Source organism: Agromyces mangrovi, assembly GCF_030296695.1.
In the GTDB taxonomy this organism is placed as follows: domain Bacteria; phylum Actinomycetota; class Actinomycetes; order Actinomycetales; family Microbacteriaceae; genus Agromyces; species Agromyces mangrovi.
Map to the genome: position 1 here is coordinate 683,498 of NZ_AP027737.1, position 112,198 is coordinate 795,695.

At 72.8% G+C, this 112,198-nt stretch carries 100 protein-coding genes, 1 tRNA gene, 6 pseudogenes and 1 riboswitch (2 of these 108 cut by a window edge); of the genes and pseudogenes, 51 read left to right on the forward strand and 56 right to left on the reverse strand.

Translation table 11 applies throughout. The features are described from left to right. Positions 1-560, forward strand: the 3' portion of a protein-coding gene (locus QUE38_RS03245) for a response regulator transcription factor (protein WP_286310176.1). It extends 91 nt beyond the left edge of the window; the window shows 560 of its 651 coding nt (coding positions 92-651); its start codon lies off the left edge, out of view; the stop codon is at positions 558-560. A gap of 48 nt (positions 561-608) precedes the next feature. On the opposite strand, the gene QUE38_RS03250 is transcribed toward QUE38_RS03245, so the two are convergent. After that, positions 609-1,091 carry a CarD family transcriptional regulator gene (locus tag QUE38_RS03250; protein ID WP_056734541.1) on the reverse strand — a complete coding sequence of 161 codons (483 nt, stop codon included), beginning with the start codon at positions 1,089-1,091 and terminating at the stop codon, positions 609-611. Between the two features lie 184 nt (positions 1,092-1,275). Between QUE38_RS03250 and QUE38_RS03255 the strand changes: the two genes are divergently transcribed. After that, a complete protein-coding gene (locus QUE38_RS03255; RefSeq protein WP_286310181.1) occupies positions 1,276-1,755 on the forward strand; it encodes a hypothetical protein in 480 nt (159 codons plus the stop codon). A gap of 43 nt (positions 1,756-1,798) precedes the next feature. Here QUE38_RS03255 and QUE38_RS03260 read toward each other — a convergent pair whose 3' ends face one another. Further along, positions 1,799-2,479 carry a response regulator transcription factor gene (locus QUE38_RS03260; protein ID WP_286310182.1) on the reverse strand — a complete coding sequence of 227 codons (681 nt, stop codon included), beginning with the start codon at positions 2,477-2,479 and terminating at the stop codon, positions 1,799-1,801. Next, on the reverse strand, positions 2,476-3,675 hold the full coding sequence (locus QUE38_RS03265) for a sensor histidine kinase (RefSeq protein WP_286310184.1): 1,200 nt from the start codon (positions 3,673-3,675) through the stop codon (positions 2,476-2,478). The genes QUE38_RS03260 and QUE38_RS03265 overlap by 4 nt, the downstream gene beginning before the upstream one ends. Before the next feature lie 179 nt (positions 3,676-3,854). Here QUE38_RS03265 and phoU point away from each other — a divergent pair, with 179 nt between their 5' ends. Then, positions 3,855-4,517 (forward strand): phosphate signaling complex protein PhoU, encoded by a 663-nt coding sequence (gene phoU, locus QUE38_RS03270; RefSeq protein WP_286310186.1) that lies wholly within the window; start codon positions 3,855-3,857, stop codon positions 4,515-4,517. An 88-nt stretch (positions 4,518-4,605) separates the two neighbouring features. Here phoU and QUE38_RS03275 read toward each other — a convergent pair whose 3' ends face one another. After that, the gene (locus QUE38_RS03275; protein WP_286310189.1) at positions 4,606-5,358 is read right to left on the reverse strand and encodes a phosphoglyceromutase; all 753 of its coding nucleotides are present in this window, start codon (positions 5,356-5,358) and stop codon (positions 4,606-4,608) included. A gap of 53 nt (positions 5,359-5,411) precedes the next feature. Here QUE38_RS03275 and QUE38_RS03280 point away from each other — a divergent pair, with 53 nt between their 5' ends. Then, complete coding sequence (locus QUE38_RS03280) at positions 5,412-6,221, forward strand: methyltransferase domain-containing protein (protein ID WP_286310190.1); 810 nt, start codon at positions 5,412-5,414, stop codon at positions 6,219-6,221. A gap of 41 nt (positions 6,222-6,262) precedes the next feature. Here the strand turns inward: QUE38_RS03280 and QUE38_RS03285 are convergent, their stop codons facing one another. The 4 genes from QUE38_RS03285 to QUE38_RS03300 form a co-directional block, all read right to left on the reverse strand. Next, positions 6,263-7,336, reverse strand: coding sequence for an FUSC family protein (locus tag QUE38_RS03285; RefSeq protein WP_286310192.1), 1,074 nt, complete (start codon positions 7,334-7,336; stop codon positions 6,263-6,265). Continuing rightward, positions 7,333-8,487 (reverse strand): CAF17-like 4Fe-4S cluster assembly/insertion protein YgfZ, encoded by a 1,155-nt coding sequence (ygfZ, locus tag QUE38_RS03290; RefSeq protein ID WP_286310193.1) that lies wholly within the window; start codon positions 8,485-8,487, stop codon positions 7,333-7,335. Before ygfZ ends, QUE38_RS03285 begins: the two co-directional genes overlap by 4 nt. Next, positions 8,487-9,092, reverse strand: a complete 606-nt coding sequence (locus QUE38_RS03295; protein WP_286310194.1) for a nitrobindin family protein — start codon at positions 9,090-9,092, stop codon at positions 8,487-8,489. The genes ygfZ and QUE38_RS03295 overlap by 1 nt, the downstream gene beginning before the upstream one ends. A 133-nt stretch (positions 9,093-9,225) precedes the next feature. Beyond that, positions 9,226-9,510: a hypothetical protein gene (locus tag QUE38_RS03300; RefSeq protein WP_286310195.1), complete on the reverse strand. Its 285-nt coding sequence runs from the start codon at positions 9,508-9,510 to the stop codon at positions 9,226-9,228. An 81-nt stretch (positions 9,511-9,591) separates the two neighbouring features. Here QUE38_RS03300 and QUE38_RS03305 point away from each other — a divergent pair, with 81 nt between their 5' ends. The 8 genes from QUE38_RS03305 (at position 9,592) to QUE38_RS03340 (ending at position 19,206) form a co-directional block, all read left to right on the forward strand. Then, positions 9,592-10,281 (forward strand): response regulator transcription factor, encoded by a 690-nt coding sequence (locus QUE38_RS03305; protein WP_286310196.1) that lies wholly within the window; start codon positions 9,592-9,594, stop codon positions 10,279-10,281. 77 nt (positions 10,282-10,358) lie between these two features. After that, positions 10,359-12,542 (forward strand): RNA degradosome polyphosphate kinase, encoded by a 2,184-nt coding sequence (locus QUE38_RS03310; RefSeq protein WP_286310197.1) that lies wholly within the window; start codon positions 10,359-10,361, stop codon positions 12,540-12,542. After that, positions 12,539-13,480: an NUDIX hydrolase gene (locus QUE38_RS03315; RefSeq protein WP_286310198.1), complete on the forward strand. Its 942-nt coding sequence runs from the start codon at positions 12,539-12,541 to the stop codon at positions 13,478-13,480. The genes QUE38_RS03310 and QUE38_RS03315 overlap by 4 nt, the downstream gene beginning before the upstream one ends. Before the next feature lie 145 nt (positions 13,481-13,625). Beyond that, positions 13,626-14,720, forward strand: coding sequence for a phosphate ABC transporter substrate-binding protein PstS (locus tag QUE38_RS03320; RefSeq protein ID WP_286310199.1), 1,095 nt, complete (start codon positions 13,626-13,628; stop codon positions 14,718-14,720). A 106-nt stretch (positions 14,721-14,826) separates the two neighbouring features. Further along, positions 14,827-15,771, forward strand: a complete 945-nt coding sequence (pstC, locus tag QUE38_RS03325) for a phosphate ABC transporter permease subunit PstC (protein ID WP_286310200.1) — start codon at positions 14,827-14,829, stop codon at positions 15,769-15,771. Continuing rightward, positions 15,771-16,865, forward strand: a complete 1,095-nt coding sequence (gene pstA, locus QUE38_RS03330; protein WP_286310201.1) for a phosphate ABC transporter permease PstA — start codon at positions 15,771-15,773, stop codon at positions 16,863-16,865. Before pstC ends, pstA begins: the two co-directional genes overlap by 1 nt. An 18-nt stretch (positions 16,866-16,883) precedes the next feature. Next, on the forward strand, positions 16,884-17,663 hold the full coding sequence (gene pstB / locus QUE38_RS03335; RefSeq protein ID WP_286310202.1) for a phosphate ABC transporter ATP-binding protein PstB: 780 nt from the start codon (positions 16,884-16,886) through the stop codon (positions 17,661-17,663). A gap of 331 nt (positions 17,664-17,994) precedes the next feature. Continuing rightward, a complete protein-coding gene (locus QUE38_RS03340; protein ID WP_286310203.1) occupies positions 17,995-19,206 on the forward strand; it encodes an NAD(P)-dependent malic enzyme in 1,212 nt (403 codons plus the stop codon). Here QUE38_RS03340 and QUE38_RS17370 read toward each other — a convergent pair. From QUE38_RS17370 to QUE38_RS03350, 3 genes are all read right to left on the reverse strand, one after another. Next, complete coding sequence (locus QUE38_RS17370) at positions 19,190-19,753, reverse strand: aminotransferase class IV (protein ID WP_350227524.1); 564 nt, start codon at positions 19,751-19,753, stop codon at positions 19,190-19,192. The genes QUE38_RS03340 and QUE38_RS17370 overlap by 17 nt on opposite strands. A 5-nt stretch (positions 19,754-19,758) precedes the next feature. After that, complete coding sequence (locus tag QUE38_RS17375; RefSeq protein ID WP_350227525.1) at positions 19,759-20,079, reverse strand: aminotransferase class IV; 321 nt, start codon at positions 20,077-20,079, stop codon at positions 19,759-19,761. 209 nt (positions 20,080-20,288) lie between these two features. Beyond that, complete coding sequence (locus tag QUE38_RS03350) at positions 20,289-20,921, reverse strand: DNA-directed RNA polymerase subunit beta (protein ID WP_286310205.1); 633 nt, start codon at positions 20,919-20,921, stop codon at positions 20,289-20,291. 80 nt (positions 20,922-21,001) lie between these two features. Here QUE38_RS03350 and QUE38_RS03355 point away from each other — a divergent pair. Continuing rightward, positions 21,002-21,074: transfer RNA gene (locus tag QUE38_RS03355), tRNA-Lys, on the forward strand. A gap of 3 nt (positions 21,075-21,077) precedes the next feature. Here the strand turns inward: QUE38_RS03355 and QUE38_RS03360 are convergent. The 3 genes and pseudogenes from QUE38_RS03360 to QUE38_RS03370 form a co-directional block, all read right to left on the reverse strand. Then, the gene (locus QUE38_RS03360; protein WP_286310207.1) at positions 21,078-21,473 is read right to left on the reverse strand and encodes a hypothetical protein; all 396 of its coding nucleotides are present in this window, start codon (positions 21,471-21,473) and stop codon (positions 21,078-21,080) included. Position 21,474: 1 nt separating this feature from the next. Further along, a complete protein-coding gene (locus QUE38_RS03365) occupies positions 21,475-21,678 on the reverse strand; it encodes a hypothetical protein (protein ID WP_286310209.1) in 204 nt (67 codons plus the stop codon). A gap of 187 nt (positions 21,679-21,865) precedes the next feature. Next, a pseudogene (locus QUE38_RS03370) lies at positions 21,866-24,186 on the reverse strand (FdhF/YdeP family oxidoreductase). 107 nt (positions 24,187-24,293) lie between these two features. On the opposite strand from QUE38_RS03370, the gene fdhD reads away from it, so the two are divergent. Continuing rightward, positions 24,294-25,127, forward strand: coding sequence for a formate dehydrogenase accessory sulfurtransferase FdhD (gene fdhD / locus QUE38_RS03375; protein ID WP_286310210.1), 834 nt, complete (start codon positions 24,294-24,296; stop codon positions 25,125-25,127). Between the two features lie 10 nt (positions 25,128-25,137). Next, complete coding sequence (locus QUE38_RS03380; protein ID WP_286310212.1) at positions 25,138-26,319, forward strand: MarP family serine protease; 1,182 nt, start codon at positions 25,138-25,140, stop codon at positions 26,317-26,319. A gap of 26 nt (positions 26,320-26,345) precedes the next feature. Here QUE38_RS03380 and QUE38_RS03385 read toward each other — a convergent pair whose 3' ends face one another. From QUE38_RS03385 to QUE38_RS03395, 3 genes are all read right to left on the reverse strand, one after another. Next, positions 26,346-27,386, reverse strand: a complete 1,041-nt coding sequence (locus QUE38_RS03385) for an LLM class F420-dependent oxidoreductase (RefSeq protein WP_286310213.1) — start codon at positions 27,384-27,386, stop codon at positions 26,346-26,348. Between the two features lie 7 nt (positions 27,387-27,393). Next, positions 27,394-28,155 carry an aldose 1-epimerase family protein gene (locus QUE38_RS03390; protein WP_350227526.1) on the reverse strand — a complete coding sequence of 254 codons (762 nt, stop codon included), beginning with the start codon at positions 28,153-28,155 and terminating at the stop codon, positions 27,394-27,396. Positions 28,156-28,327: 172 nt separating this feature from the next. Continuing rightward, entirely contained in the window at positions 28,328-29,167 is an 840-nt protein-coding gene (locus tag QUE38_RS03395) for a DeoR/GlpR family DNA-binding transcription regulator (RefSeq protein ID WP_286310214.1), read from the reverse strand. Positions 29,168-29,252: 85 nt separating this feature from the next. Between QUE38_RS03395 and QUE38_RS17820 the strand changes: the two genes are divergently transcribed. The 3 genes from QUE38_RS17820 to galK are packed head-to-tail and all read left to right on the forward strand — an operon-like array spanning position 29,253 to position 31,566. Further along, positions 29,253-29,423, forward strand: coding sequence for a hypothetical protein (locus QUE38_RS17820; RefSeq protein ID WP_433996938.1), 171 nt, complete (start codon positions 29,253-29,255; stop codon positions 29,421-29,423). Continuing rightward, on the forward strand, positions 29,420-30,403 hold the full coding sequence (gene galT, locus QUE38_RS03400; protein WP_433996939.1) for a galactose-1-phosphate uridylyltransferase: 984 nt from the start codon (positions 29,420-29,422) through the stop codon (positions 30,401-30,403). The genes QUE38_RS17820 and galT overlap by 4 nt, the downstream gene beginning before the upstream one ends. Next, positions 30,400-31,566, forward strand: a complete 1,167-nt coding sequence (gene galK / locus QUE38_RS03405) for a galactokinase (protein ID WP_433996940.1) — start codon at positions 30,400-30,402, stop codon at positions 31,564-31,566. Before galT ends, galK begins: the two co-directional genes overlap by 4 nt. Here galK and QUE38_RS03410 read toward each other — a convergent pair. Beyond that, positions 31,550-32,044 (reverse strand): YbaK/EbsC family protein, encoded by a 495-nt coding sequence (locus QUE38_RS03410; RefSeq protein ID WP_433996941.1) that lies wholly within the window; start codon positions 32,042-32,044, stop codon positions 31,550-31,552. The genes galK and QUE38_RS03410 overlap by 17 nt on opposite strands. A 189-nt stretch (positions 32,045-32,233) precedes the next feature. On the opposite strand from QUE38_RS03410, the gene QUE38_RS03415 reads away from it, so the two are divergent. Beyond that, complete coding sequence (locus QUE38_RS03415) at positions 32,234-33,430, forward strand: APC family permease (protein WP_286311641.1); 1,197 nt, start codon at positions 32,234-32,236, stop codon at positions 33,428-33,430. On the opposite strand, the gene QUE38_RS03420 is transcribed toward QUE38_RS03415, so the two are convergent. After that, positions 33,408-33,824, reverse strand: a complete 417-nt coding sequence (locus QUE38_RS03420) for a hypothetical protein (protein WP_286310215.1) — start codon at positions 33,822-33,824, stop codon at positions 33,408-33,410. The two genes, QUE38_RS03415 and QUE38_RS03420, sit on opposite strands and share 23 nt — an antisense overlap. 66 nt (positions 33,825-33,890) lie before the next feature. Here QUE38_RS03420 and QUE38_RS03425 point away from each other — a divergent pair, with 66 nt between their 5' ends. Further along, positions 33,891-34,427 (forward strand): gamma carbonic anhydrase family protein, encoded by a 537-nt coding sequence (locus QUE38_RS03425; protein ID WP_286310217.1) that lies wholly within the window; start codon positions 33,891-33,893, stop codon positions 34,425-34,427. On the opposite strand, the gene QUE38_RS03430 is transcribed toward QUE38_RS03425, so the two are convergent. The 4 genes from QUE38_RS03430 to QUE38_RS03445 form a co-directional block, all read right to left on the reverse strand. Then, on the reverse strand, positions 34,424-35,902 hold the full coding sequence (locus tag QUE38_RS03430; protein ID WP_286310218.1) for an HNH endonuclease signature motif containing protein: 1,479 nt from the start codon (positions 35,900-35,902) through the stop codon (positions 34,424-34,426). The genes QUE38_RS03425 and QUE38_RS03430 overlap by 4 nt on opposite strands. Before the next feature lie 70 nt (positions 35,903-35,972). After that, entirely contained in the window at positions 35,973-37,424 is a 1,452-nt protein-coding gene (locus QUE38_RS03435; RefSeq protein ID WP_286310219.1) for a DUF6716 putative glycosyltransferase, read from the reverse strand. Beyond that, entirely contained in the window at positions 37,421-38,311 is an 891-nt protein-coding gene (locus QUE38_RS03440; RefSeq protein ID WP_286310220.1) for an N-acetylneuraminate synthase family protein, read from the reverse strand. The genes QUE38_RS03435 and QUE38_RS03440 overlap by 4 nt, the downstream gene beginning before the upstream one ends. A gap of 13 nt (positions 38,312-38,324) precedes the next feature. Then, complete coding sequence (locus QUE38_RS03445) at positions 38,325-39,551, reverse strand: acylneuraminate cytidylyltransferase (RefSeq protein ID WP_286310222.1); 1,227 nt, start codon at positions 39,549-39,551, stop codon at positions 38,325-38,327. Between the two features lie 109 nt (positions 39,552-39,660). Here QUE38_RS03445 and QUE38_RS03450 point away from each other — a divergent pair, with 109 nt between their 5' ends. Next, positions 39,661-40,410 carry a sulfite exporter TauE/SafE family protein gene (locus QUE38_RS03450; RefSeq protein ID WP_286310223.1) on the forward strand — a complete coding sequence of 250 codons (750 nt, stop codon included), beginning with the start codon at positions 39,661-39,663 and terminating at the stop codon, positions 40,408-40,410. 40 nt (positions 40,411-40,450) lie between these two features. Here QUE38_RS03450 and QUE38_RS03455 read toward each other — a convergent pair whose 3' ends face one another. Both QUE38_RS03455 and glyA read right to left on the reverse strand, forming a co-directional pair. Beyond that, positions 40,451-41,332 (reverse strand): bifunctional methylenetetrahydrofolate dehydrogenase/methenyltetrahydrofolate cyclohydrolase, encoded by an 882-nt coding sequence (locus QUE38_RS03455; RefSeq protein WP_286310224.1) that lies wholly within the window; start codon positions 41,330-41,332, stop codon positions 40,451-40,453. 4 nt (positions 41,333-41,336) lie between these two features. Continuing rightward, a complete protein-coding gene (gene glyA, locus QUE38_RS03460; protein ID WP_286310225.1) occupies positions 41,337-42,626 on the reverse strand; it encodes a serine hydroxymethyltransferase in 1,290 nt (429 codons plus the stop codon). A gap of 52 nt (positions 42,627-42,678) precedes the next feature. Then, positions 42,679-42,761, reverse strand: a riboswitch (ZMP/ZTP riboswitch). A gap of 108 nt (positions 42,762-42,869) precedes the next feature. Between glyA and QUE38_RS17380 the strand changes: the two are divergent. The 5 genes and pseudogenes from QUE38_RS17380 to QUE38_RS03475 all read left to right on the forward strand — a co-directional run. Beyond that, a pseudogene (locus QUE38_RS17380) lies at positions 42,870-43,100 on the forward strand (glycoside hydrolase family 20 zincin-like fold domain-containing protein); the annotation flags it as partial. A gap of 200 nt (positions 43,101-43,300) precedes the next feature. Continuing rightward, positions 43,301-43,720: pseudogene (locus QUE38_RS17385) on the forward strand (family 20 glycosylhydrolase); the annotation flags it as partial. 284 nt (positions 43,721-44,004) lie between these two features. After that, positions 44,005-44,382 carry a family 20 glycosylhydrolase gene (locus QUE38_RS17390; protein ID WP_350227527.1) on the forward strand — a complete coding sequence of 126 codons (378 nt, stop codon included), beginning with the start codon at positions 44,005-44,007 and terminating at the stop codon, positions 44,380-44,382. A 10-nt stretch (positions 44,383-44,392) separates the two neighbouring features. Continuing rightward, positions 44,393-45,541: an N-acetylglucosamine-6-phosphate deacetylase gene (nagA, locus tag QUE38_RS03470; RefSeq protein ID WP_286310227.1), complete on the forward strand. Its 1,149-nt coding sequence runs from the start codon at positions 44,393-44,395 to the stop codon at positions 45,539-45,541. Positions 45,542-45,737: 196 nt separating this feature from the next. Next, positions 45,738-47,336 carry a sigma-70 family RNA polymerase sigma factor gene (locus QUE38_RS03475; RefSeq protein ID WP_286310228.1) on the forward strand — a complete coding sequence of 533 codons (1,599 nt, stop codon included), beginning with the start codon at positions 45,738-45,740 and terminating at the stop codon, positions 47,334-47,336. Here QUE38_RS03475 and QUE38_RS03480 read toward each other — a convergent pair. Beyond that, positions 47,291-48,511, reverse strand: a complete 1,221-nt coding sequence (locus tag QUE38_RS03480) for an MFS transporter (protein WP_286310229.1) — start codon at positions 48,509-48,511, stop codon at positions 47,291-47,293. The two genes, QUE38_RS03475 and QUE38_RS03480, sit on opposite strands and share 46 nt — an antisense overlap. A gap of 202 nt (positions 48,512-48,713) precedes the next feature. On the opposite strand from QUE38_RS03480, the gene purU reads away from it, so the two are divergent. The 3 genes from purU (at position 48,714) to QUE38_RS03495 (ending at position 51,091) form a co-directional block, all read left to right on the forward strand. Next, positions 48,714-49,589: a formyltetrahydrofolate deformylase gene (gene purU / locus QUE38_RS03485; protein WP_286310230.1), complete on the forward strand. Its 876-nt coding sequence runs from the start codon at positions 48,714-48,716 to the stop codon at positions 49,587-49,589. A gap of 91 nt (positions 49,590-49,680) precedes the next feature. Continuing rightward, a complete protein-coding gene (locus QUE38_RS03490; RefSeq protein WP_286310231.1) occupies positions 49,681-49,965 on the forward strand; it encodes a YrdB family protein in 285 nt (94 codons plus the stop codon). A gap of 76 nt (positions 49,966-50,041) precedes the next feature. Continuing rightward, on the forward strand, positions 50,042-51,091 hold the full coding sequence (locus QUE38_RS03495) for an isopenicillin N synthase family dioxygenase (protein ID WP_286310232.1): 1,050 nt from the start codon (positions 50,042-50,044) through the stop codon (positions 51,089-51,091). Positions 51,092-51,095: 4 nt separating this feature from the next. On the opposite strand, the gene QUE38_RS03500 is transcribed toward QUE38_RS03495, so the two are convergent. Further along, positions 51,096-52,181, reverse strand: coding sequence for a hypothetical protein (locus tag QUE38_RS03500; RefSeq protein WP_286310234.1), 1,086 nt, complete (start codon positions 52,179-52,181; stop codon positions 51,096-51,098). Between the two features lie 158 nt (positions 52,182-52,339). On the opposite strand from QUE38_RS03500, the gene QUE38_RS03505 reads away from it, so the two are divergent. After that, a complete protein-coding gene (locus QUE38_RS03505; RefSeq protein ID WP_286310236.1) occupies positions 52,340-52,630 on the forward strand; it encodes a TetR/AcrR family transcriptional regulator in 291 nt (96 codons plus the stop codon). Next, positions 52,627-52,932 carry a TetR family transcriptional regulator C-terminal domain-containing protein gene (locus QUE38_RS03510; RefSeq protein ID WP_286310237.1) on the forward strand — a complete coding sequence of 102 codons (306 nt, stop codon included), beginning with the start codon at positions 52,627-52,629 and terminating at the stop codon, positions 52,930-52,932. The genes QUE38_RS03505 and QUE38_RS03510 overlap by 4 nt, the downstream gene beginning before the upstream one ends. Before the next feature lie 36 nt (positions 52,933-52,968). Here QUE38_RS03510 and QUE38_RS03515 read toward each other — a convergent pair whose 3' ends face one another. Together QUE38_RS03515 and QUE38_RS03520 are read right to left on the reverse strand one after the other, a co-directional pair. Next, positions 52,969-54,564 carry an ABC transporter permease gene (locus QUE38_RS03515; RefSeq protein ID WP_286310238.1) on the reverse strand — a complete coding sequence of 532 codons (1,596 nt, stop codon included), beginning with the start codon at positions 54,562-54,564 and terminating at the stop codon, positions 52,969-52,971. A 1-nt stretch (position 54,565) separates the two neighbouring features. After that, complete coding sequence (locus QUE38_RS03520; RefSeq protein WP_286310239.1) at positions 54,566-55,474, reverse strand: ABC transporter ATP-binding protein; 909 nt, start codon at positions 55,472-55,474, stop codon at positions 54,566-54,568. 94 nt (positions 55,475-55,568) lie between these two features. Here QUE38_RS03520 and QUE38_RS03525 point away from each other — a divergent pair, with 94 nt between their 5' ends. Then, complete coding sequence (locus tag QUE38_RS03525) at positions 55,569-56,183, forward strand: TetR/AcrR family transcriptional regulator (protein WP_286310240.1); 615 nt, start codon at positions 55,569-55,571, stop codon at positions 56,181-56,183. 7 nt (positions 56,184-56,190) lie between these two features. On the opposite strand, the pseudogene nagB reads toward QUE38_RS03525, so the two are convergent. The 9 genes and pseudogenes from nagB to QUE38_RS03570 all read right to left on the reverse strand — a co-directional run bounded on the left by nagB (position 56,191) and on the right by QUE38_RS03570 (position 68,119). Next, positions 56,191-56,975, reverse strand: a pseudogene (nagB, locus tag QUE38_RS03530) (glucosamine-6-phosphate deaminase). Next, a complete protein-coding gene (locus tag QUE38_RS03535; protein WP_286310241.1) occupies positions 56,968-57,888 on the reverse strand; it encodes an ROK family protein in 921 nt (306 codons plus the stop codon). The pseudogene nagB and the gene QUE38_RS03535 overlap by 8 nt, the downstream one beginning before the upstream one ends. Continuing rightward, complete coding sequence (locus QUE38_RS03540) at positions 57,885-59,351, reverse strand: glycoside hydrolase family 3 protein (protein ID WP_286310242.1); 1,467 nt, start codon at positions 59,349-59,351, stop codon at positions 57,885-57,887. The genes QUE38_RS03535 and QUE38_RS03540 overlap by 4 nt, the downstream gene beginning before the upstream one ends. Further along, positions 59,348-60,292 (reverse strand): carbohydrate ABC transporter permease, encoded by a 945-nt coding sequence (locus tag QUE38_RS03545; RefSeq protein WP_350227532.1) that lies wholly within the window; start codon positions 60,290-60,292, stop codon positions 59,348-59,350. The genes QUE38_RS03540 and QUE38_RS03545 overlap by 4 nt, the downstream gene beginning before the upstream one ends. Further along, positions 60,289-61,269 carry a carbohydrate ABC transporter permease gene (locus tag QUE38_RS03550; RefSeq protein WP_286310243.1) on the reverse strand — a complete coding sequence of 327 codons (981 nt, stop codon included), beginning with the start codon at positions 61,267-61,269 and terminating at the stop codon, positions 60,289-60,291. Before QUE38_RS03550 ends, QUE38_RS03545 begins: the two co-directional genes overlap by 4 nt. A 195-nt stretch (positions 61,270-61,464) precedes the next feature. After that, positions 61,465-62,706 (reverse strand): extracellular solute-binding protein, encoded by a 1,242-nt coding sequence (locus QUE38_RS03555; protein WP_286310244.1) that lies wholly within the window; start codon positions 62,704-62,706, stop codon positions 61,465-61,467. Positions 62,707-62,775: 69 nt separating this feature from the next. After that, positions 62,776-64,035, reverse strand: a complete 1,260-nt coding sequence (locus QUE38_RS03560) for an ROK family transcriptional regulator (RefSeq protein WP_286310245.1) — start codon at positions 64,033-64,035, stop codon at positions 62,776-62,778. Between the two features lie 182 nt (positions 64,036-64,217). Further along, positions 64,218-67,148, reverse strand: a complete 2,931-nt coding sequence (locus tag QUE38_RS03565; protein ID WP_286310246.1) for a S8 family peptidase — start codon at positions 67,146-67,148, stop codon at positions 64,218-64,220. 377 nt (positions 67,149-67,525) lie between these two features. After that, the gene (locus QUE38_RS03570; RefSeq protein ID WP_286310247.1) at positions 67,526-68,119 is read right to left on the reverse strand and encodes a hypothetical protein; all 594 of its coding nucleotides are present in this window, start codon (positions 68,117-68,119) and stop codon (positions 67,526-67,528) included. 204 nt (positions 68,120-68,323) lie between these two features. On the opposite strand from QUE38_RS03570, the gene QUE38_RS03575 reads away from it, so the two are divergent. From QUE38_RS03575 to QUE38_RS17400, 4 genes are read left to right on the forward strand one after another with little or no spacing between them, the layout of a single operon-like run. Further along, positions 68,324-69,778 carry a histidine kinase dimerization/phosphoacceptor domain-containing protein gene (locus QUE38_RS03575; RefSeq protein ID WP_286310248.1) on the forward strand — a complete coding sequence of 485 codons (1,455 nt, stop codon included), beginning with the start codon at positions 68,324-68,326 and terminating at the stop codon, positions 69,776-69,778. After that, positions 69,700-69,957 carry an ATP-binding protein gene (locus QUE38_RS03580; protein ID WP_350227534.1) on the forward strand — a complete coding sequence of 86 codons (258 nt, stop codon included), beginning with the start codon at positions 69,700-69,702 and terminating at the stop codon, positions 69,955-69,957. The genes QUE38_RS03575 and QUE38_RS03580 overlap by 79 nt, the downstream gene beginning before the upstream one ends. Next, positions 69,954-70,298, forward strand: a complete 345-nt coding sequence (locus tag QUE38_RS17395) for a response regulator (RefSeq protein WP_350227535.1) — start codon at positions 69,954-69,956, stop codon at positions 70,296-70,298. Before QUE38_RS03580 ends, QUE38_RS17395 begins: the two co-directional genes overlap by 4 nt. 38 nt (positions 70,299-70,336) lie before the next feature. Continuing rightward, positions 70,337-70,597 (forward strand): response regulator transcription factor, encoded by a 261-nt coding sequence (locus QUE38_RS17400; protein ID WP_350227536.1) that lies wholly within the window; start codon positions 70,337-70,339, stop codon positions 70,595-70,597. An 8-nt stretch (positions 70,598-70,605) separates the two neighbouring features. Here QUE38_RS17400 and QUE38_RS03590 read toward each other — a convergent pair. Next, a pseudogene (locus QUE38_RS03590) lies at positions 70,606-72,500 on the reverse strand (heavy metal translocating P-type ATPase). A 106-nt stretch (positions 72,501-72,606) separates the two neighbouring features. Beyond that, the gene (locus QUE38_RS03595) at positions 72,607-73,824 is read right to left on the reverse strand and encodes an NADP-dependent isocitrate dehydrogenase (RefSeq protein ID WP_286310250.1); all 1,218 of its coding nucleotides are present in this window, start codon (positions 73,822-73,824) and stop codon (positions 72,607-72,609) included. Between the two features lie 187 nt (positions 73,825-74,011). Between QUE38_RS03595 and QUE38_RS03600 the strand changes: the two genes are divergently transcribed. After that, the gene (locus QUE38_RS03600) at positions 74,012-74,464 is read left to right on the forward strand and encodes a GNAT family N-acetyltransferase (protein WP_286310251.1); all 453 of its coding nucleotides are present in this window, start codon (positions 74,012-74,014) and stop codon (positions 74,462-74,464) included. Between the two features lies 1 nt (position 74,465). After that, complete coding sequence (locus QUE38_RS03605) at positions 74,466-74,822, forward strand: MGMT family protein (protein WP_286310253.1); 357 nt, start codon at positions 74,466-74,468, stop codon at positions 74,820-74,822. Here QUE38_RS03605 and QUE38_RS03610 read toward each other — a convergent pair. Continuing rightward, positions 74,819-76,714: a sensor histidine kinase gene (locus QUE38_RS03610; RefSeq protein WP_286310254.1), complete on the reverse strand. Its 1,896-nt coding sequence runs from the start codon at positions 76,712-76,714 to the stop codon at positions 74,819-74,821. The genes QUE38_RS03605 and QUE38_RS03610 overlap by 4 nt on opposite strands. After that, the gene (locus QUE38_RS03615; protein ID WP_286310255.1) at positions 76,714-77,388 is read right to left on the reverse strand and encodes a response regulator transcription factor; all 675 of its coding nucleotides are present in this window, start codon (positions 77,386-77,388) and stop codon (positions 76,714-76,716) included. The genes QUE38_RS03610 and QUE38_RS03615 overlap by 1 nt, the downstream gene beginning before the upstream one ends. 172 nt (positions 77,389-77,560) lie before the next feature. Between QUE38_RS03615 and QUE38_RS03620 the strand changes: the two genes are divergently transcribed. Both QUE38_RS03620 and QUE38_RS03625 read left to right on the forward strand, forming a co-directional pair. Further along, a complete protein-coding gene (locus QUE38_RS03620) occupies positions 77,561-79,780 on the forward strand; it encodes a patatin-like phospholipase family protein (protein ID WP_286310256.1) in 2,220 nt (739 codons plus the stop codon). Beyond that, on the forward strand, positions 79,753-81,207 hold the full coding sequence (locus tag QUE38_RS03625; protein ID WP_286310257.1) for a DUF3376 domain-containing protein: 1,455 nt from the start codon (positions 79,753-79,755) through the stop codon (positions 81,205-81,207). The genes QUE38_RS03620 and QUE38_RS03625 overlap by 28 nt, the downstream gene beginning before the upstream one ends. A gap of 1 nt (position 81,208) precedes the next feature. On the opposite strand, the gene QUE38_RS03630 is transcribed toward QUE38_RS03625, so the two are convergent. The 8 genes from QUE38_RS03630 to QUE38_RS03665 form a co-directional block, all read right to left on the reverse strand. Next, positions 81,209-83,014, reverse strand: a complete 1,806-nt coding sequence (locus tag QUE38_RS03630) for an ABC transporter ATP-binding protein (RefSeq protein ID WP_286310258.1) — start codon at positions 83,012-83,014, stop codon at positions 81,209-81,211. Then, entirely contained in the window at positions 83,011-84,960 is a 1,950-nt protein-coding gene (locus tag QUE38_RS03635) for an ABC transporter ATP-binding protein (protein ID WP_286310259.1), read from the reverse strand. The genes QUE38_RS03630 and QUE38_RS03635 overlap by 4 nt, the downstream gene beginning before the upstream one ends. Positions 84,961-85,313: 353 nt before the next feature. Beyond that, positions 85,314-86,504 carry a dimethylargininase gene (ddaH, locus tag QUE38_RS03640; protein ID WP_286310260.1) on the reverse strand — a complete coding sequence of 397 codons (1,191 nt, stop codon included), beginning with the start codon at positions 86,502-86,504 and terminating at the stop codon, positions 85,314-85,316. A 117-nt stretch (positions 86,505-86,621) separates the two neighbouring features. Beyond that, positions 86,622-87,716: a Glu/Leu/Phe/Val dehydrogenase family protein gene (locus QUE38_RS03645; RefSeq protein WP_286310261.1), complete on the reverse strand. Its 1,095-nt coding sequence runs from the start codon at positions 87,714-87,716 to the stop codon at positions 86,622-86,624. A 130-nt stretch (positions 87,717-87,846) separates the two neighbouring features. Continuing rightward, on the reverse strand, positions 87,847-89,448 hold the full coding sequence (purH, locus tag QUE38_RS03650; protein ID WP_286310262.1) for a bifunctional phosphoribosylaminoimidazolecarboxamide formyltransferase/IMP cyclohydrolase: 1,602 nt from the start codon (positions 89,446-89,448) through the stop codon (positions 87,847-87,849). Further along, positions 89,445-90,035, reverse strand: a complete 591-nt coding sequence (gene purN, locus QUE38_RS03655; RefSeq protein WP_286310263.1) for a phosphoribosylglycinamide formyltransferase — start codon at positions 90,033-90,035, stop codon at positions 89,445-89,447. Before purN ends, purH begins: the two co-directional genes overlap by 4 nt. 10 nt (positions 90,036-90,045) lie before the next feature. Beyond that, positions 90,046-91,404, reverse strand: a complete 1,359-nt coding sequence (locus tag QUE38_RS03660; RefSeq protein ID WP_286310264.1) for a cell division protein PerM — start codon at positions 91,402-91,404, stop codon at positions 90,046-90,048. A gap of 12 nt (positions 91,405-91,416) precedes the next feature. Further along, positions 91,417-92,868, reverse strand: coding sequence for a hypothetical protein (locus QUE38_RS03665; RefSeq protein ID WP_286310265.1), 1,452 nt, complete (start codon positions 92,866-92,868; stop codon positions 91,417-91,419). Positions 92,869-93,144: 276 nt separating this feature from the next. Here QUE38_RS03665 and QUE38_RS03670 point away from each other — a divergent pair, with 276 nt between their 5' ends. Then, positions 93,145-94,917, forward strand: coding sequence for a prealbumin-like fold domain-containing protein (locus tag QUE38_RS03670; protein WP_286310266.1), 1,773 nt, complete (start codon positions 93,145-93,147; stop codon positions 94,915-94,917). A gap of 112 nt (positions 94,918-95,029) precedes the next feature. Here the strand turns inward: QUE38_RS03670 and sucD are convergent, their stop codons facing one another. The 3 genes and pseudogenes from sucD to QUE38_RS03685 all read right to left on the reverse strand — a co-directional run bounded on the left by sucD (position 95,030) and on the right by QUE38_RS03685 (position 97,613). Beyond that, positions 95,030-95,932, reverse strand: coding sequence for a succinate--CoA ligase subunit alpha (sucD, locus tag QUE38_RS03675; RefSeq protein WP_286310267.1), 903 nt, complete (start codon positions 95,930-95,932; stop codon positions 95,030-95,032). A gap of 34 nt (positions 95,933-95,966) precedes the next feature. Then, positions 95,967-97,132, reverse strand: a pseudogene (gene sucC / locus QUE38_RS03680) (ADP-forming succinate--CoA ligase subunit beta). Positions 97,133-97,319: 187 nt separating this feature from the next. Further along, a complete protein-coding gene (locus QUE38_RS03685) occupies positions 97,320-97,613 on the reverse strand; it encodes a hypothetical protein (RefSeq protein WP_286310268.1) in 294 nt (97 codons plus the stop codon). A 152-nt stretch (positions 97,614-97,765) separates the two neighbouring features. Here QUE38_RS03685 and QUE38_RS03690 point away from each other — a divergent pair, with 152 nt between their 5' ends. The 3 genes from QUE38_RS03690 to QUE38_RS03700 are packed head-to-tail and all read left to right on the forward strand — an operon-like array spanning position 97,766 to position 99,091. Beyond that, a complete protein-coding gene (locus tag QUE38_RS03690; protein ID WP_286310269.1) occupies positions 97,766-98,089 on the forward strand; it encodes a DUF7882 family protein in 324 nt (107 codons plus the stop codon). Next, positions 98,086-98,370 (forward strand): hypothetical protein, encoded by a 285-nt coding sequence (locus tag QUE38_RS03695; protein WP_286310270.1) that lies wholly within the window; start codon positions 98,086-98,088, stop codon positions 98,368-98,370. Before QUE38_RS03690 ends, QUE38_RS03695 begins: the two co-directional genes overlap by 4 nt. Next, positions 98,357-99,091: a VIT1/CCC1 transporter family protein gene (locus QUE38_RS03700; protein WP_286310271.1), complete on the forward strand. Its 735-nt coding sequence runs from the start codon at positions 98,357-98,359 to the stop codon at positions 99,089-99,091. The genes QUE38_RS03695 and QUE38_RS03700 overlap by 14 nt, the downstream gene beginning before the upstream one ends. A 4-nt stretch (positions 99,092-99,095) precedes the next feature. Here QUE38_RS03700 and QUE38_RS03705 read toward each other — a convergent pair whose 3' ends face one another. Beyond that, positions 99,096-101,543, reverse strand: a complete 2,448-nt coding sequence (locus tag QUE38_RS03705; protein ID WP_286310272.1) for an ATP-dependent helicase — start codon at positions 101,541-101,543, stop codon at positions 99,096-99,098. Positions 101,544-101,599: 56 nt separating this feature from the next. Here QUE38_RS03705 and QUE38_RS03710 point away from each other — a divergent pair, with 56 nt between their 5' ends. Both QUE38_RS03710 and QUE38_RS03715 read left to right on the forward strand, forming a co-directional pair. Next, complete coding sequence (locus QUE38_RS03710) at positions 101,600-102,919, forward strand: threonine/serine exporter family protein (protein ID WP_286310273.1); 1,320 nt, start codon at positions 101,600-101,602, stop codon at positions 102,917-102,919. A gap of 63 nt (positions 102,920-102,982) precedes the next feature. Beyond that, positions 102,983-104,269 carry an amidohydrolase family protein gene (locus QUE38_RS03715; RefSeq protein ID WP_286310274.1) on the forward strand — a complete coding sequence of 429 codons (1,287 nt, stop codon included), beginning with the start codon at positions 102,983-102,985 and terminating at the stop codon, positions 104,267-104,269. On the opposite strand, the gene QUE38_RS03720 is transcribed toward QUE38_RS03715, so the two are convergent. Both QUE38_RS03720 and QUE38_RS03725 read right to left on the reverse strand, forming a co-directional pair. Further along, positions 104,266-105,213: a PDR/VanB family oxidoreductase gene (locus tag QUE38_RS03720; protein WP_286310275.1), complete on the reverse strand. Its 948-nt coding sequence runs from the start codon at positions 105,211-105,213 to the stop codon at positions 104,266-104,268. The genes QUE38_RS03715 and QUE38_RS03720 overlap by 4 nt on opposite strands. Before the next feature lie 4 nt (positions 105,214-105,217). Next, the gene (locus QUE38_RS03725; protein ID WP_286310276.1) at positions 105,218-105,817 is read right to left on the reverse strand and encodes a helix-turn-helix domain-containing protein; all 600 of its coding nucleotides are present in this window, start codon (positions 105,815-105,817) and stop codon (positions 105,218-105,220) included. Between the two features lie 158 nt (positions 105,818-105,975). Here QUE38_RS03725 and QUE38_RS03730 point away from each other — a divergent pair, with 158 nt between their 5' ends. The 5 genes from QUE38_RS03730 to QUE38_RS03750 form a co-directional block, all read left to right on the forward strand. Next, positions 105,976-108,003: an ATP-binding cassette domain-containing protein gene (locus tag QUE38_RS03730; RefSeq protein ID WP_286310277.1), complete on the forward strand. Its 2,028-nt coding sequence runs from the start codon at positions 105,976-105,978 to the stop codon at positions 108,001-108,003. Next, positions 108,000-108,926, forward strand: a complete 927-nt coding sequence (locus tag QUE38_RS03735) for an ABC transporter permease (protein ID WP_286310278.1) — start codon at positions 108,000-108,002, stop codon at positions 108,924-108,926. The genes QUE38_RS03730 and QUE38_RS03735 overlap by 4 nt, the downstream gene beginning before the upstream one ends. Before the next feature lie 100 nt (positions 108,927-109,026). After that, entirely contained in the window at positions 109,027-110,196 is a 1,170-nt protein-coding gene (locus QUE38_RS03740) for an ABC transporter substrate-binding protein (protein WP_286310279.1), read from the forward strand. Between the two features lie 79 nt (positions 110,197-110,275). Next, a complete protein-coding gene (locus tag QUE38_RS03745) occupies positions 110,276-111,019 on the forward strand; it encodes an SDR family NAD(P)-dependent oxidoreductase (protein ID WP_286310280.1) in 744 nt (247 codons plus the stop codon). A gap of 14 nt (positions 111,020-111,033) precedes the next feature. Continuing rightward, positions 111,034-112,198 carry the 5' portion of an FAD-binding oxidoreductase gene (locus QUE38_RS03750; RefSeq protein WP_286310281.1) on the forward strand. It continues 179 nt past the right edge of the window, so 1,165 of the gene's 1,344 nt are visible here — the first part of the coding sequence; it begins with the start codon at positions 111,034-111,036; its stop codon lies beyond the right edge, outside the window.

Sequence of the window (112,198 nt, forward strand, 5' to 3'; positions counted from 1 at the left end):
AGGTGGTCGCGGAGGCCGCAGACGGCGACGACGCCGTCCGCATCGCGGTCGTGGACGCACCCGACGTGCTGCTCCTGGACATCCGGATGCCCCGCCGCGGCGGCATCGACGCGATCCGCGACATCCGCTCGCGGGCGCCCGGTGTTCGCATCGTGATGCTCACGATGCTCGATGCCGACGAGGCCGTCGCCGCAGCCCTCCGGGATGGGGCGACCGGGTTCGTGTTGAAGGGCGCCGACCCCGATGAACTCGTGCGGGTCGTGCGTGCCGCCGCGCGCGGCGAACTCCTGTTCGGGGCGAGTATCGCCGAGCGCGCGGCGAGCCTGCTGCGACCGGCGTCCGGTCCGTGGCGTCCGCCCCTGCCGCAACTGCGGGAGCGCGAGCGCGAGGTGCTCGACCTCGTCGCCGCGGGCCTGCCGCCGTCGGAGGTCGCCCGCCGCCTGCACGTGAGCGTGAAGACGGTCAGGAACGTGCTCGCCGCCGTTCCCGCGCGCCTCGGCGTGGAGACGCGCGACCAAGCGGTCGCGATGGCACGCGACGCAGGGCTCGGCCGCGGCTGACGACGGCCCGCATGCGCGGACCGGCATCCCGCCGGAGCAGCGCCGCAGCTAGGAGGCGAGGACCTCGTCGAGCACGGTCGAGGCCTGCTCCTCGTCGGTCTTCTCCGCGAGGGCGAGCTCCGAGATGAGGATCTGGCGTGCCTTGGCGAGCATGCGCTTCTCACCGGCGGACAGGCCGCGGTCCTGGTCGCGGCGCCACAGGTCGCGCACGACCTCGGAGACCTTGATCACGTCACCCGAGGCGAGCTTCTCCAGGTTCGCCTTGTAGCGGCGGGACCAGTTCGTGGGCTCCTCGGTGAACGGGGCGCGCAGCACCTCGAAGACCTTGTCGAGGCCTTCCTTGCCGATGACGTCGCGCACGCCGACCAGGTCGACGTTCTCTGCGGGGACCTCGATGACCAGGTCGCCCTGCGTGACGTTCAGCTTGAGGTAGAGCTTCTCTTCACCCTTGATGATCCTCTTCTTCACCTCGGTGATCGTTGCGGCTCCGTGGTGGGGATAGACGACAGTCTCGCCGACCTCAAAAAGCATGAATATATGTCCTTTCGGCAACGTTCAGGATACCACAGCACCTCCGTGCTAGGGTTCGCTCCCCCACCTTCGCGCCCGCGCGCGCGAGGCCCGGGGCGGGGTCGCGCGGGCCTCATCGGCTAGACTCTGACGCGACTCAACCGCGCGCGCACTCGTGCGCGCGCACCCCGGACTTGGAGGTTCAGTGAAGGCGCGTCTCGCGGCATCCGTCGCCCTTGCCCTCGGCATCGCACTCGCGGGCACGGGATGCTCGATGATCACCTATCAGGCCACCACCGAGCAGTACGACGCGAGCGACGGCGTGAGCGCCGACGTGGGCGAGCTCGACCTCCGCAACGTCCTCGTGATCTCCGAGGACGGCGAGTCGGGCAACCTGCTCATGACCGTGGTGAACAACGGCGCGGACGACGTCGAGCTCTCGGTGCAGTACGCCGGCGGCGGCACCACCGAGATCGTCCCGATCGATGCCGGCTCGATCGTCGTGTTCGGCACCGGCGACGCCGAGACCGAGGAGCAGGTCGAGCCGACGCTGCTCACCGGCATCGACACCGAGCCCGGTGCGATGATGCCGATCTACTTCCAGTACGGCGGCGAGCCTGGCGTCGAGGTGCAGGTGCCGGTGCTCGACGGCGGCCTGCCGGAGTACGCCGCGTACGTGCCCTGACGCGCGGCGCCCTCCGCCACGGGCCTGAAGGCCCGCCCCTCGGCTACGCCTCGAAGCGGTAGCCGAGCCCGCGCACCGTCACGAGCATGACCGGGTCCGACGGCGTGTGCTCGATCTTCGACCGGATGCGCTTGATGTGCACGTCGAGCGTCTTCGTGTCGCCGAAGTAGTCCGACCCCCACACGCGGTCGATCAGCTGCCCGCGCGTGAGCACCCGGCCGGCGTTGCGCATGAGCAGCTCGAGCAGCTCGAATTCCTTCAGCGGCATGGAGATCTCGTCGCCGTCGACCGCGACGGTGTGGCGCTCGACGTCCATGCGCACTCGCCCGGCCTCGAGGATGCGGTCGTCGAGGTCCTCGTCGTCGACGCGGCGGCGCAGCACGGCGCGGATGCGCGCGAGCAGCTCGCGCGTCGAGTAGGGCTTCGTGACGTAGTCGTCGGCGCCGAGCTCCAGCCCGACGACGATGTCCACCTCGGAGTCCTTCGCGGTGAGCATGATGATGGGCACGCTCGACCGGGCGCGCAGCTCGCGGCACACCTCGGTGCCGGGCAGGCCCGGCAGCATGAGGTCGAGCAGCACCAGGTCGGCGCCGGCGCGATCGAACGCGGTCACGGCGCCGGCGCCGTCGCCGGCGACCTCCACCTCGTAGCCCTCGCGCTCGAGCAGGTAGCTGAGCGGTTCGCTCAGCGCGACCTCGTCCTCGACGAGCAGGATGCGTGTCACGTGCGTGTCTCCTCGGGTGATGCGGACACGGCGTCCGCGGCAGTGGATGGGTTCGACGGCGGCGCCGGGACGGCCGCAGCCTCGGGCAGGCGGATGGTGAACGTCGAGCCGCGCCCCGGCCGTGACCAGACGCGCACGTCCCCACCGTGGTTCTGCACCGTGTGCTTGACGATCGCGAGGCCGAGCCCGGAACCGCCCGTGTCGCGTGCGCGTGCCTGGTCGACGCGGTAGAAGCGCTCGAACACGCGGTCGAGGTCGGCCTCGGCGATGCCGATGCCCTGGTCGGTCACGGCGATCTCGACCACCCCGTCGGCGGACCGGTACACGCCGACCCCGACCCGCGACCCCTCGTGCGAGTAGGTGAGCGCGTTCGCGACCAGGTTGTGCACCGCCACGCGGAGCAGGGCCTCGTCGCCGTAGACGGCGGCCTTCGACTTGGCCTTGATGGCGATGTCGACGCGCTTCGACGCCGCGATCACCCGGTTCTGGTCGACCGCCTGGCGCACGAGCGCGTCCACCTCGATGCGCTGGGCGGACTCCACCGCCTCATGCGCCTGCAGGCGGGAGAGCTCGATGATCTCGTTGGTGATGCGGCCGAGTCGCGCCGACTCCTCGGTGAGCCGCTGCGCGAACCGCCGCACCTGGCCCGGGTCGTCGGCGGCGTGGTCGAGCGCCTCGGCGAGCAGGGTGACCGAGGCGATCGGGGTCTTCAGCTCGTGGCTGATGTTCGCCACGAAGTCGCGCCGCACGTCGTCGAGCCGGTTCGCCTCGGTGCGGTCCTCGGCGAGCAGCATGACGTACCGCGTGCCGAGGCGCGCGGCGCGCACCCGCAGCTGCAGGGTCGTGTCGCCGATCGGCCCGCGCACGACGCGCAGCTCCTCGGTCGTCGCCTCGCCAGAGCGGCGGACCCGGTCGACGAGCGAGACGAGCTCCGCGTGCACGAGCGCGCGGTCCCAGACGAGGCCCATGGCGAGGGCACCGGGCGACGCCTTCAGCACGTTGTTCGACGGGTCGAGCACCACGCCCGCGGTCTCGAGCGCGTCGAGCATCTGGTCGATCCCGTCGGGGATCGTCGGATTGACCACACGTGCCGCGCGCGAACCGCGTCGCTCGGCGACCAGGAAGACGACCACGAACGCCGCCCCGATCACGATGCCCACCGCGAGCGCGGCGAGCACCAGCCAGGTGGACTCCATGACCCTCATCGTACGTACTCGGTGGGGGGCGGCTTGCACGCGGGCCCCCGGACGGCGCTACTTTAGAGTCTGTTCAGGGTCCCGGCACGTTCCGTTCACCTTCGGCGGCGACCATGTCGTGGGCGAGCGAGGTTCGCCCGTGCCCGAGTCACGAAACCCGAGAAGAGGGATGTCGAAGCATGCGCGAAGTCTTCCAGCAGGAGATGCGTGACGTCCAGGACCGCCTGGTGGAGATCGCGGAACGCGTCGCCGAATCGATCGAGAAGGCCACCCGCGCGTTCAACGAGTCGAACGTCGCACTCGCCGAGGAGGTCATCGCCGGCGACCCGCTCATCGACGAGGCCGCGCTGCAGCTCGACGAGCTCACGATCACGATCCTGGCCCGCCAGCAGCCGGTCGCCCGCGACCTGCGCATCACGGTGAGCGCGCTGCGCGTCAGCGCGTCGCTCGAGCGCATGGGCGACATCGCACGGCACATCGCGCAGCTCGCCCGCTACCGGTTCCCCGACAAGGTGGTGCCGAAGTCGCTGCGCCCCACCTTCTCGGAGATGGGCCGCATCGACGTCGAGCTCGCCACCAAGCTGGTCGAGCTGCTCCGCACGCAGGACGTCGAGATCGCCGAGGCCATCCGCGAGCAGGACGACGAGCTCGACGACCTGCACCTCAGCGTCTTCGAGAAGGTGCTCAGCGAGACCTGGAGCGGCGAGGCCGCGTCGACCGTCGACGCGACGCTCGCGAGCCGGTACCACGAGCGGTTCGGCGACCACGCGGTGTCGATCGCGAAGAAGGTGCAGTACCTGGCGACCGGCGACTGGGACGTCGACCGCACGCCGGAGGCGTAGGCGCTGCGCGGAGGGGAATTCCGCAGGGGAAGGCGAAGGGCGACGGATGCAGCAGCATCCGTCGCCCTTCGTCGTGTCGTGGGTGGCGTTACTTCTTGCCCTGCGCGGCGACCGCGGCAGCGCCCGCGGCGGCGGCCTCGGGGTCGAGGTACTCGGCCGGCTTCAGCGGCATCAGGTCCTCGCCGAGGGTGTAGACCAGCGGGATGCCGGTGGGGATGTTGAGGCCGGCGATGTCGTCGTCGGAGATGCCGTCGAGGTGCTTCACGAGGGCGCGGAGCGAGTTGCCGTGGGCGGCGACCAGCACCGTCTTGCCGGCACGGAGGTCGTCGGCGAGCGGGCCCTCCCAGTACGGCATCATGCGCGCGATGACGTCCTTCAGGCACTCGGTGCGGGGCAGCTCGTCGTCGGCGAGCCCGGCGTAGCGCGCGTCGCCGACCTGCGACCACTCGGCGTCGTCGTCGATCGGGGGCGGCGGCACGTCGAACGAGCGACGCCACTGCATGAACTGCTCCTCGCCGTACTTCTCGAGGGTCTCGGCCTTGTCGAGGCCCTGGAGTGCGCCGTAGTGGCGCTCGTTGAGGCGCCACGAGCGCTGCACGTCGATCCACAGGCGGTCGGCCTGCTCGAGCGCGATGTTCGCGGTGACGATCGCACGCTTCAGCACGGAGGTGTGCACCACGTCGGGGAGCACGCCCTGCTCGGCGAGCAGCTCGCCGGCACGCTGGGACTCGGCCTTGCCGATGTCGGTCAGGCCGACGTCGACCCACCCCGTGAAGAGGTTCTTCTGGTTCCATTCGCTGTTGCCGTGCCGCAGCAGCACGAGCGTGTAGGGAGCTGGCATGCCCCCAGACTAGCGCCGCGGGCATGCGGCGCGAGCGCTGGCAGACTGGGCCCATGCCGGTGGGTTCGATCACGCGCGGGACGACGAACGCGAACCGGCTGCGCCGCTTCGATCGCTGGATCGCGGCCCAGCCGGCGCTGCGGCGCGCGGCCGACCCGTTGGTCGTCGACCTCGGCTACGGGGCGAGCGCGGTGACCCCGCTCGAGCTGCACCGGCGGCTCGCCGCGGTGCGCCCGGAGGTCGAGGTGCTGGGGCTCGAGATCGACCCCGCCCGCGTGCGGCGCGCCCGTGAGCAGCTCGCGGAGGTGCTGGCCGGGGGCACGGCGTTCGACCCCGAGGCATCCGTCTCGTTCGCCCTCGGCGGGTTCGAGGTGCCGGTTCCGGGCGACCGGGCGCCGTGCGTGATCCGCGCCTGCAACGTGCTGCGGCAGTACGACGAGTCCGAGGTCGCCGACGCCTGGGCCATGCTGACCGGGCGCCTCGCGCCGGGCGGGCTGGTCGTCGAGGGCACGTGCGACGAGCTCGGGCGCATCGCCGCGTGGGTGGGTCTCGACACCGGCGGGCCGCGCACGTTCACGATCTCGCTGCGGCTCGCCGGGCTGGAGGCGCCGTCGATCGTCGCCGAGCGCCTGCCCAAGGCGCTCATCCACCGCAACGTGCCGGGCGAGCGCGTGCACGAGCTGCTGCGCGCCCTCGATCGGGCGTGGACGGTGCATGTGCCGCTGTCGGTGTACGGTCCGTCGCAGCGGTGGATCCGCACGGTGCAGTCGCTCCGCGACGCGGGCTGGCCGGTCGCGGACGGCGTGCGGCGGTGGCGGCTCGGCGAGGTCACGGTCGACTGGTCGGCGGTCGCGCCGACGTAGGCGGGTCGCGACGACCCGAGCGGATGCCGCGGGGCCGGCGCTCAGAGGCGGGCGAGCGCGTCCCGCGCGTCGGCCACGTCGAGGCCCGTGGCCATGAGCACGTCCACGAGGTACGGGCGCAGCGCGTGCACGACGTTCCGGTCGGAGACCGGGCCCGCCGCGGGGACGATGCGCTCGGGGTCGAGGTGCTTGGCGATCTCGATCGCGGCCTGGCGTGCCACGGGCAGCTGCTCGACATCGCCCATCGCGTCGGCGAGCAGCCCGACGGCGACCGACGTGCGGGTGAACAGTTCGGCGAGCTCGGGGCGGGCGGCGCCGTCGCGCAGCGCGAAGGCCGTGCGACGCGAGACGACGCGCAGGTTGCGGGTGGCGAGCTCGAGCCCCGTGAGCATGGTGCGCTGGCGGTCGAGGTCGTACCGGCTGCGACGGCCGAACGGCGAGATGCGGGCGATCGCGACGCCCGAGTCGACGGCTGCGGTCCAGGCGTCGACCACGGGCTGGGTCGAGCGCGCGCGGGAGAGCGCCCGGTCCGCGGCATCCGCATCGCCCGCCCGCATCGCCTCGGCGAACGCCTCGAGCACCGCGACGTGCTCGTGCACGAGCCGGCGCCCCTCGCGGGCGGCCGTGCGGCGCGGGTCGCGCGGGATGATCGCGGTCGCGACCAGCGCGAACGCGCCCGCGACGAGGCCGTCGATCGTGCGCGTGAACGGTCCGCCCTCCGGGAGCGGCATGAGCATGACCAGCGTGCACTGCAGCGCCGCCGCGACCGCGAACGCGGCCGACGGGGAGACGAGGCGGGCGACGAGCATGGTGACCGCGAGCGCGAGGGCGTACTGCGGGATGCCCTGTCCTGCGACGAGCAGCAGCACCTCGGCGAGCGCGATGCCGAGCGTCATGCCCACCACGGTCTCGAGCACGCGGATCGGCCGGGCGTCGCGCACGAAGCCGAGCGACGAGATCACCACGATCGCCGCGATGAGCGGACGCTCGTGGCCGAGCACGAACGACGCGAACGCGTAGGCGGCGACGGCGGTCACCGTGATCTGCAGCACCGCCGGCGCCGCGTCGACCATGCGGCGCACGTCGACCGTGCGCGCGAGGCCGCGGAGGTTCACCGCCGGGCGCCGAGCCTCGGCAGTCGGGGCACCTCGACCGCGGCGCCCGCGCCCGACGGCACGACCGCGACCTGGGAGGCGGCCACGTCGATGTCGTGCGACTCGACGATCAGCTCGATGTCGTCGGGCACCGCGCGCTTGACGACCGCGAGGGCGATCGGGCCGAGCTCGTGGTGCAGCGCGCTGGAGGTGATCGTGCCCACCGCGCGGCGTTCGGCCTCGGCCTCGGGGCGCTGCTTGATCGCGGAGACGACCTCGCCGTGCGCGGGCAGCACGGTGTCGGAGCCGTCGAGGTGCAGCATCACGAGTCGCCGGGGCGGCCGGCCGAGGTTGTGCACCTTGGCGACCGTCTCCTGCCCGCGGTAGCAGCCCTTCGACAGGTGCACGGCCGTGCGCAGCCAGTCGAGCTCGTGCGGCAGCGAGCGGTCGTCGACCTCGGTCGCGAAGCGGGGGCGCCAGGCCGCGATGCGCAGTGCCTCGGCGGCGAGCGAGCCGGCCATCCGCACGGTGCCGGCACGGGCGGCGGCGGCGAGCGCCGGGAGCGCGTCGCGCGGCACGAGCAGCTCGCTCCATTGCCAGTCGGCGGCGGGGTGCTCGGGGTCGGTCGCGTACTGGAACCCGCCGGCGACCACGTGCGCCCACGGGTCGCGCCAGACGAGCGCAACGTCGTTCGGCGCGGCGACCGCGACGCCGTCGGGCAGGAGCGCCGCGGGGTCGTCGGCCGCGGTGGCGAGCACGGCGAACTCGTCGGTGGCCACCGAGACCTCGACGCGGAGCATGAATCGCATGCGGTCGAGCCAGGAGCCGAGCGCGTCGGCGTCGCCGCCCTCGGCGACCAGCCAGGTGGCGACGCCGTCGTCGAGCACGTGCACGGCGTGCTCGACGTGGCCGCCGGCGTCGAGGAACAGCGCCTCCGCCGGCTCCCCCGGTGCGAGGCGCGCGAGCGACTGGCTCGCCATCGAGTCGAGCCAGCTCAACCGGTCGGGGCCCTCGACGCGCACGACGCCGCGGCCCGAGCAGTCGACGATCGCGAGCCCGCGCTCGAGGTCGCGCTGCTCGACGATCGGGTTGCCGTAGTGCGCGGGCACGCCCTGGTCGACGCCCTCCGCGGGGACGGCGCCGGGCACGGCGAGGAGCGGGGAATCGGCCATCAGCCGACCTTCGCCAGTCGGGCCGAGGCGTGGGTGCGGAGGTCCTGCCCGAGCGCCGCGATGTCCCACGCCCAGAGCAGGTGGCTCTCGACGAGCCCGTAGAGGCGGGTTGCTGCGGCGTAGGGCTTCGCACCCTCGGCGCGCACGACCGCGTCGGTCGCGAGGTCGATGCGCGGGCCCGCGACCCGGCCGAGGTAGAGCTCGCCGACGCCGTCGGGGTGCACGAGCTGCACCTGGAGGTCGAAGCCGTCGGCGTCGTTGCGCAGCGTCTCGACCGACTCGGCGTCGGCGTACGCGGTCGGCGCGCTCGCAGGCAGCATCCCCGGCCCGGCATCGCCGTCGCCGAGCTGCCGGGCGAGCCGCCAGTAGCCGATCTCGGAGGGCAGCTCGCGGGCCGAGCCCTCGGGCGCGTCGAGCAGCCACGCGACCGAGGAGTACTGCAGCACCGGCTGGCCGTCGTGCGCGAACTGCACGCGCTGGCCGAACTCGTACGTCACGGTCTCGTCGCCGACGCGGTAGTCGATGACGCCCGTGCCCTCCCAGGTGCCGACGAGCCAGGACAGCGGGACGAGTTCCGCCGGCAGGTCGACGGGGATCTCGAGCATCGTGCTAGCGCTGCCCCGTGAACAGCTTGTAGACGACGACGCCGCTGACCCACGCGATCGCCACGCTCGCGAGGCCGAGCAGTCCGAGGAACACGAGTTCGAGGGCGAAGAGGGAGGACTCCATGCGCCGAGTCTAGCCGCTCAGCGCCACCTGGAGGACGCGCACGAGCACGGCGGCGGCCACGATCAGCACGGCACCGCCGAGGCTGTCGCGCACGCGCGCCAGGTAGCCGGCGGGCGTGCGCGTCGCGAGCTGGAGCGCGAGCGCGAGCACCACGCACCCGCCCAGGCTCACCGACAGCCAGGCGATCGGCTGCTCGGGCGCGAGCACCAGCACGAGGGCGGATGCCACGAGCGCGACCGCCCACACGGGCACCACGCTCGACCACCACAGCCGGTCCGCGGCACGCTCGTCCATGTCGTCCACTCCCCGGGCCCCGCGTCGAGCGACCCCGGAGGTCAGGATAGTATGGCCGGACCTTACTACTGGAGGGTCTGCGTGGCGCAGCTGTTGATCTTGACGTCGGCCGCCGACAACGACGTGCTCCCCGCCCTCGCCCTCCTCACGCATCGCGTTCGCGTCATCCCGGCGTCGCCGGACCAGCTCGTGCGCGCACCCGACTCCGACCTCGTCTTCGTCGACGCGCGGTCGAACCTCGCGGGTGCGAAGGCGCTCTGCCAGATCCTGCGCACGACCGGGCTGAGCGTGCCCCTCATCCTCGTCGTGACCGAGGGCGGCCTGACGGCGGTGAGCCCGGACTGGGGCGTCGACGACGTGGTCCTCGAGTCGGCGGGCCCGGCGGAGGTCGACGCGCGCGTGCGCCTCACGATCGGCCGCGCCGCCACCGCGCCGGCGTCCGAGCGCATCCAGACCTCCGGCGTGGTGATCGACGAGGCGAGCTACTCGGCGAAGGTGCACGGCAAGCCGCTCGACCTCACCTACAAGGAGTTCGAGCTGCTGCGTTTCCTCGCCGCGCATCCGTCCCGCGTGTTCACCCGCGAGCAGCTGCTCAGCGAGGTGTGGGGCTACGACTACTTCGGCGGCACGCGCACGGTCGACGTGCACGTGCGGCGCCTGCGCGCGAAGCTCGGCGACCTCGAGGGGCTCATCGGCACCGTGCGCAACGTCGGCTACCGGTTCAACGTCCACGAGGAGGACGAGCGCGACCTGCCCGTCTCGGCGAGCTGACGGCGCCCCGGCGAACGTGTAACCGGGCGTTCACGCCGGCGGCCACACCCCGGCGACGCCGGTGGCATGATGAGGGGATGAACGCCGACGCCACCCTCACCGAGAGCGAAGAGCGGACCAGCAGCGACTTCGACGACGACTTCGAGCCGCTCGACACCGCGGGCGCACCCGAACTCCCCGACGCCCGCTACCTCGACCGCGAGCTGAGCTGGCTGGCGTTCAACCAGCGGGTGCTCGAACTCGCCGAGGACCCGACGCTGCCGGTGCTCGAGCGCGCGAACTTCCTCGCGATCTTCGCGTCGAACCTCGATGAGTTCTTCATGGTGCGGGTCGCCGGCCTGAAGCGCCGCATCACGACCGGCCTCGCGGTGCCGACCAACGTCGGGCGCGCGCCGGCCGACGTGCTGAGCGACATCTCCCAGGCGGCGCACGAGCTGCAGGAGCGGCATGCGCGCGCCTACCAGGAGCTGGTCCGCCCGGCACTCGCCGATGCCGGCGTGCGCATCGTCGCCTGGCACGACCTCGGCGAGGCCGAGCAGGAGCGGCTCGACGACTACTTCGCGGCGCAGATCTTCCCGGTGCTCATGCCATTGGCGGTCGACCCGGCGCATCCGTTCCCCTACATCTCGGGTCTCTCGCTGAACCTGTCGGTGCGCGTGCGCAACAGCCGTACCGGCAGGCAGGAGTTCGCGCGCGTGAAGGTGCCGCAGATGCTGCCGCGCTACATCAAGGTGAGCGACGAGGAGACCGTCGACGACGCCCGCTACATCTCGCTCGAGTCGCTCATCGCGAACCATCTCTCCGACCTCTTCCCGGGCATGGACGTGCTCGACCACCACGTCTTCCGCGTCACCCGCAACGAGGACGTGGAGATCGAGGAGGACGAGACCGAGAACCTGATCAAGGCGCTCGAGAAGGAGCTCCTCCGACGCCGGTTCGGGCCGCCCATCCGCCTCGAGATCACCGACGACATGGACGACGTGACGCTGGGCCTGCTGGTGCGCGAGCTCGACGTGACCGAGCAGGAGGTCTACCGCCTGCCCGCACCGCTCGACCTCGGCGGCCTGTTCGACATCGCGAAGATCGACCGCCCCGACCTGCACTACCCGCCGCACGTGCCCACGACCGCGCTGCAGCTGCGGCCGTCGGAGTCGAACCTCGACGCCGACGTGTTCGCCGCGATCGACCGGCGCGACGTGCTCGTGCACCACCCGTACGAGTCGTTCGCGACGAGCGTCCAGGCGTTCCTCGAGCAGGCGGCCGCCGACCCCGACGTGCTGGCGATCAAGCAGACGCTCTACCGCACCTCGGGCGACAGCCCCATCATCGAGGCGCTCATCGACGCCGCCGAGGCGGGCAAGCAGGTGCTCGCACTCGTGGAGATCAAGGCCCGGTTCGACGAGGCCGCGAACATCACCTGGGCGCGCAAGCTCGAGAAGGCCGGCGTGCACGTCGTGTACGGACTCGTCGGGCTGAAGACGCACTGCAAGCTCGCGCTCGTCATCCGCCAGGAGAAGGGCGAGCTGCGCCACTACAGCCACATCGGCACGGGCAACTACAACCCGAAGACGAGCCGGCTGTACGAGGACATGGGGCTGTTCACCGCCGACGGGCAGGTCGGCAAGGACCTCACGCGCCTGTTCAACGAGCTGTCGGGCTACGCGATCGAGAAGAAGTTCAAGCGTCTGCTGGTCGCGCCGCTGCACCTGCGGAAGGGGCTGCTGAAGCGCATCGCGCAGGAGGCGCGCAACGCCGAGGAGGGCAAGCCCAGCGGCATCCGCATCAAGGTCAACTCGATGGTCGACGAGGCGATCATCGACGCGCTCTACCGCGCGTCGAACGCGGGCGTGCCGGTCGAGGTGTGGGTGCGCGGCATCTGCAGCCTGAAGCCGGGCGTGCCGGGCATGAGCGAGCACATCCGGGTGCGGTCGGTGCTCGGCCGCTACCTCGAGCACTCGCGCATCTTCTCGTTCCACAACGACGGCGAGCCGGAGGTGTTCATCGGCAGCGCCGACATGATGCACCGCAACCTCGACCGCAGGGTCGAGGCGCTCGTGCGCCTCACCGACCGCGGCCACATCGCCGAGGTCGGGGCGAATTTCGACAAGGCCATGGACGACGGCACGTCGTCGTGGTGGCTCGGCGCGGACGGCGTCTGGGAGCGGCACTCGACGGACGCGGAGGGACGCCCGCTGGACGACCTGCAGAACTGGCTCATGCAGCAGATCGGCCAGCGCACCCGCACGGGAACCCGACGGTGAGCGCGGCCGCCGTCTACGCGGCCGGGGCCGTCTGCTGGCGGTGGATCGACGGGCGCATCCACGTGCTCGTCGTGCACCGCACGCAGCAGGGCGACGTCACCATCCCCAAGGGCAAGGTCGACCCCGGCGAGAGCCTCCCGCAGACCGCGGTGCGCGAGATCAAGGAGGAGACCGGCCTCTCGATCGCGCTCGGGGTGCCGCTCGGCGAGATCCGCTACCTCATGCCGAACGGTCGCGAGAAGGTCGTGCACTACTGGGCGGGCGAGGTCACCGACGACGCCATCCGGAGGTCGACCTTCGTGCCGAACGGCGAGATCGCGGCACTCGAATGGGTCACGCTCAAGCGCGCCCGGAGCTACCTGAGCTACGAGTCCGACGTCGTGCTGCTCGAGCGGTTCGCGGCGCTGGTCGACGACGGGGTGACGAGCACGGTGCCGCTGATCGTGCTGCGGCACGGCAAGGCCAGGTCGCGCAGCGGTTGGGGCAAGAAGGACGACTCGGCGCGGCCGCTGGTCGCGCGCGGCGTCGCGCAGGCCGCCGCGCTGGCGCCGACGCTCGCAGCCTGGTCGCCGACCCGCATCGTGTCGAGTCCGGCCGTGCGCTGCGTGACGACGGTCGCGCCCCTGGCGGCCGACGCGCACATCGAGATCAAGCGCAGCGACGACCTCTCGCAGGCGTCGTGGGAGGCGGGCACCGCGAACGTCCGGCGGGTCGTCGGCAAGCGGGTGCGCGCCCGCAAGCCGGCCGTCATCTGCAGCCACCGGCCCGTGCTGCCGGACATCATGCGCGAGATCGCGCTCGCGACCGGCACGCCGATCGGCACCTACGCCGAGGATGCGGCCGAGATGGATGCCGGCGGGTTCAGCGTCGTGCACCTCTCGACCGAGAACCCGGCGTCCGGGATCGTCGCGCTCGAGACGCATCCCGCGCGCCCCTGACTCCGGGTCGGACCACCCGCTGGTTCCGTGCCGTTCACCTCCCGTTCACCGATGGGGAGACGACGCGTCACTCGTGCTGCGTACCGTCGCTCGCGTGCCGGAGATCTCCGGCCGTCACCTGCATCCGAACCCGGAAGGGAATCACGTGAATCTCAAGCGTTTCGGCGCCCCCGCCGCAATCGCCGCCGCCGCAGCACTCGCGCTCAGCTCCTGCGCGGCCAACGAGGGAGGCTCCTCGTCCGACGACACCACCGACTCGTCGCTCTCCGGCACCCTCGTGGGTGCAGGCGCCTCGTCGCAGGGCTCCGCTCAGGAGGCCTGGATCGCCGCGTTCCAGACCGCGAACCCCGACGTGACCGTCAACTACGACCCGTCGGGCTCGGGCGCCGGTCGCGAGACGTTCCAGGAGGGCGCCAGCGACTTCGCCGGTTCCGACCGTGCGTTCAACGACGAGGAGATCGCCGAGGGCAACTTCCAGGCCTGCGCTCCCGACACGAACATCATCGAGCTGCCGCTGTACATCTCGCCGATCGCCGTGATCTTCAACCTCGAGGGCGTCGAGACGCTGAACCTCGACGCCGACACCCTCGCCGGCATCTTCGGCGGCGAGATCACCAACTGGAACGACGACGCGATCGTCGAGCAGAACGACGGCGTCGAGCTGCCCGACCTGGCCATCACCGCCGTGCACCGTGCCGACGACTCGGGCACCACCGAGAACTTCACCGAGTACCTCGGTGCGGCTGCTCCCGACTTGTGGACCTACGAGGCCGACGGCGTCTGGCCGTTCGAGGGCGGCGAGGCCGCCCAGGGCACCTCGGGCGTCGTCGACGCCGTGACCAACGGCACCGGCACCATCGGCTACGCCGACGCGTCGCGCGCCGGCGACCTCGGCACCGTCGCGGTCAAGGTCGGCGAGGAGTACGTGCCGTACTCGCCCGAGGCCGCTGCCGCGATCGTCGACGCGTCGCCGTTCGTCGAGGGCCGCTCGGAGTTCGACCTCGCGATCGAGCTCCAGCGCGACACGACCGAGTCGGGCACCTACCCGATCGTGCTGGTCAGCTACCTCGTCGCCTGCGAGCAGTACGCCGACTCGGCCAACGTCGAGCTCGTGAAGGCGTACCTCGGCTACATCGCCAGCCCCGAGGGCCAGGACGCGTCGGCCGAGTCCGCCGGTTCGGCTCCGATCTCGGAGAACCTGCGCGAGCTCGCCACCGCTGCGATCGACTCGATCCAGTAATTCGGCATAGGTTGGAGCCCGACCCCGTGAGAGGCGTTTCGCACGGGGTCGGGCTCCACCGGCCCGGCCTCCAGCCCGCACCATTGACGACGAGGATCCGAACCCGATGACGACGACCACCCAGGCCCCTCCCATCCGGGGCAAGCAACGAGCAGGCGACCGCGTCTTCTCGGGATCGGCCGTCTTCGCCGGCGCGATGATCCTGGTGACGCTCGGCGCCGTCGCGATCTTCCTGATCGTCCAGTCGGTCCCGGCACTGTTCGCCACCTCCGAGAACGCGTCGATCCTCACCACCAACTTCTGGGACTACGTCTGGCCGCTGCTGTTCGGCACGGTCTGGGCCGCCGCCCTCGCGCTCATCATCGCGACGCCGCTCTCCATCGGCATCGCGCTCTTCATCTCGCACTACGCTCCGCGCCGCCTCGCCTCGGCGCTCGGCTACATCGTCGACCTGCTCGCCGCCGTGCCGTCGGTCGTCTTCGGCCTCTGGGGCATCGGCGTGCTGGCCCCGGCGGTCCAGCCGCTGTACAGCTGGCTCGTCGACAACATGGGCTGGTTCCCGCTCTTCGCCGGCCCGGTCTCCGGCACCGGCCGCACCATCCTCACCGCCGCCGTCGTGCTCGCCGTGATGGTGCTGCCGATCATGACCGCCATCAACCGCGAGGTCTTCCTGCAGACGCCGGTGCTGCACGAGGAGGCCGCGCTCGCCCTCGGCGCGACACGCTGGGAGATGATCCGCACCGCGGTCCTCCCGTTCGGCGCCCCGGGCATGCTCTCCGCCGGCGTGCTGGGCCTCGGCCGTGCGCTCGGCGAGACCATGGCGGTCGCCATGGTGCTGTCGGCCACCGGCGCCGTCACCTTCCAGCTGCTCACCTCGGTGAACCCCTCCACCATCGCGGCGAACATCGCCCTGAGCTTCCCCGAGGCGTACGGCATCAACATCAACGTGCTGATCGCGACCGGCCTCATCCTCTTCATCGTCACGTTCGGCGTCAACGCGCTCGCCCGCTGGGTCGTGAGCCGCCGCAAGGAATTCTCGGGAGCGAACTGATGGCCACCACGACCACCCGACCCGCTGCCTCCTCGACCTCGGTCGAGAACTCGCTCGCAGCGGCGAAGCTCCCCACCTACGCCCTCTGGATCGTCTTCGGCGTCTCGTTCGCCGTGGTCGGCGCCGTGCTGCTGCTGATCGCGATCGCCTCCGAGTCCGAGTTCAACTACGCCGGCTGGCTCATCATCGGCGGGCTCCTCTACGCGCTCAGCACCTGGCTGTTCTCCTCGCTCGTCGAGGGACGCCGCCGCGGCATGGACCGCTTCATCACGGCGCTCGTGATCGGGGCGTTCGTCATCGCGATGATCCCGCTGATCTCGGTCACCTGGACCGTGGTCAGCCTCGGCGCGGCCCGATTCGACATCGAGTTCTTCTCCTACTCGATGCGCAACGTCACCGGCGAGGGCGGTGGCGCCCTGCACGCCATCATCGGCACGCTCGAGATGACCGGCATGGCCGCGCTCATCTCGATCCCGATCGGCCTCATGACCTCGATCTACCTGGTCGAGTACGGCCGCGGCGCCGTCGCGCGCGGCATCACCTTCCTCGTGGACGTCATGACGGGCATCCCCTCGATCGTCGCGGGCCTGTTCGCCTACTCGCTGTTCTCGATCTTCCTCGGACCCGGCACCCGTACCGGCTTCGCCGGATCGATCGCCCTCGCGGTGCTGATGATCCCGGTCGTCGTGCGCTCGAGCGAGGAGATGCTGCGGCTCGTGCCGAACGAGCTCCGCGAGGCCTCCTACGCGCTCGGCGTGCCGAAGTGGCTCACGATCGTGAAGGTCGTGCTGCCCACCTCGATCGCCGGCATCACGACCGGCATCATGCTCTCGATCGCGCGCGTCATCGGCGAGACCGCCCCGCTGCTCATCGCCGCGGGCTTCACCGCGAGCATGAACTACAACCTGTTCGAGGGCCGCATGAGTTCACTCCCCGTGTTCGTGTACACGCAGTACGCGAACCAGGGCAACCCGCCCGAGGCCTACCTCGATCGGGCGTGGGCCGGTGCGCTCACCCTGATCATCATCGTCATGGCCCTCAACCTCGTCGCGCGCCTCGTCGCCCGCACCTTCGCCCCGAAGACCGGCCGTTAGGGCCAGCAAAGGAAACCCGTGTCCAAGCGCATCGAAGTCAACGACCTCAACGTCTACTACGGCAAGTTCCGCGCCGTGGAGGGCGTGAGCCTCGAGATCGAACCCCGCTCCGTCACGGCCTTCATCGGGCCGTCCGGCTGCGGCAAGACCACCTTTCTCCGCACGCTCAACCGCATGCACGAGGTCACCCCCGGGGCATCCGTCGAGGGCGAGGTGCTCATCGACGGCAACAACCTGTACGGCCAGGGCGTCGACCCGGTGCTCGTGCGTCGCCAGGTGGGCATGGTCTTCCAGCGCCCGAACCCGTTCCCGACCATGTCGATCCGCGAGAACGTGCTGGCGGGCGTGAAGCTCAACAACCGCCGCATCTCGAAGAAGGACGCCGACGACCTCGTCGAGCAGTCGCTGCAGGGCGCCAACCTCTGGAACGAGGTCAAGGACCGCCTCGACCGCCCCGGCTCGGGCCTCTCGGGCGGCCAGCAGCAGCGCCTCTGCATCGCGCGCACCATCGCGGTCTCCCCCGAGGTCATCCTCATGGACGAGCCGTGCTCGGCCCTCGACCCGATCTCGACGCTCGCGATCGAGGACCTCATCGAGGAGCTGAAGAAGGAGTACACGATCGTGATCGTGACCCACAACATGCAGCAGGCCTCGCGCGTGTCCGACAAGACCGCGTTCTTCAACATCGCCGGCACCGGCAAGCCCGGCAAGCTCATCGAGTACGACGACACCACGACGATCTTCTCCAACCCGACCCAGAAGTCGACCGAGGACTACGTCTCGGGCCGCTTCGGGTAGGCAGGGCCCGGCAGAAACAGTCGGATGCCTCGGGGACGCGCTCCCCGGGGCATCCGTCGTTTCCCCATCCGTGCAGAAAAGCGTGCAGATTTCTCCACCTCCACCCCCTGCCGGGCCGCCGCGCGCGCTGCTAGCGTGGGGGCCACCCGGTGCCGGACCCACCCCTTCGGCACCGCCCGCGATCGCACACCAGCGGTGAGCAGATGGATGCGCGGCGCACCGCGCCGCCCCACACGGCAGACCGCTCGGCGAGACGACTCCCGGCTGGTCGCCGACCCGCACCCGGCGATGGCGCACGCGTGCGCCCGCGACCCCCACGGAGGACCCGACGATGAGCATCGACGACATCACCAGCACGACGCACACCCGCACCCCGATCACCCTCACCGACGCCGAGATCTTCGCCGCGCACGACGGCGGCAAGCTCGAGATCGCCCTCAGCTCGCCGCTCGAGACGAAGCGCGACCTGTCGATCGCCTATACGCCGGGCGTCGCGCAGGTGAGCCGCACCATCCGCGACGCCCCCGAGGCGGCGCGCCAGTACACCTGGGCGAGCCGGCTCGTCGCCGTCGTGAGCGACGGCACGGCGGTGCTCGGGCTGGGCGACATCGGCGCGTCGGCGTCGCTGCCGGTCATGGAGGGCAAGTCGGCGCTGTTCCGCAGGTTCGGCGGGCTGAACTCCATTCCGCTCGTGCTCGAGACCACCGACGTCGACGAGATCGTCGAGACGCTCGTGCGGCTGCGGTCGAGCTTCGGCGCGGTGAACCTGGAGGACATCGCGGCGCCCCGCTGCTTCGAGCTCGAGGCGAAGCTCATCGAGGCGCTCGACATGCCGGTCATGCACGACGACCAGCACGGCACCGCCGTGGTGGCGCTCGCGGCGCTGCTGAACGCGGCGCGCATCGTGGAGCGCGAGCTGCCGTCGCTGCGCGTCGTCATCTCCGGTGCGGGGGCGGCGGGCATCGCAGTCGCCGAGATCCTGCTGCGCTCGGGCGTGGAGGACGTGGTGCTGCTCGATTCGCGCGGCATCCTGCATGCGGAGCGGCCCGGGCTCGAGGGCGTCAAGGCCGACTACGCGGTGCGCACGAACCCGCGCGGCCTCACCGGCGGCATCGACGAGGCGCTCGAGGGCGCGGACGTGTTCATCGGCGTCTCGTCGGGCACGGTGCCCGAGGAGACGATCGCCCGCATGTCGGCTGACGCGATCGTGTTCGCGCTGTCGAACCCCGACCCCGAGGTGCACCCCGACGTCGCGTCCCGGCACGCCCGCGTGGTCGCGACCGGGCGGAGCGACTTCCCGAACCAGATCAACAACGTGCTGGCGTTCCCGGGCATCTTCCGCGGTGCGCTCGACGCGGGCGCCCGCCGCATCACGCCCGAGATGAAGCTCGCGGCCGCGCACGCGATCGCCGGCATCGTGGGCGACGACCTCGCCGCCGATCGCATCGTGCCGAGCCCGCTCGACGACCGGGTCGCGCCCGCCGTGGCCGCGGCCGTCATGGCGGCCGCGGAGGCCGGGTCCGCGCTCAGTCGCGAGGACTGAGCAGGTACGCGTTGAACGCCGCGGTGCGCGGGTCGACGGGCAGGTCGCGTCCGTCGATCCGTCGCACCGGGGCGGCCATGCGGATGCTGGAGACCAGCCACGCGGCATCCGCCGTCTCCAGCTCGTCGACCGTGATGTCGCGGACCTCGGTGCGCTCGCCCGTGGCCGCGAGGTGCTCGAAGAGCGAGACCTGGGTGGTGCCTCGCAGGATCGCGCCGCTCGGTGCGGGCGTCGAGAAGACGTCGCCGTGGCGGAGGATGACCGACGAGGTCGGCCCCTCCATCACGTAGCCGTCGCTCGTCACGAACAGCGCGTCGTCGGCGCCGCGCCGGCGCGCCTCGCGGATGGCCGCCATGTTCACGGCGTACGAGAGCGTCTTCGCGCCCAGCAGCAGCCACGGGGCCCGGTCGGGCGTGCCGAGGTCGAAGCCGCGGTCGAGGGTCACGACGGCGAGTCCCTCGGTGCGTGCGCGGGTCTGGTCGGCGGCCGGGAAGGCGTGCAACCAGGCGGTGGGCGCGGGCCCGTGCTCGACGCCGCGGCTCAGCACGAGCTTCAGGGCGTGCTCCCCCTCGACGGCAGCGCGGCCACCGCACGGGCCGCGGCCGCCTCCCACTGCCCGAGGTGCGGTGCGGGCAGGTCGCAGATGCGCGCGGAGTTCTGCAGGCGCGCGAGGTGCGGGCGCAACTCTTGCGCGTGCCCGTCCACCACGCCGAGGGTCTCGAAGATGCCGTCGCCGCGCTGCGTGCTGAGCTCGCCCACGCGGAGCGCCGGCTCGGCCTGGTCGACCTCGCGGAAGGTGGCCTGGATCGCCCGGTCGTCGACCTCGGCGTCGTGCGGCAGCGGGTCGATCAGCAGCGTGAACGTGTCGGGCATGGCACGATGCTACGCGCTCGGTGCGGGCGGGCGGATGCCTCGTGGAGACGATGGCGGCCGGCCGCAGAACGCCTCTCGGCGCGAGGCCGCTCGTAGCGGCGAGAATTGGAGCCCGGGGTTACTGCGACCGGCCACGACCAGTGTAAACAGTCGGCCGGGTCGGTTTCATTCCCGTTCGCCGGGCGCGATATCGCTCGCGCCCGGGCGCGTCAGTCGAGCCGCTCGCGCCGCCACAGTCGAGCGCACGCCGAGAGCTCGACCGACAGCTGGCTGAGCCGCAGCGCACGGGTCGTCAGCGAGGCGCCCCGGTCGGAGTCGGCGAGGTCGGCCGCGTCGGCCAGGCTCGCGGAGCCGAGGGCGGTGATGCGGCAGAACGAGGCGGCGCGCTCGAGTGCGATCGCGAAGTCGCCTGCGAACGCGCCGCGGAGGATCTGGTCGGCGAGCGCGAGCACCTCGTCGGGGCCGGTCGGCGAAGCCGCGCCGGCGACCACGCGGTCGCCCGTGGTGGCGAGCGCGGCACCCTGTTCGAAGACGTAGCCCATGCCGGTGGGGTCCTGCCGGATGAGCGCGCGCAGCAGGTAGATGCGCCACAGCGCGCCGGGCAGGCTGCGCGCGCCGGCGCGAGACCAGAGCTCGGCCACCGTGTCGATGCCGTGCTCGTCGGTGAACGACACGAGCCGCTCGACCACCTCGGGGTCGGGGTCGTCGCGCACGCGCGCGAGCAGCGCGGTCGCGCTGTCGTGCGCCGCGCGGTTCAGCTGCGCCGGGTCCTCGGCGCCCTCGTACCCCTCGAACGCCCCGGAGGGCATCCGCACTGGTCGGTGGTGGTCGGCTCCGCTCATACCCCGGCCACGATACCCCGCCTGCATCGGAGGACGGCCGGGCCTGTGGCATCCGCCCGACCCCGGTAGATTGGGTGCCCGGGCCTGTAGCTCAGTTGGCAGAGCAGTGGACTTTTAATCCATGGGTCGTGGGTTCGAGCCCCACCGGGCCCACCGTCACCGATCGGCGCTCACCAGCTGCTGAGCGCGTTGGTGCGAGATGCCGAGGGCAGCGCCCACTTCGCGGATGGTGAGTCCGTGCGCTCGGAGCGCCCGGGCCGCAGCCCGCGATTCCTCGGCCGCACGTGACCTGGCGTGCGCCTCTTCTGCACGCAGCGCGGAGGCCGCCGCGAGGTGCGCCTCCACCTCGATCGGCAGCTCGATCTCCACAGAGAGATCGACAGCAGCCGCATCCTGCCCAGTCACGCCTTCGATGTAGTCCGCGGCCATCTCCTCGACCTCGGCAAGATTGCGTGCCTGGGTCGCGCCGTCGAGGGACGGGATCTCCACGAACCAGAACTTTCCGTCCCTGCGGACAATCACCTCATACGTCGTTCGCGTCGCGGCCGTCATGTCATTCCCCGTCCTGATCGAGCGCTCGGTAGCAGTCGCGGAGGATCTTCGCGGCGAGCGCCTCACCGATCTCGCGGTGACGAGGGATCATGATGACCGTTCCGTTCAACCGGTACTTGTCGTGCTTGGTTCCCCCACGAACACCCACTCGACGCCGTGCGTCCGGGCGAGCGCGAATGCGCCTTTGCAGTGCCACCTTCTTCATCGCCAGTCTATCTCTCACTAGACATGGACGGCAATGGCGATCTAGACACTCAACGACCGCTCGGAACCGTCCCTTATGCGCCCGATCGTCGCGGTCCCGCGCGCGCGGACGCGAAGCTCGCGCCAAAGTCAGTTCAGTCGCGCAGCCGCACGCGGGTGTCGAGGAGAGGATGCGAGAGTGCCGCGAATCACTCCGCCGTCGCAGCCTCCAGGCGCACGAGCACCGACTTCGAGGCGGGCGTGTTGCTCACGTCGGCGACCGAGTCGAGCGGCACGAGCACGTTCGTCTCGGGGTAGTACGCGGCGGCGTTGCCGCGCGGGGTCGAGTACGAGACGATGCGGAACCGGGGCGCACGGCGCTCGACGCGGTCGGGCGCGACCGAGACCAGGTCGACGAGGTCGCCGTCGGTGAAGCCGGCCGCGGCGATGTCGTCGGGGTGCAGCATGACCACACGACGGCCGCCGGCGATGCCGCGGTAGCGGTCGTCCTTGCCGTAGATCGTGGTGTTGTACTGGTCGTGCGATCGGAGCGTCTGCAGCAGGAGGCATCCGCTCGGGATCTCGGGGTACTCGAGCGCGTTCGCCGTGAACCTGGCCGTGCCCGTCGCGGTCGCGAAGCGCCGGTCGTCGCGCGGCGCGTTCGGCAGGCGCAGGCTCTCGCCCTCGGCGATCGCCTCCTCGAGGCCCTCGAAGCCCGGCACGACGGCCGAGATGGCCGCCCGGACCTGCGCGTAGTCGCCGCGCCACGCGGCCCAGTCGACGGCGGGTGCGCCGCCGGGGGCGAGGGTCGGATGCTCCGAGGCGAACACCTCCTCGGCGATGCGGGTCACGATGGCGACCTCCGACAGCAGGTCGTCGCTCGCGGGCCGGAGCCGGCCGCGGGAGGCGTGCACCATGCCCATCGAGTCCTCGACGGTGACGCGCTGGTCGCCGGTCGCCTGCGCGTCGCGCTCGGTGCGCCCGAGCGTCGGCAGGATGAGCGCGCGGCGCCCGCCTATGAGGTGCGAGCGGTTGAGCTTCGTCGACACCTGCACGGTCAGCTCGAGGTTCGAGAGCGCCTTCTCGGTGACCTCGGTGTCGGGCGTCGCCCGCACGAAGTTGCCGCCCATGCCGATGAACACGCGCGCCTTCCCGTCGCGCATCGCGCGGATCGCGTCGACCGTGTCGTAGCCGTGCGCGCGCGGCGACGCGAACGCGAACTCGCGATCGATGGCGTCGTGGAACCACTCGGGCATCCGCTCGAAGATGCCCATGGTGCGGTCGCCCTGCACGTTCGAGTGCCCGCGCACGGGGCAGACGCCCGCGCCCGGGCGGCCGACGTTGCCCTGCAGCAGCAGCACGTTCACCACGTCGCGGAGGGTCGCGACGGCGTGCTTGTGCTGGGTGAGCCCCATGGCCCAGCAGACGATGGCGGAGGGGGCATCCGCCAGCATCGTGCCGACCTCGCGGATGCCGGCCTCGGGGAGCCCGGTGGCCCGCTCGACCTCGGCCCAGTCGAGCGCGCCCGCGGCCGCCGCGTAGTCGTCGAACCCGCTCGTGTGCTCGGCGATGAAGGCCTCGTCGAGCACGTCGCCGCGCTCGGCGTGCAGGTCGAGCAGCACGCGACCGAGGGCCTGGAAGAGCGCCTGGTCGCCGCCGAGGCGCACCTGCAGGTAGCGGTCGGCGATCTTCGTGCCGCGACCGACGATGCCGCGGGGCGACTGCGGGTCGTCGAAGCGGATGAGCCCGGCCTCGGGCAGCGGGTTGACCGCGACGATCGTCGCGCCGGCGAGCTTCGCCTTCTCGAGCGCGCTCAGCATGCGCGGGTGGTTCGTGCCGGGGTTCTGGCCGGCGACGATGATGAGCGACGCCGAGTGGATGTCCTCGAGGCTCACGGTGCCCTTGCCGATGCCGAGCGTCTCGGTGAGCGCCGACCCGCTCGACTCGTGGCACATGTTCGAGCAGTCGGGCAGGTTGTTCGTGCCGATGCCGCGCACGAGCAGCTGGTAGGCGAACGCGGCCTCGTTCGACGTGCGGCCGGACGTGTAGAAGATCGACTGGTCGGGGTGGTCCATGGCGCGCAGCTCGTCGCCGATGAGGCGGAACGCGTCGTCCCACGAGACGGGCGCGTAGTGGGTCGCGCCCTCCTCGAGCAGCATCGGCTCGGTGAGCCGCCCCTGCTGGCCGAGCCAGTAGTCGTCGTGCCCGCGCAGGTCGTCGACCGAGTGCTCGGCGAAGAAGGCGCGGCCCACCCGGCGCAGCGTCGCCTCCTCGGCCACGGCCTTCGCGCCGTTCTCGCAGAACTCGGCCGTGTGGCGCGAGTCCCCTCGGGCCAGGCGCAGCCCATGCAGTCGAAGCCGTCCTTCTGGTTGACCTTCAGCAGGGTCTGCGCGCTGCGCACGACGCCCATCTGCGCAATCGATGCCTGCACGGCGTGCAGCACCCCGGGTACGCCGACGGCGCGGGTCTTGGGCTCCGAGACCCGCAGTTCCGCCTCGTCGATGTCGGATTCGGGGGCGTTCCGCGCCATGGACGTGCTCCTTCGCCGGGTCGTGACGCGGTCACTCTACGCCAGCGGCGGCCGCCCGAGCCCGCACGGGATTTCCGCAACGCGTGCACACGGTGGAAGCTTGATGCATGTCACGGATGACAATGCGCCGCCGCATCGAGCGGGTGCGGGTCGGCGCGGGCGACGAGATCGCCACGAGCCGGCGCGAGGATCGCCTCGCGGTCGAGGAGCCCCTCGAGATCCGCGTGGGCGGCGAGCAGTTCGCCGTGACGATGCGCACGCCCGGCGACGACTTCGACCTGGTCGCCGGGTTCCTCCTCTCGGAGGGCGTGCTCGGCATCGGCGCGCCGGCGGCCATGCGGTTCTGCGCGGGCGAGCCCGGCCAGGAGAACACGTACAACGTGATCGACGCCACCTTGGGCCCGGATGCCGCGGCCGACGCGCTCCGCGACACCCGGCGCGTGCTCGCGACGAGCGCGTGCGGCCTCTGCGGCATCCCCTCGCTCGATGCCGTGACCAAGGCGTCGCGGTTCGACGTGGCCGACGACCCGCTGCGCATCGACCTCGGCGTGCTGCTGTCGCTGCCCGACCGCCTGCGCGACCGGCAGCGCCTGTTCGACGACACCGGCGGCGTGCACGCCGCCGGCCTGTTCACGGCCGACGGCGAGCTGCTCTGCCTCCGGGAGGACGTCGGGCGCCACAACGCGGTCGACAAGGTCGTCGGCTGGGCGGTGCGCGAGGGCCGGCTGCCGCTGTCGGGCACCGTGCTGCAGGTCTCGGGGCGGGCGTCGTTCGAACTGGTGCAGAAGGCGCGCCTCGCGGGCATCCCGATGCTCGCGGCGGTGAGCGCCCCGTCGACGGCCGCGGTCGAGCAGGCGGATGCCGCGGGGCTGACCCTCGCGGGCTTCAGCCGCGGCACGGGCATCAACCTCTACACGCGGCCCGACCGGGTCGTGCGATGACGGCGGCGCGATGAACTGGACCCTCGTGCTCGACCTGCTGCTGATCGCGGCGCTGGCCGGCGCGTTCGTGCGCGGCTGGCGGAGCGGACTGTTGCACACCGCGGGTGCGCTCGCCGGGCTGGTCGCGGGCGGCGTGGCGGCGTTCCTGCTGCTGCCGACGATCGTCGCGTGGATCCCGTGGCCGCAGTGGCGCGTGGTCGGCGCGTTCGCGGCCGCACTGCTGCTGCTCATCGCGGGCGCCTCGATCGGCGACGCGCTCGGGCGCCTCCTCCGGCGCGGAGCGGAGACCGTGAAGCTCGCCCCGGTCGACCGGCTGCTCGGCGGTGCCGCCACCACGGTCGTGGCGGCGCTCGTGATCGCGCTGCTCGGCGGCGGCATCGCCGCGATGGGCGTGCCGTGGCTGTCGCCGGTGGTCGCCTCCTCGGCGATCGTGCGCGGCATCGACGCGATCACGCCCGCACCGGCGCGCGCCGCGATCGCGCAGGTGCGACAGGCGGCGTTCGACGACGCCATCCCGTGGCTGTTCGACGCGCTCGGCCAGCCCACCGAGGCGCCAGACATCCCGGAGGTCGACACCGCCGGGCCGGAACTGCGCGAGGCCACGCAGTCGGTCGTGCGCATCTCGGGTGCCGCCTTCGAGTGCGGCATCTCGGTGACGGGCAGCGGATTCGTCGTGGCATCCGATCGGGTCGTGACCAACGCGCACGTCGTCGCGGGCGTCGACCAGCCGGTCGTCGAGGCACCGGGCCGCACGCCGGTGCCCGGCCGGGTCGTGTACTACGACGAGGACGCCGACCTCGCCGTGATCGCGACCGACGGGCTCGCCGCGTCGCCCCTCGCGCTCGGCGACACGCTGCCGTCGGGTGCCGAGGCCGTGGTGGCGGGGTACCCGTACGGCGGGCCGCTCGAGCTGGCGCCCGCACAGGTGCTGTCGGCGGGGCCGCTCGTGTTCAACGGCACGCTCGCCGACCGCCCGCGGGACGCCTACACGCTCGCCGCCGCCGTCTACCAGGGCGACTCGGGCGGCCCCGTGCTCACGACCGACGGCGTCGTCGCGGGCGTCGTGTTCGGCAAGGCGGAGTCGGTGGCCGACGTCGGCTACGCGGTGACCATGGTCGAGCTCGATCCCGTGGCCGAGGCCGCCGCCGGGCTGACGCAGCCCGTCGGCACGGGCGCCTGCCACGTGGGCTGAGGGCGGGCCGGGCTCCGTTCGCCGGCTCAGCCGACGATGGCGCGCAGCCCGCGCATGAGCGCGAGCCGCTCGTCGGCGGTGCGGCCGAGCGGCGCGGCCGCCAGCACGCCGACGCCCGCAGCGTCGAACGCGGCGACCCGCTCGGCGACCTGCGCGGGCGTGCCGACGAGGTTCATCGCGAGCGCGAGCTCATCGGGCACGGCGGCGACGGCCTCCTCCTTGCGGCCGGCGAGGAACAGCTCCTGGATGGTCGCCGCGACGTCGCCGTACCCGTAGCCCGTGACGAGCGTGTTGTAGAAGTTCTTGCCGCGCGCGCCCATGCCACCGACGTAGAGCGCGATCTGCTGCTTCACGGTCGGCAGCACGGCCGCGACGTCGTCGCCGATGTAGAGCGCGGTGGTCGCGAAGATCTCGAGCGGCGCGAGCGCCGGGTCGCGCCTCGCGGTGCCGGCGTCGAGCGCCTCGCCCCAGACGTCGCGGGCGCGCTCCGGGTGGAACAGCGTCGGCAGCCAGGCGTCGGCGATCTCGGCGGTCTGCTCGACCGACTTCGGGCCGAGCGACGCGATGAGGATCGGGATGTCGGCGCGCACGGGCTCGTTGATGAGCTTGAGCGGCTTGCCGAGCCCCGTGCCCTGGTCGGCCGGCAGCGGGATCGTGTAGTGCTTCCCGGCGTGCTCGAGGCGCTCGCGCCGCCAGACCGCCCGGCAGATCTCGACGACCTCGCGGGTGCGGCCGAGCGGGGCGTCGTACGGCACGCCGTGGAAGCCCTCGATCGCCTGCGGGCCCGATGCGCCGATGCCCAGCGTGAACCGGCCGTCGGAGACGAAGTCGAGGCCCGCCGCGGTCATCGCGGTGAGCGTCGGCGTGCGCGTGTAGAGCTGCAGGATGCCGCTGACCAGCCGCATCCGCTCGGTGCGCGCCGCGAGGAACCCCAGCTGGCTGACGGCGTCGAACGAGTACGCCTCGGGCACCACGACCAGCTCGACCCCGGCCTGCTCGAGCGCCTCGACCTCGGCGGCGGCCTCGCGGAAGCCGCCGGCATAGCTCAGCATCATGCCGATCTGCATGACGCCCCTACTCGGCCGAGAACCCGGCGAAGCGGATGCCCCAGCGGACCTCCCACTGCTCGCCGGGGTGCAGCCAGCGCACGCCCTTGCCCGAGTTGAACGCCTCGGCGGGCGCCGTCATCGGCTCGATCGCGATCGCGGCATCGCCGTCCTCGCCCGGGTAGGTGCGGGTCGTGTACACCTGCACGTAGCCGAACTCGTCGTCGGCCCACATCGCCACGCTGCGGCCGTCGGGCGCGGTGAGCGAGTGCACCGACTCGCCCTCCTCGACCTCGACCTCGCCGAACGCGTCGTCGAGCGACAGGTCGCCCACGCGCGCGCCGCCGCGCAGGTCGAACGGCGTGCCCTCGACCGGCACCTCGCCGGTCGGCAGCAGGCGCTCGTCGACCTCGATGTGGCTGGCGGCCGCGAGCCGCAGTTCGAGCTCCTCCGTGCGCACGCCGCCGATCTTCAGGAACGGGTGGGTGCCGACCGCGACCGGGGCGGGCTCGGAGCCGAGGTTCTCGATGAAGTGCGTGACGTCGAGGCCGTCGGAGACGAGCTCGTAGCGCACCGCGGTGCGCAGCAGGAACGGGTAACCGAGCTGCGGGTAGATGTCGGCGCCGAGCGTGACCGAGTCGCGGTCGCGGTCGAGCTCGTGGTACGCGGTGTAGCGCAGCAGGCCGTGGATGGCGTTGTTGCGAGCGGGCTCGGTGATGGCGAGCTGGTGCACCACCTCGTCGTGGGTCCAGCGCCCGTCGCGCACGCGGTTCGGCCAGGGCACGAGCACGATGCCGGAGCCGCTCGGGGGCTCTGGTCCTCGGGGAAGCCCGGCACGAGGTCGATGCCGTCGATGCTGAGTGCGCGGATGCCCGCGGCGACCGCCGTGATCGTGGCGCGGAGTTCGCCGCTCGAGGTGGTGGTGCTGAGCTCGAACTGCTCGCCCGTGGGAAGCGTCATCCCTACAGCCTATGGTCTGCCACCGCGACCGCCAGACCCGCCTCCTGCAATTCCGCGATCAGGGCGGCGGGCGCGGCGCGGTCGGTCACGAGGCGGTCGAACGCGTCGACGGGCGCGATGCGCCCGAGGTGCACCTCGCCGAGCTTCGACGCGTCGGCGACGACGATCGCGCGCGACGCGGCGTGCAGCATCTGCCGCTTCACCGCGGCCTCGGGCAGGTTGGCGTTGGTGACGCCGCGGGCGGCGTCGACCCCGTTGCATCCGATCACCGCGAGGTCGGCGTGCACCTCGTCGAGCACGGTGCCGGCGAGCGGATGCACCAGGGAGTGCTGTCTCGGACGCAGGGTGCCGCCCGTGAGGACGACGGTGAACCGCGGGATCTCGGGCTCGAGCTCGAGCGCGATGCTGAGCCCGTTGGTGAGCACGGTCACGTCGGCGAGGTCGTCGCGGGCGCGCAGCGCGCGGGCGACCGCGAGGGTCGTGGTGCCGACGTCGAGGATGATGCTCTGGCCGCTCTGCACCTCGGCGGCGACGGCGCGGCCGATCTCCTCCTTGGGCACGACGGATGCGGCGAGCGCCTCCTCGAAGCTCGGCTCGCGGTCGGGCCGGGCGGAGACCGCCCCGGCGTCGGCCGGCACGGCGCCGCCGTGCACGCGGCGGATGTCGCCGGAGCGCTCGAGCGCATCGAGGTCGGCGCGCGCGGTCACGTCGGTCACGCCGAACGCGCGGCCGAGCTCGCTCACGCGCACGAACCCGCGCTCGGCGACGAGCGCGAGCGCGCGTTCGCGGCGCACCGGCGCGGGCAGTGCCACGCGGGCGTCGTCGCTGCGGTCGTCGGTCATGAGAGGCATCCTGCCCTGCTTCGGGTTTCTTTGCAATGCAAAGCACCTTGTTTGCGAAAGCAAAGCAGCGTAGGCTGACCCCGCTATGAGCCACACGAACTCCCCCGCGCCGATCGTCGACGACCGCATCGCGGTGCGACGCACCTCGCTCGCCGACGGCCGCGACCTCATCTACTTCGACGACGCCGACACGACGCTGCCGCCCGAGCGCGCCGTCGACGAGCGCGAGCTCGCCCCGAGGCCCCCACCGCCGTGATGCGCCAGGACGCGCTGACCGGGGAGTGGATCTCCGTCGCCGCTGCTCGCCAGAACCGCGCGTTCCTGCCGCCGGCCCACCTCGACCCGCTCGCACCCCAGGCACCGGGAAATCCCTCGGAGATCCCCAGCAGCTACGACGTGGCCGTGTTCGAGAACAAGTCGCCGTCGTTCGGCCCCGAGCTCGGCCTGCCCGACGGGGAGGACGACGCGGCCGCCCTCGCGGCGTACCGCTCGGTCGGCATCGAGCGCACCCGCACGTCGGTCGGCCGCTGCGAGGTCGTGTGCTTCAGCCCCGACCACGAGGGCTCGTTCGGCACGCAGACGCCGTCGCGCGCACGCACGGTGATCGAGGCGTGGGCGCAGCGCACCGCCGAGCTGTCGTCGCTGCCGGGCGTGCAGCAGGTGTTCCCGTTCGAGAACCGCGGCGAGGCGATCGGCGTCACCCTGCAGCATCCGCACGGCCAGATCTACTCGTACCCGTACGTGACCCCGCGCACCCAGCGCCTGATCGACTCCGTCGACGCGTACGGCCCCACCCTGTTCGCCGACATCCTGGAGCGCGAGCGCACCGGCGAGCGCCTCCTCATCGCGGGCGAGCACTGGACGGCGTTCGTGCCGTTCGCCGCGCGCTGGCCGATCGAGGCGCACATCCTGCCGAACCGGCACGTGCCCGACCTCGCCGCCACCACGCTCGAGGAGCGCGAGGAGCTCTCGACGCTCTACCTGCGGCTGCTGCGAGGTGTCGACGCGCTCTACGACACGCCGACGCCGTACATCGCTGCCTGGCACCAGGCGCCCGTGCACGAGCACCGCGACGACGTGCGCCTCATGCTGCAGCTCACGAGCCCGCGCCGCGCGGCCGACAAGCTGAAGTTCCTCGCCGGCTCCGAGGCCGCGATGGGCGCCTGGATCGGCGACGTGCCGCCGGAGACGCAGGCGACCGCGCTGCGCGAGGCGATCGAGGGGGTGTCGCTGTGAGCGAGCGAGACGTGGTGGCCGAGGCATCCGACGGCTTCGCCGCCCGCTACGGACACGACGCCGACGGCGTGTGGTCGGCACCGGGACGCGTGAACCTCATCGGCGAGCACACCGACTACAACGACGGGTTCGTATTCCCCTTCGCGATCGACCGGCGCACCGCGGTCGCGCTGGGTGCGAGAGGCGATCGGATGCTGCGCGTCGCGAGCACGTTCAGCGACGAGGTGATCGAGATCGGCATCGACGCGCTCGCGCCCGACGCGGTGTCGGGCTGGTCGGCGTACCCGCTCGGCGTGGCCTGGGCGCTCGGCGAGTTCGGCGCCGACCTGTCGGGCGTGACGGGCGTCGACCTCTTCGTGGCATCCGACGTGCCGATCGGCGCGGGGCTGTCGTCGTCGGCCGCGATCGAGAGCGCCGTCGCCCTCGCGCTCGACGAGCACTGGGGCCTCGGACTCGACCGGCCGACCCTCGCGAAGGTCGGCCAGCTCGCCGAGAACCGCGCCGTCGGCGCGCCGACGGGCATCATGGACCAGTCGGCGTCGCTGCTCGGCGAGCAGGACGCGGGCGTGTTCCTCGACTGCCGGAGCCTCGACGCGGAGGTGATCCCGCTCGGCTTCGACGCCGACGGCCTCGCGCTCATGGTGATCGACACGAAGGTCGAGCACTCGCACGCGACCGGCGGCTACTCGGCCCGGCGGGCGTCGTGCGAGGCGGGCGCCGCGGCCATGGGCGTGGGCTCGCTGCGCGAACTCGAGGTGTCCGACCTGGAGCGCGCGGCATCCGTGCTCGACGACGAGACCTACCGGCGCGTGCGCCACGTCGTGACCGAGAACGCGCGCGTGCTCGACACCGTGCGCACGCTGCGCGAGATCGGACCGACGGGCATCGGGCCGCTGCTCGACGCCTCGCACGTGTCCATGCGCGACGACTTCGAGATCTCGGTGCCCGAACTCGACCTCGCCGTCGAGACCGCACAGGCGCACGGCGCGATCGGCGCGCGCATGACCGGCGGCGGGTTCGGCGGTGCGGCGATCGCGCTGGTCACCGACGCGCTCGTGCCCGTGATCGAGCGGATCGTGCGGGCGGCGTTCGCCGAACGCGGCTACGCCGAACCGGTGATCTTCACGGTGCGGGCGTCGCAGGGGGCTACTCGGGAGCGCTGACGGCGCTGGGCGTGCCGCCCGTGACCCGCACGAGCTCGTCGAAGCTGGTCGGGAACACCGTCCGGGCGTGCCCGGCTGCGGCCCACACCACGTCGTAGCGCGCGAGGTGCGTGTCGACCACGGTGCGCACGGGTGACGGATGCCCCACCGGGGCCACTCCGCCGATCACCTGCCCCGTGGCATCCTTCACCCGCTCCTTGGACGCGCGGCCGATGGTGCCACCGAGCTCGGCGCCCAGCCACTCGGTGTCGACCCGGTGCGCACCCGAGGTGAGCACGAGCAGCGGCTCGTCGTCGAGCAGGAAGACGAGCGAGTTGGCGATCTGGCCGACCTCGATGCCGAGCGCGTCGGCCGCGAGCTGCGCGGTCGTCACGGCGCCGTCGAACCAGCGGATCTCGGGGGTCAGCCCCTGCTCGGCGAGCGCCGCCTGCACGCGGTCGACGGCGGGGTGGGCGGGCGTGGGCTGCGGCGAAGTCACGCGGTGATCCTACGCGGCACCGAGTACGCGAACTGCGGGAACTCACGCAGCGTTTCCGCAGTTTGCGTACTCCGTCGCGGGGAACCGACGCGACACCCGCAGGCGATAGGGTGCGGCCGTGACCGCACCCTCCCCGAACTCTCTCGCGCGCTCGGACTGCGCGACGCCACCGTGATCGGCGTCGCGTCGATGGTGGGCGCCGGCGTGTTCGCGGCGTTCGCGCCGGCCGCGCGCGCCGCGGGCGACGGACTGCTGATCGGCCTGGCGATCGCCGCGGTGATCGCGTTCGCCAACGCGACCTCGTCGGCGCAGCTCGCCGCGCAGTACCCGCGCTCGGGCGGCACCTACCTGTACGGCCGGGAGCAGCTCGGCGCGTGGTGGGGGTTCCTCGCCGGGTGGGGGTTCGTGATCGGCAAGACCGCGAGCTGCGCGGCCATGGCGCTGACGTTCGCCGCGTACGTGGCGCCCGAGGGCTGGGAGCGTGCCGTCGCGGCGCTCGCGGTCGCTGCGCTCGCGGGCGTGAACCTGTTCGGCGTGACCCGCACGGCGGGGCTCGCGTCGATCATCGTGACGGTCGTGCTGCTGGTGCTCGCGATCGTCGTGGCCTCCGGCATCGCGGGCGCACACCCGGGCGGTGGCCTGCTCGACCCGTCGGGGCTCGTCGCCGAGGGATGGTACGGCATCCTGCAGTCGGGCGGGCTGCTCTTCTTCGCGTTCGCGGGCTATGCGCGCATGGCGACCCTGGGCGAAGAGGTGCGCGAGCCGTCGCGGACGATCCCCCGCGCCATCGTGCTCGCGCTCGGCGTGGCCGTGGTCGTCTACGCTGCCGTGGGCGTGATCGCACTGGCGTCGCTCGGAGCGGAGGCGCTCGGTGCGTCGACTGCACCGCTCGTCGACGTGGTGCGGGCGAACGACTGGGGCTGGGCGGCGCCGCTCGTGCGGGTCGGCGGGGCCGCCGCGTCGCTCGGCGCGCTGCTCGCGCTCATCGCGGGCATCGGGCGCACCAGCCTCGCGATGGCGCGCGAGGGCGACCTGCCGGCGCCGCTGGCGCGGGTGGGGTCGCGGTTCCGGGTGCCGTGGGTCTCTGAAGGCTCCGTCGCCGTCGTCGTGGTCGTGCTGGTGCTGACCGTCGACCTGCGCGGGGCGATCGGGTTCTCGTCGTTCGGCGTGCTGCTGTACTACTTCGTCGCGAACGCGGCCGCATTCACGCAGGGGCGCGGCGACCGGCGGTATCCGCGCTGGCTGCAGGTGCTGGGGGCGATCGGATGCCTCCTGCTGGTCGCCGCGCTGCCGTGGACGTCGGTCGTGGCGGGCGTCGCCGTGTTCGCCGTCGGGATCGTCGGGCGGCTCGTGGTGCTCGCGCTCAGAAGAGGCAATCGGGGTTGATCACCGCCGAGAGGTCGACCCAGATGGCCTGCTGGTCGCCGCCGGACTGCGGGCGCCACAGCACCCAACCGGTGGGGGCGTCGCAGTCGGATGCGCCGGGGAACGAGACGCTCGCACGCGTGTTCGGCGCCAGCAATCGTGGGCTGATCGGTGCCCAGACCACCGCGGACGCATCGCGCCAGCCTTCGACGATGATCGCTCCCGCCGCGGTCGTAGGGTTCGTCACGGACACCTCCAGGTAGCCGGGATCGCAGCAGAGCACGATCGGAGCCGCCTGGGGCGCGGTCGGGTCCGGTACCGAGGCGGCCGCCTGCGGAACGGTCGCCGCGAGGGCGATGGCGGGTGCCGTCCAGGCGATCGCCTTGGCAGCGGTGCGTCTCGAGATCTCGTCCATGTTCGCCTCGGTTCCGTATGCAAGCGTCCGTTTCTTCCAACGTAGCGGAGGTCTAGTGTGGGCGCCATGACCGTCGACGCCGCCGCACATGTCCGCTCGCTGCCCGGAATCGCCGACCCGTCGGTCGACGAGTCCGCGTTCGTCGCCGCGGGTGCCGTGCTGGTCGGCAGCGTGCGACTGGAGGCGCGGTCGAGCGTCTGGTACAACGCGGTGCTGCGTGCGGAAGCCGAGCCGATCGTGCTCGGCGAGGGGTCGAACCTGCAGGACACCGTGGTGTGCCACGTCGACCGCGGGTCTCCGCTCACGGTCGGTCGCGGGGTGTCGGTGGGGCACGGCGCGGTGCTGCACGGCTGCACGATCGAAGACGACTGCCTGGTCGGCATGTCGGCGACGGTGCTGAACGGCGCGGTCATCGGTGCGGGTTCGCTCGTCGCGGCGGGCGCCGTCGTGCTCGAGGGCACGGTCGTGCCGCCGGGGTCGCTCGTGGCGGGCGTGCCGGCGAAGGTGCGGCGCGAGCTGAGCGACGAGGAGCGCGCGGGCATCCGCCGCAACGGGGAGGCGTACCTGCGGCACGTCGAGGTGCACCGCGGCAGCGCAGGCTAGAACGGCGGTTCGGGCTCGCGCTCGGTGTCGCACTCGCGCTCGGACCCCGGTTCGCGCGCCGGCGACATCGGCTCGGCCGGCTCGGTCGTGTACTCCCGCCCGAGCGGACTCCGCCACTCGAGCACCCTGCCACCCCGTTGGACGACCCGCCATCCGGCCTCGTGTATCAGGTGGTGGTGCCGGGCGCAGAGGTGAGCGAGGTTGTCGTGCGCGGTCTCGCCGCCGGCGGCCCAGTCGCGGGTGTGGTCGATCTCGGAGGCATCCGCTCGCCGATCGCAACCCGGGAATCGGCAGGTGCCATCACGCACGCGCAACCGGGCGCGCAGGTCGGGCGGCACGGTGTAGCGCTCGCGTCCGACGGACAGCACCGCCCCGGTCTCCGGCTCGGTGAGCAGGCGCCGCAGCGAGCCGGACGCACCGACGAGTTCGAGTGCGTCGTCGATCGGGATCGGTCCGTACCCGTCGAGCACCGCAGGCTCGTCGCCGTGGCCGAGCAGGCGGGCGGCGGGCACCGTGACCGAGACGACAGGGCGGATGCCCCGCCGCGCGGCGGGCAGGGGCGAGGACGTCTGCTCCGGCGACGTCGACACCTGCGCTTCCCCCAGCAGCAGGCCGGCGAGCACGTCGGCCCGCAGTTGCGCAGTTGTGCGCTCCTCGCCGTCGAGCGCACGCAGGTGCCCGGCGGTGTCGGTGAGCCGCGCGTCGATGCGCGCCGCCGTCGCGGCGGTCAGGTGGGCGGTCAGCCAGGCCATGCCGTCGCGGTCGGGCTCGATGCGCACGTGGCGCGCGGAGGAGGCGTCGGCGGCCCGGGCCTCGATCGAGTCCGGATGCATGCGCTCGCGCAGCAGCCGTGCGCGTCGCCGGAAGCGCCCGGGCGTCGTGGTCGCCGCGACGCGCAGCGCCTCCGCTTCGAAGTCGGCGCGGTGCGACGCCGGCAGCGAGCCGACCTCGTCGGCGATGGTGCGGGCGTGCAGGTACGAGATGCGGCCGTCGAGTGCGGCCGCCAACGTCGCGCCGAGCCCGTCGGCGAGCGCCTCGGCATCGCCGATCCAGCGCGCGACCGTCGCCTCGGTCGTGCGGGTCGCGCACGCGATCTCGGCCGTGAGCGAGCGGCGCACGAGTTCGGCCCGCCGGCGCGGCGGCTCGACGCGCAGACCCTCGCGCTCGCGCACCGCAGCACGCTCCTCCTCGATCGCCGCGGACTCGCGATGGGCGGCCGCGATGAGCGACGCGCGCCGCGCGGCGACCCGCTCGAGCTGCGCCGTGAGCGCGGCGATCTCGGTCACGTGCAGGTCGAGCAGCGCCTCGCGCCGTGCGTCGACGGGCATCCCCGCGGCATCCGCCGTCTCGCCCCGCCGCCACTCGTCGACGACGTCGTCGAGCAGCTGCCACTCGATGTCGATCTCGTCGGGCGCGGGCAGGCGCGGCGGCAGCGCCTCCTGCGCCGGAACCGCATCGAGCCCTGCTTCCTCCATACCCTCATCGAAGCAGTGACCACTGACATTCCCCGATCGGAATGCGCGGCTGTCGAACGGCCGCGAGACCTCAGCCGAGCCGACTCGGCACAGGTGCCTCAACGCCCGTGTCGACCGGCGCATACCCGAGCGGGGCGGATGCTCCGGGCTGCAGCGCGGCCTTCACGCGACGCGCGCGCCGGAGCACCCATCGCGCGGGCAACGCGACCGCGGTCGCCGCGGCGCCCGCCACTGCAGCGGGTCCGGCGTCGTGCTGGCCGAGCATCCGTCGCCGCTCGTAGGCACGGCGCACCGCGCCGCCGGTGAGGTTGTGGCGACGCACCCGCTGCGGCAGCACGCCGCGGTCGCGGGCGGCGACCAGGGCGCCGAGCTGCACGATCCAGTCGTCGTCGGCAGCGGGGTGGAAGTAGTTGTCCTCGAGCCATGCCGGGTCGGGGTCGCGGTAGTCGCCCGCGACCAGCGCCTCGTGGCCGGCGAGCAACCCGCTGCCGACGAACACGGTGTTGATCATGGCCTTCTCGACCCCGAAGTCGTCGAGCAGCAGCGCCGGCACGCCGGCTGCCACGGCCTCGAGCACCGCGGTCGAGCTCACGGTCACGAGCGCGGCGGCGCGCTCGAGATGCGCCGACATGGGGCCGTCCTCGATCACGAGGTTGGTCGGCAGCCCGACCGACGCGGACCGCGCGGCGAGGAGGTCCTGCAGGTCGTGCGCCTCGGCGTGCGTCTGCGCCTCGCCCGACCGGGCGCGCACCTTCACGACCACGCGCCGCCCGGGCTGCGCTCGGGCCGCATCGACGAGCCAGCCGACGAGGCGCTCGCGGTCCTCGAGGGCGCGCGGCACCTTCGCCTGCACGGCGAACACGACGTCGTCGCGCGGTGCGTCGGCGGAGCGGGCCCGCGCCGGCTCAGCGGCATCCGACCCCCTGCCCCTGACGGACCCGCCCAGGAACGGCAGGCGCGCGAGCCCGAAGCTCACGTCGACCGGCATTCCGGCGGCGTTGCGCGCGAACTCGCGCACCTCGCGCCGGCTGTGCAGCACGATGAGGTCGGTCTGCTCGCGGTAGACGATCGCCTTGGGCTCGGCCGGGATCGTGATGCCGGGGAAGCCGCTCAGCAGCACCGGGCGGTCGGGGCGAGCGGCGATCCGCGGCGCGACCACCCGCACGAGCGGGCCGCGCAGCGCGAGGAGCACCACGTCGGGCTGCCGCACGTCGAGGATCGTGTCGAGGCCATCGAGGTCGACCACGCGCAGCGCGTCGAGCGAGCACGCCGTGCCGTCGAGCGCGACGCGCACCTGGCGGGCGCTCGGCAGCACAGGCGAGTCGAGCAGCACGACCTGCACGCGCCACGAGCCCGGCACGCCCGATCCCGGGCGCAGCGGCCCCGGCAGCGTCCACGCCAGCGACGCACCCCACTTCAGGTAGGAATCGCTGTCGGCCACGACCAGCATGCGGCGCGAACGCCCCGCACCGGCATCCGACGACCCGCTCACCGGGCCGGCCCCATCCGAGCCCTCGCTCACGAGACCAGCACGCGCCGCAGCTTGGCGCGCGGCGCCTCCTCGCCCGGGAAGACGCGCTTGATGCCGTCGCCCATGGCCTCGCCGATGATGCGGATGTCGCGGACGAGATGCTGCAGCCCCTGCGGCTCGAGCGAGGCGGCGTGGTCGCTGCCCCACATCGTGCGGTCGAGCGTGATGTGCCGTTCGACGGCCACCGCGCCGAGCGCGACCGCGGCGAGCGAGATCTGCAGCCCGGGCTCGTGGCCCGAGTACCCGACCGGCACGCCCGGGTAGCGCAGCTGCAGCGTGTCGATCATGCGCAGGTTCGCTTCCTCGGCGGGCATCGGGTAGCTCGACGTGGCGTGCAGGAGCACGAGTCGCTCGGTACCCAGCACCTCGACCGCGCGGTCGATCTCCTCGATCGTCGACATGCCGGTCGAGCAGATGACGGGACGACCGGTGGCGGCGATGGCGCGCAGCAGCTCGAGGTCGGTGACCGAGGCGGATGCCACCTTGTACGCCACCGGCTCGTGACCGAATGCGCCCAGCGCCTCGAGGAACTCCACCGAGGGCACGTCCCACGGCGAGGCGAACCAGTCGAGGCCGACGGATGCCGCGTGCTCGGCCACCGCACGGTACTCCGCCACGCCGAACTCCACGCGACGCCGGTAGTCGAGGTAGCTCATGGTGCCCCACGGCGTCTCGCGGGGCATGTCGCGCATGTGCTCGGGCGTCGCGATCTCGGGCGTGCGCTTCTGGAACTTCACCGCCTGCGCGCCCGCGTCGGCGGCCACGTCGATGAGCCGGCGCGCGAGCTCGACGTCGCCGTTGTGGTTGAGCCCGATCTCGCCGATGACGTAGACCGGCTCGCCGTAGCCGACCGCGTTGCGGCCGATGCGAATCGCCATGGGGCTTCCTCCTCTAGTACCAGATGGCACCGGCGAGCGCCGGCTGGTCGGTCGACCGCACCTCTGCGGCGGCGCGGGCGCCGAGCACGAGGTCGGACAGCTCGCGCACGGCGCCGTCGCCGCCCGCCTTCGTCAGCACGTGGCGTGCGAGCGCGAGCGCCTCCGGCGCGGCATCCGCCACCACCACCGGCCAGCCCACGAGCCGCAGGCAGCCGAGGTCGCCCACGTCGTTGCCGACGTACGCGATGCGCTCGAGCGGGATGCCCAGCCGCTCGGCCCAGGCCCGCAGCTCGGGGGCCTTGTCGCGCACGCCGTGCACGACGTCGACACCGAGCTTCGCCGCGCGCGCCGCGACCACCGGGTTCTGCTCGACCGAGAGGATCAGCATCGGCACGCCCGCCTCGCGCAGCATCTTCACGCCGTGCCCGTCGCTGCGGCTCACCCGCACCCGCTCGGTGCCGTCGCTGCCCACGTACGCGGTGTCGTCGGTGTGCACGCCGTCGAAGTCGGTGACCACGGCGTCGACGTCGATGCACGGCACCGCGGGCACGAGCGCCGAGGGCGAGACGACCGCGGCGAGCGCGTCGGCGAGCGCCAGGTCGGCGGGAGTGTCGATCTCGAGAACGTGCGCGTCGGGCACGAGGCGGAAGCCGATGCGGCCGAAGAACCGGTGCTCGGCCGTGCGGAACCGGTCGGCGCGCATGACGTAGAAGGCGCCGGTCTCGCGGTACTCGGCCTCGCGGTCCTGCCGACGCAGGCGCGCGCCCGAGCTGTGGTTCACGCCGGCGGCGCCGCGCGAGGTGTGCCGCCAGAGGAACGCGTGGCTCTCGACGGCGGAGAAGACGACGTCGGCGTCGCCGTGGCGCACCTCGGCGACCGCGGCGTCGATGTCGGACGGGTCGATGAACGGCGAGGTCGCCTGCACGAACACCAGCACCTCGGGCATCCGCTCCTCGGCCTCGAGCGCGTCGAGTGCGTGCAGCAGCGCCGACTCCGAACTCGCGGTGTCGCCCGAGAGGTCGGCGGGCCGGTCGACGACCTCGGCGCCCGCGGCCTCGGCGGTGGCCGCGATCTCGGCATCGTCGGTGGAGACGACCACGAGGTCGACGGATGCCGCGGCGAGCGCCGCACGCACCGCGCGCGCGACGAGCGGCACGCCCGCGACCTCGCGCAGGTTCTTGCCGGGCACGCCCTTCGAGCCTCCGCGTGCGGGGATGACGACGATCACCTCGTGGGGCATGTCGCGAGGCTAGGTTCGCGAACTTGCGCACGGGTGAGCGCCGGGTGAACGGCGCGGGCGCGCCCGGTGAACGGCTCAGCGCGAGACCCGACGTTGCCGCACGGCTACGGTGGAACCCGTGCCCGACCTGACCGCCCTCGCGTGGGTGCTGCTCGCATTCTCGGCGTTCATGGTCGGGGTGTCCAAGACCGCGCTGCCGGGCGCGAACACCATCTCGATCGCGCTGTTCGCCGCGGTGCTGCCGGCGCGGGCCTCGACCGGCGCCCTGCTGCTGCTCCTCATCGTCGGCGACCTGCTCGCGCTCTGGCTCTACCGCCGCCACGCCGACTGGGGCGCGCTGCTGGGCCTCGCCCCCGCGGTGGCCGTCGGCATCGCGCTCGGCGTGCTCTTCCTGGCGGTCGCGGACGACGCCTGGGTGCGCCGCGTGATCGCCGTGATCCTGCTGCTCGTGATCGCGTTCACGCTGTGGCGCCGCCGGCGCGCGTCGGCCGACACCCCCACCGGCGGCCGCGTGGCGGCGTGGAGCTACGGCTCGCTCGGCGGGTTCACGACCATGGTCGCGAACGCGGGCGGCCCCGTGATGACGATGTACTTCCTCGCGTCGCGGTTCCCCGTGCAGGCGTTCCTCGGCACGGCCGCGTGGTTCTTCGCGATCGTGAACCTCGTGAAGGTGCCGTTCTCGGTCGGCCTCGGCATCATCACGCCCGCGACGCTGTTGCTCGACGTCGTGCTCGTGCCCGCGGTGCTCGTCGGCGGGTTCGTCGGCTGGAACCTCATGAAGCGGATGCCGCAGCGGGTGTTCGAGCGGATCGTGATCGTGCTGACCGTGGTCGGCGCGCTCTACCTGCTGCTCATGTAGCTGCGCATCCGCCGAGTCCGGCGCATTCGCCCGATCCGGCTCACTGCAACCGGAGCTCGGCCGCCTTCACCACGTTCGCCAGCAGCATCGCGCGGGTCATCGGGCCCACGCCGCCGGGGTTCGGCGACAGGTGCCCGGCGACCTCCGCGACCGCGGGGTCGACGTCGCCCGTGAGCCGGCCCTTGCCGGTCTCCTCGTCCTGCACGCGCGTGATGCCCACGTCGAGCACCGCGGCGCCGGGCCGGATCCAGTCGGGCTGCACGAGGTGCGGCACGCCGACGGCGGCCACGACGATGTCGGCCCGACGCACCTCGGCGGCCAGGTCGGCCGTGCGCGAGTGCGTCAGGGTCACCGTGGCATCCAGCCCCTTGCGGGTGAAGAGCAGCCCGAGCGGGCGCCCGACGGTGAGGCCGCGACCGATCACGACCACGTTGCGGCCGCGGATCGGCACGTCGTAGCGCTGCAGCATCTCGACGATGCCCGCGGGCGTGCACGGCAGCGGCGAGTGCAGCTCGCCCTCGATGCCGAGCACGAGCCGACCGAGGTTGGTCGGATGCAGCCCGTCGGCGTCCTTGTCGGGGTCGATGAGCTCGAGCATGGCGTTCTCGTCGTGCCCCGGCGGCAGCGGCAGCTGCACGATGTAGCCGGTGACCTCGCGCGCCGAGTTGAGGTCGGCGATCGCGGCGCGCACGTCGGCCGACGTGGCCGCGGCGGGCAGGTCGATGCGGATCGACTCGATGCCCACCTCGGCGCAGTCGCGGTGCTTGCCGGCGACGTACGAGCGCGAGCCCGGGTCGTCGCCGACGAGCAGCGTGCCGAGGCCGGGCACGACGCCGTTGGCCCGCAGGTCGTCGATGCGCGTGCGCAGCTCGTTCTTGATCGCGGTCGCCGTTGCGACCCCGTCCAGCTTGACCGCCGTCATGCGACTACTGCTCGAGGCCGGGGTACAGCGGGAACCGCGCGGTGAGCGCCTCGACGCGTGCGCGCAGGGGCGCGACATCGGCACCCGGCTTCAGCGCCTCGGCGATCACGTCGGCGACCTCGGTGAACTCGGCGTCGCCGAAGCCGCGGGTCGCGAGCGCGGGCGTGCCGATGCGCAGGCCCGAGGTGATCATCGGCGGGCGCGGGTCGAACGGCACCGCGTTGCGGTTCACGGTGATGAGCGCCGAGTGCAGGATGTCCTCGGCCTGCTGGCCGTCGAGCTCGGAGGTGCGGAGGTCGGCGAGCACGAGGTGCACGTCGGTGCCGCCGGTGAGCACGTCGACGCCCGCCGCGCGCGAGTCGTCGGCGGTGAGACGCTCGGCCAGGATCTGCGCGCCGCGGATGGTGCGCGCCTGGCGGTCGACGAACTCCTCGGACGCGGCGATCTTGAACGCGGTCGCCTTCGCGGCGATGGCGTGCATGAGCGGGCCGCCCTGCTGGCCGGGGAAGACGTTCGAGTTGAGCTTGCGCGCGAGCTCGGTGTCGCGGCTCACGATGAAGCCCGAGCGCGGGCCGCCGATGGTCTTGTGCACGGTCGACGAGACGACGTCGGCGTGCGGCACGGGCGACGGGTGGAGCCCTGCGGCCACGAGGCCCGCGAAGTGCGCCATGTCGACCCAGAGCTTCGCGCCGACCTCGTCGGCGATGGCGCGGAACGCGGCGAAGTCGAGCTGGCGCGGGTAGGCCGACCAGCCGGCGATGATGACCTGCGGCTTGTGCTCGAGCGCCTTGTCGCGCACGACGTCCATGTCGACGAGGAAGGTCTCGGGGTCGACGCCGTACGAGACGGCGTTGTAGAGCTTGCCCGAGAAGTTCAGCTTCATGCCGTGGGTGAGGTGGCCGCCGTGGGCGAGCTCGAGGCCGAGGATGGTGTCGCCGGGCGTGGCGATGGCCGACAGCACGGCCGCGTTGGCGCTCGCGCCCGAGTGCGGCTGCACGTTGGCGTACTCGGCGCCGAACAGCGACTTGGCGCGGTCGATGGCGAGCTGCTCGGCGACGTCGACGTACTCGCAGCCGCCGTAGTAGCGGCGGCCCGGGTAGCCCTCGGCGTACTTGTTCGTGAGCACCGAGCCCTGCGACTGCAGCACCGAGACGGGCACGAAGTTCTCGCTCGCGATCATCTCGAGGTACTCGCGCTGGCGGCCCAGCTCCTGCTCGAGGACGGCGGCGATCTCGGGGTCGACGACCTCGAGCGGCTGGTTGAAGACGGACTCTGCCAAGGCTGGCTCCTTCATGACACGCGGACCTGGTGGTGGGTGCTGCCGCGGCGACTCGCGCCGAGGCATCCGCTCCGGCCCAGGCGAACGGTCGGATGCGTGCCAGTCGCTCCCCGGTGGTCACCCACCTCAACGCCAGTCGCGACGCCAGTCAGCATAGCAACGGATGCCTCGAGCGAGCCGACTGCGGGCCCTCCCGTTCCGCGCCGTGACGTGGAACAATCGTAAGGAGTCCTGACTAATTCGAACGGATGCCCCGCCATGCCACACCCCGCGATCATTCCCGCACCGGTCTCGCTCGAGACGCCCGACGGCCGGGAGCCGTTCGTGCTGCGGCCCGACGCGCGGATCGTCGCCGCCGGGGACGGCGCGCGCCAGGTCGCGGAGGTCCTCGCCGAGCTGCTGCGACCGGCGACCTGGACGGCGCCCGGGGTCGCGGACGGCGGCGACCCGCGGGGCGGCGACGTCGTGCTCGCGATCGAGGACGACGGCGCGGGCGACGAGTCGTACCGGCTCGACGTCGACTCCCGTGGCATCCGGCTCTCCTCCCCGGCGCGGCGGGACTGTTCTTCGGCGTGCAGACGCTGCGCCAGCTGCTGCCGGTCGCGCTCGAGGCATCCGATGGCCCCTTCGCCGTCGCCGTGCCGGCCGTGCGCATCGCCGACGCGCCGCGGTTCGCGTACCGCGGGGTCATGCTCGACGTCGCCCGCCGGTTCTTCCCGGTCGAGGAGGTGCTGCGCCTCATCGACGAGATCGCACTCGTCAAGGCCAACCACCTGCACCTGCACCTCACCGACGACCAGGGCTGGCGCATCGCCGTCGACGCGTACCCCGCGCTCACCGGCATCGGCGCGTCGACCTCGGTCGACGGGCGCGGCGGCGGCCACTACTCGAAGGCCGACTACGCGCGCATCGTCGCCCACGCGGCATCCCGCCACCTCACGGTCGTGCCCGAGATCGACCTTCCCGGGCACACCCACGCGGCCCTCACCGCGGTGCCCGAGCTGAACCCCGACGGCGTCGCACCCGCCCCCTACGAGGGCGTCGAGGTCGGGTTCTCGGGCCTCGACCCGCACGCGCCCGCCACCTGGACCTTCGTCGAGCGCGTGCTCGGCGAGGTCGCGGCGATGACGCCCGGGCCCTACCTGCACATCGGCGGCGACGAGACCCTCTCGACGAGCGAGGCCGACTACCTCGCCTTCGTCGCGCGCGCGACCGCGATCGCCGCGGGCACCGGCAAGACCGTGATCGGCTGGCACGAGCTGGGGAAGTCGCGCGAGCTGCCCGCGGGCACGATCGGTCAGTACTGGAGCTGGACCACCCCGCAGGACGACTCGGCCGAGCGCACGCGGTCGTTCGTCGCACAGGGCGGACGGGTCATCCTCTCCCCTCCGACGTGGCGTACCTCGACATCTCCTATCCCAGCGGCGGCGACGGCCCCGACGGGCGACCGCTCGGGCAGGACTGGGCCGACGGCCCGACCTCGCTCGCCGACTCGTACGGGTGGGACCCCGAGCGCATCGTGCCGGGCGTCGACGAGTCCGACATCCTCGGCGTCGAGGCACCGCTCTGGACCGAGACCGTCACGAGCCTCGCCGAGGCGGAGTGGCTGCTCTTCCCGCGCCTCGCGGCCGTCGCCGAGATCGCCTGGTCGCCCGCGTCGACCGAGCGCGACCTGGCCGAGTTCGAAGGCCGACTGACGGCGTTCCGTGCACGCCTCGCCGCCCTCGGCGTCGCGTGCGGCGGGGCGGCGCCCGCGCCGGCCACCGCATAGGGTGGGCCGCGTGAGCACCGTCATCCACTCCGCCCGCCGCGCCGGATCGGGCGACGTCGTCGTCGACGCCTGGGTGCGCTTCGACGACGGCCTCGTCACCGCAACGGGCCGCGGCGACGGCTGGCGCGAGGCCGCCGACGAGCAGACCTCGGTGACGGATGCCGCGGGGCACTGGCTCGTACCCGGCTTCGTCGACATCCACTGCCACGGCGCCGGCGGCGCTTCCGTCGACGACGGCCCCGAGGGCATCCGGGCCGCGTTCGCCGTGCACCGGCGCCACGGCGCGACCCGCAGCGTGGCCTCGCTCGTCACCGCGCCCCTCGACGACCTCGTCGCGCGCGTGGGCGTCGTCCGCGACGCCGCGCGCACCGACCCGCGCGTGCTCGGCAGCCACCTCGAGGGCCCGTTCCTGGCACCCGAGTACCGCGGCGCGCACGACCCGGCCTCGCTCGTCGCTCCGGATGCCGCCGCCGTCGAGCGCCTGCTCGATGCCGGCGACGGCACCCTCCGCATGGTCACGCTCGCCCCCGAGCTGCCGGGCGCGTTCGACGCCGTGCGGCGCTTCGTCGAGGCCGACGTGACCGTCGCCGTCGGGCACACCGCGGCCACCTTCGACGAGGCGCTCGCCGCGTTCGACGCGGGCGCGAGCGTGCTCACGCACGCGTTCAACGCCATGCCCGGCGTGCACCACCGGGCACCGGGCCCCATCGCGGCCGCCATGCGCGAGTCGCACGTGACCCTCGAGATCGTCAACGACGGCGTGCACGTGCACCCCGAGGTCGTGCGGCTGGCGTTCCTCGGCGCGCCCGGCAGGGTCGCGCTCGTGACCGACGCGATGTCGGCCACGGGCATCGGCGACGGCGAGACGACGCTCGGCGGCCTCGAGGTCGACGTGACCGACGGCGTCGCGCGCCTGCGCTCCAACGGCTCGATCGCCGGCTCCACCCTCACGCTCGACGAGGCCGTCCGCCGCACCGTGCTCGACTGCCGGATCGACCCCGTGCAGGCGATCGACGCGGCGACCGTCGCCCCCGCGGCGGCGATCGGCCGGGCGGTCGACCTGGGGCGCTTGGAACCGGGCTGCGCGGCCGACGCCGTGCTGCTCGATGACGCGCTGCGCGTCGTGCAGGTGGTCAGCGCGGGGCATCCGCTCGACTGACCCCGCGAGCGGTGACGGGAGGGGCCCGGAGGCGTGTTCCCCATCGCCCCCGGACCCGGCCCGTCGGATCCGCTCCCCACAGCGGAAACACGCGCTCCCCCCGAGCGGGCCGCGTGCGCCCCTCACCCGAAGAGATGCGCTGGCGCGCGTTTCATGACGCGACTGTCGCAAGCGGATTCGACGAATCTCTGGTGGAATGGCTGGTACCCGACCCCGCCCGATTCCCCGACCCCGATACCCGAGAGCGCCGCGTGAGCCCCTGATCCCCGCACGCTCGCCGCAGAAGCAGAGCGACGCACGGCTGGTCGAGCGCGCCCGCGAGGGCGACACGGACGCGTTCGGGGAGCTCTTCCGCCGCCACGCCGCGGCCGGGGTGACGGTCGCGCGCTCGTTCAGCTCGCTCGACGCCGAGGACCTCGTCGCCGAGTCGTTCGCCCGCATCTACGACGCCGTGGTCGCGGGCGGCGGGCCGCGCGGCGCGTTCCGCCCCTACCTGTTCACCACGATCCGCAACACCGCCGCGAGCTGGGGCCGGCGCGACCACGAGCTGCCCGTCGACGACCTCGACCAGCAGCCCGACCCCGCCACCGACGAGCACGCGGCGCTCAGCGCCCTCGACCGCGGGCTCACCGCGCGCGCGTTCCGCTCGCTGCCCACGCGCTGGCAGGAGGTGCTCTGGTACTGCGAGGTCGAGCAGATGGCGCCGCGCGAGGTCGCACCGCTGCTCGGCATGTCGGCGAACGCGACCGCGGCACTCGCCTACCGGGCTCGCGAGGGCCTGCGCCAGGCGTGGATCCGCGTGCACCTGCAGGACACCGACCCCGACACCGACTGCGGCTGGACCATCGAGCGGCTCGGCAGCTATGCGCGCGGCAAGCTCGGCTCGCGCGAGGTCGACCGGGTCGACGACCACCTCGAGGAGTGCGCGCGCTGCACGATCGTCGCGGTCGAGGCGCACGAGGTCGGCTCGCGGCTCGCGATGGTGCTGCTGCCGCTCAGCGCGGGCGTCACGGGCGCCACGGCGTACGCCGGCTGGCTGCACGCCGGCGCGCCCGCGACGGTCGTCGCGATGGGGGCCGGCGGCGCAGCCGTGGGCGGCGCGAACGGCGGCGGTGCGTCGGGCGGCTCGGGCATGTCGGCCGGGGCCATCACGGGTGCCGCCATCGGCACGGCGGCGGTCGCGGCGACCGTGGTCGCGGCGGTCGCGCTGGGCCCTGCGCTGGTGGGCGAGACGGATGCCTCCGAAGCGGCGCCCGCCGCAGCCGTGGCGGCCGCCGGGGTCGGCGCGGACGACGACGCGAGCGACGGCGACTCCGCGCCGGGACCGGGACCGATCGAGGAGCTGGTCGAGGCGACGCCGGACGCGAGCGACCCGCGCGCGACCGAGGAGCCCGAGGCGACTGAGGAACCCGTGTCGGAGCGGCGGTCGGAAGCCCCGCCCGCCGCAGGCGCCCCGTCGCCCGAAGCACCCGCCGAGGAGACGCCCGACGCGATCGCGCCGCCACCGCCGCCACCGCCGGTCGAGGCCGACGACCCGGCCGAGGACGTGCCCGCGTCGGACGTGCCCACCGTCTCGGTGCAGCTCGCGGGCGGCGTCGTGCACGACCTCGTGCTGAGCGGAACGCCCGGCGCGACCGTCGCGGTGCTGGTCGACGGCCGCATCGCACGCCTGCTCGTGCTCGACGCCGACGGCACGAGCGAGGTCATCCCGCACTGGATCGTCGGGCCCCGTGCCGAGCTGTCGGTCGCCTACCTGGTCGACGGGGTGCTCGGCACCGTGCTGCCGCTCGGCTGAGCCCCGACGGGTCGGTCGTCGCCGCCGCGACGCGCCCGCAGCACCGGCGCGAGCACCGCGCCGATCGCGCCGACCAGCACGATCGCGAACGCGAACGGCAGCGCCGCCACGCCCAAGCCGCCGTAGAGCAGCGCGCCCACCATGGCGCCGCCGCCGATGCCGACGTTGAACGCGGTCGTGTAGAACGCGCTCGCGACGTCGCGGATGCGCGGCGACGCACTCTGCAGCAACCGGGTCTGCAGCAGCGGCGGGATCGCCCCGAACGCGATGCCCCAGAGCGCGAACGCGGCCAGCGAGAGCACGATCGAGCCCTGCGCCAGCACGATGCCCACGACCGCCACGGCGGCGACCGCCATGGCGCCGACGAGCCCCGACGTGGGGCGGCGGCCGAGCACCGAGCCGGCCAGCACGAGCCCCACGGCGCCGGCGATGCCGTACACGAACAGCAGCGGACCGACGGCGGCCGAGCGCACGCCGACGACGTCGGTCAGCAGCGGCGCGACGTAGGTGTAGACCGCGTACTGGCCGGTCATGGTCAGCGCGGTCACGATGCACACCGCGACGATGGCCGGCACGGTCGCGTCACGCAGGGCCGGGCGCCGCTCGGCGGCATCCGGCGCCTCGGGCGCAGCCTCGGCGGCCGGGCCGTCCGCCGCTGGCAGCACCGCCCGCACGAGCAGGGCGCCCACGGCCGTCAGCAGGCCGAGCAGCAGGAACGCGGTGCGCCAGCCGGCCGCCTGGCCAAGCGTGGTCGCGAGCGGCACGCCGAACACCAGCGCGAGCGTGCCGCCGCCGAGCACGACCGCGACGGCGCGACCGACGAGTTCGCGCGGCACGAGCCGGGCGGCGTACGCGGCGACGAGCGCCCAGAACACGCCGTGCGCGAGGCCGCCCACGACGCGCGAGGCGACGACCCACGCGTAGTCGGGCGAGATCGCGGTCAGGAACTGGGCCGTCGCGAGCACGGCGAGCGCGATCACGAGCAGGCGCCGGCGGCCCATGCGCTGGGTGAGCGCGGTCAGCGGCGCGCTGGTCGCGACGACCGTGAAGGCGAACACGGTGACGAGCAGCCCGATGGCGGGCTCGCCGACGCGCAGGTCGGCGCTCATCTCGGGCAGGAGGCCGGCCGGCAGCATCTCGCCGGTGACGGAGAGGAAGACCGCGGCGCCGAGCACGGCGAGCGGGGTCCAGGGAAGGCGCGCGAACGCGCGCGCACGGATACGGATTCGGTGGCAGTCATGGTGCAGCTGTCCCGACGGCGTTCCCCGCCTGCGGCATGTCCACGCGGGCGGGTCGACTACGCGCTGTTGTGCGCGCCCAGGGCCGACGGAGACCGACGACCGCAGACGAGTGTACCCGATGTCATATCCTTGCCGGGTGAACAGCGCTCCCGAGGCATCCGAACACCTGCACCACTGGATCCTCTCCTTCGTGTGCACCGACGGTCCGGGCATCGTGCACGCGGTGAGCGGGGCGATCGTCGCCGCGCGCGGCAACATCACCGAGAGCCAGCAGTTCGCGAGCCTCGACACCGGCCGCTTCTTCATGCGGCTGCAGGTCGAGTCGCCCGCGGGTCGCGAGGAGTTCGCCGACGCACTCGCGCCGGTCGTCGAGCGGTTCGACATGGAGTGGCGCCTCGACCGGGTCGGCCGCCCCTCGCGCACGCTCGTGCTCGCCTCGACCGCGGGCCACTGCGTGAACGACCTGCTGTTCCGCCAGCGGGCAGGCCAGCTGCCCGTCGAGATCCCGCTCGTGCTGTCGAACCACGGCACCCTGCGCGACCTCGTCGACTTCTACGGCGTGCCGTTCGAGGCGCTCCCGGTGACGGATGCCGCGTCGAAGGCCGCGTTCGAGCAGCGCGTGCTCGACGCGGTCGATGAGCACGACATCGAGCTCGTCGTGCTCGCGCGGTACATGCAGATCCTCTCCCCCGAGCTGTGCGCCGCGCTCGAGGGCCGCTGCATCAACATCCACCACTCGTTCCTGCCCGGCTTCAAGGGCGCGAACCCCTACCGCCAGGCGCACGCCCGCGGCGTGAAGCTCATCGGCGCGACGGCGCACTTCGTCACGAGCGACCTCGACGAGGGCCCGATCATCGAGCAGAACGTCGTGCGCGTCGACCACAGCCGCACGCCCGCCGAGCTCGTCGCGATCGGCCAGGACGAGGAGAGCCGCACGCTCACGCAGGCCGTGAAGTGGTTCGCCGAGCACCGCGTGCTGCTCGACGGCGCCCGCACGATCATCTTCCGCTGAGCACGTAGAATCGTGCGGTGAGCGAGACCCCGACACCCCCGCGATCGGCCCGAACGACATCCTCCGCTTCTTCCTCGAGCTGTTCGCGTTCGTGTCGCTCGGCATCTGGGGGTTCCTCGCCTGGCCGTTGCCGTGGCCGGGCGTGCTCATCGGCATCGGTGCCCCTGCGCTCGCGATCCTGGCCTGGGCGCTGTTCGTCTCGCCCAAGGCCGTGATCCGCGTCGACGCGTTCGGGCGCGCGCTGGTCGAGCTCGCCGTCATGCTCTCGGCCGCCTTCGCGTGGTGGGGCCTCGGGCAGCCGATCGTCGCGGTCGTGTTCACGGTCGTGGCGACGGTCAGCGGCATCCTGCACGGGCGCAGCCAGCTGCCGCGCTGAGCGGGCCGGCCCGTCGGCGCCGGACGCATGGTCCGGGGTAACCCGCGCGAAACGGCTGCGGCGTAGCATCCGGAGCATGTCCTTCTCCGTTCCGGTCGTCGACATCACTCCCTACGTCGTCGGCGGCGACGACGAGGCCCGCGCCGAGGTGGCCCGCGCGGTGGACCGGGCCTGCAGCGAGGTCGGGTTCATCCAGGTGCTCGGCCATGGCGTCCCCGAGCCGGTCACCGACGGCCTCGCGGGTGCGATGGACGAGTTCTTCGCGCTCGCCATGGACGCCAAGCGCGCCTACCGCACGCCCGCCGGCATCAACCGCGGCTACGCGCCGCCCAAGACCGAGTCGCTGAGCCTCAGCCTCGGCGTCGAGAGCGCGAATCGCATGAACGACTTCTTCGAGGCGTTCAACGTGGGGCTCGCAGCGAGCGACTTCCCCGGCGTCGAGGTCGACCCGGTGCACTACGCCGAGAACACCTGGCCCGACGCGGATGCCCCGGGGTTCCGTGCCCCGGTCGAGGCGTACTTCGCCGAGGCGGGCCGCGTCGCGCGCACCATGACCCGCATCTTCGCCGACGCGCTCGGCGTCGACCACGCGGTGTTCGCCACGCGCACCGACCACTCGCTCGACGTGCTGCGCATGAACAACTACGCGCTGCCTGCCGGCACCGACGTGCGCCTCGACGGCGACCTCACCGGCATGGGCGAGCACACCGACTACGGCATCGTGACCGTGCTCTGGGCCGACCGCGTGCGCGGCCTGCAGGTGCTCGGCACCGACGGCGGCTGGCACGACGTCTCCCCCGACCCCGGGGCGCTGCTCATCAACCTCGGCGACCTCACGGCGCGCTGGACCAACGAGCGCTGGATGTCGACGCTGCACCGCGTGAAGCCGCCGATCGTCGGCGGCACGATCGAGCGCCGGCGCAGCGCCGCGTACTTCCACGACGGCAACGCCGACGCGCTGATCGAGGCGATCCCGACGACCGTGCCCGCGGGCGAGGAGCCGCTGTACCCGCCGATCACGGTCGGCGACCACATCGCGGCGAAGCTCGCGGGCTCGCGCGAGGGGCGACGCAACGCACCCGGGCGGGAGACCGCCCGGGTGCTCGCGGCGCGCGACGACGGCTGAGGCGCTACGCCCGGGCCGGCTCCGGTGCCGGCTCGGTCGCCGGGTCGTCCTCGTGTGCGGCCTCGGCGTCGGGCTCGGCGCCGCCCGCGGTGCGGAAGTGGCCGATCACCGAGAGCACCAGGCCGACGACCGCCCAGCCGGTGAGCACGAGCAGCGGGAAGGCCCAGTCGGCGCTCGGGAAGTAGTTCACGTCGCGCAGCAGCGTCGCGCCGGCGCCCGGCGGGAACCACTGGCCGACGTCGCCCCACGGCGCGGGGAGGAACTCCTTCGGCACCGCCGCAGACGAGATCGGATTCGCGACCAGGACCATCGTCAATGCGCCGAGGCCGAGTCCCGCCCGGCCGAGCAGCGCGGCCATGCCCGTGATGAAGGCCGAGATCGCGAGCAGCGTGAGGGCGATCGCACCGGCGTTCAGCCAGTAGTCACCCGGCAGCGAGCCGAACCATCCGCCGAGGATGCCCGCGAGCGCGAGGCCCGCACCCGCCGAGTACACGACGGCGGCGAGGATGCGACGCATGGCGCCGATCACGACGAAGGCGATGGCGATGCCGCCGGCCATGCCGCCGAGCACGAGCGGGAACATCGCCGCCGCGAGCCCAGTACCGCGCGGGTCGGTGTCGGCGAGCGGCACCACGTCGGTGACGGCCACCTCGATCGTCGGCACGGTGTCGAGGCCCTGTGCCTGCGCCGCCGCGGCGGCTTGGGCGTTCGCCGCCTGCTGGAGCTGGGCGGCCGCGGCGCCGAGCAGCTGGGCGACCGCCGCGCTGGCCGCGGACGAGGTGAGCACCTCGGGCTGCTGGCCCAGAATGATCGCGCCGTAGACCTCGCGGGTCTCGATGGCCTCGACGGCTTCGTCCCGGCCGGCGACCTCGGTGAATGCGATCGCCCCGGGCTGCGCCTCGTCGAGCCCCTGCTCGATCTGGGCGACGGCCTCGGCGGGGCCGGCGATGGCGACCGGCAGGTCGCGCGGCTCGGACGTGATCGACGGCCACGAGAACGCGAGCACGATCACCCCCACGACCGCGACGAGCGCCACCGAGAGCGCGAGCACGCGCGCGATCGGCGTGTGCGGGGTTCGGGTGTCGGACATGACTCCTCCAGTGCTGGTGCGCACGTCTCCGCCGATGCGGCGGCTGTGCGTGTGCTGTAAAACGAACATTCGTTCTTTATCATCGTGCGCCACTCGCCTACGCTTGTCAAGAACGGGCGTTCGGTTTCAGCGTCCGTTCCATTCACGCAGGGGGAACGATGCCCAAGGTCACCGAGGCGTACCGCGAGGCCCGGCGCGACGAGATCGCCGCCGCGGCGCTCCGCTGCTTCGCCCGCAAGGGGTACGGCGGCACCTCGATGGCCGACATCATCGCCGAGTCCGGCCTCTCCGCCGGCGCGATCTACGGGCACTACGCGGGCAAGCGCGAGCTGTTCGTGGCGGTCACCGAACGCGTGCTCTCGGCGCGCCGCGACGACCTGGCCCGCGCCGAGGCCGGCGGGCACGTCCTCTCCCCGGCGAAACCATCGCCACGCTCCTGCGCGGCATGATCTCCGAGCCGTTCGCGCCGCAGGTGATGATCCAGATGTGGTCGGAGGCCGCGATCGACGACGAACTGCGCTCCGTCGTCGAGGGCATCCTCGCGCTCGTGCGCATGACCGTGCGCGAGCACATCGCCGCGTGGGTGGCCGCCGAACCGGGTCGCGGCGGCGACGACCCCGAGCGCTACATCGACGGGCTCACGCCCATCGCGATGGGCCTCGCGCCCGGGTTCATGATCCAGCGCGCGCTGAGCGACGGGTTCGACGAGGAGGCGTACCTCGAGATGCTGCCCGAGGTGCTGCCCCACTGAATCCGGCGGCCCCGGAGCATCCGCTCGCCCGCCCTGCTACTGACGGGCGAGGTCGCGACGCCGGAACCCCGCGAAGCCGACCGCGAGGAAGAACAGCGTCACGAGGCTGATCCAGACGAGCCCCCACCAGTCCGCGTCCGCGCTGGTGACGTTGGGCACGTGCCAGTACGGGCTGATCGCGAGCACCCAGTCCCACAGGTTGAACGTGGGCCCGAGGATCGTGAGCGCGAACGAGACGAGCACGCCGGCCCACGCCGCCAGGGAGACGTGCGGCCTCGCGCCGACCACGGCGACCGAGAGCGCGACGACGGTCCACACCGCGGGCACCGTCGCGGCCGCCTGCACGAACACGTCGCCGAAGGTCACGCCGATGTCGGCGGCACCCGCAAGCGCCGCCATGAGCGTGCCGGCGACCAGCATGTACACGGCCGGGGCGCCCAGTGCGATGAGCACGTTGCTCGCGTAGTACCGGGGGCGGGCGGTCGCGGTGGCGATGATCGGCTCGAGCCGGTCGCCCAGCTCCTCCGCGCGCACCTTGAGCATCGTCTGCACGCCGGGGATCGACGCGATGATGCCGACGAGACTGAGGATCGTGACGAGGAACGCGCTGACGAGCTCGGCGTCCGTGACGGCGCCGGCGGCGAGCATCTGCTGGAGCGCCGCATCGCCGCCGAGGATGTCGGTCACCGAAGTGGCGAGGTACCCGAACACGAGCCCGAGCGCGACGAACGCGATCGTCCAGCTCAGCATCGGGCCGCGGTTGAGCCGCAGCGCGAGCCGCCAGGTCGAGCGGTCGCGCCCACGCGCGGGACCGGGCCGCGGCGCGATGGCACCCGCACCGAACTCGCGTCGGGCCTGCAGCACGAAGGCGACGACCAGCAGCACGACGGTCAGCGCCACTGCCGCCAGCAACGGCCACCAGTTGTCGTCCACGGCCGGCTTCGTCTCGGTCATCCACCCGAGCGGGTTGATCCAGATCACCCAGTCCGGTGCATCGAGGGCGTAGGTCACGCCACGGGCGATGAAGAGCACGCCGAGGGTCGCGACCGCGAGCGAGTTCGCGGTGCGCGCGTCGGAGCCCAGCTGCGCGGTGACCGAAGCGACGCCGGTGAACGTCCAGGCCGTCGCCGTCATCGTGGCCGCGAGCAGCATGGTCGCGTTCCACCCGCCGCCGAACGCGACGGTGACCAGCCCGGTCACGAGGCCCAGCACGATCGCGAAGACGAGGCACATCCACACCGCGGCCATCAGTCGGGCCGCGCGGCCCATCACGCCCGACGCGAGCAGTTCCGCCTGCCCCGAGTCCTCCTGGGCACGGGTCGCGCGGGTGACGGCGAAGATGACGCCGAGCGCCGCGATGAGCCCGCCGAGGGCGAGCGAGCGCCAGGCGGCGAAGCCGTCCGTGGTCGACAGGTCGAACGCCGGCCCGAAGATGATCGCCATGGCCGGGTTCGCGCCGACCGCCGCGGCGAACGCGTTGCGGTCGTCCTCGGTGGGGAAGATGAGCGGGTACAGCATCGACGACGACGCGAGCAGCGTCGTCAGCAGCATCCAGGGGGCGAGCAGGCGCCCGTCGTGCCGGACCTCCGCGCGCAGAAGGGGCGGCGTCCCGGTGATCGCGGTCGCGGCCATCTCAGGACGCCTGCTCGTCGGCGTCGGGCTCGTAGAGGCGCAGGAACAGCGACTCGAGCGACGGGGGCTCGACCGTGAGGGCGGTGATGCCGAACGGCGTGAGCTGCGCCATCGCGTCGCCCACCCGGGAGGCATCCACCGTCGCCGTCATGCGCAGGCCGTCGACGTGGATGTCGGACAGGTCCGCCAGCGCCGCGTCCGGCACCGGCCGGGCGAAGGTGGCGTGGATCGTGGTGCGGGAGCCCTGCTGCAGGTCGGCGAGCGTGCCGGTCTGCACGATCTCGCCCTGGCGGATGATCGACAGCCGGTCGGCGAGCGTCTCGACCTCGCTCATGATGTGGCTGGAGAGCAGTACCGACGCGCCGCGTTCCTTGGCCTCCCCGACGACCTCCTGGAAGACGTTCTCCATGAGCGGGTCCAGGCCGCTCGTCGGCTCGTCGAGGATCAGCAGCTCGACGTCGGACGCGAGCGCCGCGACGATCGCGACCTTCTGCCGGTTGCCCTTCGAGTACTGCCGGCCGCGCTTGGTGGGGTCGAGCTCGAACCGCTCGATCAGCTCCGCCCGGCGCGACTCGTCGAGGCCCCCTCGCAGGGATCCGAGCAGGTCGATCGCCTCGCCGCCGGTCATGCCGGGCCAGAGCGACACGTCGCCGGGCACGTAGGCGATGCGCCGGTGGAGTTCGACCACGTCGTGCCACGGGTCCTTGCCGAGCACGCTCGCCGTGCCGCCGTCTCCGCGCAGCAGGCCGAGCAGCACGCGGATCGTGGTCGACTTGCCCGCGCCGTTCGGCCCGAGGAACCCGTGCACCTGTCCGCGCTCGACCGTGAGGTCCACGCCCTTCAGCGCCTGGAAGCGCCCGTACGACTTCGTCAGACCCTCGACCCGGATCACTGCATCGGTCTCGCCCATGGACGTCTCCTCATCGGATGGTGACGGAACATCGCCAGCATAGGGCGAACTCCACGACCGGGGAAATACCCCCGACGCGCGCTATCCTGTGCGAATGGCCGAGACGGAAGCGGCCGCAGCGCGGCGCCGCGTCGGGCGTCGCAGCGGCGACAGCGGCACGCGCGACGCGATCCTCGACGCCGCGCGCGACCTGTTCGCCGAGCTCGGTTACGACGGGGCCTCCGTGCGTGCCATCGCCGCCCGCGCCGGCGTCGACCCGGCGCTCATCCGGCACTACTTCGGCGACAAGCAGGCGCTGTTCGCGACCGCGATGGCCGAGCGATCAGCGATCGGTCCACGACTCGGCGAGGCGTTCGCGGGCCCGCCCGACCAGCTCGCGTCGAGGCTCGCGGACGCGTACCTGCGCCTCTGGGAGGACGCCGACACCCGCCCGATCCTCATGGCGCTCGCACGTTCGGCGATGACCTCGCCGGAGGCGAGCCGACTGCTGCGCGACACCTTGACCGCCCGCATCCGCGACATCGGCCCGATCCCCCAGATCGGCGAACCGGCCGCGCGGGGGATCGTCGCCGCGGGCGCCCAGCTCTTCGGCATCGCCGTCGCCCGGCACGTGCTCGAGATGCCCGGCCTCGCAGAGCTCACCCACGACGAGCTCGTCGAGCTGGTGACCCCGACCGTTCGGCACCACCTCGGCGCCGCAGCGCCCTGACGTCGCGTCAGATGCCCTGCCAGGCGGGCTTGTTCGCCCAGGCGTGCCGGTAGTACGACAGGTTCGCGAGCTTCGACGCGGCGGCCTCGTCGACGATCACGGTCGTGTGCGGATGCAGCTGGATGGCCGAGCCCGGCTGGCTCGACGTCACCGGCCCCTCGACCGCCGCGGCGATCGCGTCGGCCTTGGCCTCGCCGAACGCCAGCAGCAGCAGGTGGCGGGCACGCAGGATCGTGCCGAGGCCCTGCGTGATGCAGTGCATGGGCACGTCGTCGGGCGAGTCGAAGAAGCGCGCGTTGTCGGCGCGCGTCGGCTCGGTCAGCGTCTTCACGCGCGTGAGCGACGCGAACGACGACCCCGGCTCGTTGAAGCCGATGTGCCCGGTGCGGCCGATGCCGAGGATCTGCACGTCGACGCCTCCCGCGGCCTCGATGGCCGCCTCGTAGTCGTCGCCCGCGGTCTCGATGCCGTCGGCCGACCCGTTCGGCACGTGGATGAGCTCGGGCGTGAGGCCGAGCGGCTCCACGACCTCGCGCGTGATGACCGCGCGGTAGCTCTCGGGATGCCCTCGGGCAGGCCGACGTACTCGTCGAGCGCGAAGCCGCGCACGCGCGACACGTCGACGCCGTCCGTCGCGATGCGCGCCGCCAGCGCGCGGTAGCCCGCCAGCGGCGTCGAGCCGGTCGCGAGCCCGAGCACCGCGTCGGCCTTCCGGGCGACGGTGCCGAGGATGGCGTCGGCGACGAGCGCACCCGCCTCCTCCTCGCTGCGGACGATGACGATCTCAGCCATGTGCTGCCTCTCCGACGAGTGCGGCGCCGACGGCGGCCGCGGGGAATCCGAACGGGATGACCTGCACGCGGTCCTGCAGGTCCAGGGATGCGAGGAACGGCGAGGACGCCGCCCAGTGCGAGAGTATTCCGCGCACGCCGACCAGCAGGCGGTCGCCGAGGGCGCTCAGCCCGCCGCCGATCACGACCGTGTCCATGTCGGACGTGAGCACGAGGATGCGCACCGCCGACGCGACGCCGGCGAGGAACGTGTCGCGCGCGGCGATCGCCCGCGCGTCGCCGCGCTCGGCCGCGTCGAACAGGTCGGGTGCGGGGTGCGGCGAGTCGGTCGGCCACAGGCGGGCGACCGCCGAGCCCGACGCGACCGTCTCGAGGCATCCGCGCTGCCCGCAGGCGCACGGCTCCCCCGCCGGGTCGACCGGGATGTGCCCGATCTCGCCCGCGACGCCGTGGCCGCCGCGCAGCAGCCGGCCGTCGAGCACGAGGCCCGCCGCGAGCCCGGTGCCGAGGTTCAGGTAGGCCATCGACCGGGCGCGCAGCCCGTCGGCCACGCCGAGCAGGTGGTGCGCACCGAGCGCCGCGGCCTTCACGTCGTTCTCGACCCGCACCCGCACGCGGAACTCGTCGGCGAGCCGCGGGCCGAGGTCGAGCCCCTCGAGGCCGAGGTTCACCGCGTGCGCCACCCGTCCGCTGCCGTTGTCGACCGCACCGGGGATGCCGATGCCGATCGACTCGAACCCGCCGATGCCGGCGCCCGTGAGCTCCCCCATGCGCCGCACCGTGCGCACCGCGGTCTCCACGACCGCGTCCGCGCCGAAGCCCGTGGGCATGCGCACCTGGTCGCTCAACTCGCCGTCCGCGCCGATCGCGACGGCGGCGGTCTTCGTGCCGCCGATGTCGATGCCGAGCCTCATGCGGCCGCCACCGGGTCGGGAGCCAGGTCGTCGAGCGCCACGAGCAGCGCGTCACCCACGAGGCGCGAGGCGCCGAAGGTCGCGAGGTCGGCGTAGGCGCGGTCGGCGCCCGGCCAGCCCATCTCGACCACGATCACGTCGGGCCGGGCCGCGCGCAGGGCGTCGACGGCGGCGCGGGCGAAGTCGTGGCGGTGCACGTCGCGGCCGATGACCAGCACGGGGCCGGTCAGGGCGGATGCCTCGAGTGACGCATCCCCCGGGCGCACCACGATCGCATCGGGCGAGTCGATGCCCCACGGGGCGACGCCGATCGCGATGTTCGCCTCGGACTCGAGGCGGACCAGGGTCGCGGGCGCGCCCTGCGCGAGGCGCTCGCGCGCGGCATCCGTCACCTCGAAGGAGGCGGCGATGCGGCGCAGTTCGGCGTCGCGGTCGAGGGGCGCGGCGGGCGCCTCGCTCGGACGCGCGGCGTCCGCGAGTGCGCGCACGCGCCCCGCGGCATCCGTCACCCGCTCCTCGGGGAGGCGACCGTCGGCCACCGCGGCCAGCACCGCCTGGACGATCTCGTCGAGCAGCGCCTCCGTCGTGTCGGTGCCGATGCAGAGCAGGTCGCAGCCGGCGACGAGGGCGCGCACGGCCGCCTCGGGGATGCCGTGCACGCCGCTCGCCCCGTGCATGTCGAGCGCGTCGCTCACGACGACGCCCTCGAACCCCAGCTCCGCGCGGAGCAGGCGAAGCACACGCGGAGACAGGGTGGCGGGGTGGTCCGCATCGAGCTGCGGCAGCAGGATGTGGCTGGTCATGACGGTGCGCGCTCCGGCCGCGATCGCGGCGCGGAACGGCACGAGCTCGCGGGTCGCCAGCTCGTCGGCCGAGCGATCGACGACCGGCAGCGACACGTGCGAGTCGGCGTCCGTGTCGCCGTGGCCCGGGAAGTGCTTCGCGCTCGCGGCCACGCCCGTCGACTGGAGGCCGCGGGTCCACGCGACCGAGTGGCGCGCGACCAGCTCGGGGTCGGTGCCGAAGCTGCGCGTGCCGATGACCGGGTTGTCGGGGTTGGAGTTCACGTCGACGTCGGGCGCGAACGCGAGGGTGCATCCGCTCGCCCGCAGGGCTTCGCCGACGCGGCGACCGATCTCCTCGGTGTAGGCCACGTCGTCGATGCGACCCAGGACCGCGTTGCCCGGGTAGGGCGCACCGACGTCGTAGAACAGGCGCGTGACGTCGCCGCCCTCCTCGTCGATCGCGATCACGGCGTGCGGGTTGGCGTCCGTGATCCGGTCGTTCAGCGCCGCGAGCTGCTCGGGCGAGGCGATGTTCGGGCCGAACACGCAGACCCCGCCGAGGCCGGCCGCGAGCCGATCGCGCACCCACCCGGGCAGCTCAGTGCCGGCGAATCCGGGCAGGAGCGTCGTGAGGGCGTCGCGCGACAGGTCGGCGGCACCCGGGTTCGCGACGGTCATCCCTTGACCGCCCCCGAGACCATGCCGCTCGTCATGCGGTTCTGCACGATGAGGAAGAAGATCACGACGGGAATGGCGATGAGCGTCGAGCCGGCCATGAGCTGGGCCCAGTCGGTGCCGCCGTTCGGGTCGAGGAAGGTGCGCAGCCACACCGGCAGCGTCATGGCCTCGGGCCGCGGGTTGATGACCAGGGCGAACACGAACTCGTTCCACGCCTGGATGAACCCGAACACGCCCGTGGCGACGAGGCCCGGCGCGAGCAGCGGGAACGTGATGCGCCAGAACGCCTGCGTGCGGCTCAGGCCGTCGATCATCGCGGCCTCCTCGAGGTCGGCGGGCACGCCGTCGACGAACCCGCGCAGGGTCCAGATCGTGAACGGCAGCACCGTGGCGACGTACACGAGCGTCAGGCCCGCGATCGAGTTGAGCAGGTGCCACGAGTCCATGACCCGGAACATCGAGATGATCATGGCCTCCGCCGGGATCATCTGGATGATGAGGATCGCGATGATGAACGACACCCGGCTGCGGAACCGGAAGCGGGTGACCGCGACCGCCGCGAGGAACGCGAACACCAGCGCGATCAGCACGGTGAGGAGCGTGATCTGCAGCGAGTTCGCGAGCGCCGGCAGGAACGGTGCGCGCTCGTAGTTGAAGATGACGTCGACGTAGTTCTGCAGGCTGCCGTTCTCCGGCCAGAAGTGCACCTCGCTGCCGCGCACCTGGGAGTTCGGCTGCAGCGACGTGTTCACCATCCAGTAGACGGGGAACACGCTCATGGCGAAGATCACCAGGGCGGATGCCGCGAGGAGCACCTTCCCGACGACCGAGCGCGCGCTCCGGCGGCGTGTGGGGGCGGCGGACGGCGTCGCGGGGAGGGCCGTCGTGCCGTGCGCGTGGGCGCCTGCCGTGACGGCGGCGCGCGTGTCGGCGGCGGTCATCGGTCCTCCTTGAGGCTCTGGCGGACGTAGTAGAGGGAGATGGCGACGAGGAACAGCACCACGATCACCGAGATCGCGCCGCCGACGCCGAAGTCGCCCGTGCCGAGCGACACGCGGTAGATGTACACGCCGAGCGTGTTGGTCTGCTCGGCGAGGCCGCCGAGCGCCTGCAGCGCATAGATCTGGGTGAACACGCGCAGGTCCCAGATGATCTGCAGGATCGTCACGACGATGAGGATCGGCCGCAGGAACGGCACGATCACCAGGAAGAACCGCTTGAACGGGCCGGCGCCGTCGAGCTGCGCCGCCTCGAGCACCTCGTCGGGGACCTGGGTGAGGCCCGCGAACACGGTGAACGCGACGAACGGGATGGCGCCCCAGACGATCACGATGCCGGCGACGAAGAAGAAGCTGAGGGGCTCGAGCAGCCACGAGTGGCCGCGGAAGTCGAGGCCGAACCACTCGGAGAGCGCGTAGTTCAGCACGCCGTACTGCGAGTCGAAGATCCAGCCCCAGACGATGGTGGCCGACAGGGGCGGCATCGCCCAGGCGAGCAGCAGGCCGACCGAGACGAGCAGGCGCCAGCCGGCGGCCAGCTTGCGCATGAGCAGGGCGACCAGCACGCCGACGACCATGGTGATGACGACGCACGCGGCGGCGAAGAGCACCGAGCGGCCGAGCACCTGCCAGAACTCGGGGTCGCTCAGCACGCCGAGGTAGTTGCCGAGCCCGACGAACTCGGGCGGTGCGCCGAAGACCTGCGCGCGTCCGAACTCCTGGAACGACATGATGACCAGCTGCAGCAGCGGCCAGCCGATCACCGCGACGAGGATGATGAGCGCGGGAACGAGCAGCGCGTAGGGCGTGAGGCGTGCGCGGGTGCCGCCGCGGCGCTTCGGGCGGGGCGGGCGGCCGTCGGGCAGGGCGGCCCCGGCGTCGTCCCGGGCGGGCGCCTCGGGTCGAGTGACGGTGCTCATGGGGGTGACTCCTGGTTCGAGCGGGTGGTGCTGCCATGATGCGCGCGGCGGCACGAAAAGAACAGGGATGCCCGGCACGACGTGTGGTGCCGGTCGTGCCGGGCATCGGCGGGCCCTGGGGCCCGAGGGTGGCCGCGGTGCGGCCGGTTCCGGATCGGCGGCGTGTGTGGGCGCCGCCGACCCGGAGTGCGGGGACTAGCCGTTGAGGATGTCCTCGATCTTCTCGTCGACCTCGGCCGCGAGCTCGGCGACGTCGCCGCCCTGGGCGATCTTCACGAAGAAGTCCTCCAGGACGCGCGAGGCCTCGACCTCGGCCCAGTTCGGCGATGCCGGGGTGAGCTTCGCGCTGCCCGCGGCGGCGGTGAAGGCCTGGGCCTCCGGGCTGTCGCCGAGGGTGGTCGCGAGCGACTGCTTGGCCGGGATGAGGCCGTTCTCGCCGTAGATCGTCTGGAACTCGTCGCTCAGGATGATCGCGAGGGCGCTCTTGGCGAGCTCGGGGTGCTCGGAGTTGGCCGAGACGCCGATGTTCGAACCGCCGGCGAAGGCCTGCGCAGCGCCGCCGTCGGCACCCGGAAGCGCGTAGACGAGCGGAGCGGCCGGGGCGTTCTCGGTCTCGCAGCCGCTGGCCAGGCCGAGGGCCCAGTTCGGGGCCGAGAACTGGATCGCGTCACCCTCGCAGTACGGGGTCCACGGCTCGGCGTTGTCGCCGTCCTTCGGGGCGACCGAGGCGTTGAGCATGAGGTCCTGCACCTGCTCGAGGCCGACGATCGACTCGGGCGAGCTCAGCTGCGCGTCCCAGCCGTCACCCTCGGGAACGGCGATCTCGCCGCCGGCCTCCCAGATGAAGGGCAGGGCGTTGTACCAGTCCTGGCCGGCGAAGTAGATGCCCGACTTGCCGTCGTTGGCGGCGGCGAGCTCCTTGGCCTGCGCGATGTAGTCGTCGAGCGTGGCCGGGGCCTCCGACACGAAGGCCGGGTCGGCGAACACGACGCGCGCACCCGCGTAGAGCGGAGCAGCGTAGAAGGCGCCGTCGTACGAGCCCGCCTCGACGAAGCCGGGGAGCAGGTCGTCGCCGCCGAGCGCCTCGTAGTCGTCCGAGATGTCGAGCAGCGCGCCGACCGAGGTGAACGCCGGGGCCTGCGTGTTGCCGAACTCGACCAGGTCGGGGCTGTCGGAGGAGGAGAGGCTGGTGGTCAGCTTGTCGACCAGGCCGTCCCACGACTGCTCCTCGATGGTGAGGGTCGAGCCGGGGTTCTCCGCCTCGAACGTCTCGACGAGGTAGTCGCGCGCGTCCTGGGGCGTGTCCGCGCCGACGAGCCAGACCCGGAGGTCACCGGTCTCGGGCTCGCTCTCGGAAGCAGCGTCGCCTCCCGAGGCGCAACCGGCGAGGGCGAGCGCAGCAGCGGCGCCGAGCGCCACGATGCCGAGTTTCCGCATTGCTGTGTTTCCTTTCGTGGGGGTGTGGTCACCGGCCGGGGCGCCGGAGTCCATGGTGCAGGAGTCTCCTCAAGAGACCCCGAGTTGGCCGGAGAGGACCATGACGGCCGCGCCGCGCAGGACGATGTCCTGCCCGTGCGTGGTCATCCGGATCCGGAGATCGCGGTTCACGTCCGCGATCGTCCGGTTCCGGAGCGTCTCGACGGCCGCCTCTCGCAAGGGGCCGTCAAGCAGTTCGGCCGGACCGCTCAGCACGACCTCGGCGAGGTTGAGCGCTCCGACCACGGGGGCGAGCACGATGCCGAGTCGGCGGCCCGCCTCCCGAAGGATGGTGTCGCGCGCCGCAGCACGCGAGTCGTCGCCGGCGGCGGCCGTCGCGGCCGCCAGCTCGGCGGTCAGGCGCGGCTCGGCGAGCCAGGCCTCGAGGCAGCCGTGCTTGCCGCACGCGCAGGCCGGGCCGCCGTCGGTGCCGACGACGACGTGGCCGATCTCGCCGGCCGCGTAGGCGCCGCCGATGAGCGGCCGGCCTCCGACGATGAGCCCGGCGCCGACGCCTCGGCCGACCTTGACGAGGATCACGTCGTCGTCGCCGTCGCGCGTGGCGTGCTCGGCGAGCACCGCGGCGTTGGCGTCGTTGGCCACGTGCACCGGCACGCCGGCCGCCTGGCGGATGCGCGCGCGGAGGTCGAGGTCGGTCCAGCCGAGGTTCGGGGCGCGGCGCACGACGCCCGCGTCGTCGACGACACCGGGCGAGCCGACGCCCACGCCGAGCAGCGGGGCGGATGCGGCGGACGCGAGTCGCTCGACGAGGGCGATGACCAGTGCGATCGCCTCCTCGCCCGTCGCGCCGGCGAGCTCCACCTCGGCGCGCTCGAGCACGGCGCCCTCGAGGTCGAGCACGGCCCCGCGGAAGACCGAGGCGTCGGAGAGGTCGACGCCGATGATCTGGAACGCGTCGCGGGCGATGTCGATGAGGGTCGCGGGCTTGCCCGGTCGCGCGGACTCGCGCTGGCCCAGCTCGACGACGAGCCCCTCGCCGATGAGGTCGGCGACCAGGTCGGAGACGGTGACCCGGGTGAGGCCCGTCTCGCGGGCGACGTCGGCGCGGCTGCGGGCGCCGGCGGTGTAGAGCGTCTGGAGCACGAGCGCGCGGTTGTGGTGGCGCGCATGCTCGGGGAGCCGCTTGCCGCTGGGGCGCAGCGCGCGACCGAATCCGGCGGCCACCGACGTCGTGTCGAGCCGCAGCTGCGGGGCCTGGGCGGCGCGCCCGGCGGCAGTGTCGGCCGGCACCTCGATGAGGGTGCTGCGCTGCTGATCCGCCGTGGTCATGTTTGTTAGTAAACCTTACGAACAAACATCCCACAAGGGTTCGCCGCGAATTCGTGCGGCCGTTACCGAGTCGTGACCTGCACTCCGCCGTGGGCTGCGGCCGCCGCACCCACTGGGGCGCGGACGCGCCGAGGGCGCCGGATGCCACGCATCCGGCGCCCTCGGCGGCGTGTACGAGCCGCCTACTCGGTCCCGACCTCCAGGGTCGTGCCGAAGCCGGACTCGCCGTAGGCGACGTACCCGAGGTACGTCTCACCCGCGTCGAGGCCCGACCAGGACAGCGTGTAGGTCGCCTCCTCGCCCTGGACACCCGGCAGCGGGTTCGGCGACGCGGCCAGGTCGCCGACGCCGCCCGGCATCACGGAGTACGAGTCGAGGTCGTACTGCTCGTTCGAACCGGCGTACACCTGTGCGACGACCTCGTAGTACCCGGGCTCGGGTGCGAAGAGGTCGACACGCTCGTCGGCGGAACCCGTTGCCGAGTACCAGAGCGCGACGCGGGCGCCGCGCTTGCCGTCGAGCTTGTAGACCAGCAGGTCGAGGTCCGCCGCGTCGTTGTACGCGTCCAGATCCCAGCGCTGGTAGGCCACGCCCTCGGGGATCTCGACCACCCAGGTCGCCTCGTCACCGGTGCTGCCCGAGCCGCTGTAGGCCTTGTTCGGCCCACCCTTCTTGACCTTGAGCTGCTCGGCCGGAGCCAGGCCGCTGACGACCAGCGGGATGTCCCCGGTGGAACCGGGCGTCACGTTCACGTCGGCCGACCCGCTCGTGCCGCTGCCGAGGACCCCCGCGGGTGCCTCGAGCGACACGGGCTGCACGGCGACCGGGCTGTGCACGACGGTGTCGCCGCTCACCCAGTCGATCGAGCCGGTCGTGAACGCGTCCACGGGCGCGTCGGTGCGAGTGAAGGTCACCGTGTAGGTGGCCTGCTCCCCCGCCGCTCCGAAGACCAGCGACGACGGCTCGATGCTCACGTCGATGCCGGCGAGGCCGTTCACCGTCGGCGTGAAGGTTCCCGCCTGGGTGGCCGTGGCGGTGCGCGTGACGGTCTCCGAGTCGGTCAGCGAGCCGATCGCGATCGACGCCTGGTTGAGGTCGCTCGGGTCGACCGGCCCGACGCCGAAGTCCGCGTAGCCGAGGGCCTCGACGTACGCCAGCCAGTCGTACACGTCGGAGTCGTAGACGAAGCCCGGGTCGAAGAACGACGTCGGGTCGACGTGACCGGCGCCCTGCGTGAACGGGTCGGTGACCGCGTCGCCCGCGGCGTCGACCGTGTCGTAGGCCGTGGTCATCATGGCCGACTTCACGGCCATCGGCGACTCGGTCGGCGACTCGCCCAGGTAGAACGCGGCGAGGCCCGCGACGTGCGGAGAGGACATCGACGTACCCGAGAGGAACTGGTAGGTCCCCTCGTCGCCGTCGGCGTTGGCGCCTGCGGCCAGGATCGCGACGCCCGGCGCCGAGATGTCCGGCTTCAGCACGTCGCTGCCGTCGGCGAGCACCGGGCCGCGCGACGAGAAGCCCGCGACCTGCGGGGTCGCCGGAGCCGTGCCGACCTCTCGGCCCTGCGCGAACGTGATCGTCGCGCCGGCGGTGCCGGCGTAGGCGAAGAGCGCGTCCCGCTCGGTGTCGGGCACGTGGATGGTCGGCACCGAGTGCAGGTCGAGGTCGATCGAGTTCGCCGACGGGTTCGCGAGGATCATCCCGATGCCGCCGGCGCGGGCGACCTCGGCCGACTTGTCGACACGCGCGTAGACACCGCGGTCGCAGTAGACCACCTTGCCGGCGACCTGCGCCGGGTCGAGGGTTCCCGCCGCGCACAGCAGCGCCTCCGAGGTCGACGCCTTGCGCGTCTTCACGAGGTCGCCGCGCACGAAGTCGCCCGAGACGCCGGCCGCGGGCACCGTCACGGAGCCGCCGACGGCCTTCGAGCCGCCGTCGAACGTGGCGGTCGCCTCGTAGCTCGGAATCGTCGACGCCGCGACCGTGGTGATCCACGGTGCCGCGTTGTCGAGCGTCGATGCGCCGGGCCCGGAGTTGCCCGCCGAGGCCGCGACGAACACGCCGACCGATGCGGCGTTGAGGAACGCCCAGTCGGTTCCGACCACGGTCGACGTGGCCGCGCCGCCGCCGATCGAGAAGTTGATCACGTCGACGCCGTCGGCGACCGCGTCGTCGATGCCCGCGAGCAGGTCGCTGCCTGCGCAGCCGTCGTCGTCCTGGCTTGCGGGGTCGGGACCCGACCAGCACACCTTGTAGGCCGCGATCTTCGCCGCGGGCGCGACGCCGACCACGCCGTCGAACGCGTTGCTGCCGACGGTCACCTCGCCGACGGGGTCGCCCGCCGCGGTGCCTGCCGTGTGCGAGCCGTGGCCGTCGCCGTCGCGCGGCGAGACGTACTCGCCGACGCTCGCGTCGCCGATCGCGGCAGCGCCGAAGCCGTCGAGGTAGTAGCGCGCGCCGACGACCTTCGTCGAGCAGTCGCTCGCCTCGAACTGCTCGCCGACCTGGCAGGTACCGGTGAAGGTGCCGCCGTCGGCCTTCGCGTAGGCGATCACGTCGCCGTCGAGGTAGGGCTCGTCGCCGGCGGTCGTGCCCAGCGGGTCGCCCGCGAAGGAGGCGTTCTCGGGCGCGATGCCGGTGTCGAGGATGCCCACGACGATGCCCTCGCCCGCGGTGTCGCGACCGCCCGTGGCATCCCACACCCCGCCCGTGCCATCGGCGCCCGCGCCGAGGCCCAGGAACTCCGTCGACGGGGTCGCGTCGAGGTGGTAGATCTGGTCGGCTTCGACCGTCACGCCGCGCATGCCGGCGAGCGTCGCCGCCTGATCGGCGGTGAGGTCGGCGGCGAAGCCGTTGAGCGCGACCGTGTACGAGGTCGCGACCTTCGCGCCGACGCTCTTGGCCAGCTTGTCCTGCTTGGCCTCGAGGTAGTTCGCGTACGCCCGCGCATTCTTCGACGTCGCCTCGAAGGCGCGGCCGTTGCCCGGAGCGGTCGGGGCGATGCCGGAGACGCCGCCGTCGTACGTGGTGACCGGCGACTCGTCGAGCAGGACGATGTAGCGACCGTCGGTGAAGTCGGTCAGGTCGACGTACCCCGTCGCCCCCGACACCGCCGCAGGCCCCGTCGAGGTCGGTGCCGCCAGCGCCGCTCCCCCGACGCCGAGCGCCCCGGAAACGACGACGGCACCGCTCAGCGCTGCCGCCGCGATGCCGCGAATCCTGACGGGCCGAGCCCGTCGCTGTGTTGCATGCAAATCGAATCCCCTGTCTTCGGATGATGCGCAGACCCCCGATCAGGGGGTTGCACAGTGTCATCGAACCTATCCCAAGGAATTCGCAGGATGAAGGCACTCCACACGCAGATTCGCTGCGTATCATGCACGATCTTTGCCTCGTCGAGGATTGCTCGAAGAATCCTCGAATGGATCTGAGGTTCCCTCAGGGTCAGGCTCGGTGCCCGACGTCGGGCACCGAGCCGAGTGACACGTCAAGCCGTCGTCACCGAGGCGACTCGCCCGGCACGACTCGTCGCCCGGACGGCGGGAAACCCGAGCAGCGCGAGCCCGAGATTCGCGAGCGTCTCCGCGTACCCGGGGTGCGCCGCGACCGCAGGCAGCACGAACATCAGCACGACCGCCGGCAGCGTGAGCGTCAGCAGCCAGGCGGATGCCGAACGGTCGCGCTGGATGAGCATCGTGACGCCGAGCGCGAACGGGAAGAGCAGCATCCCGAAGAAGCCGATGTTGACGATGAGCTCGAGGACGCCGGTGATCTCGAGGCCGAACAGGCTCGCCCCGAGGCCGACGGCCATGGCACCGTAGACGAACGCCAGCGCCCAGCGCACGACGTTGCGCCACGGTCGCCCGCGGAAGCCGGGCGCTGCGACCGTGAACAGCACGACCACGATCAGCGCGTAGCAGGCGACGTGGATGATGCCGCCGACCGTCTCCACGACCGGGAGCGCACTCCCGTAGGCGAAGACCGAGTCTCTACCGGTGAAGATGCGGATGAGCGCATCGGTGAGGGCGATCGCGGACGTGGCGATCGCGGCGACGAGGGCGGCGATGCGGATGCGGGACATGACGGACTCCTCCGGTCGGTGCGTGCGGCGGCGATCGGTCGACCGCCCTCGATCAGGCTGCCGCTGAGCGGTCGGAGGCGGATCCGTCCCGCGGACCGCCCGGGTCCTCCAGCCCGCACCGACTGGACTCCTCCGTGTGCACGGCGCAGGGGTCCTCCCCGAGGAGGATGCGCCCGTGACCGGCGGACCAGTAGCGTGCGTCCCATGGGCCCGCGGATCCTGTCGTACGCCGTCGTCGCGGTCGTCGCGGTCGTCGCCGCGACCGGCGCCGTCGGCGCGCTGCACGGCGGCGAACTGCCACCCCTCGACGTCGTCTTCGTGTCGATCCTCTTCGCCTTCCTCGGGCTCGGCGTACGCGCCGCGATCCTGGCGTGGCGCTCCGCGCGCCTCGCCGCGGTCCACGCGGAGCGCACGATCGGCCGCAGGCCCGAGGACGCCGTGCGGGCCGCGGTCGACGAGGAGCGCGCCCGGATGTCGGCCGACATCGAGGCCGTGGTCCGGCGAGCGGTCCTCGGCATCCGATCGCGCGCCATCGGGCTCGGGGAGTCGACCGCCACGGCCGACGTGCCCGCCGTCCTGCGCGCCATCCAGCGCGAGGGGCGGGCCGCCACCGCCGAACTGCGCCTGCTGCTGGAGCTCCTCCGGGCACCCGGCGGCGACGGCGAGCCCACGCCGCCCGATGCGCCGGCCCGCACTCGTCGGCGGCGTCCCCGCGGCCTCGACATCGCCCTCGCCTGCATCGCGGTCGCCGTCTGCCTGGTCGAGGCGACCACCGGCCCGACGCTCGCCCCGGAGGGCATGCGAACCGTCGCCGTGCCGCTCGGCGCGTTCGCGGCCGCCGCGACGATCGCCTGGCGCACCGACCCCGGTGCGACGCTCCTCGTGCAGGCGGTCGCGATCGCGTTCGGCTCGGCCCTGGGAGCCCCGGTGTCGTTCGGCATCTGGACGGTACTGGCCTTCGGCCTGCCGATGTGGGCGGCGGTGAGCCACCCCTGGCGCGGCCCGAAGGCCGTCGCCGGCCCTCTCCTGCTCGTGGTCGCCGGCGTCTGGTCGCAGGCCGTGTGGTCGCCCGACAACGTCGGGATCCTGATCGTGATCCTCGCCGCCGCTGCGCTCACGGGGCTCGCGAGCCGCCTGCTCGACGCACGCCGACGCCGCAGCGCCGCCCGGGCGGCCGCCTACGACGCGCTCCTGGCGAAGGAAGCTGCGGCCGCGGTCCGCCGCGACCGGGTCGCGACGGCCCGCGAGCTGCATGACGCGGTGTCGGGCACGATCGGCGTGATCGTGATGCAGGCGGGCGCAGCGGAGTTGCGCTGGGCCGACGACCGACCGGGTGCGCTGCGGGCGATCGACGTGATCGTCGCGGCGGCCGACCAGGCGGTCGGAGAGCTCGACGACCTCATGCCGCGGCTGGCGGGCGCCGCGATCGGCGGGTCGGCGGACCGCGGCCCCGAGGACCTGCCGGACCTCGTGGAACGGATGCGTCGCGCGGGCGTCGATGTGAGGGCATCGCTGCCGGACCCGCTCCCCCGCTCCCGGGCGGCATCGCCGAGACCGCGTACCGGATCGCGCAGGAGGGCGTGGCGAATGCCGCCCGCCACGCACCGGGGTCGCGCATCCGCGTGCGGGTCGCGCTGGTCGACGGCGCGCTCGAGGTGACCGTGGAGGACGACGGCGCGACGACCACGCCGGACCCGGGCGGAGGCTACGGGCTCACCGGCCTCGGCGAGCGGGTGGCCGAGGCGGGCGGTGCCTTCGCGGCCGGCCCACGCGACGGTGGCGGGTTCGCGCTCGCCGCCCGGCTGCCGCTCACGGCGGGAAGCGGGGTGCCGGAGTGACACGGGTGCTCCTCGCCGACGACCACGAGCTGCTCCGGAGCGGCCTCGTCTCGATCCTCGAGTCCGACCCGGAACTGGAGGTCGTCGGCGTCTGCGACGACGGCCCCGCGGCAGTGCGCGAGGCGGCGCGCCTCCGACCCGACCTCGTGCTCATGGACGTCGAGATGCCGGGCGGAGACGGCATCGCCGCGATCGGGCCCGTGCTGGAGGCCGTGCCGTCGACCCGGGTCATGGTGCTCACGATGTTCGACCTCGACGAATACGTCGCGGGGCGCTCCGCGCCGGGGCATCCGGATTCCTCATCAAGACCACTCCGCCCCGCGAGCTCATCGCGGCTGTGAAGGCCTGCGCGTCCGGCGAGTCGAGGTTCGGGCCGAGCGTGGTGAGCCGGCTCGTGCAGAGCTACGTCGAGCGTCCGGCGCCGGTGGGCGCCCCGGCCGGCGCAGCCGAGCTCACCCCACGCGAGCGGGACGTGCTCCGTGCGCTGGCGCGCGGCCTCTCCAACGCGGAGATCGGCGCGGAGCTCTTTCTGGCCGAGACGACGGTGAAGACCCACGTCACCCGCGTGCTGCTGAAACTCGGGGTGCGCGACCGCGTCCAGGCGGTCGTCGTCGCGCACACGTCGGGCCTCGCCGGCTGAGCCGCCCCTCAGCGCGTCCGGCCGGGAACGACTCCCGACCGCTCTGCAGGTGCGGACACCGCGTCCGCCGCCCGGGCGTCGCGTCGCCCGCCGATCGCCCGCAGCGCGGCGAGGATCGTGATGAGGTCGACGACCTCCTGCAGCAGCGCGCCCACGGTCGCCGGGATCACCCCGAACGTGGCGACGAGCATGAGCGCGATCGACACGACGATGCCAATCCAGATGCTCTGCAGCGCGATGCGCACGGTGTCGCGCCCGATCTCGACCGCCTTCGCCGTGCGGGACAGGTCGTCGACCAGGATCACGGCACTCGCCGACTCGCTCGCCGCGGTGGCGCCCCGTGCGCCCATCGCGATGCCCACGTCGGCCGCCGCGAGCACGGGCGCGTCGTTGACGCCGTCGCCGACCATGATCACCGGCCGCTCGGCGATGCCGGCGACCTCCGCCACCTTGTCCGCCGGCAGGCACTCGGCCCGCACGCGCTCGATGCCGAGCTCGGCCGCGATGTGGTCGGCCGTCGCCTGCGCGTCGCCCGTGAGCATCCGGGTGTGGTGCACGCCGAGCTCGTCGAGGCGTGCGAGCGTGTCACCGGCGTTGTCGCGCACGCGGTCGCGGGCGAGCAGCGCACCGGCGTAGACGCCGTCGACCGCGACGTAGACGGCGAGCTCCCCGGGTCGATGCGCGTGCGGTCCGCCGCCGGCGCGTGCGTCCGGACGAACGCGAACTTCCCGACGACGACCTCGCGGCCGTCGATGCCGGCGACGACGCCGTTCGTCGCCTCCTCGCGCGCACCCACGGCATCGTGCAGCGACAGGCCGCGCGAGCGCGCCGCATCGATCATCGACTCCGCGAGCACGTGCGACGAGTACTGCTCGGCGGATGCCACGAGGCCGAGCAGCTCGTCGGCCTCGAACCCGGTCTCGGGTCGCACCGCGACCAGCTCGGGGGTGCCGTGCGTGAGCGTGCCGGTCTTGTCGAACACGGCCGTGCGCGCCCGAGCGAGCTGCTCCAGGACGCCGCCGCCCTTCACGATCACGCCGTTGCGCGCCGCGCGGCTCATCCCGCCCATGAACGCGACCGGGGCGGCGATGAGCAGCGGGCACGGCGTCGCGAGCACGAGCACCTCCGCGAAGCGCACCGGATCTCCCGACACCCACCACGCGACGCCGGCCAGCAGCAGCGAGAGCACCGTGAAGGGCACCGCGTACCGATCGGCGAGCCGAACCACCGGCGCCCGGCTGGCCGCGGCCTCGGCGACGAGCGCGACGATCTGCTGGTACTGGCTGTCGGCGGCGCGCGCGGTCGCGGCGAGCTCGATCGCGACGGGTCCGTTCACCGACCCGCTCAGCAACGCGTCTCCCGCCCGTCTCTCGACCGGCACGCTCTCACCCGTGATCGACGACTCGTCGACCGACGCCTCGGGCGAGCGCAGCGTGCCGTCGACCGGCACGATCTCGCTGGGTCGCACGAGCAGCACGTCGCCCGGTCGCACCTCGTCGACCGGCACGTCGGCGAACCGGTCGCCCTCCACCCGGTGTGCGTGCTGCGGCGCACGGGTCAACAGCGCGTCGAGCTCGCGCTTCGCTCGCCGCCCGGCGTAGTCCTCGAGCGCCTCGCCGCCGGTGAGCATGAGCACCACGATGAGCGCGGCGACGTACTCCCCCACCACCACGGTCGCCACGATCGCAGTCACCGCGAGCACGTCCAGCCCCCAGTGGCCGCGCAGGATGTCGCGCACCATCCCGACCGCCTGCCAGGCCGCCACCCCGAGCGCGTAGAGCGAGCAGAGCCACGCGACCGCGTCGCCGGCGCCGGCCAGCGCGAGCAGGATCGCCACGAGCCCCACCGCGAGCGTCGCGGCGACGAACGGATAGCGCCGTGCGGCGCGGAGCACGCTCCCCATGCCCCGAGTCTGCCCCAGCCGGGCGCGGTGCGGACCGCACGCGCCGCGGAGACGACGACGGGGCCGGATGCCCCGTGGCATCCGACCCCGTCTCGAGCGGTTCCGCCTAGGCGGCCAGGCGCGCCTCGAGGTTCGCCGCGAGGGTCGAGAGGAACTCCTCGGTCGTCTGGTACGGCTGGTCGCCGCCGACGAGCAGCGCGAGGTCCTTCGTCATGGCGCCCGATTCGACGGTCGTGATGACGACGTCCTCGAGCGTGTGCGAGAAGTCGATCAGCTCCTGGTTGCCGTCGAGCTTGCCGCGGTGCGCGAGGCCGCGCGTCCAGGCGTAGATCGAGGCGATCGGGTTGGTCGAGGTGGGCTTGCCCTGCTGGTGCTGGCGGTAGTGGCGGGTCACCGTGCCGTGCGCCGCCTCGGCCTCGACGACCTTGCCGTCCGGCGTGGCGAGCACGCTGGTCATGAGGCCGAGCGAGCCGAAGCCCTGCGCGACGGTGTCCGACTGCACGTCGCCGTCGTAGTTCTTGCAGGCCCAGACGTAGCCGCCCTCCCACTTGAGGCTCGCCGCGACCATGTCGTCGATGAGGCGGTGCTCGTAGGTGAGGCCGGCCGCCTCGAACTTCTCCTTGAACTCGGTGTCGAAGACCTCCTGGAAGAGGTCCTTGAACCGGCCGTCGTAGGCCTTCAGGATCGTGTTCTTGGTCGAGAGGTAGACCGGGTAGTCGCGGGCCAGGCCGTAGTTGAGCGAGGCGCGCGCGAAGTCCTTGATCGACTCGTCGAGGTTGTACATGCCCATGGCGACGCCGGAACCCGGCGACTGGAACACCTCGAAGGACTGCGGCTCGGAGCCGTCCTTCGGGGTGAAGGTCATGGTCAGCGTGCCCTCGCCCTCGAACTTGAAGTCGGTGGCGCGGTACTGGTCGCCGAACGCGTGGCGGCCGACGATGATCGGCTTGTTCCAGCCGGGCACGAGCCGCGGGATGTTCGAGATGATGATCGGCTCGCGGAAGATGACGCCGCCGAGGATGTTGCGGATGGTGCCGTTCGGCGACCGCCACATCTTCTTCAGGCCGAACTCCTCGACACGCGCCTCGTCGGGCGTGATGGTCGCGCACTTGACGCCGACGCCGTGCCGCTTGATGGCGTTCGCCGCGTCGACCGTGATCTGGTCGTCGGTCTCGTCGCGCTTCTGGATGGAGAGGTCGTAGTACTCGAGGTCGATGTCGAGGTACGGGTGGATCAGCTGGTCCTTGATCGCCTGCCAGATGATCCGGGTCATCTCGTCGCCGTCGAGTTCGACGACGGTGCCTGCAACCTTGATCTTGCTCAAGTCGGTGCGCTCCTTGGGATCGGGAGTGGAAAGTCGGGATGGGCGGGATCTCGCCGCCGACCAGCTTACCGGTTCCGGAGATTCTCTCGACATCGAGACAGTTGCCGGGGCGTTCGATGACGTCGCGAGGCGCGGCCCCGAGGCATCCGCGGGCCGGATCGGGCACGGAACGGCTACCCTTGCGTGTATGGGTGATCTGCGTCTGGAAGAACTGTCGGCCTCGAACGTGGTCGCCGCGAACAGCCTCTCGCTGAAGCCCGGCCAGGAGCAGTTCGTCGCCCCGGTCACCTACTCGGCAGAGACGACGGTCGTGAACCCCGCCACCACGTGGCAGCGCGTCGTGCTGCAGGGCGACCGCGTCGTCGGCTTCATCCACGGCAACTTCGACCCCGACGAGGAGCGCGAGGAGTTCCGCGCCTGCCTGTGGCGCATCAACGTCGACGCCGACGTGCAGGGCAAGGGTGTCGGCCGCTTCCTCGCCGAGGCGCTCGCCCGCGAGGCGAAGGCGCGCGGCTTCGACCACGTGACCGTGATGTGGGAGCCGGGCGACCAGGGCCCCGGCGAGTTCTTCCACCGCATCGGCTTCCGCGACGTCGGCGAGTCGGAGTACGGCGACATCATCGGCACCCTCGCGCTCTGAGATGGCGGATGCTCCGCAGGAGCCGGCCGTCCCGCCGGAGCCGGCCGGCGGCTTCGGGGAGCGCGTGCTCGAACTCGTCGCCGAGATCCCGCCGGGTCGCGTGCTGACCTACGGCGACGTCGCCGCGCTGCTCGGCTCGCGCGGCGCACGCGCGGTCGGCACGGTCATGGCGCGGTCGGGTCACCTCGTGCCGTGGTGGCGCGTGCTGCGCGCCGGCGGCCACCCGCCGAGCGGGCACGAGGACCGGGCGCTCGCGCACTACCGCGACGAGGGCACCCCCGTGCTGCCGGCGGCGACGGATGCGACCTACCGCGTCGATCTCGCGCGGGCGAGGTGGCGACCCGGGCGGGAACGCTAGCCGCGCGACGCCGGGTCGGCGAACTGCGCGGGGTCGGCGTACTTCGCGTTCGCCGACGGAGTGGTCGTGTCGGGCAGGGCCGCCAGCGGCAGCTCCACCCGGATCGAGGTGCCGCCGCCCGCCGGGCTCTGCATCTCGAACGAGCCGCCGACCGCCTCGGCGCGGTCGGCCATGCCGACGATGCCGGTGCCCGCCCGATCGGCGCCGCCGACGCCGTCGTCGCGCACGACGAGGCGCACGACCTCGCCGGGGTGCGCCCCGTCGCCGTCGGACTCGAGGTCGGGCACGTCGACGGTCGTCATGTCGACCGTCACCCACACCCGGGTCGCCCGGGCGTGCTTGGCCAGGTTCGCGAGCGCCTCCGAGAGCACGAAGTACGCGGTCGACTCGAGCAGCTCGGGCAGCCGCCCGACCTCGACGTCGACGGTCGCGGGCACCGGGCAGCGCCCCGCGAGCTCGGGCACCGCGAGCGCCAGCCCGCCCGCCGAGAGCAGGCTCGGGTGCAGGCCGTGCGCCAGCTCGCGCAGTTCGCGCAACGCCACGTTCGACTCGGTGATCGCCGCCTCCGCGCGCTCGGCGAGCTCGGCCTCGCCCGACGCCGCCGCACGGTCGGCGAGCACGCGCAGCTGCAGCGCGAGCGCCACCAGGCGCTGCTGCGCCCCGTCGTGCAGGTCGCGCTCGATGCGGCGCCGGGTCTCGAGGCCCGCGCGGACGATGCGCTCGCGCGACTCGCGCACCTGGGCGAGCGTGGCCTCGACCTGCGCCCGGAGCCGGCCGTTGTCGACCGAGAGGCGCAGCGCGCTCGAGACGCCGTCGAGCAGGCGCGTGTTGTCGGTCAGCGCGAGGTCGTGGCGGATGAGCGCCAGGCGCGCGCCCGAGGGCGACGAGATGGGCAGCATGCCCCGGCCGGCGCTGTCGGTGCGATCGAGCGGCTCCCCCGCGGCATCCGTGTACGCGCCCTCGCGGTCGTCCCACCAGTAGACGCGCACCGACGGGTCGCGCAGGGTGCGCGCGAGCGACTCGGCCCAGAGCGTGCGGTCGGCGCTCTCGCGGGTGATGCGCATCAGGTCGGCGACGCGTGCGCGCAGGTTGCGGGTGTGCGCGATGCCCGCGACGAAGCAGACCGGGATGGTCGCGATGGCGATGAGCGAGATCGTCGCCGCGACCTCGTCGAACTCGGTGTCGATCGCGTAGCTGACCACCTGGATCGCGAGCGTCGTGGCCCATGCGAGCAGCGCGACGGGCATGAGGAACACGATCGTGCGCGCCGGCACGCTGCCGCGCACCCAGCGCATGAGCATGCGGATCGCGACGACCACCACGAGCGCGCCGCCGAAGAGGCGGAAGCCCGCGTCGATGACCGCGAAGGCGGTGGGCGCGTCGAGGAACGAGTACGGGTTCGGGGCGCAGTCGCAGGGCACCGCGTCGGGCACGGCCAGCAGCAGCACGGCCGCGAAGTTGACCGCCGAGACCGCGAACGCCGAGTACGCGATCGCCCTGTCGGTGAGGTCGTCGAACGTGCCGCGCGGGTAGATGAGCACGAGCACGCCCGCGAGCACGCCCCAGAGCAGGTCGACGCCGCGCACGATCGGCCAGAGCCAGCCGAGCGGCGCGATGACGTTGTAGATCGTCTGCGGGATCCACAGCAGCGGGAACACCGCCATCAGCCGGGCGGCCGCGGGCGCGACGTCGAGCCGCCAGGCGATCGCTGCGCAGATCGCGAAGACGAGCGGCACGATGGCGTGCAGCGTGGCGTAGCTGGGGGCGAACCGCTCGTCGGGCGGCGTGGCGGCCCAGCCGCCGATCGACATGGCGAGGCTGGCCGCGATCACCCCGGCGATCACGAGCGATCGGCGGGTGACCAGCGAGCGGATCGTGGGCCCTGCGGGCATCACCGCGACCCGAGCAGCATGAGCACGGCCAGCACCCGGCGATGCGTCTCGGGCGACTCCTCGAGGTCGAGCTTCTGCAGGATGCTCCGCACGTGCGTCTCCACGGTCTTGACGCCCAGGAAGAGCTCCTGTGCGATGCCCGAGTTCGAGCGGCCCTCGGCCATGAGCTCGAGCACCGACCGCTCCCGCGGCGTCAGGCGCGCGATCGGGTCGTCGGCGCGCGAACGCGAGACGAGCTTCGAGACGACCTCGGGGTCGACGACGGAGCCGCCGGATGCGACGGTCTGCACCGCCCGCACGAGCGACTGCGGCTCGGACACGCGGTCCTTCAGGAGGTACCCGGTGCCGGCCCCGGCGCCCATCACGCGCACGGCGTACTCGGGCGTGGCGTACATCGACAGCAGCAGCACGCCGATCGTCGAGCCGGACTCGCGCAGGCGCTCGAGCGCACTCACGCCCTCGTCCGAGTAGTCGGGCGGCATGCGGATGTCGAGCACGGCCGCGTCGAGTTCGTTCGCGTTGATCACGGAGAGCAGCTCGGGCGCCGTGCCGACGGAGGCGACGACCTCCATGCCGGCATCCGCCAGCACCTTCTCGATGCCCTCGCGCAGCAGCAGGGCGTCGTCGGCGATCGCCACGCGGAGCGCCGGCGCCTCATCGTGGTGCGGGTCCATCATCACCTCGTACCGCAATGCCGGGTTGTGCGGTTGAGTCGAGAATACCTCGCGGAAGCGCTCTCCCGTGGAAGTTCCGCGCCGCAACGCGGAAGTGCCACCCCTTCGGGGTGCGCGCCGCCGGGTGTCCGGGCGGGATACTGGGGGGATCCGACGGTGGGAGAGGCGGGTCATGGCGGTCGAGGTCGACGAGGCGACGGAGTCCGCCGACGGTCGACGGGCGGTGCGGGGCGGCCCGCGGGTCCCCGTCGTCCCGGTGCAGGGCGACACGCGGCTCGCGCACGCGGCCGCGGGGGCCGTCCCGGCGTTCGGACGCACGCTGCGCGTCTCGCTCGCGATGCGCGGCGGCGTCAGCCTGGCCGTCTGGATCGGCGGCGCGGTCGCGGAACTCGACCTCTTCCGGCGCATCCGCGTCTTCGAGCGCGACGGGAGCCCCGTCGCCTACCTCCTGACCCCCGGCGACGAGCCGCCGACGCCCGCGGTCCTGGAGCGCGCGGCCGTGTACGCCGAGCTGCTGTGGCTGACCGGCTACGACCAGGTGGAGTTCGACCTGCTCGCCGGCACGAGCGCGGGCGGGCTGAACGCCGTGGTCTACGCGGTCGCCCAGCGCGCCGGCGCGAGCCTCGACGCGCTCCGCGGCATGTGGTCGGGCGTGGGCGGGCTCTGGGGGCTGCTGCAGCTGCCCGGCCACGCGGAGATCCGCGCGCTCATGCGGGGCGAGGACCTCTTCCGGCGCGAGGTGCACCTGGGGCTGCGCGACATCTACGGATGCCGGCCGAGCCACCCCGACCTCGTGGCGACGCAGGTCGACATCGACCTGTCGGCGACCGCGATCGACGCCCGCGAGGAGCTCGAGCCCGACAGCAGCGAGGGCCGCGCGCACTTCCGGTTCCGGTCGGGGGTCGAGCCCGGGCGGACGAACCGCATCCCGGGCCGCCACGACCCCGGCGCCGATCGCGACGACGACGACCTGAGCCTCGAACGGCTCGCCCTCGCCGCACGCGCCACGTCGTCGCTGCCCGGCGGGTTCGAGCCGGCGGAGGTGGCCTCGCCGGTCGCGGACGGCGCGACCCGGTCGGCCGATCGCAACGACCTCCACCACGCGTTCAGCGGTCACCGCGACCCGGTCGACCTCGACGGGCTGCCGCGCGACGTGCCCTACCGCATCGTCGACGGCGCGGTGTTCGACAACGTGCCGATCGAGCGCGCCATGCGCGCGGCACGGGCCCGCGCGTCGGACCGCAACGCCGACCGCGTGCTGCTGTTCCTCGACCCCGACCCGGACCCCGGCCCCGACGACGAGTTGGTCTGGGACGACGGCGCATCGAAGTTCTTCCGCGCGCTGCGCGCCCAGTTCACGCGCATGTTCCGGCAGGAGCCGGTCTCGCGCGAGACCGCCGAGGTGCAGCGCTTCAACGCGGAGCGCCGCGTGGACGAGGCGCGCCGACGCGCGGCGGTCTCGCTCGTGGAGAGTGCCGGCTGGTCCGAGCCGCAGGTCGACGCGCGCCGGACGGCCTACGTGCGCTCGCTCGGCGCCGTCGTCTCCGAGCAGCTCGCCGAGGCGATCTCGGGGCCGTCGCTCTGGCAGGTCTCGACCGACCTCCCCCACCGGCACCGCTACCTGCCGATCGCGCGCACGCGGCTGATCGCGTTCACCGAGCTCGTGGTGGCCGACTACGCGACCGCGGCGGCGTCGGCCGAGCCGATGGAGGCGCGACTCGGGTCCGCCTCGGCACTGGCCGACGCGGCGAACTGCGTGCTCGCCTGGGTGCGCGATCTCGAGCGGGTGCCGGAGGCCGCGGGGTCCCGCCGGTTCCGCGCCTTCCCGCACGAGCGCGCGCACGCCTACGCCGCCCTCGAGACGGCGGTCGCGCACGGCGACCGGGCCACCGCGCGGGTGCTCGAGCAGGTGCGCCGGTTCGTGCACGACGCGCACCCCAAGCGGCTCGCCCAGCCCACGCCCGAGACCGCGCGGCCGTGGATGCACGAGTGGCGCGACGCCGACGCGGGCGATGCGGGGATCGCCCGCGCGCACGCGTCGCTCGACCACTGCGTCCGCCTGCTGCTCGAGGAGAACGCGCGGCTCCGGGCGCGCATGGGCGACCTCGACGCCGAGACGGCCGCCGAGGCGGAGCAGTCCCCATGGCTGCGGCTGGCGGCGCCGACCGGCGGTGCGACGCCGCGCGCCGTCGACCTCGCGGCGCTCATGTGCCCGGCAGGCATCCCGCCGGCGCTCTCCAGCGTGCGCTACTGGAGCATCGGCGTCGACGAGCGCCCGGACTCCCCGAGGCGTTCACGGCCCTCGTCGACGGCCAGCGGCGGGCCGCCCTGCAGGAGGCGCTGCGCGCATCCGCCGACCGGGCCGTGCCGCGCGACCTGCTCGAACGGCTGACCGCAACGGGCGACGCCGCCACCCTCACGCCGCAGTCGAAGCTCGCCGGGTACGGCCTCGGAAACTTCCTCGGCTTCCTCAGCGCGAGCTGGCGCGTCAACGACTGGCTGTGGGGGCGCATGGACGCGGCCGCCGGCGCCGTGCGGTTCTTCGACGCCGTCGAGCCGAACCGGGTCGATGCGAGCGCCGCGATCCGCATCGTGCAGGACGCGATCCTGCACGACGCCGACCGCGACGGCGAGGTCATCGAGCCCGCCGAATGCGACTGGTCGCCGGCGGAGCCGCTGCGTGTGCCGCCGGTCGTCGAGCCGCCGTTCCGCGGATCGGTGCCCGTGCGCGAGCGGCTGCGCGGCGGCGTCGACGCGCTCGGCGACCTGCCGCCCGGCTACCTGGTCGGCATCGCCTCGCGCGGGCTGCGGCTCATCGACCGCGCCGCGCTGCGGCCGGGCGGCGTGCTCGTGCGCATCGTCGTCGGCGCCGTGCTCGCGGTGCTGCGCCCCGTGCTCGCGGTGCTGCCGTCGGTCATCGACCCGCCCCGCGCCGCCGCGATCGCCGGGGTCGTCGGCGGTGCGGGCTGGCTGCTCACCTGGCGCGCGTTCGAGTCGTTCTCGTGGGGCCTCGCGATCACCGCGCTCGCGGTCGCCGGACTCCTCGTCGTCTGGCTGGTCGCGGCGGCCGGGGGCGCCGATGCGCGCTGGCGCGGCGTGCGCGAGGACGCCGCCGCTCGCGCGCCCGGCGGGGCGGCCGCGGCGGAGCGCATCGACGCCGCCGCGCGCGCGAGCCGGCAGGCGGCGACCGCACCGGTGTTCCGGGCCCTCGCCGCGATCGGCGTCGCGGGGTTCGCGATCCTCGCCGGCAACCTGCCCATGTCGCTGCTCGCGGCCGGTACCGCCGTGGTGCTCGTGGTCGCCGCGATGCGGGCGTGCACGGCCGTGGTGCGCCCGGCGCCGCGCGCGACCCGGGCGCGCGCCGTCGCGGGTTCCACGACGCTCGTGGTCCTCGGCGGCGGGGTGCCGTTCGTGCTGCAGGCATCGGGTGCCGCGGACGCCGCCGAGGCGCTCGCCCTGTTCGCACCCGGCGACGTCGCCCCGTGGTGGGTGCCGCTCGCGGTGCTCGGCCTCGCGGCATCCGTCGTCTCGGTGCTGCTGCTCGCCGGCTGGCTGCCGCCGCTGTGGCGCCGTGCGTGGGCGCGGCCGATCGACCTGGTCGGGGTGACCGCGGGCGCGGCGCTCGCGGGCGGATTCGCCTGGCTCGCCGTCGCGGCAGCCGTCGCGCTCGGCGGGGGCGCTCCCTTCGCCTTGCCCGGCTGGCAGGCCGCCGCGTTCCTCGTGGCCTGGGGCAACCTGCTGTGGTGGGCACCGGCGTGGGCGGGCGCGGACTTCTCGCCCGACGACACGCCCCGCCGGCCGCCCGCCCGGAGGGGGTGACTCAGACCAGGCTGTCCCGCCAGGCCGCGTGGAGCCGCGCGAACCGTCCGTCGCCGCCGATCAGCTCGGCCGGCGAGCCGTCCTCGACGATGCGGCCCCACTCCATGACGAGCACCCGGTCGGCGATCGCGACCGTCGAGAGACGGTGCGCGATGATCACCGCGGTGCGGTCGGCGAGCAGGGTCGTGAGGCCCTCCTGCACGGCGCGCTCGCTCGGGATGTCGAGCGAGCTCGTCGCCTCGTCGAGGATCAGCACGGCCGGGTCGGCGAGGAACGCGCGCGCGAACGAGATGAGCTGCCGCTGCCCGGCGCTCACCCGGCCGCCGCGCTTGTTCACGTCGGTGTCGTACCCGTTCGGCAGGCCCTCGATGAACTCGTGCGCGCCGACCGCCTTCGCCGCCGCGACGATCTCGTCGAAGCTCGCGTCGGGCTTGCCGAGGGCGATGTTGTCGGCGACCGAGCCCGAGAACAGGTACGCCTCCTGCGTGACCATGACGATCGCGCGGCGGAGGTCCTTCGGGTGGAGGTCCCGCAGGTCGACGCCGTCGAGGCGCACCGCACCGCTGCTCGGGTCGTAGAACCGCGAGATGAGCTTGGCGAGCGTCGACTTGCCCGCACCGGTGGACCCGACGAGCGCGATCGTCTGCCCCGCCGGGATCGCGAGGTCGAACGTCGGCAGCACGACGCGGTCATCGGTGTAGGCGAACTCGACGCCGTCGAACGAGACGTCGCCGCGCGCGGTCCACAGGTCGACCGGGCGCACCGGGTCGGGCACGCTCGGCTCCTCCTCGAGCACGCCCGAGATCTTCTCGAGCGCGGATGCGGCGGACTGGTACGAGTTGTAGAACATCGCCATGTCCTCCATCGGGTCGAAGAACCGACGGGTGTAGAGCACCGCGGCGAGGAGGAACCCGATCTCGAGCGAGCCGTCGACCACGCGGAAGCCGCCCCAGAGCAGCACCATCGCGACCGTCACGTTGCCGATGAGCACCAGGCCCGGGTCGTAGACGCCGAACACCTGGATGACCTTCGCGTTCACGTCGCGGTAGTCCTCGACGAGGTCGCCGAACTCCCGCTCGTTGCGCTTCTCCTTGCGGAACGCCTTGACCGCCCGGATGCCGGTCATGGTCTCGACGAAGTGCACGATGAGCTTCGCGGAGGACTCGCGCGAACGCCGGAACAGCACCTGCGAGCGCTGCTGGAACCAGCGCGTGAGCACGAACAGCGGCACGAGCGCGACCGCGAGCACGAGGCCCGACTGCCAGTCGAGCGCGATCAGCGCGATCGCCGTGAACGACATGTACAGCACGCCCTGCACGAGCTGGTTGATGCCCGAGTCGAGCAGCTCGCGGATCGCGTCGAGGTCGCTCGTCTGACGCGAGATGATGCGGCCCGACGTGTACGACTCGTGGAACTCGAGGCTCAGCTTCTGGGTGTGCAGGAAGACGCGCTTGCGCAGGTCGATCAGGATCGCCTGGCTGATGCGCGCCGACTGGCGGATGTAGACGGCCACGAGCAGCGCGCCCACGACCGCGGTCGCGAGGTACGCCGCGCCGGCCCATGCCAGCGGCAGCCAGTCCTGGTCGAGCAGGGCCGGCAGGCCCTCGGCCACGCCGTAGCCGATCAGCGCCGGGCCAGCGACCTGCGCGCCCGTCGAGATCGTGACGACCAGCGCCGTCCACGCCACCTGCCACCGGAGGGGCTTCAGCAGCGAGCCCAGCAGGCGCAGCGAACGCCGGCGGATCTGCCGCGACTCCTCCTTCGTGAAGTCGTGCCGCTCCTCGCCCTGTACGCCGACGACGCTCATCGGGTCACCTCCTGCTCCTCGATGCCGGTCTCGGATTGCGCGGTGCTGCCGGCCCCGTCGCGCGGATCGGGACCGATGATCGGGATGGCGGCCGTGTCGAGTTCCTCGGCCTTCCGCTCGCGCTCCTCGTCCTCCAGGGACGAGATCACGAAGCGGTAGTGCTCGCTCGAGGCGAGCAGGTGCGAGTGCGTGCCGACCGCGGTGATGCGGCCGTCCTCGAGCAGCGCGACCCGGTCGGCGAGCATGACCGTCGACGGGCGGTGCGCCACCACGAGCGCGGTCGTCGTCGCGAGGATCTCCCGCAACGCGTCCTCGACGAGGGCCTCCGTCTCGACGTCGAGCGCCGAGAGCGGGTCGTCGAGCACGAGCACCGCGGGGTCCGCCGCGACCGCGCGTGCGAGCGCGAGGCGCTGCCGCTGGCCGCCCGAGAGGCTCATGCCCTCCTCGCCGACCTTCGTGTCGACGCCCTCGGGCAGGTCGTGCGCGAACTGCGCCTGCGCGATCTGCAGCGCCTGGGCGAGCACGGCGTCCGCCTCGGCCCGCACGGCCGGGTCGTCGCCCGCCAGCTCGGGCCGGCCGAGCAGCACGTTGTCGCGCACCGACGCCGAGAACAGCGTGGCGTCCTCGAACGCCATCGCGACGTGCGTGCGCAGTTCCTCGCGCCGGAGCGCGCGGATGTCCACGCCGTCGAGCGTCACGGCGCCGCCGGTCACCTCGTACAGGCGCGTGGTGAGCGACGTGAGCGTCGACTTGCCGCTGCCGGTGAGTCCGACGAGCGCCATGGTCTCGCCGGGCTGCAGCCGGAGGTCGACGCCGTCGATCAGGTCGGGCGTGTGCCCCGGGGCATCCGCATACCGGAAGTGCACGCCCTCGAACGCGAGCTCGCCGCGCGGCGCGTCGACCGTGGTCGGCCGCTCGGGGTCGGTGATCTGGTTGACCTCGTCGATGACCTCGAAGAAGCGGTCGGTCGCGGTGCGCGTGTCGAGCGCGAACGCGAGCAGGAAGCCGATCGACTCGATCGGCCACGACAGCACGGTCGCGGTCGCGAAGAACGCCACGACCTGGCCCACGCTCATCACGTCGATCGAGGCGAGCCACACGCCGAGCACGAGGCACACCGCGAGGGCGACGTTCGGGATGAGCAGCAGCCAGAGCCAGATGTTCGACTCGAGCTTCGCCTTCTCCATCTCGGTGCCGCGCAGCTCCTCGGCCTGCGCCGTGAACGTGCCGAGCGCGTGCTTGCCGCGACCGAAGGCCTTCAGCACGCGGATGCCGTGCACCGACTCCTCGACGGCGGTCGCGAGGTCCCCGGCCTGGTCCTGGCTGCGGCGCGCGACCTCGGAGTAGCGGCCCTCGAACCGGAACCCGATGATCCACAGCGGCAGCGAGAGCACCATGAACACGAGGCCGAGCAGCCAGTTCATCCAGATCAGGATGCCCACGCCGACGACGATCGTGACGAGGTTGACGATGAGCAGCACGAGGCCGAACGAGAGCCAGCGACGGATGCGACCGAGATCGGAGACCGCGCGCGAGAGCAGCTGCCCGCTCGGCCAGCGGTCGTGGAAGCTCACCGGGAGGTCCTGCAGCTGCGCGTAGAGCGAGTTGCGCATCTCGGCCTCGACGCGCGTGCCGGGCGTCAGCACGAACCAGCGCCGCAGCGCGATCATGATCGCCTCGGTGATGCCGAGCGCGAGCACGACGAGCACGGCGGGCACGATCTGGCCGGGGTCGCCCTCGGAGAGCGGGCCGTCGACCAGCACCTGCAGCACCTGCGGGATGGCGAGCGCGACGAGGCTCGCGATCATCGCGGCGGCGGTGCCGAGCGCGAGGAACGGCACCGCGGGTCGGGCGTAGGGGTACAGGCGCGCCAGCGTGCGCGGCGTGCTCAGCCGCGGCGGCGGAGTCGGGGAATCGGGTCGGTCGTCGGCCGTGATGGCGGGCATGACGGGAGTCCTTCTGGGCGGCCGGGCGCGCGAGGGCGCCCGGGTCGTGCGAGGTGGGGAACGCGACGGGAACGCGGCGTCCCGTCGGGGCTGCGGCGAGGAGCCGCAGGGGCGGCCGCCGAGTGCGGCCGCGGGCGCGGCGCTAGGCCGCGCGGCGCCCGGGTCGAATGAGCGAGACGACCCCGCCGACGGGGCCGGTGCCGGCAGTCATGCCATCTGTCGTCTTCATCGCTTCCTCCCGGGCGCTTGTGGTGGATGTCCCTGTGCCCGCGCGTGTCTGGTGGACGGCGGCGGGCAGCCTTACAGGATACGCCCGCGTCTCGCGCGTGTGCAAGGGATTTCTGCGGACCGGTTCAGCGTACCCGCACGGACAGGCAGGTCACGCATCCCTCGAGCTTCTCGAACTCGCTGATGTCGACCGTGACGACCCGGTAGCCGAGGCCCGACACCATCGCCGCCGTCTCCGGGGCGGAGGACGCCATCAGCACGGTGTCGTCGGCGAGCTCGACCACGGCCACCCCGGTCGGCTCGGGCACCTCGAGGAACCGGGGGAACAGGTCGCGGTGCTCGACGAGGTCGGGGTGTCCCAGCACCGTGCCGTCGGGCAGCGCCGTGACGGCGCTCTTCAGGTGCAGCGTGCGGGTCACGGGTACGGCGACCACGGTCCATCCGCTGGTCAGCAGCAACTCCCGCAGCTGACGGATTCCCTCGGCGTTCGTGCGCGACGAACTGCCGACGTAGACCGTTGAGCCGACCTTCAGCACGTCGCCGCCGTCGAGCGTGCCCGGCTCCGCGATGTGCGCCACCTGCACGCCCTTGAGCGACCGCACGACCCGCTCGACCGCCTCCGCCTCGCCCCGCCGCGACTCCGCGCCCGATCGCGTGATCACCGCGAGGTCGTCGAACAGCACCACCTGGTCCTCGACGAAGACCGAGTCGGCGAGGTCGGGCGCGCTGTCGACCTCGACCGTGCGCCATCCCTCGGCGACGAGCGCGGCGCAGTAGTTGTCCCACTGCTCGTCGGCCAGCTCGGCGTCGACCGGCTCCCGCTCGAGGTGGGTGAGCTCGGCCTCGTCGAGGTTGCTGGCCGGGATGCGCACGAGCGCGAGGCGCTGCTCGGTCGAGCCGCGGCGCGGCGCGTGCGCGAGCACCGACCGCAGCACCCGCGGCGCGACGAACACCTCGGCGGCGACGACCGAGACGATGAAGACCAGGTTGATGCCGACGAGCGAACCGAGCACGAACGCGAACATGCGCAGGTCGGGCGCCGCGCCGCCCGCGAGCACCGTGATCGTGGTGCCGACGAGCGCTGCGAGGCCCGCCGAGGTGAGCCCGGCGGCGGCCGCGAGGAACCAGGCGCGCGTCGCGCCGACCGCGTTCGCGGCCGACAGCAGCAGGAAGGTGAGCGTGGCGAGCAGCACGAAATGACCGCCGACCTGCCCGAACACCGTGGGCGCCTGGCCGCCGGCGATGAACACGCCGAGCAGCGCCGCGACCAGGCCGATCGCCGCCGGTGCCGCCGCGGAGGCGAACACGGCGAGCACGCGCCGCCCGTGCACGCGGTCGCGCGGCGAGATCGTGCGGGCGGGGGAAGCTCGACGGAGTCGGTCACGGCACGAGCCTAGCGGCCACGGCGGGCCGCCCCGGGCGCGTGCCGGGGCTCACCGCGCGCGGTCGAGGCGGCCCCGCGCGAGGCGCTCGGCGGCGGCGAGCGTGGTCGTGCCGGAGGCCGCGGCCTCGCGGTAGACCGCGCGCACGGTGTCGCCGATCGTCGCGACGCGCGCGTCGATCGCGGCGGCGTCGGCGTCGGGCTGGGAGGCGAGGTCGAGGTAGATCACGCCACCCGCGTTCACGACGAAGTCGGGCGCCCAGAGGATGCCGCGCTCGGCGAGCAGCGACGCCGACTCGCGCCGGGCCAGCTGGTTGTTCGCCGCACCCACGACGGCGCGCACGCGGAGCTCGCCGATCACGTCGGCGGTGAGCACGCCGCCGAGGCCGCACGGCACGAACAGGTCGGCCTCGACCCGGTGCGCGCCGGCCGGGGCGACCCAGTCGGCGCCGAGCTCGTCGGCGAGCTCGCGTCGCGCGTCGACCACGTCGGTCACGGTGAGGCGCGCCCCCTCGGCGGCGAGGGCGCGCGCGAGGCGCCCGCCCACCTGGCCGAGGCCCGAGATCACGAGGTGGCGGCCCGCGAGGTCGGCGTCGCCGAACAGCTCGGCCACGGTCGCGCGGATGCCCGCGAGCACGCCCGCGGCGGTGGCATCCGCCGGCTCGCCCACGCCGCCCTGCTCGGGCGGGAGCCCGCAGACGTGGTCGGTGCGCTCGGCGACGACCGCCATCAGCTCGGCGCTCGTGCCGACGTCCTCCGCGGTCATGTACGCCCCGCCGAGGCTCTCGACCGCGTCGCCGAGGTCGCGCATGGCCGCGACGCGCTCGTCGGCGGTCAGCGTCACGCCCCGCGGCACGCGGATGACCGACTTGCCACCACCGCGGGCGAGGCCCGCAGCGGCGTTCTTCAGCGTCATCGCGCGCGACAGCCGCAGCGCGTCGGCGAGCGCGTCGGTCCAGTGGTCGTACTGCCAGAGGCGCGCACCGCCGAGGGCCTGCCCGAGCCGCGTCGAGTGCACGGCGACGATGATGGTGAGGCCCGACCGGGCACCCGTCGTGATGAGGATGCGCTCGTGGTCGGGAGTCTCCTCGGTGAGGATGTGGGCGGTCGCCGCGTCCGGCGTCGTTGCGGGGTGCGCGAGTGTCATGGGTGGGTCGCTCCTGGTCCGTCCGCCGGGTGGGCGGCATGGCTGTGATGGGCGGCGCCTCGTGAGCGCCGTGTTCCCCTCAGGATACGCCGCGCCGGCACGAGCGAGCGCCCGCGACGCGGACCCGCGCTCAGTGGAAGAAGTGCCGCTCGCCCGTCAGGTACATGGTCACGCCCGCGGCCTTCGCCGCGGCGACGACCTCCTCGTCGCGCACCGAGCCACCGGGCTGCACGACCGCGCGCACGCCCGCGTCGAACAGGATCTGCGGCCCGTCGGCGAACGGGAAGAAGGCGTCGGATGCCGCGACCGAGCCGCTCGCGCGCTCCCCCGCCCGCTCGACCGCGAGCCGGCACGAGTCGACCCGGTTGACCTGCCCCATGCCGACGCCGACCGAGGCGCCGCCGGAGGCGAGCAGGATGGCGTTCGACTTCACCGCCCGGCAGGCGCGCCAGGCGAACTCGAGCTCGGCCGCGAGCGCCTCGTCGGCGGGCTCGCCGGCGGCGAGCGTCCACTCCGAGAACGGCGCGAACTCCCGGTCGGCCTGCTGCAGCAGCAGCCCGCCCGAGACCTGCTTCTGCTCGAGCACGGTCGGCTGGAAGCCCTCGGGCAGGGTGAGCAGGCGGATGTTCTTCTTCGTCGTCAGCACCTCGACCGCGTCGGCCTCGAAGGCCGGTGCGATGAGCACCTCGGTGAAGATGCCGCTGACGGTCTCGGCCATGGCCCGCGTGACCGTGCGGTTCGCGGCGATCACGCCGCCGAACGCCGACACCGGGTCGCACGCGTGCGCGCGCTCGTGAGCGCTCGCGATGGGGTCGGATGCCCCGGGCTCGCCCACCGCGATGCCGCACGGGTTCGCGTGCTTGATGATCGCCACGGCGGGCTCGTCGAAGTCGAACGCGGCCCGCACCGCGGCATCCGCGTCGACGTAGTTGTTGTACGACATCTCCTTGCCGTGCAGCTGCACGGACTGCGCGATGCCCCGCCCCTCGGGCGTGGCGTAGAGCGCGGCCGACTGGTGCGAGTTCTCGCCGTAGCGGAGCGACTGCGTGCGCTCCCACGTGCCGCCGACCCAGCCCGGGAAGCCCGTGCCCTCGTCGTCGGGCGCCACGACGTTGCCGAGCCAGGACGCGACGGCGACGTCGTAGCCGGCCGTGTGCCGGAACGCCTCGACCGCGAGGCGCTGCCGCTGCGCGAGGGTCGTGCCGCCCGCGGCGACCGCCTCGGCGATCTCGGCGTAGCGGTCGGGCGAGACGACGATCGCGACGTTGGCGTGGTTCTTCGCGGAGGCGCGCACCATGGCGGGCCCGCCGATGTCGATCTGCTCGACGACGTCGAGCGCGGGGGCGCCCGAGGCGACCGTCTGGCGGAACGGGTAGAGGTTCACGACGACGAGGTCGAACGCGGCGATGCCGAGCTCGGCGAGCTGCTGCTCGTGGTGCTCGAGGCGCAGGTCGGCGAGCAGGCCCGCGTGCACCGCCGGGTGCAGGGTCTTCACGCGGCCGTCGAGCGCCTCGGCGAAGCCGGTCACGCTCGCGACGTCGGTGACGTCGTGGCCCGCGCCGCGGATGGTCGCGGCCGTCGACCCGGTCGAGACGATCTCGACCCCGGCCGCGGCGAGCGCGCCCGCGAGCTCGAGCAGTCCGGTCTTGTCGCTCACCGAAACCAGCGCCCGGCGTACCGGCACGAGGTCGCGCTCGCGGCAGAGGGAGTGGTCGTGGCTCGGTCCGCTCATGCGCGCAGGTCCTCCAGGTCGATCGTTCCGTTCGCGATGTCGATCACGGCCTGCACCAGCAGGCGTCGCTCGACGGGCTTGATGCGCTCGTGCAGCGCCTGCTCGGTGTCGTGGGCGTGCACCGGCACCCGCTCCTGCGCGATGATCGGCCCGCCGTCGACCGAGTCGTCGACGACGATGAGGCTCGCCCCGGTCTGGGTGACGCCGGCTTCCAGCGCATCGCGCACGCCGTGCGCGCCCGGGAACTCGGGCAGGTACGCGGGGTGGGTGTTGATCATGCGCGGCGAGAGGGCGTCGACCATGACCGGCGGCACGATGCGCATGAAGCCGCTCAGCACGACAAGGTCCGGCTGCCAGAACCGCACCTGCGCGAGGAGCTCCTCGCCCCAGCGGTCGCGGTCGGCCGGGCCGCGGAACGGCACCGTGAAGGTCGGGATGCCGAACTCCTCCCCCAGCACCAGCCCGTCGGCCTCGCGGTCGGCGCCGATCGCGACGACCCGAGCGGGGAACTCGGCGTCCTCCGACGCCTCGAGCAGGGCGCGGAGGTTCGATCCGCCGCCGGAGATCAGCACGACGAGCTTGAGCACGTCGTCGAGCCTACTCGGTGGTGCGGATCACGTCGGTCGCGGAGAGGTCCGACGGGGTGGGGCGAGCGGATGCCCCGGGGTCGCGTCCGCCCTCCGGGCCGGGGCGCGCTCCGGCGACGACCGCCGCCACCGCACCCAGCGCCGCGGGCACGCCGACGAGCGCCGCGGTCGCCAGCGCGACCGGCCACCAGTCGGGCCCGACCTCTGCGAGCCGTCCGGGACCGACGGCACCCGACGACCACCACGCGAGCACGCCGAGCAGCACGCCCGCCACGACGCCCGCCGCCAGCCCCTCGCCGACAGTGACCGCGCCCGTCCAGAGCGCCGAGCGCGGAGCGGGTCGCTGCTCGGGCCGGCCGCTCGCGCGCCGTCGCCGTCGGGCGTCGACGCTGCGGTGCACGAAGTACCCCGCGGCGAAGCCGAGCAGCACCGGCACCAGCAGTGCGAGGTAGCCGAGGCCGGGGTCGAGCTTCGGGATCGCGCCCAGCACCGGCAGGCCGGGCACGGGGCCGAGCAGCGTGCCGCCGGGCGATACCGACGTGCCGGCACCCAGCGCGAAGCCGGGTCCCACGATCCACGACGCCGCCCAGGCGACGAGGTTCGGCAGCAGCGCGAGCTGGCCGATCGCCAGCGCGATGCCGCCGGGCACGTCCGCGCCGAGCGACTGCCAGAGGCCGGCCACGGTGGCGTAGTCGACCGCCAGGGCGACCGCGACGGCGACGGCCGCCGCCCCCACGATGCCGATCGCGGCCGCTGCGCCCGCGCGCAGCGCGACCCGCACGGCGTCGCGCCACGCCGGGTCGAGCGACACGAGCCGGCCGCGCACGACGCCCGTCGTCGCATCCGTGCCCCTGGCCCCGAGCCGAGCCGCCTCGATGCCCGCGCCGACCGCACCGCCCGCGACCACCAGCAGGCCCGGCACGATCGCGGCCTGCCAGGCCGACGGCACGACCCCGGGAACGCCCGCGGTGAGGGCGAACAGGGAGCCCGCCGCACCCGTGACGAGGGCCGTCGCGACCACGCCGCTCACGGCATGCCCTGCGGTCGCCGAGCGGCGCCCGACGTGCAGCCCGGCGCCGACCGTGAGCACCGAGAACCCCAGCAGCGCGATCGTGACGTCGAACGCCGCTGCCTCGCCCTCCACGCCGAGCGATGCGGCCACGACCGGATCGAGCTCGACCGCCAGGTCGACCCCGTTCCCGACGAGCCACGCGAGGGCCGCCGCACCCCAGTAGTCGAGCGGATCGGCGGCCATGCCCGTGCTGATCGCCCAGACCAGCGCGAGGGGCACGACCGCGAGCCCGATGCCGACGGCCGCGACGACGAGCGCCTCGAGGGCGGCCAGCAGGATGGTGGTGGATCGTGACATGCCGCGGTGAGCCTACCGGGCGCCGGCTCCCGTCACCGGCGCATCCGCCGACGCGTCGCCGGACCCGGGCTCGGCCGGCTCACCGGCATCCGCCTCGTCGTCGATCTCCTCGTCGTCGAGATCGCCGTCGACCGCGCGCTCGTCCGCTTCGGGCAAGCGCAGCAGTTCGAGCAGCGCCAGCAGCACCAGCACGATCACCACCGTGCCGATGACGAGGCCCACCGTGACCGGACGGGTGAACAGCACCCCGCCGGCGCCGATCACCAGCACCGCGATGCGCACGAGCAGTGCCTGCCGGTCGAGCCAGCGCCCGAAGCCGCCGGTCGAGACGCCGCGCGCGAGCGCTGCCCGGCGTACGCTGCCGAAGCCCGCGGCGCCGAGCGCCCGGATGCGGCCGGCCGTCTCGGACCCGCCGGAGAACCACGCGATGACCGCGACCGCGACGCCGAAGAGCGCGAGCGCGACGGCGGTCGCCGCCATGCGGTCGACGATCTGGTCGTAGACGGCCTCGGCCGCGCCGAGCGGCATGAGCGACGGGGAGACGCTCGCGAGGAAGTAGAGGCGCGCGATGCCGAAGCCGCCGGCGAGCAGTCCCAGCGAGAGCGCGAGGCCGGCGCCCGTCCAGACCAGCGTGCGCGGCCGGTTGCGGGCGGCGAGCACGCCGATCACGAGCAACCCGATCACGACCCAAGGCAGCCAGGTGCCGGCGGTCACGGCCAGCGCGTAGACGAGCTGCACCGTGATCAGGGCGTCGGCCTGCGCGATCACGATCGTGCGGTCGACCTCGGGGATCGACGCGGCGAAGCCGACGCCCGCGTCGACGAGGCGCTCCTTGACCTCGGCGATCACCGGCGCGAGCTGGATGCCGATCTGGCCCGCGTCGTCGATGGAGAGGGCCGCGTCGGGGTCGCCCTGCATCGCGGCGACCAGCTGGGTGTGGCTCGAGCGCAGCGCGGTCTGGAAGACGTCGGCGAACGCCTCGGACTCGACCAGGCGTTCGACCACGGTGCCGACGAGGTTCTCGATGCCCTGCACCGCCGGGCCCTCGAGCAGCGTGAGCGCCTGCTTGGCGGCGTCGGGGATCTCGAGGTCGCGGATGCCGTCGAACACCGACCCGGTGAGGCCGGCCACGTCCACCTGCTCGAGCACGACCGTGGTGGCCTGGTCGGCCACGTACGCCTGCACCGCTGGGTCCTCGGCCAGCGGGCCGAACGTGGCGACGAACTGGTCGGTGTCGACCAGCTGCGCGCGCGCCCACCCGCCCAGCACGGCGACCGGCGCGAGCACGATGCCCACGACCAGGAGGATCGCCGCGACCACCGCGCGCCCGCGACCGGAGCTGCGCCGGCGCTCGGGCGGCGCCGCGGGCGCCACGTCCTCGTCGATCGACGCGCGCAGCCGCGCGTTCTCCGCCTCGAGTTCCGCGATGCGCTCCGCGAGCGCGCGATCTGCTGCCGACGCCATCCCCACCCTCTTCCGTCGGGCCCAGACTAGCGAGGGCGCGCGCCGCGCCGCGCGTGCACGGTGTGCAATCTTCATGAGTATCCCTCATTTTGGGGTAGCGGACGGCGGCCCGACCGCAGTAGGCTTCGACCGTCGTGACCCGTCGGCAGATGGGCTTCCCCCGACACCCGTCGGGAGGCCACATCACTCGACCCCCTCCGGTGCCCCCACCCGGCCGCAGGATCACCCATCCGGCCTGCCCGGGCCGGGTGACGTTCCGCACCACCGGAGGCGACGATGCCCTCGTCCGAGTCCACCCCACGACCCATTCCACCCGGCACCGGCAGGCGCCGTGGAGCGCGGCGTCTCGCAGCAGCCGTCGCCGGGTTCGCCCTCATCGGCACCGCGTTCGTCGCGGGCCCCGCATTCGCGGCCCATCCGACCGTCAGCCTGACCGGCAGCGACTTCGAGATCGACGTCGATGCGAACCTCGTCACCGACGACGCGGATCCCTGGTTCGACTGGGACGAGGTCGACGAGACCCGCCAGCCCGACCTCGCCTCCGGCTCCGGCGACGACTCGTTCGGCCAGGGCTCGAAGGAGGACACCCAGGTGCCCGCGGTCGTCGACGGCAGCATCCCGCCGAACAAGAGCGACCTGCTGAACTTCGGCGCCTACCTCGAGGAGCCCGGGAGCGGCTCGTTCCTGCACCTCTTCTGGCACCGCGTCCAGGAGCCGAGCGGCACGACGAACATGGACTTCGAGTTCAACCAGTCCGACGAGGTCTCGGACAACGGCGTGACGCCCGTGCGCACCGAGGCCGACCTGCTCATCCAGTACGACCTCGCGCAGGGCGGCACCAACCCCGAGCTGTTCCTCGCCTACTGGCTGACCGACGCCGACTTCGACGGCATGGCCGTGAGCAAGAACGACTGCGTCTCGTCGAACAAGCTGCCGTGTTGGGGTCTCCGCTCCAGCCTGACGGCGTCGGGTGACGCGACGGGGTCGATCAACACCTCGGCGATCGCCGCGGGCAACTCCGACGGGCTCGGTGCCATCTCGCCGCGCACGTTCGGCGAGGCATCCGTCGACTTCTCCGCCATCGTCGGCAGCGACGAGTGCATCTCGTTCGGCAGCGCGTACCTGAAGAGCCGGTCCTCCGACTCGTTCACGGCCGCGCTGAAGGACTTCATCGCACCCGCCGACGTCGACCTGACGAACTGCGCCAAGGTGATCATCCGCAAGCAGACGGTGCCCGACGGCGACAGCACGTCGTTCGGATACACCACCGTCCTCGAGAGTCAGGACGACGGCACGAACCCACCGTTCAGCCTCTCCGACGACGGAGTGGAGACGATCGACAACGTGTTCTTCGGCGACGACCTCACGGTCACCGAGACGATGCCGCTGCCCACCGGATGGGCGCTCACGTCGATCGACTGCTCGGCGAGCACCGGGGTGACGCCCGACTCGACGAACATCGGCACCGGGGTCATCACGTTCGACCTCGACGACGCGAGCGACATCCTCGACTGCACGTACACCAACACGCTGCAGACGGGGTCGATCCTGATCGAGAAGACGCGAAAGCACGCCGCGGCCGACCCACCGTTGACCGACCCGCACGCGGGCGTGACCTTCACGGTGACCGGCGGTGACCTCACCGAGGGCATCGAGGCCGTCACCGGCGACGACGGCACCGTGTGCGTCGACGACCTCATCATCTCGAGCGTGGCCGGCGACTACACCGTCACCGAGACGGTGCCCGACGGGTACGTCAGCGACGACGACGAGCAGGACGTCACGGTGACGCTGGGCGACGGATGCGGCGGAGCCGACGACTCGAACACGGTGTCGTTCCACAACACGCCGCTCACCGACCTCACGGTGAGCGTCGACTCCCAGATCGACGGCGGCACGTTCTCGAGCATCGAGTGCGACGCGACCGTCGAGGAGCCGGACGACGCAGCGCCCGACATCCCGCTGTCGGACGAGATCGACGACCCGAGCGTCACGATCGAGGACCTGCTGCCCGGCACCTACACCTGCGTGGTCGTGATCGACCCGTGATCGGAAGGAGCAGCGACATCGATCGCGCGTGAGAGAACCGAGGGCCCCGCAGGCGTTGCCTGCGGGGCCCTCCTCGTACGCCCCCGGGACGATTCACCGGGTGCGGACGGTCCTACAGCGCCTCGTAGACCTCGCGCAGCAGCGTGGCGGTCTCGGAGGGGGTCTTGCCGACCTTGACGCCGGCGGCCTCGAGGGCCTCCTTCTTGGCCTGGGCGGTGCCGGCCGAGCCGGAGACGATGGCGCCCGCGTGGCCCATGGTCTTGCCCTCGGGCGCGGTGAAGCCGGCGACGTAGCCGACGACCGGCTTCGTCACGTTGGCCGCGATGAAGTCGGCCGCGCGCTCCTCGGCGTCACCGCCGATCTCGCCGATCATGACGATCGCCTTCGTCTCGGGGTCGGCCTCGAACGCGGCGAGCGCGTCGATGTGCGTGGTGCCGATGATCGGGTCGCCGCCGATGCCGATGGCGGTCGAGAACCCGAGGTCGCGCAGCTCGTACATCATCTGGTACGTGAGCGTGCCCGACTTGGAGACGAGGCCGATCGGGCCCTTGCCGGTGATCGTGGCCGGGGTGATGCCGACGAGCGACTCTCCCGGCGTGATGATGCCCGGGCAGTTCGGGCCGATGATGCGGGTCTGCTCGCCCTTGGCCTTGTTGTAGGCCCACGCCTCGGCGGTGTCCTGCACGGGCACGCCCTCGGTGATGACCACGAGCAGGCCGATGCCCGCGTCGATGGCCTCGATCATGGCGTCCTTGGTGAACGCGGGCGGCACGAACGCGATCGAGACGTCGGCGCCGGTCTCGGCCATGGCCTCGGCGACCGAGCCGTAGACGGGCAGCTCGACCGGGGCGCCCTCGGCGTCGTGGTGCAGCACCGTGGTGCCGGCCTTGCGCGCGTTCACGCCGCCGACGACCTGGGTGCCGGCCTTCAGCATGAGCGCGGTGTGCTTGGTGCCCTCGCCGCCGGTGATGCCCTGGACGATGACCTTGGAGTCCTTGTTGAGGAAGATCGACATGGTTTCGCGGTGTCCTGTTCTCTGTCGTCGAGTCCTAGGCGGCGTTGGCGAGCTCGGCGGCCTTGGCGGCGCCCTCGTCCATCGTCGCGGCGAGCGTGACCAGCGGGTGGTTCGCCTCGTTCAGGATGCGGCGACCCTCCTCGACGTTGTTGCCGTCGAGGCGCACGACCAGCGGCTTGTTCGCGGTCGAGCCGAGCTCGGCGAGCGCGCCCACGATGCCCTTGGCGACCGCGTCGCACGCGGTGATGCCGCCGAAGACGTTCACGAAGACCGCCTTGACCTGCGGGTCGCCGAGGATGACGTCGAGGCCGTTGGCCATGACCTCGGCCGAGGCGCCGCCGCCGATGTCGAGGAAGTTCGCCGGCTTCACGCCGCCGTGCTCCTCGCCCGCGTAGGCGACCACGTCGAGCGTCGACATGACGAGGCCCGCGCCGTTGCCGATGATGCCGACCTCGCCGTCGAGCTTCACGTAGTTGAGGTCCTGCGCCTTGGCCTTCGCCTCGAGGGGTCGGCCGCGGCCGCGTCCTCGAGCTCGGCGTGCATCGGGTGGCGGAACTCGGCGTTCTCGTCGAGCGAGACCTTGCCGTCGAGGGCGATGATGTCGCCCTCCTCGGTCAGCACGAGCGGGTTCACCTCGACGAGCGTGGCGTCCTCGCCGGTGTACACCTCGTAGAGCTTCACGAAGACCGGCGCGACCTTGTCGACGATCTCGGCGGGGAACTTCGCGGCGACCGCGATCGCCTTCGCGCCCTCGAGGTCGAGGCCCGTGTTCGGGTCGACCTCGATGCGAGCGAGCGCCTCGGGCTTCTCGACCGCGAGCTGCTCGATCTCCATGCCGCCCTCGAAGCTCGTGAGCGAGAGGTAGGAGCGGTTGGCGCGGTCGAGCAGCACGGAGAAGTAGTACTCCTCGGCGATGCGAGCGCCGCCGGCGACCATCACGCGCTGGACGACGTGGCCCTTGATGTCGAGCCCGAGGATCGCCTTCGCGGCCTCCTCCGCCTCGTCGGGGGTCTTCGCGACCTTGACGCCGCCGGCCTTGCCGCGGCCGCCGATCTTCACCTGGGCCTTGACGACGACCACGCCGCCGAGCTGCTCGGCAGCGGCGCGCACCTCCTCCGGGGTATCCGCGATGATGCCCGGCAGCACCGGCACCCCGTACTTCTCGAACACGTCTCTGGCCTGGTACTCGTAGAGATCCACGCTGTACTTCCTATCCGCTGGTCAACGCCTGCGTGGGGCTGGTGGGGTGAGCGGCCCATGCGCCTCGAGTGACTCGACGTCGAGAGGGTTTCGGGCCAGCCAGTAGCCTACCCCTCCCCCGACGGACAGCACGAAACGTGGGGACGCAGCCGCGCGCAACCGCTGCGTGCACGATGCGCAGCGGGCCTCACTCGAGGTCGATGTCGGGCAGCGGATGGCCGCTGTCTGGCACCGCCCTCGCATGGCCGTACGGCAGCGCGCGCTCGCCCAGGTCGGCCACGAACGCCTCGACGTCCGGGTCGTCGCTCCCATCGTCGATGCGGCGCGCGAGGATCTGGCTCGCCGGCCCGATCACCGCCCGCATCGTGCCGGTGCTGCCGTCGACGTCGACGATGGGCAGCTCCACGTGCGCTCCCTGGCGCGCACCCGCGGCGGACGCGGCGAAGTCGAACAACCCGACGACGGCGCGGTCGGCCATCATGAACGACGTTCCCCCATACCAGACCCGGTGCATACCGGCAGGTTGCCCCACTCGGACCGAGGAGCAAAGGGGTTGCGATCACGGGGTGGTCGCGGTACATGATGGGAGACGACCGTGCGCGGGGCGCGGTCCGATGGAGGTACCCGAACCCCATGGGCAAGCTCACCTACGACTCGACGCTCACGGTCGACTTCGACGACCGGGTGCTCGCGCACCTGCAGCTCGTCATCGGTGCGAAGCTCCGGCGGGGCGAGTCGTTCTACTTCTCGTGGCGCGACGACACGTCGATCGGCAACGGCCGGAGCGCACTCTGGATGCATCCGTCGATCTCGCTGCACTTCAAGTTCTCCGGCGGCCGGCCGCCGTCGATCAACCGCGCCTGGATCGACGCCCTGATGTCGACGGCGAACTCGTCGAGCGGCCTGCAGATCGTGCGCGAGCCCACCGGCAACGGCCCGGCCGAGGAGGCGAAGTGAAGCGGATCAACATCGCCTACGACGGCGCGGTCTACTCGATCGGCGAGCAGGAGTTCGCCGAGTACCGCGAGCGCATCATCGCCGCGCACGAGCACAACGAGCCGTTCTGGCTCCGCGTCAACTACGGCGAGGGCAGGCCGCAGCCGGCGGACCTGCTGATCGCGCCGGGCGTCCCCATCGCGCTCATCCCGATCGCACCGGGCATCGACGACCTCGACCACCCCGAGCCCGACCCGGAGGACCCGAGCGACCACGGGACCGCACCGGATGACGCGGACTGACGGCCCGCCCGCCGAGCCCGAGCACGGCGCCGACCCGCACTCGGGCGACGTCGCGTCGCGACTGAACTGGCTGCGCGCCGGCGTGCTCGGCGCGAACGACGGCATCGTCTCGGTCGCCGCCCTCGTGGTTGGCGTCGCGGCGGCCACGACCGACACCGCGGCGATCCTCATCGCGGGCGTCGCGGCGGTGCTCGCCGGCGCGATCTCGATGGGACTCGGCGAGTACGTGTCGGTGAACAGCCAGCGCGACACCGAGCGGGCCCTCATCGCGAAGGAGCGGTGGGAGCTCGAGCACATGCCCGAGCAGGAGCTCGCCGAACTGGCCGAGCTCTATCGGGCGAAGGGGCTCTCGGCCGAGACCGCCGATCGGGTCGCGCGCGAGCTCACCGAGCACGACGCGCTCGCGGCGCACCTCGAGGTCGAATTGCACATCGCGGAAGACGAGCTCACCAACCCGTGGCACGCGGCCGGCGCCTCGGCGCTCGCCTTCACCATCGGCGCCGTGCTGCCGATGCTGGCCATCCTGCTGCCGCCGCCGGAGTGGCGCATCCCGCTGACGTTCATCGCGGTCGTCGTCGCGCTCGCGATCACCGGGTGGCTCAGCGCCTGGATCGGCGGCAGCCCGCGGCTGCGCGCGATCCTCCGCGTCACGATCGGCGGAGCGCTCGCGCTCGCCGTCACCTACGCGATCGGCGCGCTGCTCGGCGTGAGCGTGGCCTGACCCGTCAGGGGTTCGCCGACAGCTTCTCGATCGGCGCGATCTTGATGAGCAGCTTCTTCTGCCCCGACGTGTCGAACGACACGTGCGCCACGCGCTTCGGCCCGATGCCCGTCACCTGCGTCACCCGGCCCTCGCCGAAGTCGGCGTGGCGGATTCGGTCGCCCGCCTCGAGCTCGAGGTCGCCGTTGTCGCGCACGGTCGCCGTGACGCGGTTCGTCCACTCGGTCTTCGCCTTGGTCGCCGACGCGATGCTGAAGCGGTCGCGTCGCTGCTGGTCGCGCGACTGCCGTGCGTTGAGCGCGCGCGGGCGCGTGCCGCCGCGCGAGGTCGCGTCGCCCGGCGACTGCCGCCAGTCGATGAGCCCGTCGGGGATCTCCTGCAGGTACCGGCTCGGCATGGCCACGGCGACCTCGCCGAACTGGGCGCGGCTCATCGCGAGCGAGAGGTACAGCCGCCGGCGGGCGCGCGTGATGCCCACGTAGAACAGGCGCCGCTCCTCGGCCGGGCCGCCGGGCTCGGTCGCCGACATCTGGTGCGGCAGCAGCCCCTCCTCGATGCCGGTGAGGAACACCGCGTGGTACTCGAGGCCCTTCGCGGTGTGCAGCGTCATGAGCGAGACCGTGCCCGACTCGTCGTCGATCTCGTCGGCGGCGGCCACGAGCGAGACCTGGGTGAGGAAGTCGAGCAGCGTCGCACCCGGGTTCTCGCGGTCGAAGTCGCGGGTCTGCGCGACGAGCTCCTCGACGTTCTCGGCGCGCGTCTCGTCCTGCGGGTCGCGGCTGCTGCGGAGCGTGTCGAGCAGCCCGCTGCCCGCCATGAGGTGCAGCAGCACGTCGGCGACCTTGGAGGGCCCGCTCTCGCGGGCCGGGTCAGCCAGCTCGGCGGCCTCGTCGAGCAGGTCGGCGAGCGCCGTGATCGCGCCGGTCACCTTCGGGCCGAGGCCCAGGCCGGATGCCACGCGCATCGCCTCGCGGAAGGTCATGCCGTTCTCGTCGGCGAAGTTCGCGAGCTGCGTCTCGGTGGCCGGCCCGATGCCGCGCTTGGGGGTGTTCAGGATGCGGCGGAGGGCGAGCTCGTCGAGCGGGTTGGCGACGGCGATGAGGTACGCCATCGCGTCCTTGATCTCGGCTCGCTCGTAGAACTTGGTGCCGCCGACCACGCGGTACGGCAGGGCCGACCGCACGAAGATCTCCTCCAGCGCACGGGTCTGGGCGTTGGTGCGGTAGAACACGGCGATGTCGCGGTAGGCGATGCCGGAGCGGTGCAGCGCGTCGATCTCGTCGGCGATGAACTGCGCCTCGTCGTGGGCGGTGTACCCGGTGTAGCCGACGATCTTCGCGCCGTCGCCGTCGGCCGTCCAGAGCTTCTTGTCCTTGCGGTCGAAGTTGTTGGAGATGACGGCGTTCGCGGCGGAGAGGATGTTCTGCGTCGACCGGTAGTTCTGCTCGAGCAGCACGACCTTCGCGCCGGGGAAGTCGCGCTCGAACTCGACGATGTTGCGGATGTCGGCGCCGCGGAACGCGTAGATCGACTGGTCGGAGTCGCCGACCACGGTGAGGCTCGCGCCCGGGATGCGTCCGTCGTCGTCGGCGAGCGCCCGCATGCGCACGCCGTGCGACTCGAGCTCGGCGACCACGTCGGGCTCGACGGGCCGGGTGAGCTCGCGGATGAGCGAGTACTGGGCGTGGTTGGTGTCCTGGTACTCGTCGACCAGGATGTGCCGGAACCGACGCTGGTAGAGCGCCGCGACCTTCGGGAAGGCGCGGAACAGGTAGACGGTCTCGGCGATGAGGTCGTCGAAGTCGAGCGCGCTCGCGTCGCGCAGGCGCCGGGTGTACTGCCGGAAGATGTCGAGGAACATCGCCTCCTGCGGGTCGTCGAGGTTCGCGTTGCGCGCGTACGACTCGACGTCGGCGAGCTCGTTCTTGAGCTTGGAGATCTTCGCGGCGGCGCCCGCGGGGGTGAACCCGAGGGTGTCGGCCGAGGTGTCCTTGATGATGCGCTTCAGGATCACCCGCTGGTCGGCGGAGTCGTAGATCGTGAAGGTCTTCGACAGCCCGATCGCCTCGGCCTCGCGGCGGAGGATGCGCACGCAGGCCGAGTGGAACGTCGAGATCCACATGCCGCCGGCTGCCTCGCCGAGCAGCGCCTCGACCCGCTCGCGCATCTCGGCCGCGGCCTTGTTCGTGAACGTGATCGCGAGGATCTGGCTCGGCCACGCCTCCTTCGTCTCGATCAGGCTGGCGACGCGGTGCGTGAGCACGCGCGTCTTGCCCGAGCCGGCGCCCGCGACGATGAGCAGCGCCTGCCCGCGGTACTCGACGGCCTCGCGCTGCTGCGGGTTGAGCCCCTCGAGCAGGTGGTCGGAGACGCGCGGGGCCTCGTCGGTCGCGGCTCCTCCGGCGCGCTCGCGCCAGCCGCCGGGTTCGTCGGGATCGAGGATCAAGGTCATGGCGGCTCAAGTCTAGGCGTGGCATCCGACGCCCGAGCGCGGCTAACCTGTGCGGCATGGAGACCCGGGACGAGGTCGACGCGGACACGCTGCGGCGGTTCCTGCTCGGCATCGCCGAGGGGCTGAACGCGGCGATGGAGTCGGTCGACCGGGTCGACGAGACGATGCGGGCGATCGCCTCGGCCTACGGCGCCGAGGACACCGACTTCGTGGTGCTGCCGACCGTGATCCTCGTGCAGTCGGGCCACGGCCGCACCGACCGGGTCGCGCTGCGCACCAGCCGCGCGACCGCGCTGCGCTTCGACCAGATCGCCGCGCTGTACGACCTCGTCGGTCGTGCGCGCCGCGGCGAGGTCGACCCCGCCACCGGCATCGACGAGCTGAACGCGATCGGCACGTCGCGGCCCCGCTACCCGTGGTTCGTGCGCGTGCTCGGCCACGCGGTGCTCACGGCCGGCCTGTCGATGCTGCTCACCCCGACCTGGCAGGGCGCGCTGATCGCGTTCGGGCTCGGCGCGGTGCTCGGCCTCGCCAAGCTCGTGCGCTCCCCCACCCTGGCGCTCGTGTTCCCCGTGGTCGCGGCGTTCGCCTCGGCGACCGTGGTGTTCCTGATCGCGCCGTACGTGCCGGTCGGCGACCCCATCGTGCTGCTCATCGCCCCGCTCGTGACGTTCCTGCCCGGCGGGGTCATCACGACCGCGACCATGGAGCTCGCCGCCGGCCAGATGATCGCGGGCGCGTCGCGGCTGGTCACCGGACTCGTGCAGCTCGCGCTGCTGGCCTTCGGCATCCTCGCCGCCGGCACCATGCTGGGCGTCGGCGACGCGAGCTACGTCGCCCTCGACGCGCCGAGCCGCTTCCCCTGGTGGGTGGCCGTGCTCGGCGTGCTGCTCATCGCCGTCGGCGACCTGCTGCACTTCTCGGCCCCCGGGCGCACGTTCGGCTGGGTGCTGCTCGCACTCTCCGTCGCGTACGCCGGGCAGGCGATCGGCGCCGGGATCGCCGGGCCGTCGGTGGGCGGCTTCCTCGGCGCGCTGGCGATGACGCCGCTCGTGCTGTGGATCTCGAGCCTGCGCATCGGGGCGCCCTCCCAGCTGCTCTTCCTGCCCGCGTTCTGGCTGCTGGTGCCGGGCGCGTCCGGGCTCGCGGGGCTCACCGAGGCGATCGGCACCACCGAGGGCCTGGCCGACTTCGCCTCCGCGCTCACGTCGATCATGGCGATCGCGCTCGGCGTGCTCATCGGCACCGCGGCGCACCGTGCCGCCCAGCGCGGCGTGCAGCAGGTGGCGAACCTCTACGTCGAGCCCGTCTCCCCCGAGGACGCGACGGACGACGACCGTCCCGCCTGGCTGCGCTGGCTGCCGCGCCGGCACTGACCGCCCCGGGCCGCCGCCGACCGTTCACGAGCCCGACACACGGATGCTGCGAGAATCCAGCGCATGCTCACCGTGACCGGCGCACGTGCCGTCCTCGAAGCCCCCGGAGTCGTCCGCGACGGCGACGTCCACGCCGACAACGCGGTGATCGCCGCGTCCCAGGTCGACGGCGCCGAGGTGCTCGACGCGACCGGCTGCGTCGTGACGCCCGGGCTCGTGAACGCCCACCACCACCTGCTGCAGTCGGCGTTCCGCACCCTGCCGGGCACGCGCAGCGTTCCCATGCGCGACTGGCTGCCCGCCATGGCGAGCGCATATGCCGCCGCGGGCATCGACCCCGACCTGGCGCGGGCCGCCGCGCGGGTCGGCGTCGCCGAAGGGCTGCTCTCGGGGGTCACGACCGTCGCCGACCACCACCTCACCTGGCCGATGGGCGTCGACGATGTCGGCGTCGCGACGGCGGTCGCCGACGCCGCCCACGCGCTCGGCGGACGCCTGGCGTTCGTGCGCGGCTCGGCCCGTGACGACCCCGAGACCGCCGCGGCCTCGGCCGACGCGGTCGCCGAGGCGCTCGTGCCCTGGCACGGCGGCGTCTCGGGTGACGGCATGCTGCAGGTCGCCGTCGGCCCGGCCGGCGTGCACAGCGACGTCGAGGCGACCTTCCGGCTCATGGGCGAGGTCGCCGCTCGGCGCGGACTGCGACGCCGCACGCAGTCGAACGAGCAGGTCGACGTCGAGGTCGCCGCCGAGCGCTACGGCCGCCGCCCGCTCGAACTGCTCGAGGAATGGGGCTGGCTCGCGCCCGACGTGACGCTCGCACACCTGTGCGACGTCGACGACGACGAGATCGGCCGCATCGCGGCATCCGGTGCCTCGGCCACGCACGCCCCGGGCTGCGACGTCGTCATGGGGTGGGGCGTCGCCCCGGTCGCACGGCTCCGCGAGGCGGGCATCGCGGTCGGGCTCGGCACCTCGGGCGGCGGATCCAACGACGCGGGCCACCTGCTCGCCGACGCGCGCCTCGCGATGCAGGTCTCGGGGCTGCGCGGCCCCGCGCTCGCCGCCGCCGACGTGCTGGCGATGGCGACCGCGGGCTCCGCCGACGGACTCGGGCGACCCGAGCTCGGCCGACTCACGCCGGGCTCGGCCGCCGACCTGTGCGTCTGGGACGTCTCGGGCGTCGCGGACGCGGGCGTCGCCGACCCGGTCGCCGGGCTGCTCTGGGCGGCGCCGGGGCGCCGTCCGCGCCACGTGGTCGTCGCGGGGCGGGTCGTGGTGCGCGACGGCGTGCTCGTCACGGGCGACGAGCCGGAGATCGTCGCCGCACTGCGCGAGCGGGTCGGTCGTTAGAGGTCGAGCACCAGCTTCGGGCAGGCCGAGCGCGAGCAGCAGATCATCATGCGGTCGTTCGCCCCCTGCTCCTCGTGGGTGAGGATCGAGTCGCGGTGGTCGACCTCGCCCTCGAGCACGGGCGTCTCGCACGTGCCGCAGGTGCCCTCGCGGCACGACGAGATCACGAACGCGTCGGTCTCCTCCTCGATCACGTCGAGGATCGACCGCTCGGGCGGCACGGTCACCGTCACCCCGCTCGCCGCGAGCTCGACCTCGAAGGACTCGTGCAGCACGGGCTCGCCCTGCTCGCGCGCCTCGAACCGCTCCACGTGCAGCGTGCCCGGCGCCCAGGACGCCGACCGCGCCTCGAGCTCGTCGAGCAGGCCGTGCGGGCCGCACGCGAAGACCAGCTCGCCCGGCTCGGGCGCCACCGTCGCGAGGTCCATCCGGCCCGCGGCATCCGATGCGTGCACCCGCACCCGCTCGCCGAAGCCCGCGAGCTCGTCGAGGAACGCCAGGCCGCTCGCGCTCCGGCCGCAGTAGTCCAGGGTCCAGGGGGTGCCGGATGCCTCGGCCGCGGCCAGCATCGGCAGCAGCGGCGTGATCCCGATGCCGCCGGCGATGAAGCGGTAGGCGGGGGCATCCGTCATCGCGAAGTGGTTCCACGGGCCGCGGGCGCGCACGGCGGCGCCGTCGACGAGGTGCTCGTGCGCCCACGCCGAGCCGCCCCGGCCGTCCTCCTCGCGCAGCACGGCGATGCGCCAGGCGCCGTCGTCGGCGGGATCGCCGCAGAGCGAGTACTGGCGCACCAGGTCGTCGCTCGCGAGCAGGTCCACGTGCGCGCCGGGCCGCCAGGCGGGGAAGGGCAGGCCGCCGACGCGGGCGAGCTCGACGACCGCGACCCGGTCGACGGGATCGGTGCGGCGACGCACCACGACGTCGAACTCGGGGGCGGCGTCCATGCGGTCAGTCGTCCTCTCGTGCGGGCGCGGAACCCTTGATGTACAGGATGCGGAACGGCCGGCCGTCGCCCGAGCGCCAGCGGTGACGCGTGCCGCCCGGGTAGTAGATGGTGGTGCCCGCAGGCATGGTGATCGCGCGCTCGGCGATCTGCACCTCGGCGACGCCGTCGAGCACGTAGCAGAACTCCTCCTCGGGGTGCACGAAGTACTCCCCGAACACGGTGTTGTCGGCGGTGATCTCCATCGGGGTGAAGCCGTCGGGGCGTCCCGAGAACGCGCGCACCGACCCCTCGGCGTAGGTGCGGCCCGTCGTACCGCCGCCCGCGTCGACGACGACACCGTCGTCGCCGGGCAACTCGTCGGCACGTCCCGCGCGCGCGATCTCGGCGAACAGCTCGAACTGCGTGGTCGAGAGCGCCGTGGCGATGCGGTCGAGCGAGGTGAAGCTGGGGCGCGCGCGGCCGTTCTCGACCTGGCTGAGGAAGGGGTGCGAGAGGCCGGAGCGCTCCGAGAGCTGCACGAGCGTGAGGCCGCGGTCGCGTCGGAGGGCGCGGATGCGACCACCGAGCAGCTCGGCCTGGTCGAGCGTCGCGTCCGTCGGCATCGGCTCCGTTCCTCTCGCTCATCGGGCGCTTTCCCCGGACCGAAATCCTCGGGAAACACGGTCGAAACGACCCATCCCTATCGTCGTCGATGTTGACAGTATCAACATTTCCGCACCGCTCGACGACGCGCGGCCCGCCACGTACCGAAGGTCATCGAGTGCACCCCCAGCCCGTCTCCCTGCTGCGCAACGCCCGACTCGCGACGGGCGAGCTGCGCGATGTCGCGCTCGACGGGGCGGTCGTGGCCGACGTGCTCCCGGCGGGCTCCGGGTCCGCCGCCGGCGCCGCGCTCGACCTCCGCGGGGCCCTCCTGCTCCCCGCCGGCGCCGAGCCGCACGCGCACCTCGACAAGGCGTACACGTGGGACGCGATCGAGCCGCCGTTCGGCGACCTGGTCGGCGCGATCGAGAGCTTCCACGCCTTCCAGGAGCAGATCACCGAGGACGACATCCTCGACCGCGCCCGCCGCGCCGCGCTCCGGCTGCTCGCCAACGGCACCACCGCGATCCGCAGCCACGTGAACCTCCTCCCCGGCGAGCGCCCGTTCCGCGGCGTCGACGCGATGGTGCGGCTGCGCACCGAACTCGACGGGCTGCTCGACCTCGAGCTCGTCGCGCTGCCGCCCGTCGGCATGGACGACGCGACGATCGAGGCGGCCCTCGACCGCGGGCTCGACCTGGTCGGCGGCGCCCCGCACCTCGACCCTGCCCCCGACGCCGACGTGCAGCGCCTCGTCGCCCTCGCCGAGCGCCGCGGCATCGGCATCGACCTGCACACCGACGAGTCGCTCGACGGCCCGGTGACCATCACGGGCTTCGCCGCCGCCGTGCGCGACTGGCCCGCCGACCGCGTGCGCACCGCCGGCCACAGCGTGCGGCTCGGCACGCTCGGCGCCGACGACCTGCGCGAGGCGGTCGACGCCGTCGTGGCAGCCGGCATCGGCGTCGTCGGCCTGCCGATCACGAACCTCTACCTGCAGGGCTGGGAGCACCCCGTGTCGACCCCGCGCGGCATCACCGCGCTGCGCGCGCTCATCGATGCCGGCGCGATCGTCGGGGCCGGCGCCGACAACGTGCGCGACCCGTTCAACCCGATCGGCCGCAGCGACCCGTTCGAGACCGCCGCGCTGCTCGTCGCCGCCGGCCACCTCGGGCTCGAGGAGTCGTGGGACCTCGTCTCCACCGGCGCCAGGCGCGTCATGGGCCTGCCCGAGGCGGGGCCGACCCCGGCGCCGCCGCCGAGTTCGTCGCGGTCCCCGCGTCGAGCGTGGGCGAGGCGATCGCCGAGGCCCCGGCCACCCGCACCGTCATCCACCGCGGACGCGTCGTCGCCCGCAGCACCGTCGCACAGACCATCGCCACGCCGGGGGCAGTCCCGGCGGGCTCCCTCGAGGAAAGGGGTGAGCGCCGACATGGCCATCACCGAACCCGCCACCACGACCACGGAGACGAGCACGCTGCTCGACTTCCGCGACGTGCAGCTCACCTATCCGAACGGCACCGTCGCGCTCTCGGGCGTCGACCTCACGGTCGAGCGCGGCGAGTTCGTCACCGTGGTCGGGCCGAGCGGATGCGGCAAGTCGACGTTGCTGCGCATCGCATCGGGGCTCGAGCAGGCGTCGCAGGGCGTCGCCTCGGTCGCGACCGACCGCGTCGGCTACGTCTTCCAGGATGCGACGCTGCTGCCCTGGCGCGACGTGCAGTCGAACGTGGAGCTGCTCGCCGAGCTGCAGTGGCAGACGAAGGCCGAGCGCCGCGCGAAGGCGAAGCAGGCGATCGACCTCGTCGGCCTCACCGGCTTCGAGCAGCACCTGCCCCGCCAGCTCTCGGGCGGCATGCGCATGCGCACCTCGCTCGCCCGCTCGCTCACGCTCGACCCCGAGCTGTTCCTCTTCGACGAGCCGTTCGGCGCGCTCGACGAGATCACCCGCGAGTACCTGAACGACGAGCTGCTGAAGCTGTTCGCCGCGCAGCGGTTCGGCGGGCTGTTCATCACCCACTCGGTCTCCGAGGCGGTCTACCTCTCGACCCGGGTCATCGTGATGTCGGGGCGGCCGGGCCGCATCGTCGAGTCGTTCGACGTGCCGTTCCCGATGCCGCGCGACCCCGAGATCCGCTACACCGCCGAGTACGCCGCCCTGGTCGGCGAGGTCTCGCACGCACTCCGGGAAGGACACGGCGCATGAGCAACGACACCGAGCAGGCCCGGGCGCAGGCCCCGGCGGAGGCGCAGGCCACCACCGATGAGCTGGCCGAGGAGGTCCCCACGCCCGAGGTCGTCGAGCACGAGCTCTCGCCCGACACCGCCGCACCGGTGCCGCTGCGTCGTCGCCGCTCGCGCGGCTTCGCGACCTGGGGCCCGCCGCTCGCGGTCGCCGCGCTCATCATCGGCCTCTGGTACTTCGTCGGCGCGGTCATCCTCGACCCGTCGAAGTCGTACCTGCTGCCGCCGCCGCACGACGTCATCGCAACCTACTTCGACCCGAACCTCGGGCCGGAGATGTTCGAGGCGCTCTGGAACAGCGCGGTGGTCGCGCTCACGGGCCTCGCCATCGCGATCGTGCTCGGCGTCGTCTGGGCGATCGCGATGAACCAGGCGAAGTGGATCGAACGCTCGCTCTACCCGTACGCCGTGATCCTCCAGACCATCCCGATCCTCGCCCTCGTGCCGCTCATCGGCTTCTGGTTCGGGTTCGACTTCACGGCGCGCGTCATCGTCGCCGTGCTGATCGCGCTGTTCCCGATGGTGTCGAACACCCTGTTCGGCCTCCAGTCGGTCGACGCGGGCCAGCGCGAGCTGTTCACCCTCCAGCGGGCCAACCGCTGGACGGTGCTCAAGAAGCTGCAGTTCCCGGCGGCGCTCCCGGCCATCTTCGCCGGCATGCGCATCTCGGCCGGGCTCGCGGTCGTCGGCGCCATCGTCGGCGACTTCTTCTTCCAGCGCGGCACGCCCGGCATCGGTGCGTTGATCTCGAAGTACCAGGCCCGCCTCAACGCGGATCCCCTGTTCGCCTCGATCATCCTCGCGTCGCTGTTCGGCGTCGTCGTGTTCTGGTTCTTCGGCTGGCTCGGCAAGCGGGTCGTCGGCAAGTGGTACGACTTCGCCTGACCGACCGGCCGGATCCACCGGGGTGCACGCATCGCTCGTCGCCCCGGCGCACCACCTCACCATCGCACCATCACCGCACCATCCACCAAGAGGAGAACCCATGCGCAAGCACACGTCCCGGGCGGCCGTCGCCGTCGGCTTCATGGCCGGCACGCTCGCCCTCGCCTCGTGCGCGTCGACCGGCGACGCGGGCTCGGAGGACACCGGCTCCGACGAGATGACGATCGGCTCGATCGACCTCGCCGCGGCCGGCTGCCCCGCCGACATCCGCATCCAGACCGACTGGAACCCCGAGTCGGAGCACGGCCACCTGTACGAGCTCGTCGGGCCCGACCCCGAGATCGACGACTCGATCAAGTCGGTCACCGGCCCGCTCTACGCGTCCGGCGAGTACACCGGCGTCGACGTGACCATCCTCGCGGGCGGCCCGGCGACCGGCTTCACGCAGCCGAACGCGCAGATGTACAACGACGACTCGATCTTCATGGCGTACGTCGGCACCGACGAGGCGATCGCCCACGCGGGCGACCTGCCCACCGTCGGCGTCTTCGCGCCGCTGGAGAAGGACCCGCAGATGATCATGTGGGACCCGGAGACGTACCCCGACGTCGACGGCATCGCGGGCCTCGGCGAGGAGGGCGTGACGGTCCGCGTCTTCCCGGGCGGCACCTACATCGACTACTTCGTCGGCGTGGGCATCCTGTCGGAGGACCAGATCGACTCGACCTACGACGGCCTGCCCGCCGTGTTCGTGTCGGAGGACGGCGCCATCTCGCAGCAGGGCTTCGCCTCGGCCGAGCCGTTCATCTACGAGAACGAGGTCCCCGAGTGGGGCAAGCCGGTCTCGTACGAGCTGATCAACGACGCGGGCTACCCGAAGTACGCGGCCGTGATGTCGCTGCGTCCGGACGACGTCACCGAGTACAGCGACTGCCTCACCGAGCTCGTGCCGGTGCTGCAGCAGGCCGAGCTCGACTTCTTCGACGACCCGACCGAGACCAACGAGCTCATCCTCGAGCTGGTCGACGCGTACGACACCGGCTGGGTCTACTCGGCCGAGGTCGCGGAGTACTCGGTCGCGACGCTCCAGGCGGAGCTCGTCGGCAACGGTCCCGACGACACGCTGGGCAACCTCGACGAGGCCCGCGTGCAGGAGCTGTTCGACATCGTGGTGCCGATCTACACCGAGCAGGGCTTCGAGATCCCCGAGGACCTGAACGCTGAGGACATCTACACCAACGAGTTCATCGACGAGTCGATCGGGTTCTGATCGATTCGCGCGGCGGTCCGGCTCCGGCCGGGCCGCCGCGCCCGTTCCCACCCACCCTTCCCCGCATCTGGAGCGCACCATGACCGCAGCACGTCGCCTCGAGGGTCGCCGGGCGATCGTCACCGGAGCCGCGCGCGGCATCGGTCGCGCGATCGCCGAGCGGTTCGCCGCCGAGGGGGCGTCGGTCGCGGTGCTCGACCTCGATGCGGATGCCGCCGAAGCGACCGCCGCCGAGATCGGCGCACGCGCCTTCGGGGTCGACCTGGCCGACCACGACGCCGCCCGTGCGGCGGTGCACGAGGCATCCGCTGCCCTCGGTGGCCTCGACGTGCTGGTGAACAACGCCGGCATCCTGCGGCTCGGCCCCCTGCTCGAGATCACCCCCGACGAGTGGGACCTCGTGCAGCGCGTCAACGCCCGGTCCATGCTCTCCACGACCCAGGCGGCCGCCGCCGTCATGGTCCCCGCCGGCGCCGGCCGCATCGTCAACCTCGCGAGCATGGCCGCGAAGTCCGGCGGCGCGAACGAGGCCGCCTACGCCGCGTCCAAGGCGGCCGTGGTCGCGCTGACCCGCGCGACCGCCCTCGAACTCGGCCCGCACGGCATCACCGCGAACGCGCTGTGCCCGGGCTACATCCTCACCGACATGGGCGCCGCCACCCGCACCGATGACGACGTCGCACGCTGGTCGGCCCGCTCCCCGCTCGGCCGGCTCGGCGACCCCGCCGACGTCGCCGGCGCCGCGCTCTTCCTCGCCTCCGACGACGGGGCCTACCTCACCGGGCAGGCCATCAACGTCACCGGCGGCATGATCATGCACTGAACGGAGATCCACGCATGTCCACGACCCCCGACCCGACCGCCCTCGTCGCGGAGCTCACCGAACTGCTCGGCGCACGCGGGGTGAGCGTCGACCGCGCGACCCGCGAGCGGGCGTCGGTCGACGGCTGCGCGCTCTCCCCTGTCGTCAGCGCCAAGCTGCCGCTCGGGCTCGCCGACCTGGTCGCATACCCCGCGAACGCCGAGCAGGTGGCGCTCGTCGTGCAGGCCGCCGCCCGGCACGGCGTGCCCGTGACCCCGCGCGGCAAGGGCACCGGCAACTACGGCCAGGGCATCCCGATGTCGGACGGCCTCGTGCTCGACCTGAGCCGCGCCCGCGCGATCGTCGAGGTGGGCGACGGCTTCGTCACCGCCGAGGGCGGCGCGGTCATGGCGCAGATCGAGAACGCGGCGTGGGCGGCGGGGCAGCAGCTGCTCATGTACCCGTCGACCGCCCAGTCGACCCTGGGCGGCTTCCTCTCGGGCGGCTCCGGCGGCACCGGGTCCATCGCCCACGGCGTCATCGCCGGCGGACCCTTCGTGATCGCGCTCGACGTCGTGCACGCCGACGGCACCGGCCTGCACCACGTGACGGGCGACGAGGCGCAGGAGTACCTGCACAACTACGGCACGGCGGGCATCATCGCCCGCGCCACGGTCGCGCTCGAGCCGCTGCAGCCGTGGCGCGCGTTCTACGCGAGCTTCGACGCCGACGCGTTCCCGGCGGCGCTCGGCCTCCTCATGCCGTTCGCAGACCTCGAGCCGACGCCCCGACTGGTCTCGACCGACCTGCCGACGCTCGCCGACGCGCTGCCGTCGAACCCCGGCATCCCGGCCGGGCGGGTGAGCCTGCGCGGCATCCTCGACGAGGCATCCGTCGCCGCCGCGACCGAGCTCGTGGAGGCCGCGGGCGGGCGGGTCGAACTGGTGACCGAGGGCGCCAAGGAGGTCATGCGGCTCAGCATGATCTCGTACAACCACCCGATCGAGTGGCTGCAGAAGGCGTACCCGGGCGAGTACTTCCACGTCGAGGTCGGCGGCATGGCGCTCATCGACCGCATCGACGAGGTGCACCGGGTGTACACCGGCGCGATGCTGCACGCCGAGGCCCAGAAGGGCCGCCCGATCGGCATGCTCGCGGGCCGCTACGAGAGCGAGGAGACCGTGCTCGCGGGCATGGCCG

What these genes read in the sequence shown, in the direction of transcription:
- QUE38_RS03430 (WP_286310218.1), bottom strand. Translation starts at nt 35,902, where the DNA reads ATGGAGGAAGCAGGGCTCGATGCGGTTCCGGCGCAGGAGGCGCTGCCG.
- QUE38_RS03745 (WP_286310280.1), top strand. Translation starts at nt 110,276, where the DNA reads ATGACCGCAGCACGTCGCCTCGAGGGTCGCCGGGCGATCGTCACCGGA.
- QUE38_RS03440 (WP_286310220.1), bottom strand. Translation starts at nt 38,311, where the DNA reads ATGGCGATTCGCATCGGCCGCAACGCGGTCGGCTACGGCGAGCCGGTC.
- fdhD (WP_286310210.1), top strand. Translation starts at nt 24,294, where the DNA reads ATGTCACGGATGACAATGCGCCGCCGCATCGAGCGGGTGCGGGTCGGC.
- QUE38_RS03350 (WP_286310205.1), bottom strand. Translation starts at nt 20,921, where the DNA reads ATGAGCGGAGCCGACCACCACCGACCAGTGCGGATGCCCTCCGGGGCG.
- QUE38_RS03635 (WP_286310259.1), bottom strand. Translation starts at nt 84,960, where the DNA reads ATGCCCGCCATCACGGCCGACGACCGACCCGATTCCCCGACTCCGCCG.
- QUE38_RS03420 (WP_286310215.1), bottom strand. Translation starts at nt 33,824, where the DNA reads ATGGACGAGATCTCGAGACGCACCGCTGCCAAGGCGATCGCCTGGACG.
- QUE38_RS03550 (WP_286310243.1), bottom strand. Translation starts at nt 61,269, where the DNA reads ATGAGCACCGTCACTCGACCCGAGGCGCCCGCCCGGGACGACGCCGGG.
- QUE38_RS03555 (WP_286310244.1), bottom strand. Translation starts at nt 62,706, where the DNA reads ATGCGGAAACTCGGCATCGTGGCGCTCGGCGCCGCTGCTGCGCTCGCC.
- QUE38_RS03725 (WP_286310276.1), bottom strand. Translation starts at nt 105,817, where the DNA reads ATGCCGACGGACGCGACGCTCGACCAGGCCGAGCTGCTCGGTGGTCGC.
- QUE38_RS17375 (WP_350227525.1), bottom strand. Translation starts at nt 20,079, where the DNA reads ATGCCCGACACGTTCACGCTGCTGATCGACCCGCTGCCGCACGACGCC.
- QUE38_RS03515 (WP_286310238.1), bottom strand. Translation starts at nt 54,564, where the DNA reads ATGGCCGCGACCGCGATCACCGGGACGCCGCCCCTTCTGCGCGCGGAG.
- QUE38_RS03660 (WP_286310264.1), bottom strand. Translation starts at nt 91,404, where the DNA reads ATGTCACGATCCACCACCATCCTGCTGGCCGCCCTCGAGGCGCTCGTC.
- QUE38_RS03630 (WP_286310258.1), bottom strand. Translation starts at nt 83,014, where the DNA reads ATGAGCGTCGTCGGCGTACAGGGCGAGGAGCGGCACGACTTCACGAAG.
- QUE38_RS03600 (WP_286310251.1), top strand. Translation starts at nt 74,012, where the DNA reads ATGGGTGATCTGCGTCTGGAAGAACTGTCGGCCTCGAACGTGGTCGCC.
- QUE38_RS03395 (WP_286310214.1), bottom strand. Translation starts at nt 29,167, where the DNA reads ATGACCGACGACCGCAGCGACGACGCCCGCGTGGCACTGCCCGCGCCG.
- QUE38_RS03685 (WP_286310268.1), bottom strand. Translation starts at nt 97,613, where the DNA reads ATGATGGCCGACCGCGCCGTCGTCGGGTTGTTCGACTTCGCCGCGTCC.
- QUE38_RS03505 (WP_286310236.1), top strand. Translation starts at nt 52,340, where the DNA reads ATGCCCAAGGTCACCGAGGCGTACCGCGAGGCCCGGCGCGACGAGATC.
- QUE38_RS03310 (WP_286310197.1), top strand. Translation starts at nt 10,359, where the DNA reads ATGAACGCCGACGCCACCCTCACCGAGAGCGAAGAGCGGACCAGCAGC.
- QUE38_RS03250 (WP_056734541.1), bottom strand. Translation starts at nt 1,091, where the DNA reads ATGCTTTTTGAGGTCGGCGAGACTGTCGTCTATCCCCACCACGGAGCC.
- QUE38_RS03425 (WP_286310217.1), top strand. Translation starts at nt 33,891, where the DNA reads ATGACCGTCGACGCCGCCGCACATGTCCGCTCGCTGCCCGGAATCGCC.
- QUE38_RS17820 (WP_433996938.1), top strand. Translation starts at nt 29,253, where the DNA reads ATGAGCCACACGAACTCCCCCGCGCCGATCGTCGACGACCGCATCGCG.
- QUE38_RS03615 (WP_286310255.1), bottom strand. Translation starts at nt 77,388, where the DNA reads ATGGACCCGCACCACGATGAGGCGCCGGCGCTCCGCGTGGCGATCGCC.
- QUE38_RS03380 (WP_286310212.1), top strand. Translation starts at nt 25,138, where the DNA reads ATGAACTGGACCCTCGTGCTCGACCTGCTGCTGATCGCGGCGCTGGCC.
- QUE38_RS03510 (WP_286310237.1), top strand. Translation starts at nt 52,627, where the DNA reads ATGATCTCCGAGCCGTTCGCGCCGCAGGTGATGATCCAGATGTGGTCG.
- QUE38_RS03295 (WP_286310194.1), bottom strand. Translation starts at nt 9,092, where the DNA reads ATGCTCGAGATCCCCGTCGACCTGCCGGCGGAACTCGTCCCGCTGTCC.
- QUE38_RS03710 (WP_286310273.1), top strand. Translation starts at nt 101,600, where the DNA reads ATGGAGACCCGGGACGAGGTCGACGCGGACACGCTGCGGCGGTTCCTG.
- QUE38_RS03700 (WP_286310271.1), top strand. Translation starts at nt 98,357, where the DNA reads ATGACGCGGACTGACGGCCCGCCCGCCGAGCCCGAGCACGGCGCCGAC.
- QUE38_RS03610 (WP_286310254.1), bottom strand. Translation starts at nt 76,714, where the DNA reads ATGCCCGCAGGGCCCACGATCCGCTCGCTGGTCACCCGCCGATCGCTC.
- QUE38_RS03690 (WP_286310269.1), top strand. Translation starts at nt 97,766, where the DNA reads ATGGGCAAGCTCACCTACGACTCGACGCTCACGGTCGACTTCGACGAC.
- QUE38_RS03535 (WP_286310241.1), bottom strand. Translation starts at nt 57,888, where the DNA reads ATGAGGCTCGGCATCGACATCGGCGGCACGAAGACCGCCGCCGTCGCG.
- QUE38_RS03445 (WP_286310222.1), bottom strand. Translation starts at nt 39,551, where the DNA reads ATGCCCCACGAGGTGATCGTCGTCATCCCCGCACGCGGAGGCTCGAAG.
- QUE38_RS03455 (WP_286310224.1), bottom strand. Translation starts at nt 41,332, where the DNA reads ATGACGGCGGTCAAGCTGGACGGGGTCGCAACGGCGACCGCGATCAAG.
- QUE38_RS03645 (WP_286310261.1), bottom strand. Translation starts at nt 87,716, where the DNA reads ATGACACTCGCGCACCCCGCAACGACGCCGGACGCGGCGACCGCCCAC.
- QUE38_RS03665 (WP_286310265.1), bottom strand. Translation starts at nt 92,868, where the DNA reads ATGGCGTCGGCAGCAGATCGCGCGCTCGCGGAGCGCATCGCGGAACTC.
- QUE38_RS03520 (WP_286310239.1), bottom strand. Translation starts at nt 55,474, where the DNA reads ATGGGCGAGACCGATGCAGTGATCCGGGTCGAGGGTCTGACGAAGTCG.
- QUE38_RS03525 (WP_286310240.1), top strand. Translation starts at nt 55,569, where the DNA reads ATGGCCGAGACGGAAGCGGCCGCAGCGCGGCGCCGCGTCGGGCGTCGC.
- QUE38_RS03275 (WP_286310189.1), bottom strand. Translation starts at nt 5,358, where the DNA reads ATGCCAGCTCCCTACACGCTCGTGCTGCTGCGGCACGGCAACAGCGAA.
- QUE38_RS03740 (WP_286310279.1), top strand. Translation starts at nt 109,027, where the DNA reads ATGCGCAAGCACACGTCCCGGGCGGCCGTCGCCGTCGGCTTCATGGCC.
- glyA (WP_286310225.1), bottom strand. Translation starts at nt 42,626, where the DNA reads ATGAAGGAGCCAGCCTTGGCAGAGTCCGTCTTCAACCAGCCGCTCGAG.
- QUE38_RS03265 (WP_286310184.1), bottom strand. Translation starts at nt 3,675, where the DNA reads ATGGAGTCCACCTGGCTGGTGCTCGCCGCGCTCGCGGTGGGCATCGTG.
- purH (WP_286310262.1), bottom strand. Translation starts at nt 89,448, where the DNA reads ATGAGCGGACCGAGCCACGACCACTCCCTCTGCCGCGAGCGCGACCTC.
- QUE38_RS03300 (WP_286310195.1), bottom strand. Translation starts at nt 9,510, where the DNA reads ATGGACGAGCGTGCCGCGGACCGGCTGTGGTGGTCGAGCGTGGTGCCC.
- QUE38_RS03560 (WP_286310245.1), bottom strand. Translation starts at nt 64,035, where the DNA reads ATGACCACGGCGGATCAGCAGCGCAGCACCCTCATCGAGGTGCCGGCC.
- QUE38_RS03495 (WP_286310232.1), top strand. Translation starts at nt 50,042, where the DNA reads ATGTCCTTCTCCGTTCCGGTCGTCGACATCACTCCCTACGTCGTCGGC.
- QUE38_RS03500 (WP_286310234.1), bottom strand. Translation starts at nt 52,181, where the DNA reads ATGTCCGACACCCGAACCCCGCACACGCCGATCGCGCGCGTGCTCGCG.
- pstA (WP_286310201.1), top strand. Translation starts at nt 15,771, where the DNA reads ATGGCCACCACGACCACCCGACCCGCTGCCTCCTCGACCTCGGTCGAG.
- QUE38_RS03385 (WP_286310213.1), bottom strand. Translation starts at nt 27,386, where the DNA reads ATGCAGATCGGCATGATGCTGAGCTATGCCGGCGGCTTCCGCGAGGCC.
- sucD (WP_286310267.1), bottom strand. Translation starts at nt 95,932, where the DNA reads ATGTCGATCTTCCTCAACAAGGACTCCAAGGTCATCGTCCAGGGCATC.
- QUE38_RS03415 (WP_286311641.1), top strand. Translation starts at nt 32,234, where the DNA reads ATGGTGGGCGCCGGCGTGTTCGCGGCGTTCGCGCCGGCCGCGCGCGCC.
- QUE38_RS03475 (WP_286310228.1), top strand. Translation starts at nt 45,738, where the DNA reads ATGGCTGGTACCCGACCCCGCCCGATTCCCCGACCCCGATACCCGAGA.
- ygfZ (WP_286310193.1), bottom strand. Translation starts at nt 8,487, where the DNA reads ATGGCCGATTCCCCGCTCCTCGCCGTGCCCGGCGCCGTCCCCGCGGAG.
- QUE38_RS03365 (WP_286310209.1), bottom strand. Translation starts at nt 21,678, where the DNA reads ATGAAGAAGGTGGCACTGCAAAGGCGCATTCGCGCTCGCCCGGACGCA.
- phoU (WP_286310186.1), top strand. Translation starts at nt 3,855, where the DNA reads ATGCGCGAAGTCTTCCAGCAGGAGATGCGTGACGTCCAGGACCGCCTG.
- QUE38_RS03715 (WP_286310274.1), top strand. Translation starts at nt 102,983, where the DNA reads ATGCTCACCGTGACCGGCGCACGTGCCGTCCTCGAAGCCCCCGGAGTC.
- QUE38_RS03545 (WP_350227532.1), bottom strand. Translation starts at nt 60,292, where the DNA reads ATGACCGCCGCCGACACGCGCGCCGCCGTCACGGCAGGCGCCCACGCG.
- QUE38_RS03575 (WP_286310248.1), top strand. Translation starts at nt 68,324, where the DNA reads ATGGGCCCGCGGATCCTGTCGTACGCCGTCGTCGCGGTCGTCGCGGTC.
- QUE38_RS03605 (WP_286310253.1), top strand. Translation starts at nt 74,466, where the DNA reads ATGGCGGATGCTCCGCAGGAGCCGGCCGTCCCGCCGGAGCCGGCCGGC.
- QUE38_RS03720 (WP_286310275.1), bottom strand. Translation starts at nt 105,213, where the DNA reads ATGGACGCCGCCCCCGAGTTCGACGTCGTGGTGCGTCGCCGCACCGAT.
- QUE38_RS03620 (WP_286310256.1), top strand. Translation starts at nt 77,561, where the DNA reads ATGGCGGTCGAGGTCGACGAGGCGACGGAGTCCGCCGACGGTCGACGG.
- QUE38_RS03705 (WP_286310272.1), bottom strand. Translation starts at nt 101,543, where the DNA reads ATGACCTTGATCCTCGATCCCGACGAACCCGGCGGCTGGCGCGAGCGC.
- QUE38_RS03280 (WP_286310190.1), top strand. Translation starts at nt 5,412, where the DNA reads ATGCCGGTGGGTTCGATCACGCGCGGGACGACGAACGCGAACCGGCTG.
- QUE38_RS03735 (WP_286310278.1), top strand. Translation starts at nt 108,000, where the DNA reads ATGAGCAACGACACCGAGCAGGCCCGGGCGCAGGCCCCGGCGGAGGCG.
- QUE38_RS03570 (WP_286310247.1), bottom strand. Translation starts at nt 68,119, where the DNA reads ATGTCCCGCATCCGCATCGCCGCCCTCGTCGCCGCGATCGCCACGTCC.
- QUE38_RS03670 (WP_286310266.1), top strand. Translation starts at nt 93,145, where the DNA reads ATGCCCTCGTCCGAGTCCACCCCACGACCCATTCCACCCGGCACCGGC.
- QUE38_RS03540 (WP_286310242.1), bottom strand. Translation starts at nt 59,351, where the DNA reads ATGACCGTCGCGAACCCGGGTGCCGCCGACCTGTCGCGCGACGCCCTC.
- QUE38_RS03360 (WP_286310207.1), bottom strand. Translation starts at nt 21,473, where the DNA reads ATGACGGCCGCGACGCGAACGACGTATGAGGTGATTGTCCGCAGGGAC.
- QUE38_RS03340 (WP_286310203.1), top strand. Translation starts at nt 17,995, where the DNA reads ATGAGCATCGACGACATCACCAGCACGACGCACACCCGCACCCCGATC.
- pstC (WP_286310200.1), top strand. Translation starts at nt 14,827, where the DNA reads ATGACGACGACCACCCAGGCCCCTCCCATCCGGGGCAAGCAACGAGCA.